This window comes from Geodermatophilus ruber (genome assembly GCF_900114385.1).
GTDB lineage: Bacteria > Actinomycetota > Actinomycetes > Mycobacteriales > Geodermatophilaceae > Geodermatophilus > Geodermatophilus ruber.
Genome location: NZ_FOSW01000002.1, coordinates 284147 through 397942, shown reverse-complemented (window position 1 = coordinate 397942; position 113796 = coordinate 284147). Strand labels below are relative to the sequence as shown.

The window sequence follows — 113796 nt, the reverse complement described above, 5'->3', positions numbered from 1 at the left end:
CATGCCGGGGGCAGCCGCCTGGCGGGCCCGCTCGGCCTCCTGCCGCACCCGCTCGAGGGACTCCCGGTTCTCGTACGCGGTCACACCCCACATGCGACCGCTCTGCCGGTTGACCATGAGGCTGACGCTGCAGAAGCCGGGCCGCTCCTCGAGCTGCGGCATCACGTCCCTGCGGAAGACGTCGAGGGCCTGGTCCACCCGGCCCGGGTCGGTGCGGGTCCGGACGACGGCCGCGGCGGCGCCGTCCCCGGTCTGCCGCGCGCGGTGCAGCACGGCGATCTCCCACTCCTCGACCTCGAGCTCCCCGCCGAACGTCTGCTGGAACCGCTCCCGCATCGGGTGCATGCGCGGTTCGCTGGCCCGCATCGACTCCTCGTCCCGCCACGCGGACGTGATGATGCTGCGGCCGGTCTCGCGCTCGCCGAGCATCGACAGACCGACGAAGCCGTCCATCTCCTGCAGCACCGGCAGCACCTCGTCGCGGACCCAGCGCGCCCCCTCGTCGAGTGCCTTCGGGACCCCGCGGATGGTGGTGGATCGGGCGTACATGCCACCGCTCCTCTCTGAAACGTGTCCTCGTCCGGACCGTGTCCGCGGAGCGGGTCTCCGGAGCTGGAGACGACGCCCCGGCGGGCATGCCGGTGGCCTACGCTCCTCGCCCGCGGGCCGGGGGACAACCGTCCGCTGCGGCCCCTAGGTTCGGCCCATGCCGCTTCCCGCCCGCGCCGTCCTGCGCACCCCGCGCCGCACCGACCAGGGAGCCTCCTGACCGTGCCCGCGTCCGCGCCGACCATCCTCGCCACCAGCATGGGCTTCGCCTCCCGCGGACGCGGGCCCTACGACTGGGCGCCCGGGCCCGTCTTCGACCTGGCCGTGCAGCTGGCCGGCGCGCCCCGGCGCCCGCGGCTGTGCTACCTGGGCACGGCCACCGGCGACGACCCGGTGCGGGTGGCCGGTGTCTACGGCGCCTTCGCCGGCAGCGCGGTGCAGGTCAGCCACCTGAGCCTGTTCCCGATGCCCACCGTGCCCGATGTCCGCGCCCACCTGCTGGCCCAGGACGTCATCTGGGTGGGCGGGGGAAGCGTGGCCAACCTGCTCGCGGTGTGGCGGGTGCACGGGCTGGACGACGTCCTCGCGGAGTGCTGGCGCGCCGGCGTGGTGCTCGGCGGCGTCTCGGCCGGCTCGCTGTGCTGGCACGTCGGCGGCACCACCGATTCCTTCGGGCCCGACCTGCGACCGGTCACCAACGGGCTCGGGTTCATCCCGACGTCCAACGGGGTCCACTACGACTCCGAGGAGCAGCGCCGCCCCCTCTACCACCGGCTGGTGGCCGACGGCACCCTGCCGCCCGGTCACGCCACCGACGACGGCGTCGGGCTGGTCTACCGCGGCACCGAGCTGGCGGAGGCGGTCGCCGACCGGCCGGAGAAGGCGGCCTACCGGGTGGCGCCGGGTCCGGACGGCACCGTGATCGAGACCCGGATGGAACCGCGACGGTTGCGTTGAGCACGCGTCCTAGGCTGGGTCCGTGAGCGAGCTGCGAGTGGTCCGTGCCGGCCTGGTTCCCTACGAGGAGGCCTGGGCGCAGCAACGGGAGCTGCACGCCCGGCGGGTCGCCGGGGAGGGCCCGGACACCCTGCTGCTGCTGGAGCACCCGTCGGTCTACACCGCCGGCAAGCGCACCCTTCCGCACGAGCGGCCGTTCGACGGGACCCCGGTCGTCGACGTCGACCGCGGCGGCAAGATCACCTGGCACGGGCCGGGGCAGCTGGTGGGCTACCCCATCGTGCGGCTGGCCGACCCGGTCGACGTGGTCGCCCACGTCCGGCGCCTGGAGAGCGCCCTCATCGACGTCTGCGCCGGCCTCGGGCTGGCCACGGAGCGGGTCGAGGGGCGCAGCGGCGTCTGGGTGCGCGCCGACGAGCGGGGGCCGGACCGCAAGGTCGCCGCGATCGGCGTCCGGGTGGCCAGGGGCGTGAGCATGCACGGCTTCGCGCTCAACTGCGACCCCGACATGACGGCGTTCGCGAACATGATCCCGTGCGGGATCGTCGACGCGGGGGCCACCTCGCTGACGGCCGAGCTGGGCCGCGACGTCCCCGTCGCCGAGGTGATCGCCCCGGTGGAGGCCGCCATGCGTCGCGTCCTCACCGCCGTGCCGGTCGCCTGAACCGGCACGGGAGGGCGCGTGCTGCGCGCCCTCCCGCTCAGCCGAGGACGAAGTTGACCAGGCGCCCGGGCACCGCCACGACGCGGCGCACCGTGGCCCCGTCGAGGTAGCCCGCGATCCGCTCGTCGGCGCGGGCCGCCGCCTCCAGGGCCCCCGCGTCGGCGTCGGCCGGCACCGTGACCTGCGCGCGCACCTTGCCGTTCACCTGGACGGCCACCTGCACGGTGTCCTCGACCAGCCAGCGCTCGTCGGCCACCGGGAACGGCGTCCACGCCAGCGACTCGGCGTGCCCCAGCCGCGCCCACATCTCCTCGGCGATGTGCGGGGCCAGCGGCGCCACCATCAGCACCAGCGGCTCGGCCACGGAGCGCGGCACCGGCCGGTCGGCGCCGTACGCCGAGGTCAGGTGGTTGGTCAGCTCGGTGATCCGGGCGATCGCGATGTTGAACCGCAGCGTGCCGAACCCGTCCCGGACGCCGGCGATCGTCCGGTGCAGGGCGCGCAGGGTCTCCTCCGACGGCTCCATGTCGTCGGCGGCCCGGACCCCCCCGGTCTCCTCGTCGACGACCACCCGCCAGACCCGCTGCAGCAGCCGCTGCGAGCCGACGACGGCCTTGGTCTCCCACGGCCGCGACTGGTCCAGCGGACCGGTCGACATCTCGTACACCCGGAAGGTGTCGGCGCCGTACTGCCCGATCATCTCGTCGGGCGTGACCATGTTCTTCAGGCTCTTGCCGATCTTCCCGTACTCGCGGTTGACCGGCTTGCCGTCGTGGAAGAACTGCCCGTCGCGCTCCTCCACCTCGGCGGCGGGCACGTAGAAGCCGCGCTCATCGGTGTAGGCGTAGGCGGAGATGTAGCCCTGGTTGACCAGCCGGCGGAAGGGCTCCTCGCTGGAGACGTAGCCCAGGTCGAACAGCACCTTGTGCCAGAAGCGGGCGTACAGCAGGTGCAGCACGGCGTGCTCGACCCCGCCGACGTACAGGTCGACGCCGCCGACGTCGCCCTCGCCCCGCGGGCCCAGCCAGTAGCGCTCGTTCTCCGGGTTGACCATGCGCTCGTCGTCGTCCGGGTCGACGTAGCGCAGGTAGTACCAGCACGAGCCGGCCCAGTTGGGCATCGTGTTGGTCTCGCGGCGGTACTTCTTCGGCCCGTCGCCCAGGTCCAGCTCGACCGTCGTCCAGTCGGTGGCGCGCGAGAGCGGCGGCTCCGGCGCGGACTCGGCGTCGTCGTCCTCGAAGGTCTTCGGCGAGTAGTCGTCGACCTCGGGCAGCAGCACCGGCAGCATCGACTGCGGCACGGCGACCGGCAGGTCGTGCTCGTCGTAGACGATCGGGAACGGCTCGCCCCAGTAGCGCTGCCGGCTGAACAGCCAGTCGCGCAGCTTGTAGGTGACCGTCGCCTCGCCGGCACCGCGGGCCACCAGCCACTCGGTGATCCGCCCGATCGCCTCGGCCTTGCCCAAACCGTTCAGCGAGATCTCGTCGTTCGCCGAGTTGATCATCGGGCCGGCGCCGGTGTACGCGCCGCCCTCGAAGTCCTCCGGCGGCTGCACGGTCCGGATCACCGGCAGCCCGAACTTCTCCGCGAACTCGAAGTCACGGGTGTCCTCGCCGGGCACCGCCATGATCGCGCCGGTGCCGTAGCCGGTCAGCACGTAGTCGGCGATGAACACCGGCAGCTCGCGGCCGTTGACCGGGTTGACGGCGTTGACGCCCAGCCAGACGCCGGTCTTCTCGCGGGCCTCGTTCTGCCGGTCCAGCTCGGAGCGCCGGGAGGCCTGCCGCTGGTACTCGGCCACCGCCTCGCGCGGGGTCGCCGCACCGCCGGTCCAGCGCGGGTCGGTGCCGTCGGGCCACGCGTCGGCGGTCAGCGCCTCGACCAGCGGGTGCTCCGGCGCCAGCACCATGTAGGTGGCGCCGAACAGCGTGTCCGGGCGGGTGGTGAAGACCTCGATGACCTCGTCGCCGACGGAGAAGCCGATCCGCGCGCCGGCCGAGCGGCCGATCCAGTTGCGCTGCATCTGCTTCAGCGAGTCCGACCAGTCCAGCCGGTCCAGGTCGGCCAGCAGCCGCTCGCTGTAGGCGGTGATCCGCATCATCCACTGGGTCAGCGGACGGCGGAACACCGGGAAGTTGCCGCGCTCGGAGCGCCCGTCCGCGGTGACCTCCTCGTTGGACAGCACGGTGCCCAGGCCCGGGCACCAGTTCACCGGCGCCTGGTGCAGGTAGGCCAGCCGGTGCGCGTCGACGACGGTGCGCTTCTCGACCTCGTCCAGCTCGGCCCACGGACGGCCGAACGGGTTCGTGCCCGACCCGGGCTCCCGGGTGCCGGCGTCCAGCTCGGCGACCAGCTCCTCGATCCGCCGTGCCCTGCCCGCCCGCTCGTCGAACCAGGACCCGAAGATCTGCAGGAAGATCCACTGGGTCCACTTGTAGTAGGTCGGGTCGATCGTGGCGAAGCTGCGGCGCTCGTCGTGGTCGACGCCCAGCCGGCGCAGCTGCGCCTTGATCGCCGCGATGTTGGCCTCGGTGGTGACCCGGGGGTGCTGCCCCGTCTGCACGGCGTACTGCTCGGCGGGCAGGCCGAAGGCGTCGTAGGCCATGGGGTGCAGCACGTTGTCGCCGTCCATCCGGCGGAACCGGCTGGTGACGTCGGTGCCCAGGTAGCCCAGCGGGTGCCCGACGTGCAGGCCCGCACCCGAGGGGTACGGGAACATGTCCATGACGAAGTACTTCGGCCGGTCGGCGACCCGCTCGAAGCCCTCGCTCAGCGGGCCGACCGGGTTGGGCGTGTGGAAGGTGCCCTCCCGCTCCCACCGGTCCTGCCAGGCGAGCTCGATCCGCTGCGCCAGCGCGGGGGTGTACCGGTGCGGAGGGACGTCGCCCGTCCCCTGCTCGGCGTTCGGCTGGTCGGCCGTCTGGCTCATCGTTCGTGCTCCCGGGTCTGCGGTACCGGCGGCGGACATGAAAAGACCCCTCGCGCAGGAGGGGTCGCCGTGCTGTCTGGAGGTCTCAGATCAGCACGGCTGCGCAAGGAGGAGCCGCCTGGTCACGGCGCCCAGCCTACTCCCGGGCCGCGTCCGGGCGTCGGGCACGGCCTCGACGTCGATGCTGCGGTGCACGTCCCCCCCAGCAGGTGCGGGTCGAGGTCCTCGTCGCCCAGCCCGGGGATGCAGCGGATCCCCCACCGGCCCAGCGCCTCGACGATCGGCTCCAGCTGCTTGCCTGACGGGCTCGGCCGGTAGGCGACCCGGCCACCCTCACGGTCAGTCCAGCTGCGGGGCCACCTCGGAGGCGACCAGGTCCAGATGGTCGAGGTCGGACAGGTCCAGGACCTGCAGGTACACCCGCGAAGCCCCGGCCTCGGCGTAGCGGCCCAGGACGTCGACGACCTCGGCGGGGGTGCCCGCTGCCCCGTGCGCGCGCAGCTCCTCGACGTCCCGGCCGATGGCCGCGGCCCGCCGGGTGAGCTCCGCCTCGTCCCGGCCCACGCAGAGCACCAGCGCCGAGCTGTACACCAGCGACGCCGGCTCCCGCCCCGTCTCCTCGCAGGCCTCCCGCACCCCGGCGAAGCGCGTGGCGTTGTCCTCCACCGAGGCGAAGGGCACGTTGAACTCCGCGGCGTACCGGGCCGCCAGCCGGGGCGTACGGCGCTTGCCGTGCCCGCCGATGATGACCGGCACCCCGCCCGGCTGGACCGGCTTGGGCAGGGCCGGTGAGTCCGCCAGCTGGTAGTACCGCCCGGCGAAGTCGAACGTCTCGCCGACGGGCGTCCCCCACAACCCCGTGACGATCGCCAACTGCTCCTCGTACCGGTCGAAGCGCTCGCGCACGTCGGGGAACGGGATGCCGTAGGCCCGGTGCTCGGCCTCGAACCAGCCGGCGCCGATGCCCAGCTCCACCCGGCCGCCGCTCATCTGGTCGACCTGCGCCACGGAGATGGCCAGCGGGCCGGGGAACCGGAACGTCGCCGCCGTCATCAGCGTGCCGAGGCGGATGCGGCTGGTCTCCCGCGCCAGCGCCGCGAGCGTCACCCAGGCGTCGGTCGGCCCCGGCAGCCCGTTCCCGCCCATGGCCAGGTAGTGGTCGGAGCGGAAGAACGCGTCGAAACCGGTCTCCTCGGTGCGGCGCGCGACGGCCAGGAGGTCGTCGTAGGTGGCGCCCTGCTGCGGTTCGGTGAAGATGCGGAGCTGCACCGGAGAACGTTATCGAGGACCTTCGGCGACCGCCGTCCGGAGATCCGTTCGGGGTGTGCTGACCGCGGCGAGCGGGCAGGATGGGCCGCCGAGACGATCAACTCGGAGGTGCATCCCGTGTTCCGCAAGAAGACGCACGGCCAGATCATCGGCGACGAGCTCCACGAGGGCTTCAGCCACCTCGGCACGGCGATGGCAGAGGCCGGCCGAGTGGCGGCGGAACAGCTCGCACCGCGTGTGGAGGCCGCGCGCGAGGCGACCACCCCGGCGCTGCACGCCGCGCAGAAGGCGGTGGCCCCCAAGCTCGCGGCCGCTGCAGCCGTGGCCGCACCCGCGGTCGCCTCGGCCCGGGAGAGCCTGGCCCCCCGCATCGGGGCGGCCCGGGAAGCGGCCGCCCCGCGCGTCGCCGCGGCGATGACCGCGGCGCACGAGGCGACCGCCAAGGCCGCGGCCGACCTCGGCCCGCGGTGGGAGGCGGCTCGGGAGGCCGCGCAGAAGACGCTGGAGAAGGACGTCGCCCCGCGGCTGAGTGCGGCGCAGACCGCCGCCCTGGCCTACGCCGCGCCCAGGGTGATCGCCGCCCGCGAGGCGGTGATCCCGGCCCTGGAGAACGCCCGTGGCACGATCAGCGCCGGCCTGGGCAGCGCCCTGGAGGAGCTCGAGCTCCGCCGCGAGGAGCTGACCGCCACCACCGCCAAGGCGCGCAAGCAGGCGGCGAAGAAGCGGCGCAAGCTGGAGAAGAAGGCGGCGAAGACGGCCACCTCCGTCAAGCGGAAGGTCGGCATGGAGCGCGAGCCCCGCCGCTGGCCCTGGCTGCTCGCCGTCCTCGGAATCTCCGCGGCCGTCGCCGTGCTGCTGCGGCGGCGGCGCAAGTCCGAGGACCTGTGGACGCCGGCCCCGACCGGGGACGGCCCCGTGCCCAGCTACCGGGAGGATCCCGTGCCCAGTTCACCCAGCAGCGGCCGGACGGTCTCCTCGGCCCAGACCTCCCCCGGCGACGCCACGCCGCCCGACAGCGACCTGGGCACGCAGCCGCAGAACCTCGCGTCCGAGCCCGACCGCGCGTTCCGGACCCCGGACACCGCGACCGGCGGCCCGGCCGACCACACCCCGGAGGAGGAGCCCGAGGACGGCGCTCCCCGCGGCTGAGATCCGTACCTCACCAGCCCCGACGCCCCCGCTGCGTGGCAGCGGGGGCGTCGCGCGTCGGGAGTACCGTGGCCGATCATGAGTGAGACGGTGGCCCCGACCCCCTCCTCGGACGCTCCCCTCGCGCCGGGTGGCCGCAAGCTGCTGCGCCTGGAGGTCCGCAACAGCCAGGTCCCGATCGAACGCAAGCCGGAGTGGATCAAGACCCGCCTCAGGACCGGCCCGGAGTACACCGAGCTGAAGTCTCTGGTCCGCCGCGAGGGGCTGCACACCGTCTGCGAAGAGGCCGGCTGCCCCAACATCTACGAGTGCTGGGAGGACCGGGAGGCGACCTTCCTCATCGGCGGCGACCAGTGCACGCGGCGCTGCGACTTCTGCCAGATCGACACCGGGAAGCCGGCCGACTTCGACGCCGACGAGCCGCGCCGGGTCGCCGAGAGCGTCGCCACGATGCAGCTGAGGTACGCCACGGTCACCGGCGTCGCCCGTGACGACCTGCCCGACGGCGGGGCCTGGCTGTACGCCGAGACGGTCCGCCAGATCCACGCTGCCGTCCCCGGCTGCGGCGTGGAGCTGCTCATCCCCGACTTCGACGCGAACCCCGACCAACTGGCCGAGGTCTTCTCCTCCCGCCCCGAGGTGCTCGCGCACAACGTCGAGACCGTGCCGCGGATCTTCCGGCGCATCCGCCCCGGCTTCCGCTTCGAGCGCTCGCTGTCGGTGATCACCGCTGCCCGGGAGGCGGGCCTGGTCACCAAGTCCAACCTGATCCTGGGCATGGGCGAGGAGCCGCACGAGGTCGTCGAGACGATGCAGGCGCTGCACGACGCCGGTTGTGACCTGCTCACCATCACCCAGTACCTGCGCCCCTCGCCGCGGCACCACCCGGTGGTCCGGTGGGTCAAGCCCGACGAGTTCGTGGAGTTCCAGAAGACGGCCGAGGAGATCGGCTTCCCGGGCGTGCTGGCCGGGCCGCTGGTGCGCAGCTCCTACCGGGCCGGGCGGCTCTACCAGCAGGCCATCGAGGCCCGCGGGCTGACCCGCCCCGCCTGACTCGCGGCGGGTCGGCTCGGCACGGGAACCAGCGCCCTATCCTGGTGACATGGCACGCAGCAAGCCCACCGGCTCCCCCGCACCGACCGGCAAGGCCGGGCGGGGCCCGAGCACCGGCACCAGCGGCCGGGGCGGCTCCGCTGCCGGCACGAAGGCGCCGAAGCTCGACAAGAAGGGCCAGCCGAAGGTCGGCCGGCTCAAGAAGGTCGGCAACCAGGCCCGCATGATCAAGCAGGCCTACTCGTTGACCCGCAAGAACGACCCCAAGCTGCCGTGGATCATGCTCATCGCCTTCGTGGTGGTGGCCGCGGTCATCGAGCTGCTCGGGATCCTCTTCGGCTCGCCGTTCCTCTTCCTGCCGGTCACGATCCTGTTGGGTGCGCTGGCCGCCCTGATCATCTTCGGCCGCCGTGCGCAGGGCTCGGCCTACCGGCAGGTGGAGGGCCAGCCCGGCGCCGCCGCCTGGGTGCTCGAGGGCATGCGGGGCGACTGGCAGGTCTCCTCGGGTGTCGCCGGCACCACCCAGCTCGACGCCGTGCACCGCGTGCTCGGCCGCCCGGGCGTGATCCTGGTCGCCGAGGGCGCGCCGTCCCGGGTGCGCCCGCTGCTGGCCCAGGAGAAGAAGAAGATCGCCCGGGTCGCCGGGGACGCCCCCATCTACGACATCGTCGTCGGTGACGAGGAGGGGCAGGTGCCGCTGCGCAAGCTCAGCGCGCATGTGATGAAGCTGCCCCGCAACCTCTCCGGTGGCGAACTCAATGCCCTGCGCCGGCGGCTGTCGGCCCTCGGCGGCGGGCGCATGCCGGTGCCCGGCGGCCCGCTGCCCGGCGGCCGGCAGATGACGGTCAGCCAGCGGCAGGTCCGCCGCCGCTGAGCAGGACCACGCCGGGCTGCGGGCTCAGGCCCGGACGACGGCGGTGTCGGTCAGCCGGTCGTGCAGCCCGCGGCCGTCGCCGTCCACGACCAGCGCCGGCACCAGCAGCAGGAGCAGCGCCGTCCGGACGACGGCCCGCCACACCGCCAGCCGGGAACCGGGCCGCGGGTGCGCCAGGCGCAGTCCGAGCAGCCGCATCCCCGGGGTCTGGCCGAGCGCGGTGAGGGTGATCACCGTGACCAGGCCGAAGGACAGCAGGCTCCAGTTGCCCGGCAGGTCGGGGGCGGTGAACAGCCCGGCGATGAGGGCGGCGGCGATCGCGTCGATGACGAAGGCGCCGCTGCGGCTGGTGAAGGTCGCCAGGGATCCCGGGCCCTCGGGGGGTAACCCCAGCGAGGCGCCGCGACGACTCTCCTGAGAGGGTGGTTGTGCATCCCTGACCATGACAGCCAGCGTAGGGCCCGGCCCGGGCGGCGCCTCGAGACGAGGAGCGGACGCCCGGCGCGACACGCCGGAAGCGTTGTTACGGGTCTGAAACATAGGGGACACCCGAGGGCAACTCCCCGCTCATAACGTGCGGTTCGGCTGTTCTGCCCAATACCGGAGGATCGATGTTCACCAGTCCCGACGAGGTCGCCGCCTACATCCGCGACAACGACGTCGAGTTCGTCGACGTCCGCTTCTGCGACCTGCCCGGCGTCATGCAGCACTTCACCATCCCGGCGTCGACCTTCGGCGAGGACACCTTCTCCGAAGGCCTGGGCTTCGATGGGTCGTCGATCCGCGGCTTCCAGGCGATCAACGAGTCCGACATGCTGCTGCTGCCGGACGCCAACAGCGCGTACCTGGACCCGTTCCGCACGCACAAGACGCTCAACATCAACTTCTTCATCCACGACCCGATCACGCGCGAGGCCTACAGCCGCGATCCGCGCAACGTGGCGAAGAAGGCCGAGGCGTACCTGGCCAGCAGCGGCATCGCGGACACGGCCTACTTCGGGCCGGAGGCGGAGTTCTACATCTTCGACTCGGTCCGCTACAACACCGGGATCAACGAGGGCTACTACCACATCGACTCGATCGAGGGCTCCTGGAACACCGGCGCCGCGACCAACGCCGACGGCAGCCCGAACCTGGGCTACAAGACCCGCCCCAAGGGCGGCTACTTCCCGGTCGAGCCGTACGACCACTACAGCGACCTGCGCTCGGAGATGATGCGCAACCTGACCAACGTCGGGCTGGAACTCGAGCGCGGGCACCACGAGGTGGGCACCGCCGGTCAGGCCGAGATCAACTACAAGTTCGACACGCTGCTGCGGTCGGCCGACAGCCTGATGCTGTTCAAGTACATCATCAAGAGCACCGCCTGGGCGCACGGCAAGACGGCGACGTTCATGCCCAAGCCGCTGTTCGGTGACAACGGCTCCGGCATGCACTGCCACCAGAGCCTCTGGAAGGACGGCGAGCCGCTCTTCCACGCCGAGACCGGCTACGCGGGCCTGTCCGACACCGCCCGTCACTACATCGGCGGGCTGCTCGCGCACGCCCCGTCGCTGCTGGCCTTCACCAACCCGACGGTGAACAGCTTCCACCGCCTGGTTCCGGGCTACGAGGCCCCGATCAACCTCGTGTACTCGGCCCGCAACCGCTCGGCCTGCTGCCGCATCCCGATCTCGGGTGACAACCCGAAGGCCAAGCGCATCGAGTTCCGCGTGCCCGACCCGTCGGCGAACCCCTACCTCGCCTTCTCGGCGATGATGATGGCCGGCCTCGACGGCATCAAGAACAAGATCGAGCCGCCGGCCCCGGTGGACAAGGACCTCTACGAGCTGCCGCCCGAGGAGGCCCTGGGCATCGAGAAGGTGCCCGCGTCGCTGGACGCCGTCCTCGACAACCTCGAGACCGACCACGACTACCTCATCGAGGGCGGGGTGTTCACCCCCGACCTGATCGAGACGTGGATCGAGTACAAGCGGGAGCACGAGATCGACCCGATCCGCCTGCGCCCGCACCCGCACGAGTTCGCGATGTACTACGACATCTGAGTCTCGCAAGCCGCTGACCAGGGCTTTTAGTGCTGATCAGCGGCCGTAGTCCGCAACGAGTCCGCACGAGCAGCCAGAACCGCACCCACGGCTGCGCGTGCGGACTCGTTGCTGTCCGGCCACAGATGCCCGTACGTGTCGAGCGTGGTCTTCGCGCTGCCGTGCCGGAGCCGGTGCTGGACGACCTTGACATCCAGACCGGAGGCGATCAGCAGGGAGGCCAGGTAGTGCCGGAGGTCGTGGAAGCGAAAGTCCTCCGGCAGACCGGCGACCTTCCGTCGAGCTGACCTGATGGCCCGCTCGATGGCCCACGTGGACGTCTGCCGGCGGAGCCCGTCCGTGACCAGGAAGTCGCCTCCCCATTCCGCCACGGCCGCCGACAACTCGAGCGCGAGCTCGTGCGGAATGGGCAACGGCGTCCGGGACGTCTCGGTCTTGAGCTCCTCCCCCGGTCCCTGCTGGACCGGGCGAATCACGCCGCGCATGAAGTCGACGTCGGCGACCCGCAGCCCCACGGCCTCCGCCGTTCGGAGTCCGACGAAGGCGCCGAGGAGGACAGCCGGCCTCAGGTGCGCGGGGACCGCGTCGTGGAGTGCCCAGACCTGGGCTGTGGTGGCGACGAAGGGTCGCGGTTTGCCGGCGCCCGGAGACGTTCGCCTCGAGCACGGGTTGCGAACGAGGATGCCGTCATGCACGGCGTCGCTCATGACCTGTGACAGCCGGTTGTGCAGCGCGTAGACGTAGGACGGCGCGAGGCCATCCGCCTTGAGCTCCACCCTCCACGAGCGGACCGACGACGGCCGCACCGCCGAGAGCGGCATCGGACCGACGCCGCGGTGATCTGGGCGACGTGCACCCGCGCCTGCCGCACCGTGCGCGGGCGGCGGGTCGCGTAGCCGGCCAGCCGTCCGGTAGCCGTTGGCTGAACGGGACGCAGTGAGTTAAAGGGCGAGACGGTAGATGTGCTCGACTACGTCCCGACCTACGCCGTCGGCATATGAGGTCTCGGTACCGACCTGCACGAATCCCGCCCGAATGAGCACCTTGGCAGAGCCGGTGTTGTGCTGGGCGACGCGTGCGAACAGCGGCCTCGTCACCTCGACCTGAACGAACGCTTCGAGGGCCGCCGATCCAATCCCTCGACCCCATCGGGATGGGTCGATCCAGTAGGAGACTTCCCGCTCGCCCTCCATGGAGAAGCTCGCGATCATTCCGGCCAGGCCGCGTTCGTCATCGATGGCACGCATAGTCACGTCAGGATCGTTCCGGACGCGCTCGTAGTGCGCATCGAACGACGACCGATCAGAGGGATCGGCTCGCGTGAAGGCCGCCATCACAACAGCATGCGGATCTCGCTCCCACTCGAAGAGCTGATCAAGGTCGGCATCTTCGAGCGCCCGCAACGTCACGCCCATGCGATCACATTAGTAAGCACGACCGACAGAACCGCGCCGCTCCGGTAAACCATATGTGAGCGGACTATCGGGATGGGCTCAGCTTGGCCGACGAGCGGCGAGGACCATCTGAGCGGGGAGAGCGGGAACCAACGGGTTGGCAGGGGTCGGTGGCAGCCGCAACTCGGCGACCGTCTCGAGGCCGGCCTGAGAAAGCAGGGTGGTCAGCTGCTGGGGCTGCCACAGATGGGTCGTCCAGGTGACCGGCATGCCGTAGACCTCCGTGCGCTTGATCTCGCCGTCGCCTACATGCGTGCCCAGCAGGAGCTGCCCACCGGGAATCAGCGCCCGGGCGAGCGACGTGAGCACGCCGGGCAGCACGTCGCGGGGCAGGTTGAACAGCGACCACCACCCAAGGGCACCGCCGAGCGAGCCCTCGGCCAGGTCGAGCTCGGTGGCGGAGGCCACGGCAAAGCGCAGAGCGGGGTGCAGCCGGCGGGCGTGCTCAACCATCCGAGGTGACAGGTCGACACCAGAGACATCCACGCCCAGCCCCGCGAGGTGGGCGGTGACCGTTCCCGGACCACAGCCGACATCAAGCACCGGCCCGAGCGCGCGGACCTCCTCGGCGAACGCTCCGAGCACGGCGCGCAGCCACGGGGCCGGCGCCAGGTCACCGACGCCCATCGCCACGTAGTTGTCGGCAACCCGGTCATAGGACGCCCGCACCCATTGCAGGTCCGCGGGCTGCACAACCGACTCAGACACAAAGACCGAGGTTAGAGGCTGATCGGCGCTGCTCCGCCCGTTACAGAGACCGCGTGTCACCGTCACCGCTCGGGGATCCATCGCGGGACGGCGGCCATCTGGTACCAGGCAGGCCTCCGGTGCGCCGGTAGCCCTTCGGCTTGCGGGACGGCGAGCGAGCATGTTGCCGCTCCGGCCAATCACGCCTCGGTGGTGTGGTCGATCAGCGTGTCGATGAGCCGCTCCCAGGTGTGCGGCGGCGGCAGTTGGTGGCCGACGTCGTGGAGCTCGATGAGCCTGGCGCCGGGGATGGCGCCGGCGAGCGCTCTGCCGTGAGCGAGGGGGCACAGCGGATCGGCGGTGCCGTGCACCACGAGGGTGGGAAGGCCCTCGAGCCGGCTCAGTCGCGGATCGCTGGGGCCGTCTGAGTCGAGGAGGAAGTGGTTGGTCATGCTTGCGGCGATGTCATTGGTGCGGTCGAACACCCGACCGGCAATGGCGCGCAGGCGCGGCTCGTCGAAGTTGCCCGGGCCGGCGTACGGGCGCTCGCCTTCGACGATGTGGTCGATGACGGCGTCGCGGTTGTGCCAGTCGGGCTCGGCGCTCTCCTCGGCGAAGGCGGCCTGCAGCTCCGGGGTCATGCCGGGCAGGCCCTCGACCCCGGGATCGATCGGGCTCGTGGACATCAGCGTCAGCGTCGCCAGCCGGTCGCGATGCTCGAGCGCCAAGTACTGCGCGATCCCGCCCCCCATCGACAGGCCGACCACATGGGCGCGGACGATGCCGAGACCGTCGAGCACCGCGACCGCGTCGCTGACCAGATCCGCTCCGGTGTAGCCAGGGACGCCGGGCGGATAGCTGGTCGTAGCGCGCAACCAGGCGCCCACGGTCGGCCAACCGGCGGCACAGCTCGTCCTCCCACCAGTCCATCGACCACGTCGCTCCGCCGATCAGCAGGATCGCGGGATGCGCCGAGTCGCCGATCGCTTCGACGCAGAGGTCAGCGTCTCCGTCGACACGGACCGTCGTCCTCTCGCTGCTCGTGGCGTTCATGAGGCTCTTGTAGTCATCGAGCACACCTTGTCCATGCCGAAAAGACTCAATGCCAACGCCGAAGTCATCGGGTCCGGCAGCGAGAACGACGCGTCCGCTTCGCGGCGTCCCGCTGACCGATCCTCAAGCGGTCCCCACTGCGCCGGTCTGCTGGCGGAGGCGCTACTGGTGAGCAGGCAGTCCGTCGATGTACGCATCGATGCACATCTGGAGCACGGCCAGCGACAGCGGCGTCACCTCGTCGAGGTCGACGTCCCCGAAGTCCTCAAACGAGCCGATGTCCTTCTCAATGCTCACCCAGAACCGACTGATGGCCTTCAAGATCGCCAGTGCGTCCGTGAGCAGTTCGACGTCAGGCTCGAAGTCTGGGTCGACTATGTACTTGATGAGTTCGTGGCTGAGGTCGTGGCGGTGGGCGTAGATGTCGTCCAGTCGGTCGGCCTGGGCCGGCGTGATGGCGTCGCCCTCAATTAGCCACAACAGTGATGCCCGAAACTTGTTCTTGGGCGCCATGACTAGAACATTCTTGGCGTAGGCCTGCTCGTCATAGGCCATGGCTCCGTTTTCGATGCCCCGCCAGTAGAATTCACGGACCCCATCCAGGACTGCAGTCTTGATCAGTTCGTGACTCATCTGGTAGATCCCAGCGAAGCCGAGCGTGGCTCGTATGCGGTCAGGCCGCAGCTTGGCCTCCAACTGTTGTCGGTAGGCCTCCGGATCCTGGTTCCCGATCTTCACCGGCCCAGTTTCCAGGATCGGACTGAGTCGAGCGCTCAGTTTCTCGGGCCTGCCATCTGGATCCGAGCAGTTCATCGTCTGTGCGTTCGGGCATGGTATCCGCCAGGGAGACGTCCTCACCTCGTCGGCGGTGGCGGTCAACCGACGCGTCCTAGTCGAGGAGAAGACCGACAGCGATGCTGTCACCCCGCCGTCTCCGTGAACGTCTTGGCGAGATGGCGCCGCAGCGTGGACGGCGAGACCTCCAGCGACTGCGCGATCAGTTTGATGTCGAAGCCCTCGCCACGCAGACGAGCGGCCGTCGCAACCTGAGCAAGGGTCAGAGCGAGCCGGGGCTGCTACTTCTTGAAGCGATGGCCCGCCTGGCGGCATGTGGCATCGCAGTAGTTGGCCGGCCCCGTCTGCCCTGCCCCCTGCTCAGCAGCGGACACGGGCACATGTGGCAGAACTGGGGCAACTCCTCCAGTGACCGCCACGTCCAGGTCGGCGTGACCGCATCCGGGTCGATGTAACCGTGACGAGGGCACACCGTCGATGCTCTTGCCGGTGGCGCCATGACGCTGCAACCTGGAGCCCCCGTCCGGCCGGAGGCACTCATGGGCAAGCTGATCTACGCAGCCAACGCCTCGCTCGACGGCTACCTCGAGGACGAGACCGGCTCCTTTGACTGGTCAGTGCCTGACAACGAAGTGCACGCGTTCTGGAACGAGCACGAGCGGCGCATCGGCACGTCGCTCTACGGCCGCCGCATGTACGAGACGATGCGCGTCTGGGAGAACGACGACTGGCTGACGACCGAACCGGGCGTCGTCCGCGAATACGCGGGGATCTGGCGTGACGCCGACAAAGTCGTTTACTCCACAACGCTCGAAGAGGTGTCGACGGCGCGGACGAGAATTGAGAGGAAGTTCGAGCCCGAGGCGGTACGACGGCTCAAGGAGACCTCCAGGTCGGACCTCAGCATTGGCGGCGCGGCGATCGCGGCCGAGGCGTTCCGGCACGGGCTGGTCGACGAGTGCGTCCTGCTCCTGTGCCCGGTGCTCGTGGGCGGCGGCAAGCCGGCGCTGCCCCGGGGCATACGACTCGACCTCGAGCTGCTAGACCACCGGCGGCTCCGCAATGGCGTGATCTACGTGCGCCACGCGGTACGAAGACCGGCATGATGCGACGTCTTGCCCCAGCATGGGGTCGTCCCGGTGAGCGATCCCTGTCGGGTCAAGGGCAAGCACGTCAGCCGCTCAAGCCCCCAATCACGGAGCGGAGGCGTTCCGCTGTGTCCTTGTCTTGACGGAGTCCGATGGCCGGGAGGAACGGATCACTCGTCGCCGCTGGAGAGCGCAACCGGTGGGGTGCCGGGGAGGTCCGTCGGTCTGAGCTTCAGGCCGGAGTTCTCACGTCACAGTGCGACGGCGCGCTTGGGCTGAAGATTCTGCCGCGCTCGCCGATGACTAGCTCCAAGAGAATCAGTCGTGGCGCGATGCGAGGGTGTTTGCTTCTGCAGGACCGGCCTGTCGCCACTGCCTTGCGGGAGTTCTGATGCGCCGTCGTCCTCAGGTCAATGCATCGCCAGCCGAGATGCCACGGGATGTGGAGGCGGTCGAAAAGGTCATCGCCGCCCTCGACGGCGTCCGCGACCGGGACGCGGCCTTCCGCACGGTGGCAGCCACCCTCGTGGAGGCCCTCGAACTTGGCTATGGGGCGGTATGGGTGGCCGACGACAGCAAGACCTTCCACCTGGTAGGCGAGTCGGGCCCGCTGGCGGATGCGATGACCCGCTTCGGCGGCCGACGGGTGGATCGGCTCCGGGCCGGTCAAGGATTCGGCGGCGAGGCGATCCGGACGCGGCGGGCGGTGCTGACCGACGCCAGCAGCGATCCCTCCGAGTGTCTGCGCTGGCAGGCTGCGCAGGCCGCCGGGGCGGCGCACGGCGTGCTGGTCCCGGTGATCGAGGACGGCGAGGTGGTGGCGTTGAAGGAGTACTACAACACCGGGCCCATGACCTTCGCCGGTGCTCGACGGGAGAAGTGGGAGGCGCTGGACCGGCTCGTCGCCCACGCCAGGCGCGCTGCGCTGGACAAGTCCGCGCTGCGGGAGACCCTCGATGACCGGGCCGCGGTCACGACGGTGGTCACCGAGATCGGCACTGCGGCGACCGCCGAGGCCGCCCTGCGGGTGGCGCTGGATACCGTCCGTACAGCCTTCGGCTGGGCCTACGGCTCCTACTGGGCTCTGGACGAGGAGGCGCAGCTCCTGCGCTTCCAACAGGAATCTGGATCCGCCGGTGCGGAATTCCGCAGGGTGACCCTGACCGCCAGCTTCGCCGAAGGCGTCGGGCTGTCCGGCCGGGCCTGGCGGGCGCGGGATCTGTACTTCGTCCGGGAACTGGCCGAGGTGACCGACTGTGTACGCGCCCCCGCCGCCCAGCGCGCGGGCGTCCGCTCAGGCGTCTGTTTCCCCCTCGTCGTCGGCGGCCGGGTGATCGGCACCATGGACTTCTTCGTCACCGAGACCATCGAGCTGTCCGAGTCCCGCGCGGCCGCGCTGCGCAACGTGCAGCAGCTGGTCTCCCAGCGGCTGGATGTGCTACGCCGGACCGAGTCCTCCGCCGACAGTGCCAGGGACCTGCTCGACACCGTCGCCCGGCTGCGCGACGCCGCCGGCGAGGCGGGCCGGGTCGCCGAACAGGCGGTGACGCAGGCCTCCACCATGAGCGGCGAGGTCGACGCCCTCACCCAGGCGTCGACGGCGATCGGCGAGGTGATCCGGATCATCTCCGGCATCGCCGAGCAGACCAACCTGCTGGCCCTGAACGCCACCATCGAGGCCGCCCGTGCCGGTGAAGCGGGGAAGGGGTTCGCCGTCGTCGCCAGCGAGGTCAAAGACCTCGCCCGGGAGACCGCGACCGCGACCCAGCGCGTGGCCGACCAGATCGCTGCCATCCAAGCCACCAGCCAGACCGTCACCGCCGGCATCGCGGCCACCAGCGACATCATCGGCCGACTCGACGTCGTCCAGGCCCGCATCGGCGAAGTTCTCGAGGAGCAGGCAGGCATGGCTGCAGCCTTCGAGGCCATGGCCTCCTGACGCCGCGGGACCGAACCCCTGGGCGACACCACGCGGCGTTGAGCCTGGTCTGCACAGGCGATCGCCCGCTCGACGATCGCCGCGGCACCTACCCGCGCATTGCATGACCTGATGGGGAAGTCCCCGCCGTCGAGCATCGGGCCGCGGCGGGAGTAGCCGTCTTGGTCGCAACCGGTCTTCGGCTCACATAGGGCGCCGAGGGAACCGGCTCGGCTGGCCGGCCTGCTGGTCTCCGGGTGTGCTCCTGTGGCGGCCTACGCATCGAGGGGAGCTACCCAAGGTGGGTGGTCGCGGAGCCTCCCCCTTGCGCCGGCGTCCCTATGCGGGGACTGCCCCCGGGAGTGGCCCAGCGGGTCGGCCACCGTGGTCACCCGGCCGGAGGTGTCGATCTCGTAGGTGGTGGCGTGATTGTTGGCGTCGGTGACCACTCGCCGCCGGCCTCGGTTTCAGCATCGGCGCCTGAACCGCGCCGCAGGCGCCTTCACCCGAGCCCAGCTGGCCATCGATTTCGGGCTCCTGCCATCGGACGAGCCCCGGATCTGCCGTGTGGGATCTGTATCCCGGACCAGCTCCGGGGGGCGACGATCGTCCGTGCGTGTCCGCGCAGCTTGCTGACCGGACTTTGCGCTGGCGGCGCAGCACGGCCGGCCCCGACCGCGTCAGCGGCAGCCCGGCTCTGTTCGGGTCCTCGTCATCGCTGGTGCCGCTGGTGTTCACCCCAGCGCGTCAGGTTCACAGGGTCCCCTGAAACAACCCTCGAGGAACCGATTGATGAGCTCAGCATTCACCCGCCCGCGCCGTGTGCTCGTGGCGACCACCGTCGCGCTCGGCACGCTCGCCGTGCCGGCCGCCGCCCAGGCAGCACCCGACACCTCCCCGTTCACGTTCGCCGTCATCGGCGACATCCCCTACGGTTCGGCCGAGATCACCGCCTTCCCCGCGAACATCGCGCAGATCAACGCCGACCCGTCGGTGCAGTTCGTCACGCACCTCGGCGACATCAAGAACGGCTCGTCGGAGTGCAGCGACGAGTACTTCGCGAACGTCCGCGCGGACTTCGACCACTTCCAGGACCCGCTGGTGTACAGCGTCGGCGACAACGAGTGGACCGACTGCCACCGGGCCAACAACGGCGGCTACAACCCGCTCGAGCGACTCGCCGCCGTCCGCGACGTGTTCTTCGACCGGCCCGGCCACACCCCGGGGCAGAACGGCGTCGGCGTGCAGTCCCAGGCCGACCGCGGGGTGCCGGAGAACGTCTCTTACACGCGCGCCGGCGTGCGCTTCGTGGCGATGGACGTCGTCGGCAGCAACAACGGTCTGGCTCCGTGGACCGGGCACAGCACCACCACCCCCGAGCAGGTCGCCGAGGAGCAGGCGCGGATGGCCGCCACGATCGACCTGGTCGACCAGACCTTCGACCGCGCGCAGCACGGCCAGGCGGTGGTGCTGATGCTGCAGGCCGACATGTTCGACCCGACGGTGGGGAACCCGCAGTTCAGCGACTACTCGGCATTCCAGCCGCTGGTGCAGACGATCGCCTCGCGTGCCGCCGCTCACGACGGCCCGGTCTACCTGGTCAACGGTGACAGCCACGTCTACAACGAGGACCACCCCCTGGCCAGCGGATCGGACTGGCTGAGCTTCTACGGCGTCACGACCCCCGCGAGCAACCTCACTCGGATCACCGTCGACGGGTCGGACAACGCCCACGACTACCTGCGGGTCCGGGTGAACCAGAACCAGCACGGTGATCAGACGCTCACCTGGGAACGGGTGCCGTTCACCACTGGCTGAGCACCTTGGCGGCGCCCTCGATGCCGGCCGTCGCGGCCGGAGCTCCGCCCCAGGCGAGGAGCGGCGGGCCCTGCAGGTGCTCGACAGTGCGCCCCGGCTCCCCAGCGGCTGACCGGGCTCCGGCTGCGCCCCCGTTCCGCGTCGCAGACGACCCCGAAGAACCGTCGCGACACCGAGCCCGCTCGCACAGGCCGTAGCCGGGAGAGCTCCCTCCAAGGCGACTCAGCCGGACGCGGCCTGCCTGAGTCGTGCGGCCCGCCGGGTGAGGTGGTCGCGCTCGGCCAGGTTCGACGCGGCCCGCGCCGCCGCGGCGTAGAGGTCGGCCGCGTCCGCGAGCTGTCCGGCCTTCTCGTGGAGGTACGCCGAGGCCGCAGCGTGGCGAGGGAGGCTCGGGTCGACCTCGGTCAGGGCGGCCAACCCCGCCGGCGCACCGTCCGCCTCCCCGACCGCCACGGCGCGGTTGAGCCGGGCCACCGCGGAGCCGGTGAGGGCCACGAGCTCGTCGTACCACTCCACGATCTGCACCCAGTCCGTCTCCTCGAAGCGCCGCGCGTCGGCGTGCAGGGCGGCGATCGCCGCCTGGGCCTGGTACTCACCGAGCCGGTCCCGAGCGAGCGCGGCCTGCAGGATCTGCACCCCTTCGGCGATCAGCGCGGTGTCCCACCGGGACCGGTCCTGCTCGGCGAGCGGGACCAGCCGGCCGGCGGAGTCGGTGCGCGCGGCGCGGCGGGCGTGGTGCAGCAGCAGCAGCGCCAGCAGGCCGGCGACCTCGGGGTCGTCGACGGCGGCCGCCAGCTGACGGGTCACCCGGATCGCCTCGGTGGCGAGGTCGACCTCGCCGGAGTGACCCTCGTTGTAGATCAGATACAGCACCCGCAGCACCGTCGGGAGATCCCCCGGCTGGTCCAGCGACACCGCTGCGAGGCGCCGCTTGGCCCGGCTGATCCGCTGACCCATCGTCGACTCCGGCACGAGGTAGGCCTCGGCGATCTGTCGAGTGGTGAGCCCGCCGACGGCCCGCAACGTGAGCGCCACCGCCGAACTGGGCGTCAGCGACGGGTGCGCGCACAGGAAGTAGAGGCGCAGGGTGTCGTCGACCGCGGGCACCGGTCCCTGCGGCGGCTCCAGGTCGAGAGCGACCTCGCGGCCGCGGCGGGCGCGCTCGGACCGGCACAGGTCCAGGTACCTGCGCCACGACACCGTGACCAGCCATCCCTTGGCGTCTCGCGGTGGGTCCGCCGGCCACGTCCGGATGGCCGTGACCAGCGCCTCCTGGACGGCGTCCTCGGCGGACGCGAAGTCCACCCCGCGCCGCACGAGGACGCCGATCACCTCGGGGATCAGCTCCCGCAGCCGTAACTCCTCCACGCCCGTGTCCATGCCGCTGCCCGGGTGCCGGCGTCCGATCACTCGGTGACCGTGGGCGGGGCGCCGAGGAGGGGCCGCACCTCCAGCCACTCGTGGATCGGCTTCCCGCCGGCTCCGGGGGCGGCCGACAGCTCCCCGGCCAGCTCGACGGCGCGCTCCCAGGAGTCGACGTCGATGATCATCCAGCCGGCGATCAGGTCCTTGGTCTCCGCGAACGGACCGTCGGTGACCGGCGGCCGCCCCTCCCCGTCGTACCGGACGAACGCACCCTCGGGCGCCAGCGCCTGCCCGTCGACGTACTCACCGGACTCCTCGAGCCGCGTCGCGAAGTCCTGCATGTACGACACGTGGGCGTCGATCTCCTCAGGTGTCCACCGGTCCATCGGGACGTCGTTCACCGCTGCGGGCGCGCCCCGGTAGTGCTTGAGCAGCAGGTACTTCGCCATGGTGTCTCCCTCGTACGGTGCGGCCCATCCTGGCCGCCTCGTCCCGGGGACGGAGCCGACGGGGCGTTCTCGACATCACCCGGAGGTCGGGCCGTCGCCCGTGCGGACTCGTCGCCGTCCGGGCAGGGGTGGCCGTACGTGTGGACCTGAGACGGCCCGCAGGCGGCCGCGGCGGGACCTCTTGACCCCCTTACCGGGCCAGAGGAGTCTCGTTTCACGCCGGACAGACTTCGTTCGGTGGTCAGGGGACTACGCCGGCGCACTGCCCCGCCCCGCCATCCCCAACGCTCGACCCCGCGCAGTCGACTTCGGAAGCGGTTGGTCGCCATGCGGAACTGCCAGCCCGACACGTTCAGAGCGGCGCCGCCGGAGGGCGCCGGCCAGCCGGTGCCGGCCGCGGGGCGGCCGGGATGATCGAGTACCGGACCCCGTATCCCGTCCGGGTCGACGCGTCGCCGGCCCCGACGGTCTCCCGTGCGCTGTGGCTCGTGAAGTGGCTGCTGCTGATCCCGCACCTCATCGTGCTGGTCTTCCTGTGGGTGGCCTTCTGGGTGGTCGGCGTGATCGCGTTCTTCGCGATCCTGTTCACCGGGCGCTATCCGCGGTCGCTGTTCGACTTCGCCGTCGGCGTGCTGCGCTGGTCCTGGCGGGTGCACTACTACGGCTACGGCGCGAACGGCACCGACCGCTATCCGCCGTTCAGCCTCGCCGAGGTGCCGGACTACCCGGCGCATGTGGACGTCGCCTACCCGGGGCGGCTGTCCCGGGGCCTGATCTTCGTGAAGTGGCTGCTGGCGATCCCGCACTATCTCGTGCTGGCGATCTTCGTCGGTGGCGGGCTGTGGCTGGGCACCCGCGGCGGATCGGATGACGCGTGGGACAACGGCTGGAGCGCAGGCGGCGGCCTGGTCGGCCTGCTCGTGCTGATCGCCGCGATCGTGCTGCTGTTCACCGGCCGCTACCCCCAGCCGATCTACGACTTCGTGCTGGGCATGGACCGGTGGGCGCTGCGGGTGGCCGCCTACACGGCGCTGATGACCGACCGCTACCCGCCCTTCCGGCTCGACATGGGCGGCAGCGATCCCGGCTCGGTCCCCGCGGAGCCCCTCGGACCGCCGCCGGCCGGAATGCCGGCCGCACCGCCGCCGGCCCCGTCCGCCCCGGGCGCTGACCCGCCGCAGTGAATCGCCCGTCCCCGGGGGCGATCCTCGGGTGAGGGGGCCGGCCCGGGGAACCGACGTCGCCCATTCGGCCCTCACCCACCGACAAGGCGCGCCACCGGCGCGGTCGGCAGCGCCCGCCAACGCCTTCGACCACAGGAGCTGCAGATGGACTCCGCACGAAAAACCGCGCGCCTGGCCGGGTGGTTCTTCATCCTCACGTTCGCCCGCAGAGCGGCCGTAGGAAGGCCGGCCCGCCTGGCCCGCCGAGCCATCGGCGGGCCGGGCCGGCTACTGCGACTCGACCTCGCTCGCGGGTCGGGCCTTGCGCCGGTGGAACGTGAGGCTCATGAACACCACGATGATCGCGCCGACCACGAGCCCGAGCAGCGCGCTGCCCAGGGTGTTGACGAGCCAGGCCAGAACTCCACCGAGGGCTCCGCCGGCCTCGTGCACCACTTCCTCCAGGTGGTGCACGACGTCGTACAGGAGGTCGAGACCCAGATCGTGGCTGCCCACCAGCAGGATGTGACCGCCGACCCACAGCATCGCGGCGGTCCCGACCACGGTGAGGGCGGTGAGCAGCCGGGGCATCGCCTTCACCAGTCCTCGGCCGAGCCGGGCCACACCCTTGCCGCGGCGCTCGGCCAGATGCAGCCCGACGTCGTCCATCTTCACGATGAGGCCGACGACGCCGTACACCAGGACGGTGATGCCGAGCGCGACGACCGCGAGGATCACCGCCCGGGAGAAGAACGGCTGATCGACCACCTCGTTCAGCGCGATGACCATGATCTCCGCCGACAGGATGAAGTCGGTCCGCACGGCACCGGACACGACGGTGTCCTCGTCCGGGAGCGCCTCCTCCCCCGCACCATGGGCGTCGTGGTGGCCGCCGAGCTTGGCCCACACCTTCTCCGCGCCCTCGTAGCACAGGTAGACGCCGCCGATCATGAGGATCGGGGTGAGCAGAGCCGGTAGGAACTGGCTGAGCAGCAGCACCGCGGGCAGCAGGATGAGCAGCTTGTTGCGCAGCGATCCGACGGCGATGCGCCGGATGATCGGCAGCTCGCGCTCGGCGGCCAAGCCGTGCACGTACTGCGGCGTGACGGCGGCGTCGTCGACGACGACGCCGGCCGCCTTCGCGCTGGCCCGTGCCGCAGCGGCCCCGATGTCATCGACGGAGGCGGCGGCGGCGCGCGCCAGCACCGCCACGTCGTCGAACAGAGCTACGAGTCCACCCGCCAAGGGAAGTCCTTCCGGTCGGTCAGCACCGGTGTGCTGTCTGCAGTGATGGTGGTCCGTCCGGCCGTTCCTCGCGCGCGCCGCGCCCGACCGGCACGCCCAGCGGCGGTGGTACCCGGCCGGGGCGCTCCCATCCTGCTGCCCAGCCGACACCTGGCATGGACCCGCCGATCGTGGCGGCCGCCGGCCTCGACCGGGACGACGCCCGAGCGGCGCTCGCCGCCGAGCTCGGTCAGCGGCTGAACCGGTCCCGGTAGCGGGCGGCGCGCCTGGCCGCGGCGGCCCGCTTGCGCTCGCTCTCCCGCTGCTGGCGCACCTCTGAGGCCCGCTCCCGGTGCGCCGTGGCAGTTCCGACGGGGTAGCCGGCCTTCACGACCCGGTTCTCGGTGGTCTCGAACATGTAGGCCAGGGAGTAGAACAGCGCGAGGGCCACCCCGCCGCCCGCCACCGCGGCGCGCAGACCCCACGGGGCCGGCAGCAGCAGCATCACCAGCGCAACGGGGATGGCCAGCTGCACGAACATGCGGGCGATGTGGCGCAGCCACCACGTCCCGGTCGTGGTGTCGTGCAGCACCCAGCCGCGGTTGCGCGCGGGCAGCGAGCCGCCCAGCGCGTACCAGATCCACCGATGCGGGGCCGGCCGGACGACGGGCTCGGTCGGCACTTCTCCGGGGACTGCCATGACGACTCGCTCCTCGTCGATGCGGCTCACCCCTGCCATGTTCCCCGAGACCGTTGGGACACGAAGGATTGGGGGGCCAATTGTCAGTGGGCTGACGGCCGGTCGGACGCGGGCATCAGGGGACGGCGGTCGCCCACTCCGCCGGGGCGGGCGGAGTCAGCGCCCGCTGGGAGGCGGCGATGACCTGGGTGAGCGCGTCGTGCAGCGACAGCAGGCTCTCCATCGGCATGCCCAGTCGCTCGACGATGCCGGCCGGGATCTGCTCGGCCTGTGCGCGCAGCGCCGTGCCCTTCTCGGTCAGCGCCAGCGCCAGGTTCCGCTGATCCTTGGGGTCCCGCTCCCGGCGCAGCAGGCCGGCCGCCTCCAGCCTCTTCAGCAGCGGCGAGAGCGTGCCGGGGTCCAGCTGCAGCAGGCCGGACAGCTCCTTCACCGAGAGCTGCCCGTACTGCCACAACGCCAGCATCACCAGGTACTGCGGATGGGTCAGGCCCAGCGGCTCGAGCACCGGCCGGTAGACGGCGACCACGTTGCGGGCGGCCACCGAGAGGGCGAAGCACACCTGCCGTTCCAGGGCCAGCATGTCCTCGGCCGCGAGCGGAGGCTGCGGCGTCTCACCGGTCGTCACCGCTCCAGCGTAGAACCGGTGGGCCACCAAGCATTGGGCCCCCAATCATCGGGGCCCGGGGCGACGGTCAGGCGGCGCCGTCGGTCTCGACGTCGGCGACCGCCTCGTCCAGCTGGAGGGAGAGCAGCCAGGGCGCGACGACGTCGTCCAGGTCCCGGCCGGTGGCCTGCACGAGGTCGTCGAGGAGTGCGCCGACCAGCCCGCGGGCGGCCTGGTAGACGGTCGCGGCGTCGACCGGTTCGGGGGTGTCCCCGAGCTGCAGGCCGCCGGGGCGGACGCGGACGACGTCACCGTTCCCCCAGTGACGGTCGGCGGCGGCGCTGCCGAGGATCGAGATCGCCGCCCGCAGCTGGGCCGCGGCGGGAACGTGTGCGTAGGTGGCCAAAAGCTCGGCTCCTGTGGTGCCCGGGCGAGCCCTTGCCGGCCCTGCCGTTGGTGGCGGCGGGGCGACAGGAGGACATCCGGCCGAACCGTCACCCCGGCCGACCAGGAGGATACCCACGGCAACCGGACGACGACGCCGCGCAGCCACGCCCGCGGAGGGGTGCTCAGGCCAGGATCCGGCGGCAGGCGGCCGTCAGGGCGCGCCGGTGCTGGTCCAGCCAGGCCAGCCGCGCGTCCTCCAGGCGGATCTTGGCGTGGTCGTTGGCCGACAGCGCCTCCCCCTCCCGCTGCCGCACGCGCCGCCCGAGCCCCCGCTTGAGCCGCTTGGCCTCCAGCAGCAGCGGCAGCGCCTCGATCTCGGCCGCTGTGAGCGGCGCCTGCGCACGGTAGGCGGCCAGCAACTCGGCGACCCGGTCGAGGTCGAGCGCCACCTTGTGGTCGGCCTCCCCGAGGCGGGTGTACACCTTCCCGACGTCGTGGACGGCGACCGCGAGGTCCAGCACCCGCACGTCCGGGTGGGCGCTGTCGAAGTCCAGCACACCCACGACCTCCTCCCCGGCGAAGACCAGGCTGCCGCGGCGGGCGCCGCCGTGGACCACCACCCGGGGCAGCTCCGGCGCCAGGGCGGTGAGCCCCTCGACCAGGTGCGCGGCTCGGTCCCGCAGGGCCGGGTCCATCCCCTCCTCCCCCACGCGCCGGCGCAGCTCGGCGAGCACCGGCGGCTCGGCGACCGCCGCCGGCTGGTCGGCGACCACCCGGTGGTAGCGCGCCAGCGTCCGGCCCAGCGCCCGCAGGTGCGCCGGCGAGGCGTCGTCGAAGCGCGTCCCCTCGATCCCGCGTGTGGCGATCCACCAGCGGCCGGAGAGTTCCGCGACCTCGGTCCCGGTGCTGGTGGGCAGGACCTCCGGCGCCGGGAAGCCCCTGTCCCGGAGCAGCCGCATCAGGCGCAGCTGGGCGTGGAGCTCCTCGCGCGGCTTGGACCGGTAGGAGCGCCGGAGGTAGTGGACGCCGGCCCCGGTGACCACCCGCAGGTGCTCGTTCTTCCCGCCCGGGACCGGGCCGACCGAGTGCCAGCCGCCCAGCGGCCACAGTCCCGCGAGCTCGGTCAGCGGCAGCGCCTGCCCGGCGCGGTCCCGCACCGGCCCGGCCGGCACCGTCATGCCCCGGCCCGCCCCGCCACGATCCGGTCGAACTCGTTGCGGTAGAGGCCGAACTCGGCGTTCCCGCCGTCCCGCCAGTCGGCCTCGCCGGTCTTGATCTTGCGGTTGAGGCTGTGCAGGACGTAGCGCGCCCAGTGGAAGCGCAGGTTCCCCAGCGCGCGGTCGCCGCCGGCGGCCTGCCGGTAGGCGTCGAGGAAGGCGGTGCAGGAGCGGTCGGCCCGCCCGATCTCCCCGGTGGCCGAGTGCACGCCCAGGCGCAGCCGGTGCAGGAACTCCGCCACGTCGCGCGCGGGGTCGGCCGGCGCGCTGCGGTCCAGGTCGATGACGGTCACGACGTCCTCGGTGAGGAAGACGTGGATCGGCCGGTACTGCCCGTGGCTCTGGGCCAGGACGCCGTCGGTGGTGTCCCGGGTCAGGCCGTCGAGGCGCTCGAGCATGCCCAGGGCGGCATCGACGTAGCCGGGATGGTCGGCTGCCACCTTGGCCAGGCGCTTGGCCAGGCTGGTGAGCTCCCCGGTGACCAGCAGCGACTGCGGCGGCCCGATCCGCAGATCCGAGCCGTGCAGGGAGGCCAGCCAGGCCCCGGCCCGGGCCGTGGCGGCCGCGAGCTGCTCGTCGTCCCCGCCGAGCAGCTCCGACAGCGGCCGCCCGGGCGCGCCCCGGCAGAGCAGGACCTTCTCGTCCCCGTACCAGGCCAGCGGCTCGACGGCCTGGTAGCGGGAGCCGGCCCCCAGCCCGGCGGCGCGCAGGGCCTGCAGCTTGGCGTGGACGGCGGGGCCGTCGTCGAACGGGAACAGCTTGGCGAAGACCGGCGCGCCGCCGTCGAGCTCGACCTGCACGGTCGCGGCACCGGTGCCGTCCAGCTGGATCACCTTCGTCGTCCAGGTGCCCCCGGTGTCCGGCGCCCCGGCGCCCAGGTGCGGGCGGACGTAGCGGTCGAGGAACGCCGGCCGGCAGACCCGCTCGGCGCGACCGACCTGGTGCTCCTTCACCTGGCGGCTCTGGGTGCGGCTCTCGGTGCGGGTCATGCGCGGTCCTCCGTCAGCGAGAAGGGGTGGTCGGTCAGCCAGCGCAGCCGCCCGCACTCGCGCTCCAGCACCAGTGCGAACTTCCCGGCGTCCTTGGCCTGCTGGGCGACCAGCGCCTGCTTCGTCAGCAGGTTGTCGCACTTCTTGACGATCTTGATCAGTCGCTGGGCCCGGAAGATGTCCGGCATGGCGGCCAGGTCCGCCTCCGCCAGCGGCGCCTGGCTGCGGTAGTGCCCGACGAACGCCCGGCACCTGGCCGGGTCGATGCCGACGCCGGAGCGCCGGATCGGGCCCTCGCGGCAGAACGCCTTCAGGGCGTAGGCCAGGTCCAGGCCGAGCAGGTCCTGCGCGGCGCGGTCGAAGTCCAGCACCGCGCTCAGCCGTCCCTCGTCGAGCAGCACCGCGGACTGGCCGTAGGACCCGTGGATGACCAGCGAGGTGAGCCGGTCCTGCTGCTCCCCGAGCCGGACGTGGAGCCGCTCCATCTCCTCGCCCATGGACCGGGCGTCCGCACGCAGCCGCGCGCCGGCCTCGGGCGGCAGCAGCGGGGCCACGACCTCGACCGCGGCGTACAGGTTCTCCTGTCCCACCTGCCCGAGGGTGGCCAGGGCCGAGGATCGCTCCTCCGGCACGGCGAGCTCGCAGACGAGGGCGTGGTAGCGCCCGAGACCCCGGGCCACCACCGCCAGGTGAGCGGGGTCGCCCGGGTCGTACCCGCTGCCGGGCATCAGCCGCATCACCATGTGCAGCACGCCGTCGACCTGCACCAGGATCCCGCCGTCGCGGGTGCGGTGCACCGGTGGGGCCGGGTAGCCGTGGCCGTGCAGGTGGTCGATGAGCGCGGCCTCGAACTCCGCCCCCGCCACCGTCTTCAGGTTGTGCGAGCGGCGCAGCACGACCTCGCCGACGTCGGTGCTGACGAACCAGCTCATGTTCGAGGTGCCCTTGTCGGTGCGCCGCCGGGCGCGCCAGCGGCCGAGGTCGTAGGCCTCCTCGAGCACGGAGAACAGGGCGTCCTCGTCCACCGGCACGACCGGCAGCCGGCCACCCTGGCGGGGCACCGAGCTGCGCAGCAGCAGCGGGTCGCTCGGTGCCGCCACCGGCCCCGCGCCGTCGGAGATGGCCGCGAGGACGCCCTCGACGGAGCCGGTGGTGAGGACCACCGGATCGCCAGGAGCCGCCTGGGTGCTGGACTCGGTCATGGTCGGGCTCCCGTCGAGTGGTTGACGAGCTGGGCGTCGTCGGCGGAGAAGGGGGCGGCGTGGCGCCCGTAGATGGCCGCGCTGCCGTTCACGTGCGGCGAGGGGCTGGACAGGCCCTGGAGCCGGCACATCTCGGTGTAGAGCCCGCCGGCGGCGATCAGCCGGGCGTGCGTGCCCCGCTCCACCACCCGGCCGGCATCGAGGACGACGATCTCGTCCGCGGTCATCGCGGCGGCCATCCGGTGCGTGATGATCACCGTCGTCCGGCCAGAGCTGATCTGCTGCAGGGCGCACAGCACGGCGTGCTCCGAGCGGGCGTCCAGCCCGGTCGTCGGCTCGTCGAGCACGAGCACCGGGGAGCCGTGCAGCACCGCGCGGGCCAGCGCCAACCGCTGCCGCTGCCCCCCGGACAGCGTCGCCCCGCGCTCGGCCAGGATGGTCTCGTAGCCCTCCGGCAGGGCCTGCACGAAGTCGTGGGCCTGGGCCACGCGGGCCGCGTGCTCGATCTCGCGCATGGTCGCGTCCGGGCGCGCGTAGGCGATGTTCTCCCGCACCGACGCCCGGAACAGCATGGCCTCCTGCGGCACCAGCCCGATCTGGGCGTGCACGCTGTCGCTGGTCAGGTCGCGCAGGTCGGCGTCGTCCAGCAGGATCCGGCCGGTCGTGGGGTCCTGCAGCCGGCACAGCAGGGAGGCGATCGTCGACTTCCCGGCCCCTGTGGGCCCGACGACGGCGAGGGTGGCGCCCACCGGCACGGTCAGGTCGACGTCCCGCAGCACCGGGTGCCCCGCGGTGTAGGCGTAGCCGACCCCGTCCAGGCTGAGGTCCTTGCGCGGGGGGCCGGCCGCCCGTGCCCCCGGCTTGTCCACCACCGCGGGTCGGCGGTGGAGGGTGTCGGCGATGCGCGCCGCCCGGACGCCGGCACGGGTCAGCTGGGCCGGCAGCTTCGCCAGCGCCCGGGTGGGGCCGAAGAAGTCGCGCAGGTAGGACGTGAAGATCACCAGGTCGCCCGGGGTGAGGGCGCCGTCGATCACGCGCTGGGCCCCGAGCCAGACGAGCCCCGCCACCGCCACGGCCACCACCGCGTCGATCGCCGCGCCGAAGGCGGCGCTGGTGCGGGCGGAGCGCAGCACCGCCGCGACCGAGACGTCGGAGCGGCGCCGGAAACGGTGGGCCTCGTGCGCCTCCCGGCCGGTGGACTTGACCAGCTTGACCGCCACCAGCGACTCCTGCGCCGTCGCGGCGAGGTCGCCCTCCACCTCGCGGGCGTCCTCCTCCACCGTCCGGATGCGGGCCCGGAAGGTGGCGACGGTCAGCAGGAGCAGGGGCAGCACCAGCAGCAGCGCGAGGCTGAGCTGCCAGTCCAGGACCAGCAGCACCCCCGCCATGCCGGCCAGAGTGAGCACGTTGGTGGTGGCGTCGACGAGCGTGCCGGTCATCAGCCCGCGGACCTTGTCGACGTCCCCGGTCAGGCGGGTGGTCAGCTCGCCGGTCGGCGTCCGCTCGTGGTAGCTCAGCGGCAGTCGCTGCAGGTGGTCGTACAGGCGGGTGCGGATGGCGGCGGCGACCCGCTCGCCGACCACGGTGAGGGCGTAGGTCCGTGCGGCCCCGACCAGGGAGTCCAGGACCGCGATCCCGGCCAGCGCCGCGACGATCAGGAGGAGGACGCGCTGCACGTCCGGGCGGACCGGAGCGCCGTTGGTCAACAGCACCTCGTCGAACAGATACTTCAGCGGCCACGGCTTGAGCAGCCCGACGCCGGTCCCGGCGACGGCGAGCAGCCCGGCCAGCAGGCAGCCGCGCCACTGGGGCTTCAGGAACGGCCCGAAGGTCCGCAGGATCACGCGGGCGGGCATCACCGACACGGGGGACGGGCCCGCGGGGTCCGTGCCGGACCGCGGGGTGGCGGCAGGACCGGACCGGCTCACCGCTGCCGCCCTCCGACCGCCGCGTCCACGGCCGACTCCCAGGCGTCGAGCCACGCCGGGACGAACGCGACGCTCCCGACCGGCCGGACCACGAGGCGGTAGAAGAGCACCTCGGCGAAGGTGCGGGCCACGTACGCGGACGCGGAGCGGACGGCGCCGACATCGCCGCCGGCACCGGTGTAGGCGTGCAGGAACGCCGTGACCCAGGGCTGCGCGGCCCCCAGGTGCCCGTGCCGGGAGGCCCCCATCGTCAGGGTCTGCCCGATGAAGTGGCCCAGGTCGCGGGCGGCGGGCGCCCGGGCGGCCCGGTCGAAGTCGATGACCACGACCCGCTGGTCGTCGAGGTGGATGTTCTTGGGCTGGAAGTCCCCGTGGGTCACCCCCCACGGGCCGTCGACCCGCGCCAGCGCCTCCAGGGTGCCCGCGGTGAGCCGGCCCAGCCGGGCGGCGTGCCGGGGAAGCACCCCGGCCAGCGCCGCGGCGTACTCGGTCAGCTTCAGCTGCTCGAAGTCCACCGCCAGGTCCGGGACGCCCACCTCCCGGACGGCGTGCAGGCGGGCGAGCCACCGCCCGACCCGCTCGGCGTCGGGGGTCGCGGCCGCCGGGTCGCCGTCCAGCAGCGCGTGCAACGTCGCGGCCGGCGCCTCCTCCTGCGCCAGCAGCTGCCGGGCGGGGTCGAAGCCGAACGGCGCAGGCACCTGCAGCGCAGGGTCGTCGAACCCGGCGCAGCGCAGCCGGGCGAGCAACCGCCACGCCTCCGCGCCGCCGCCCGAGCGGTACCCCTTGCCGATCACCGCCAGCGGGGACGGCAGGTCGCCGTCCAACGCGACGGTCCACCGGACCACCGGGCGGCTGCGCGAGGCGTGCACGACCGAGCGGGTGAGCACCTCGACCCGGGCCGGCGCCAGGGCCTCCAGCGGCGGCGGGGCGACCAGCAGCGCCTCGGCGACGGCGAGCCGCTCGGCCCGCCGGGCCTGCGCCGCGGCGGGGACGGCGGCCCGGCCGGCGCTCACCCGCGGGCTCCCACGGGGACGGCGAGGGTCGTGCGGGCCAGCCGCGCGCGCCCGGCGGCCACCGCCCGGGCGGCGCTGGCGTCGTCGACGTCGCCGGTCCCGACGAGGAGGTGGAACGACCGCGCGTCGGCGCGCACGCGGAGGAGCACCCCGTGCCCCGGTGGTGGCTCGGCGGGCTCGGCCCAGGCGGTGTCCTCGTCGCCGGCGAGGGCGACCCAGGCCGCCGCCCGCCCGGTGCGCGCGCCGCGCCAGGTCCGGCCCCCCTCGCGGTGCAGGCCGGCCGCACCGTGACGCAGCAGCGACCAGTAGTCCGGCGACAGGCACGTGTCGACCGTGACCCCGGCTGCGGTCGCGGGCAGGTCGTAACCGACGACCAGCGCGGCGCTCCCCTCGGCCAGCAGGATCTGCTTGCGCAGCCCGCACAGGGGGCTGTCCTCCTGCACGTCCGTCAACTCCACGCACGCGGTGCCGTCCGCGACGTGGACCGCGGGGTCGTGGCGGTCGTGGACGGCCCCGGCGTCGGCCAGCGCGCCGGGATGGTTGGCGGGGAGGTCCATGTAGCGGTTCATCGACTCCTGGCGGTTCCAGTCGTCGGTCGGGTTCCCGACCACCAGCGCGCCCCCGGCCGCGCCCCGGCAGGCCAGGTAGACCAGGCGCCCGCCGAACGTCGGGGTGAACACGGCGAACAGGTGGTCGTTGCGCAGCACCAGCTCCTCGGTGCCGTCGTCGTCGACGTCGACCCGTTCGGCGCCGAGCGGTCGGTGGGGCTGCCCGAACCACCGGGCCGCGGCGGCCAGCACGGTGGCCGCACGGGCATGGCTGGCCACGGCCTTGGCCCAGGCGGCGGGTGGCCGGTCCGGGTGGGCGGTGTCGTGCCACGCCGTCTCGTAACCCGAAGCCAGCAGGTGCTTCCAGGCCAAGGCGGTCAGCCGCGGCTCGGCGGCGGTGTCCTGCGCCGCGGCCACGGCCCGCCGGGCCCGGGCCAGGTGCTCCCGGTACGGGCGCCAGGCCTCGTCCTCGGACCAGCCGCGGTAGTCCTCCCCCGCGTGCCAGTCCTGGGCGAGTTCCACGAAGGTGCCGCGCTCGACCTCCCGCACGCCCGGGGGGCGCCTGCGCCGGCGCAGCCACGCCGGCAGCGCCACCGGTGCCAGGTTGGGTTGCGCGGTGAGCCAGCGCAGGAACGCCTCGTAGCGGCCGAGGGCGCTGGGGTGCCACGGCCCGACGCCCGCGGCCTTCTCCATGTCGTCGGCGTAGACGAGGACGGTGTCGTCGCCGGGCGCGGTGGGCAGCTCCGCGGCACGCGCGAGGCTGCGCCAGTGGCTCTTGTCGTCCGGGGGGATCCAGTACCGCAACCGGGTCGACATCGGCACGACCTGGAGGCCGTGGCCGCCGGCGATGGCGTACGGGCGCAGGGCGTCGGCCGGAGGAGGGCTGGCCGGATCGGCCCCGTCGAAATCCGCCCGGTCGCTGCCCCCGTGGGCGCCGTCGGTGGGGTACAGCAGCCGGTCGTCGAGCAGGACGTACCGGTAACCGCCGTTGGGCAGCGTCCGGTCGGCCAGGACGCCGGCCAGGCGGCCGGTGTCCCACACCCGCTCGGGGACCCAGCAGGTGTCCAGCTCCTCCGGACGGCACCCCAGATGACGCTCGAACAACCAGAACAGCTCCAGCAGCTGCCGTCGGTTGAACTCGGGGTCGAACGCGGTCAGGACGTTCTCCGCGTACGTGCCCCCGACGAGCGTCAGCAGGCCCACCTCGCGCAACCGGCGGACGTACTCCAGGAAGCCGGGCCGGTGCCAGGCGGCGGCCTCCACGAGCGTGCCGGACAGGTGGAGGTTGACCGGGATGCGGTAGCGCTCGTGGAGTCGTAGCAGCGCGGCGTAACCGTCCAGGAGCGCGGTCAGGCCCTCCCGGTCGGCATAGCCGTCGGTCACCAGGTACTGGTTCGCGTGGTGGACCAGGGCCAGGGGCAGAGGAGCCGGACGCCGTCGCGGGCGGGGCCACGGGACGGCGGGGGCACCCGCGCCTGCCTGGCCCGCGCTGCGGCGCGCGCGCACGGCCTCCGCGTACAGGCCGACGTACTCCTGGGCGGGCGCACGCCAGGAGAAGTCCGCGGCCATCGCCCGCCGCTGCAGGCGCTGCCACTCCTCCCGGCGCCGGTAGACCGCGAGCGCGGTGTCCACCGCGGCCAGCAGCGATGCGACCCGGCGCTGGACGAACACGAAACCGAGGCCGGCGGCCGGGTCGTCGGCGTAGTCGCGCACGGTGTCGGCCAGGCCGCCGGTGTGCCGGACGATGGGGATCGTGCCGTACCGCAGGGCGATCAGCGGGGTCAGTCCGCAGGGCTCGAAGACCGACGGCGCCAGGAAGAAGTCCGAGCCGGCGTACACCTGCCGGGCCAGCGCCTCGCGCGCGGTCGGGTGGTAGGCCACGCTGCCGGCGAAGCGGCGCGCGGCGGCCTGGAGGTCCCGCCGGTAGCGCTGTGCCCCCTCCCCCATCACCACCACCTGGCCCCCGCGGCCGACGATCTGGCCCAGCGCCGAGGACAGCAGACCGACGCCCTTCTGGGACACCAGACGGGCGACCATGCCGAACAGCGGCCGGTCGGGGTCGGTCTCCAGACCACTGATCCGCTGCAGGGTGGCCTTGTTCTCCCGCTTGCCGGCGACGAAGGAGCCGTCGTAGCGGGAGACGATCCACGGGTCCCGCTCCGGGTTGAACTCCTCGTAGTCGACGCCGTTGAGGATGCCCCGGGCGGCCCGGCCACGGCTGCGCAGCAGGTCGTCCACCCCGGCCCCCTGCGCCGGCGTGAGGATCTCCTGCATGTAGCGGGGACTCACGGTGTTGACCCGGTCGGCGAAGGCGATGCCCCGCTCGAGCAGCGTCCCCGCCGGGGGGAGCCCGATCAGCTGGTCGGTGGCCACCCCGACCCGCCCCTGGTAGGCGATGTTGTGGATGGTGAACACCAGCCCGGTGCGCTCCAGAGCACCCCGGTGCGGCCCCTGCCGGGCCTCCTGCGCGATGAGGCCGCAGTGCCAGTCGTTGCAGTGGATGACGTGGGGCCGCCACGTGTCCTGCGCGGCCAACGCCGTGACCGCCTTGGCGAACAGCACGAAGGGCAGCACGTCCTCGTCCTGGTAGCCGTACGGCGTGTCCCGGTCGAACCAGTCCGGCACGCCGAGGGTCAGGACCTCGACGCCCCCGAGCCCGGCCAGGCGGCGGACCTCGACCCGTTCGTGCACCTGGCCGAACGGGACGTCGAGCGTCCTCACCGGGGTCCCGCCCAGCCCCCGGTATCCCGGGATCACCAGGCGGACGTCCACCCCCCGCTGCGCGAGCGCCTTGGGCAGCGCGCTGCTGACGTCGGCGAGCCCGCCCACCTTCGCGTACGGGTAGGCCTCGGCGCTGGCGAACAGCACGCGCAGCGGCTGCGGGGCCTGCGGGTCTGCCACGGATGACCACCTCGCCTCGCGGGGAAGACGTGGGCAAGCGGGATGGGCGCGCGTGCGCGCGCCGATGCGTGCGGCGGTCCGGCAGCGGACGTCGTCCGGAGGGTCGAGGTGCCTACGCCCCCGCGAGGCGCCTGGACCCGGGGCTGCCAGGTGAACGTCCGCTGAACTTGCGGTGAAGCTGTGTGAGCGCAGCCTATTGAGCGGAAGGGCGCGGTTCCACAACGAGATGAACGAATTCTCAGAATTCTCCGAGCGTCGGGGACGCAGTCGACGGGTCCGATGACGCGGAGTCTTGAGGACCACCGCCGGGTCCTCCCACACTGGCACGACCGGAGGTGGCGTCGTGCACGTGCTCGTGGTGGAGGACCAGCCGAAGATGCAGGACCTGCTCCGGCAGGGGCTGCAGGAGGCCGGCTTCGCCGTGGACAGCGCCGACGACGGCCCGGCGGCGCTGGACCGGGCCCTCGGCGGCGCCTACGACGCCGTCGTCCTGGACGTCATGCTGCCGGGCGTGGACGGGTTCGAGGTGCTGCGTCGGCTCCGCGAGGAGGCCGTGTGGACGCCGGTCCTCATGCTCACCGCCCGCGACGGCGTCCCCGACCGGGTGCGCGGGCTCGACGCCGGTGCGGACGACTACCTGGTGAAACCCTTCGCCCTCAGCGAGCTCATCAGCCGCGTGCGGGCGGTGATCCGTCGCCGCAGCGCGCCCCCGGCCGCCCTGCGGTGCGGTCCGCTGGAGCTCGATCCGACCGCCCGCACGGTCGCGGTGGCCGGGACCCGGGTGGAGCTCTCCCCGCGCGAGTTCGCCGTGCTCTGGCTGCTGCTGCAGCGCCAGGGGGCCGTCGTCACCCGCGCCGACATCCTCGATCAGGTCTGGAACGCCGCCCCCGACGTGGGGTCCAACGTCGTCGAGGTGTACGTGAGGTACCTGCGGGACAAGATCGACCGCCGGTTCGGGGTGGAGCTGATCCACACCGTCCGCGGCGCCGGCTACCGGCTGGCACCCCCGCCGTGAGCCGCTTCGCGGTCCCGCCGGTCCGCCCGCTGCAGCGGCTGCCGATCAGCCTCCGGCTCGGCGCCACGCTCGCGGTCGTCTTCCTCCTCGCCGTCGCCGGGCTCGCCGCCCTGGCCTACGCGGGGCTCGGCCAGATGCTGCGCTCGGAGATCGACCGCGGCCTGGTTGCCGCCGCGGACACCCTGGAGGACCGCGGGTCCGCCGCGATCGACGCGGACGACATCGACGAGGACCAGGTCGGCGGGGTCGCGTCCGTGCAGTTCGAGAGCCAGCTGCTCACCGCGGACGGGCGGCTGATCGACGGCTCCGGCGCGGAGATGCGGGCCGGGCCGCTGCTCACCCGCGCGCAGACCACCGCGGTACTGCGCGAGGGCCCGCTGTTCCGCGATGTCGACGGGCACCGGGCGCTGGCGGTGCCGCTGGACCGGACCCCGGGGCGGGTCCTGCTCGTGGTCGCCGACCTGGAGCCGGTCCACGACGCCCAGGCGAGTCTGCTGCAGCTGACCCTCGTCCTGGCTCCGCTGACGGGCCTGCTCGCGGGGGTGGCCGGCTGGCTGGTGGCCCGGCGGGGGTTGCGACCGGTCGCCCGGATGACCAGCGAGGCCGCCGCCATGGGCGCGCGCGACCCCTTCCCCCGGCTGGCCGTGCCTCCCACCCACGACGAGGTCGCCCGGCTGGGCAGCACGCTCAACGCGCTGCTGGACCGCATCGAGGACGCCCGGCGCCGGGAACGGGAGTTCACCGCGGACGCCAGCCACGAGCTGCGCACGCCGCTGGCCATCCTCCGCGCCGAGCTGGAGCTCGCCCGCAGCCATGCCGGTACCGGCCGGCTCAGCGGCGCCCTGGACAGCGCGCTCGAGGAGAGCGACCGGCTCGGCCACCTCGTCGACGACCTCCTCCTGCTCGCCCGCGCCGACGCCGGGCACGTCGCCCCGCGGGCGCTGATCGACGTCGCCGAGGTCACCGACGGGCTGCTGCCGGGGTTCCGCGTCCTGGCCGAACGGCGCGGGATCACGCTGACCCGAACCGGCGACGCCGTCGTCCGCGCCGATGGACGGGCCCTGGCGCGGGCCGTGGCCAACCTGCTGGACAACGCCGTCCGCCACGCCCCCGAGGGCGGGCACGTCGCCCTCGCCGTCGAGCAGGGGGCCGCGAGCACCGCCATCACCGTCACCGACGACGGCCCGGGCGTCGCGCCCGAGGAGCGCGCGCGGCTGACCCAGCGCTTCACCCAGATCGACCGCGCGCGGGGCGCCGGCGGCGGTGCCGGGCTGGGCCTGGCGATCGTCGCCTCCGTGGCCGCCGCGCACGGGGGGCGGGTCGACCTCGCCGAGGCGCCGTCCGGGCGGGGGCTGGCCGTCACCCTGCACCTGCCGGTCGCCTCGCCCGGGTCGGTCGTCGCGTAGCGCCGCCCGGACGGCGACCGCGCTCGGCACGCCGTCGCGCTCCCGTCAGCCGACGTTCCGGTTCCGGAGCGTCGGGTTCTCCTCGCGAGGGCGCGGCCCCGGTCCGACCGGGGAGCGGGGCCGCGTCGTGCCGGTGCTCAGCAGCAGCGGCCGGCGGGGTTGCGCTCCAGCGCGTCGGCGCGGCGGCGCTCGAACTCCCGTCGGCTCATCGGCTCGTGCCCGTGCTCGGCGCACTCCTGCAGGTAGTCGTCCCAGCGCGCCTCGCCGCTCCACTCCCGCAGATACCAGCGCACGCCGCGCCAGGCGCGGCCCACCGCGCCGCGGACGCCGGCCGTCGTCACGGCCGCGCCTCCGGGCCCGTTCCCGCGCCCACCAGCCGCCGGTTCTCGGCCATGGCGCGTTTCTCCTCTGCGGTCGGGAAGATCCCGGAGGGCTCGACGAGCGTCGAGGGCACGTACGGCTCCTCGGTCGTGGGCACCGGCAGGCCGGCCCGGTGCGCCTGGATCGCCCGGCCGATCACGACCACCGCGTTCGCGACGACGACGAGGACGAGCACCGCGAACACCGCCTGCAGCACCCCGTTGAGCGTCGAGTTGTTGACGATCTGCTGCATCTGGCCGGCGTTCTGCGCGGGTGGGAGGAGCTCCCCGGCGGCCAGGGCGTCGGCGTAGCGCTGCCGCTGGGCGAAGTAGCCGACCGCCGGATCGGAGGAGAACACCTTCTGGTAGCTCGCCGTCATCGTCACGACGAGGTCCCACACCAGCGGGACGCCGGTCACCCAGGCGTACTTGATCTTCCCGTGCTTGATCAGCAGCACCGTGCCGAGGGTCAGCGCGATCGCGGCGAGCAGCTGGTTGGAGATGCCGAACAGCGGGAAGAGCTGGTTGACGCCGCCCAGGGGGTCGGTCACCCCGATGTAGAGCACCGAGCCCCACAGCCCCACCACGATGGCGCTGGCGATGATGTTGCCCGGCCGCCAGGACAGGTCACCGAAGCGCTTCCACACGTTGCCGATCGTGTCCTGCAGCATGAACCGGCCCACGCGGGTGCCGGCGTCGACGGCGGTGAGGATGAACAACGCCTCGAACATGATCGCGAAGTGGTACCAGAAGGCCGCCATCCCGGTGCCGAAGGCCTGGGACAGGATGTTCGCGATGCCCACCGCCAGGGTGGGCGCACCGCCGGTGCGCGAGATCAGGCTCGGTTCCTGGACCGCCGCCGACGCCGCGGCCAGGTCCGCCGGCGTGGTGGGGAACCCGAGCCCGGTCACGTACGCGGCGGCCGTCTCCGGGGTCCCGCCGGTGACGCCGGCGGGGGCGTTCATCGCGTAGTAGAGCCCCTGGTCGATGACGCACGCCGCGATCAGCGCGCTGATGGCGACGAAGGACTCCATGAGCATGCCGCCGTAGCCGATGAGCCGGACCTGGCTCTCCTTGGCCAGCATCTTCGGCGTCGTCCCGGAGGCGATGAGGGCGTGGAAGCCCGAGAGCGCTCCGCAGGCGATGGTGATGAAGACGAACGGGAACAGCGAGCCGGCGAACACCGGGCCGGTGCCCTCCCGGGCGAACTCGGTGACCGCGGGCGCCTGCAGCACCGGCCGGGCGAGCAGCAGGCCGACGGCGAGCAGGCCGATGACGCCCACCTTCATGAACGTCGACAGGTAGTCGCGCGGGGTGAGCAGCAGCCAGACCGGCAGCACCGAGGCGACGAACCCGTAGATCACCAGCGCGAGGACCAGCCACTCCTTGGAGAGGGTCAGCGCCTCGCCGAGCGCGGTGTCGTCGATGTACCCACCGCCGATGACCGCTCCCAGCAGCAGCGCGACGCCGATCGCGGTGGCCTCAAGCACCCGCCCCGGCCGGAGGATGCGCAGGTAGATGCCCATGAACAGCGCGATCGGGATGGTCAGCGCGATGGAGAACACGCCCCACGGGGACTCGGCCAGCGCGTTCACCACGATCAGTGCGAGCACCGCCAGGATGATGATCATGATGGCGAAGACGGCGATCAGCGCGGCGATGCCGCCGACGATCCCGATCTCCTCGCGGACCATCTGGCCGAGGCTCTTGCCGTTGCGCCGCATGGAGAAGAACAGGACCGTCATGTCCTGCACCGCACCGGCGAAGATGACGCCGATGATGATCCAGATGGTGCCCGGCAGGTAGCCCATCTGCGCCGCGAGCACGGGCCCGACCAGCGGCCCGGCCCCGGCGATGGCGGCGAAGTGGTGCCCGAAGAGAACCCGCCGGTCGGTCACGTCGAAGTCGACGCCGTTGTGCATCCGCTCGGCCGGGGTGGCCCGGGTGTCGTCGACCTCGAGCACGCGGTGGGCGATGAACCGGGCGTAGAAGCGGTAGGCGATCGCGTAGGAGCACAGCGCAGCGAAGAGGATCCACAGCGCCGAGACGGTCTCCCCGCGGGCCAGGGCGAGCACCGTCCAGGCGATCGCGCCGACCACCGACACCGCGCCCCAGATCAGCACCGAGCGCAGGGACGGCCGGCGACGGCCACCGCCGGGCGGCCGCCGCCCGCCGGTGTCTTCCTTGCTGACGGTCGCGGACATGAGTTCCCTCCCGCATGCCGCGCAGCGCGCCGACGGCGCTGCCCGCGAATGAGCATGCGGGCTGCCGCGCGGACGCACCACTCGTCGCGCGACCATCCCCGCCGGGGAGGGGACGCCGGCTCGCGGCGCCCCCTCCCGGCGGTCCGGTCAGGCGTAGCCCCAGACCTCCTGGGCGGTCTCCACGACCAGCGCCAACTTGGCGATCTGCTCGTCGCGGGTGAGCGCGTTGCCCTCCACCGTCGAGGAGAAGCCGCACTGCGGGGAGAGCGCGAGCTGCTCCAGCGGCACGTACTTCGCCGCCTCGTCGATCCGCCGCTTGAGCTGGTCCTTGTCCTCCAGCTGCGGCCGCTTGGTGGTCACCAGGCCCAGCACCACCCGCTTGCCCGGCGGGACGAAGCGCAGCGGCTCGAACCCGCCGGAGCGGGCGTCGTCGTACTCCAGGAAGAACCCGTCCACGTCCAGCTGGCCGAAGAGCGCCTCGGCGACGAAGTCGTAGCCGCCCTCGGCCACCCACGAGGAGCGGAAGTTGCCCCGGCACAGGTGCGTGGTCACCGTCAGGTCCGCCGGCCGGCCGGCCAGCGCGGCGTTGATCTGCCGGATGTAGCGCTCGTGCTGGTGCTCGGCGTCCCGCCCCTGCTCGGCCAGCTCGGCCCGCTGCGCGGGGTCGTTGAGGTAGGCCAGGCTGGTGTCGTCCAGCTGCAGGTAGGTGCAGCCCCGCGCGGCGATGCCCCGCACCTGCTGCGCATAGGCCGCCGACAGGGCCGCCCAGAAGGCGTCCTCGGACGGGTACACCGCCGGGTCGATGGCCGCCGCTCCCCCGCGGTAGTGGACCATCGACGGCGAGGGGATGGTGAGCTTCGGCGTCTGCCCCTCGGAGACCACCGACTGCAGGTAGGCGAAGTGGTCGCCGAAGATCGGCTCGTCGATGGACAGCGGGCCGTCGACGTGCAGTCCCGCCGGGGCCCAGTCGATGCTGCCGTCGGCGTTCTTGAAGTGGACCGGCCGGCCCTCGCCCTCGACCTTGGTGATCCCGCTGATCGCGTAGATGAAGTCCATGTGCCAGGTGGCCCGGCGGAACTCGCCGTCCGTGGCGGTACGCAGGCCGATGTCGTGCTGCAGCCGGACCGCGTCGGCGATCGCCTCGTCCTCGACCCGGCGCAGCTCGTCGGCGTCGATCTCACCGGCGGCGAAGCGGGCCCGGGCGGCGTGCAGGTTCTGGGGGCGGAGCAGGCTGCCGACGTGGTCGGCGCGGAACGGCGGGCCGGAGGGATCGGTCATGCCCGCCAGTCTCGCCCCGTGGGGAGACGCCGTGAAGCCTCCTCGCTCGTGTGCACGGTCACGGCCGGCCGAAGGTGGCGATCGAGTCGACCCGCATCTCGAACAGGACCCGCCGCTCGTCCCGGCCGGGGTCCCGCAGCCCGTAGTGGCCGCCGTCGCCCGTGTACTTCTTCCAGATCCGGTCCAGCTGCTCGGTCACCCGCGGCCCCTCCTGCGGATCGTCCTCGGAGACCTCCCGCGTGGCCGTGACCTTGAGGCTGATCCAGTGGTAGGGGTTCGCCGGGTTCATCAGCAGGAACGTGGCGCGCGGGTCGGCCCGCAGCCAGTCCACCTTCCTGCGGTGGGTGGCCAGGTTGAGCAGCACCGTGTTGCCCTCGTAGTCGAACCACACGGGGGTGAGGTTGGGGCGCCCCGTGGAGCCCATCACGGCGACGACCGCGGTGACCGGTTCGTCGAGCAACTGCCGGTAGACGGGGTCGAGGGCATCCAGGCTGTCGACCGTCTCGTGCGCGCCCACCTCGAACTGCCCCGGCTGCGTCCCCTCGGCGACGTCCCGGAACTTGGCCACGGTGATCGTCATGTACGGCTCCCGCCTCCTGGACCCGCCCGCACGGTGCGACAGGTTGCCGGGAAGCTAGCGAGGATCACCCCCTGGATCGACGTGGCCGTGACCAACACATCGGGGCGGCACCTGTCGCCTCGCACAAGCCGGATGGTCCCGCCTGCCGACGTGGCGACGAGCGACGCAGCGGGTGGGCGGACCGGTCGTGTCCCGCGCGCTCACGGGTGCAGGTCGAGGCCGGCCATCATCGCGTCCAGGACGGCGACGTCGCGCCCGTGGTCGAAGGCCGCCAGCCCGACCGCGTCAGCGACCAGGGTGCGCCCGTCGAGGTCGACGGCGTAGGTGGTGATCGGGGTGCCCACCGGGTAGAGCCCGGCGCGGGTGACCAGCTCGGTCCGGACGGCGTGGTGCCCGTCGACCTCGAGCGCCTCCGTCCGGCGCACCTCGTCGGTCGTCGCCGTGGCCTCGGGAAGGGGCACCGGCTGCACCTGGAAGGTGATCGGGGTGGTCCGGGCGTCGGAGGCCTCGGGCACCACGACCTCCCCGGGGCCGAACCAGCTGCACGCCGGCAGCACCCCGGCGGAGTTGCCCGACCACCCGGCCGGGACGGGAACGGTGAAACCCTCCGGGTTGGGGCACGGGGTCGTCCCGGGGGTGGCGCCGGCGACCGGGGCGGTGGCGACGGACGGCGGGGTCGCCGGAGCGGGGCCGTCGAGCAGCGTTCCGCAGGCCACCACCAGCAGGCTGCCCGCACCGGCGAGGAGCAGGCGCACGGGTTCCGCCTTCCGGGTCGGGGTCACGTCCCCCGCAGACGTGCCCATCCTGCCGCAGAGCGGAACCTGACCGGCCCGATCGACATCCGACGGTCACGCCCCCGACACCTCCGCGACCAGCCGTCCCGTCCCCCGCCGGACGATGGGGTCGACCACGCCTGGCAATGGCATGCCGACCTGCTGACCCTCCGTGCGCATCTGGAGCGCCGCGACACCGAGGGCCTCCGCGCTCTGGTGGGCCGGCCGCGGGCGACCGGCGAGCCGATCGACCGGCAGCTGTCCCGGATCAGGGGCGCAGCCGCGCCGATCCCTCCACCCGCGTGCCGACGTGGCGCTGGACGGCGGAGAGCGGGAGCGCGACCTCCTCCAGCGACTTCTGCTCGGCCGGGATGCCCAGTCGAGCTTCCACGATCCCGCCGAGGATCATGACGCCGCCGCCGAACAGGTAGCCGATGAACAGCCGGCCCGCCTCGGACCCGTCACCGATGAGCGCCCCGTAGATGGCCGGACCCGCTGCGCCGCAGCACTGCGCGATGGCGAAGAACACCGCGATCGCCTTGGCCCGGACCTCCAGCGGGAAGATCTCGCTCACGGTCAGGTACGCCGAGCTCGCCCCTGCCGAGGCGAAGAAGAAGATCACGCACCAGGCGATGGTCTGGGTCGTGGCGTTGAGCAGCCCGGCGTCGAAGAGGAACGCCGTGACGATGAGCAAGGCCCCGGACAGGATGTACGTGCCGGAGATCATCGGCTTGCGGCCGATCTTGTCGAACAGCGGCCCGAGCACCAACGGACCGGTGAAGTTCCCGACGGCGAACGCGATCAGGTACAGCGGGGCATCGTTGGGGTTGACGCCGTAGAACTTGCCCAGCACCAGCGTGTAGGTGAAGAAGATCGCGTTGTACAGGAACGACTGGGTGATCATCAGCGTCGCGCCGAGGATCGCCCGCTGCGGATACTCCCGGAACAGCACCCGCGTGAGTGCGGCATAGCCGATGTCCGGCGTCGGCACGATCTCGATCGCCTTGCTCTCGTCGACCGGCGGCAGCGGCTTGCCGCTGCGTCGCACCTCCTCCTCGATGCGCCTGATCTCCCGCTCGGCCTCCTCCGCACGGCCGTGCATGATCAGCCACCGCGGGCTCTCCGGCAGGTGCCGCCGGACGATCAGGACCACCACGCCCAGCACCGGGCCGATGAGGAAGGCGATCCGCCAGCCGACGCTGGGCTGGAACACGTTGAGGAAGATGAAGGTGCCCAGCGTGCCGAGGATGGCACCGGCCCAGTAGGTGCCGTTGACCGCGATGTCGGTGCGACCGCGATAGCGAGCCGGGATGAGCTCGTCGATGGCGGAGTTGATGGCCGCGTACTCACCGCCGATGCCCATTCCGGCGATGAACCGGGTGAGGTAGAGGTACCCGATCCAGCCCCAGCCGTTGCCCAGGGTCAGCGCGGTCAGCGCGCTGCCGCCGAGGTAGATGGCGAGCGTGATCATGAACAGGTTGCGCCGGCCCAGCTTGTCCGACAGGTGGCCGAACCAGAGGGCTCCCACCACCTCGCCGATCAGGTAGACCGTGGCGATCAGCCCGGCCTCGAACGAGGACAGCGCGAGGGTGTCCGGCTGGGTGAGCTTGTCGGTGACGGCGCTGGCGATGGTGATCTCGAGACCGTCGAGAACCCAGGCCGTTCCCAGCGCCAGGACCATCCGGGTGTGGAACGGGGACCACGGCAACCGGTCGATCCGGGCGGGGATGGTGCTGCGGATTGCTCCGGGCGTCATGGCCCGGGAGCGGTCGTCATGGGCATCTCCGAAGGACGTGTGTGCCCCCACATACCCACGCGATGGCCGTTGACTCCCGGGACGAACCGGTTGCACCCCCGGGATGGATGACCCGCCCGGGCGGCACGGAACTACGGGAACTGACGAGAACGACGCGATCACGCCAACGGGGCAGGGTGTCATCCCACCCATGGGCTACATCTCACCCTCCGCTGCATCGAAACAGCAGGTGATGGGCATGGTCGTCACCATGCACCTGCCCGAGCCACGGGGCCCGCTCAGCGAAGCCCTCGCCCACGACCTCCGCACGCGCACGTCACTCTCCCGGCCCACGCTCGAGCACGCCGACCGCGCCGCCTCCGCTCCCGCCTGCACGCTGACCGACGAGGACCTGCAGCTCAGCCTCGCCGTCTGCTACGAGCTGCACTACCGGGGGTTCGACGACGTCCCTGATGCCTGGGAATGGGACCCGTCGCTGATCCGGCTCCGCGGCGCGCTCGAGCGCAGGCACCTGGCCGCGTTGCGCGAGCTGGTCCGCGAGCTCCAGGTGACCGACGAGCCGATCGACCGGCAGCTCACCGCCGTCATCGCCGCGGATGACGGGCCGTCCCTGTCGTCCTACATGGCCAAGCGGGGCACCCTCGAGCAGTGGCGGGAGTACCTGACCCTGCGGTCGGTCTACCACCTCAAGGAGGGCGACCCGCACAGCTTCGCGATCCCGCGGCTGAGCGGCCGGGCGAAGGCTGCCATGGTCGAGATCCAGGCCGACGAGTACGGCGGCGGCTCCCCCGAGCGCATGCACAGCGAGCTGTTCGCCGGGCTGATGCGCGACCTCGGCCTCGACGCCACCTACGGCGCCCTGTGGGACGACGCCCCGGCGCCGGCCTTCGCCTCGGTCAACACCATGTCGCTGTTCGGCCTGCACCGCCGGTGGCGGGGCGCCGCGCTCGGCCACCTGGCCGCGGTCGAGATGACCTCCTCCGAGCCCTCCCGCCGGTACTCCGCGGGCCTGCGCCGGCTCGGCTTCGACGAGACCACCAGCGTGTTCTACGACGAGCACGTCGAGGCCGACGCCGTCCACGAGCAGATCGCCGCGGTCGACATGTGCGGCTCGCTCGTGGCCGAGACGCCGGCCCTGGCCGGGGACGTCCTCTTCGGCGCCGCATGCGCGCTGGCCGTCGACGGGCTGGCCGCCCGGCACCTGCTCGACGCCTGGGAGGCGGGCCGCTCGGGGCTGCGCGGGGAGCGGTCGCTGGCCGCCTGACCGGCACGGTCCTCGGCGCCGGACCCGTTCCGGGGGCAGGAGCGGATGGCGAGGGCGTCCGACACCCGAGCCTGACTACCGAACCTCCTCCGGCCGGCCCGCCCGGAGGATGCGGGCGGCCGGGCGGGGGCGGCTCGGTGCGCTGGGCGCGGAGAACCCCGCGCGCTTGTGCGTGCCGTCGCAGAACGGCTTGATCCCCGACTTGCCGCACCGGCACAGCGCCACCGTCTCCCGGCCCGGGTCGATCTCCGCGCCGTCCTGGTCGACCAGCCGGAACTGCCCGCGGACGATCAGCGGGCCGTCCCGGTAGGGCGTGATGGTCGCCCCGCCGGCCGGGTCGGACCCCGGCGCGTCGTCCTCGGGCTGGTCGGTCGGGATCGGTCGGGTCTGCGGCACGTCCCCTCCCTGCCCCGCCCGGCGGGCGCGCACACCCTCAGGACGTCGTCGGTCCCTGCCCGTAGAAGACCTGCTCGACCACGCCTCGCGCCTGGCGGGTGGCCCGCCCGTAGTCGTCGAGGAACCGGCCGGGGTCGGCGTCCGGCCCGAGCCCGCTGGCGCGGGCGACGCCGATCAGCTCGACCCCCGGCCGCGGCAGCGAGTCCCCGGGCCGGCCACGGACGAGGAACACCGCGTTGCGGGCCCGGGTGGCCAGCTCCCAGGCCCCCCGCAGCGCGGCCGCCTGGTCGGCGTGCAGCAGCCCGGCGTCCTGCAGGGCGGTCAGCGCGGCTCCCGTGGCGGGCACCCGCAGGGCCGGCACCTCGGCGGCGTGCTGCAGCTGCAGCAGCTGCACGGTCCACTCGACGTCGGCCAGCCCGCCGCGGCCCAGCTTGGTGTGCGTCGCCGGATCCGCACCGCGGGGCAGCCGCTCCCGCTCCACGCGCGCCTTGATCCGGCGGATCTCGGCGACCTGCTCGGCGCTGAGCCCCGCCGACGGGTAGCGGATCGGGTCGATCAGCTCGACGAACGCCCTGCCCAGGTCCGCGTCGCCGGCCACCGGCGCCGCGCGCAGCAGCGCCTGCACCTCCCAGACCGACATCCACCGCGCGTAGTACTCGCGGTAGGAGGACAGGGTTCGCACCAGCGCGCCCTGGCGGCCCTCGGGGCGCAGGTCGGCGTCGACCTCGAAGGCCGGGTCGGGGGCCGGTTCGGCCAGCAGCCGGCGCAGCGTGTGCGCGATCGCGTTGGCCGCGGCGGTCGCCCGCCCCTCCTCCGCGCCCGGGCGCGGGCGGTGCACGAAGAGCACGTCGGCGTCGGAGCCGTAGCCCATCTCGGCGCCACCGAGGCGGCCCATGCCGATGACGGCCAGATCGGTGGGCACCTCGGCCGGGTCGATCCCGGCCTCGGCCGCGTACGCCCGGATCGCGGCGTCCAGCCCGACCTGCAGCGTGGCGACCGCGATGTCGGTGAGCGCCCGCCCCACCTGGTCGACGTCGAGCATGCCCAGCAGGTCGGCGGAGGCGATCCGCAGCAGCTCGTGGCGGCGCAGGCCGCGCAGCACGCGGACGGCGGCCTGCGGGTCGGCCGCCCGACCGGCCGCCTGCCGCCAGGCCCCGGCCAGCGCGGCCGCGGTCCGCGGCTGCAGCTCGTCGTCGTCGGCCAGGATCCGCAGCGCCTCGGGCGTGCGGGTGAGCAGCGCGGCGATGTACTGGCTGGAGCCCAGCAGCTGCGCCAGCCGCTCCGGGACATGCCCCTCGTCGCGCAGCAGCCGCAGGTACCACTGGTTGCCGCCGAGCGCCTCGCTGACCTGCCGGTAGGCGAGCAGGCCCGCGTCGGGGTCGGCGCAGTCGGCGAGGGTCTGCAGCACCACCGGCAGCAGGTACTTCTGCATCGACGCCGACCGGGACACCCCGCCGGTCAGCGCGGCCAGGTGCCGCAGCGCGCCGTCGGGGTCGGTGAAGCCCAGGGCCCGCAGCCGGTCCCCGGCCGCCTTCGAGCCCAGGTGCAGGTGCTCGCCGGGCACGCGGGCGACGGCCGACAGCAGCGGCCGGTAGAACAGCTTCTCGTGCAGCCGACGCACCTCGCGGGTGTGCAGGGCCAGCTCGGCGTCGAGCACGTCCACGGCGTCCCCGCGGTGGTCGGGCTTGTAGCCCAGCGAGCGGGCCAGCCACCGCAGCTGCTGCTCGTCGGTGGGCAGCAGGTGGGTGCGGCGCAGCCGGAGCAGCTGCAGCCGGTGCTCGACGGTGCGCAGGAACCGGTAGGAGGCGATGAGCGTGGCGGCGTCCTCCCGGCCGACGTAGCCGCCGGCCGACAGCATCGTCAGCGCCGGCAGCGTGCCGCCGACCCGCAGCGACTCGTCGACCCGGCCGTGCACCAGCTGCAGCAGCTGGACGGCGAACTCCACGTCCCGCAGGCCGCCCCGGCCGAGCTTGAGCTCGCGCTCGGCCTGCGCCGGCGGGATGTTGTCCAGCACCCGGCGGCGCATCGCCTGCACCTCGGCGACGAACCCGGGCCGGTCGCCGGCCTTCCAGACCATCGGCCACAGCTCCTCGACGTAGCTGCGGCCGAGGTCGGGGTCGCCGGCGACCGGGCGCATCTTCAGCAGCGCCTGGAACTCCCACGTGCTGGCCCACTGCCGGTAGTAGGCCGCGTGCCCGGCCAGGGTGCGGACCAGCGCGCCCGCCTTGCCCTCCGGCCGCAGCGCCGCGTCGACCTCCCAGGCGGCCTCCCGGCAGATCCGCATGAGCGCCGCGGCCACCCGGGTGGCGCTGCTGAGCGCCGGCTGCTCCGGCTCGTGCGGATCGACCGGCTCGGCGACGAAGACCACGTCGACGTCGCTGACGTAGTTCAGCTCGCGGCCACCGCACTTGCCCAGCCCGATGACCGCCAGCCGGCACGCCGCGGCGTCGGCCGGCTGCTCGGCGACGGCCACCGCGAGCCCCGCGGTGAGGACGGCGGCGGCGATGTCGGCGAGCTCGGCGGCGACGTCCTCGGCCGGCAGCCCCTCCCCCAGGTCCCGGCCGGCGACGGAGAGGATCGCCCGCCGGTAGGCCAGGCGCAGCTCGGCGACCCGCCGAGGATCGGCGTCCGGCGCCGCCTTGCCCAGCCGCACGCCCCAGGGCGGGTCGTCGGGGTCGGCGCCGACGGCGACCAGCATCTGCCGCTGGAGCGCCTGCGGGGTGGGCCGGGCGGGGCCGCGGTCGTCGGCGTCGAGCACGGTCCAGTCGCCGGGATTCGCGGCCAGGTGGTCGGCCAGGCCCGAGCTGGCGCCGAGCACGGTCAGCAGCCGGCTGCGCAGCAGCGCCGAGCCGCGCAGCCGGGCCAGCAGCGCCGCCGCCGACCCGCCGGTGGGGTCGGCGTGGTCGAGGGACTCGATCAGCCGGCGCAGCGACCGGACGGCCAGGTCGGGGTCGCCGGCGCGGGCCAGCGCGGACACCACGGGACCGGCCTCCGGGTCGGCCGGCTCGTTGCGGTCGAGGTCCCACAGCCCCATGGCCGGCTCCGACAGCAGCCGGGCGGCCTTCTCGCCGTCCAGGAAGCCGAACCGGACCAGCCGGACGACCGCGGGGCGCGGGATCTCCTGGGCGTCGCTCGCCGTCACGGGCTCAGGCGGTCGCACCGGCGCGGGCGCGCACCAGATCGGCGAACCGGCCGGCGAACGGCGCCCACACCTCGGCCATGTCGGGGTGGACCTCGGCGGCGCGGGCGGCGACGGTGGCCGCGTCGAAGGGAGTGGTGGCGATGCCTGCCGCGTCCTCCGCGGCCCAGCGGCGCACGAGCTCGGGGTCGGTCTCGATGTGGAACTGCAGCCCGTAGACGTGCCGGCCCAGCCGGAACGCCTGGTTCGGGTAGCGGGCGCTGCTGGCCAGCAGGGTCGCCCCCGGGGGCAGCTCGGCGATCTCGTCGTTGTGCCACTCGATGACGTCGGGGGTGAGCGGCACGGGCCCGAACAGCGGGTCGTGCTCGGCGACGTCCCGCTTGGCGACCAGCGTGGCGCCGATCTCCGGCCCGTCCCGGCCCACCTGCACCCGGCCACCGCCGACGTGCGCGAGCAGCTGGGCGCCGAGGCAGATGCCGAGGGTGGGGACGTCGCTGTCCAGCGCCGCCCGCAGCAGCGCGCGGACGCCGACCAGCTCCGGGGCGACGTCCGGGCCGTCCCCCGCGGACTGCTGGCCGCCCAGCACCAGCAGCCCGTCGTGCCCGGCGAGGTCGGCGGGCAACCGGTCGCCGGTGTGCAGGCGCCGCTCGTCCAGGTCCAGCCCCGCCTCCCGGAGCCAGTCGCCGAGGCGGGCGGATGGATCGGTCTCGCTGAAGACGACGACGAGTAGGCGGGCCACGGCGTCGAGCGTAGTGAGCGCCGCCCCGGTCCCGTCCCGGGAACCGCCCTGAGCGTGCGAAGGGTGGGGCGGGGTCCTGCCGTGCCGAGCCTGCGAGGTCCGGGGGGGTGACGAGGTCCTTCCTCAGAGGCCGGGGAGGTAGCGCGTGAGCTCGAAGGGGGTGACGTTGCGCCGGTAGGCGTTGAACTCCTCCCACTTGTTGCGCAGGAAGAACTGGAACACGTGCTCCCCGAGGGTCTCGGCGACCAGCTCGCTGCCCTGCATCGCGGTCAGCGCCTCACCGAGGGACACCGGCAGGTCCTCGTAGCCGGCCGCGCGCCGCTCGGTGTCGGTGAGCGACCAGACGTTGTCCTCGGCCTCCGGCGGCAGCTCGTAGCCCTTCTCGATGCCGCGCAGCCCGGCCGCGAGCAGCACCGCGAAGGTCAGGTACGGATTGCACGCGGAGTCCGGCGAGCGGACCTCCACCCGCGCCGACTGCGCCTTGCTCGGCTTGTAGGAGGGCAGCCGCACCAGCGCCGAGCGGTTGGCCCGGCCCCAGGTCACCGCGGTCGGCGCCTCGGTGCCGGCCAGCAGCCGCCGGTAGGAGTTCACCGTCTGGTTGGTGACGGCGGTGAACTCGCGCGCGTGGGTGAGCAGCCCGGCGATGAACTGCTTGCCGGTCGTCGACAGCTTGATCGGGTCGGCCGGGTCGTGGAAGGCGTTGCGGTCGCCCTCGAACAGCGACAGGTGGGTGTGCAGTGCCGAGCCGGCCAGGTCGGTGAACGGCTTGGGCATGAAGGTGGCGTACACCCCCTGGGCCAGCGCGACCTCCCGCACCACGTGCCGCAGGGTCATGATGTTGTCGGCCATCGACAGCGCGTCGGCGTAGCGCAGGTCGATCTCCTGCTGCCCCGGGGACACCTCGTGGTGGCTGAACTCCACCGAGATGCCCATGGCCTCCAGCGCGAAGACCGCCTCGCGGCGGAAATCGTGGGCGACGTTGTGCGTGGACAGGTCGAAGTAGCCGCCGTTGTCGGCCGGCTCGGGCGTGCGGCCGTCGGTCGGGAGGTCCTTGAGCAGGAAGAACTCGACCTCGGGGTGGGTGTAGAAGGTGAACCCCATGTCGGCGGCCTTGGCCAGGGCGCGGCGCAGCACGTGCCGGGGGTCGGCCCAGGACGGCGAGCCGTCGGGCATCGTGAGGTCGCAGAACATGCGGGCGGTGTCACTCGGCCGCCCTTCGCGCCCCGGCATGACCTGGAAGGTGGCCGGGTCGGGCTTGGCGAGCATGTCGGATTCGTAGACCCGCGCGAAGCCCTCGATGGCCGAGCCGTCGAAGCCGATGCCCTCGGCGAAGGCGGCCTCGATCTCGGCGGGGGCGACCGCGACGGCCTTGAGGTAGCCGGAGACGTCGGTGAACCACAGCCGCACGAAGCGGATGTCGCGTTCCTCCAGGGTGCGCAGGACGAACTCCTGCTGTCGGTCCATGTTCGGCATGATCCAGTCCGCTCGTTTCCGGGGTGTGACGTGCCCTCAAGCCTGCCCCGTCCGGGCGCCGGCGACACGCCGGCACGCCCGCATCATGCCGCGAGTTCCTCCAGCGGGACGGCGGGGTCGGTGAGCTGCTCCGGCGACACCGGCCGGCCCGAGCGGATCAGGGCCTGGAGCGCCTCGGTGACGTCCCAGACGTTGACGTTCATCGCGGCGGTGACCTGGTCCCCGGCCAGCCAGAACGCGACGAAGGCGCCGTCCTCGGGGGCGCCGCGGCAGACGACGGTGGCACCGGCGGCGGGCAACCCGGAGAACTCCATGCCGAGGTCGTACTGGTCGGTGAAGAAGTACGGCAGGCGGTCGTGCACGACGTCGCGGCCGAGCATGGCCCGCGCCGCGGCCGGTCCCGCGTGCAGGGCGTTGGCCCAGTGCTCCACCCGCAGCTGCCGGCCGTAGCGGGGGGAGAACGAGGCGGCGACGTCGCCGGCGGCCCACACGTCCGGTGCCGAGGTCTGCAGGCGCGCGTCGGTCACCACGCCGTCGGCCACCTCGAGCCCGGCCTCGGCCGCGAGCCGCGTCTCCGGCTGCGCTCCCACGCCGACGACGACGAGGTCGGCGGGCAGGGTGAGCCCGTCGGTGACCACCGCGGCCACCCGCCCCTCGCCCCGGACCTCCCGGACGGTCGTGCTGGTGAACACGTCCACGCCGTGGTCGCGGTGCAGCCGGGCGAAGATCCCGCCCAGCTCCCGGCCCACCACGCCCAGCAGCGGCGCGGGCTGCGGCTCGACGACGGTCACGGCGTTGCCCAGCGTGCGCGCGGCCGCGGCCACCTCCAGCCCGATCCAGCCCCCGCCGACCACCACGACCTGCCGCCCGCCGTCCCCCAGGTCGGCGCGCAGCCGGTCGGCGTCGGCCAGGGTGCGCAGGTACCGGACGCCCTCGAGGTCCGCGCCGGGCACCGGCAGCCGGCGGGCGACCGATCCGGTCGCCAGCAGCAGCCGGGTGAAGCCGAGCTCCTCGCCCGTGTCCAGCGCCAGCCGGTGCCCCTCGGGGTCCAGCCGGGTGGCCCGGACCCCGGTGCGCAGGTCGACGTCGTGCGCGGCGTACCAGCCGGCGTCGTGCACGTAGGCCCCGTCGCGGGGCGCGGCGCCGAGCAGGTACTGCTTGGACAGCGGCGGCCGCTCGTAGGGCCGCTCGTGTTCGGCGCCGACGAGCACGACCGGCCCGTCGAAGCCCTCGTCGCGGAGGGTCTCCGCGGCCTTGGCGCCGGCCAGCCCGGCGCCCACGATCACGATCGCGTCCTCCGTGGGCATGTGCCTCTCCTCGGGTGCGCTCGGGTGGTGCTGGTCGGGGCGAGCAGCTCGGCGCGGGAGGCTGCGGTCATCACGGCCCCTTCCGGCACCCAGGACGGGCCTGAAGCAGAGTCCGGGGCCCCAGCGCTGTCAACAGCTCCCGCCGCGGCGGCGCGGCCGCCTCCGCGGGTGCGGCGCTCGCTCCGGGGACGGCGTGCTCACGGGCGCGACCGCCGCCCGGGGGCGGGGGCGTACCGAGCGGCCAGGCGGGCGAGGGCCACCGCGGCGACCAGCAGGCCGAAGTCCCGCAGCGCGACGTCGTAGTAGCCGGGGAACGTCAGCAGGTTGACGATGATGCCGCCGAGCCAGGCCGCGACCAGCCATCCGCCGATGCGCGGGGCGACGGCGACCACGACGCCGGCGAGCAGCTCGACCACGCCGACGGCGTACATGGCCTGCTGGGGGGTACCCGGGACCAGGGCGTCGACCCACGGGGCGAGGTAGGCGGGCCAGTCGGTGAGCAGGTTGACGAACTTGTCCAGGCCGAAGGCGATCGGCGCGACCGTGAAGAGCGTCCGCAACAGGAGGAACGCCTGGTGGGCCGGATCGGTGATGACGGGGCGCGAGCGGGTGAGGTGGGTGGACATTCCAGCCCCTCCTTCTAAAACCAATGATGGTTAGAAGTAGAGACCTGGAGCACACCGCTGTCAACGGCCCCCGCTACGCCGGGGCAGGAGCCTCCATGCGGACGCAGCACCGGCCCGGCACCGGGGCGAGGCGGGCGGCGAGCCCGGTGCCCGCGAGGCCGTCGAGCACGCCGTCGAGCAGCCGCAGGTTCATCCCGCACACCAGCTCGGTGTGCGCGCGGGCCAGCGCGTGGAAGGGGCAGTTGACCAGGGTGATCGCGCCGCCTTCCTCGCGGGGCTCGAACCCGTGCTGCTCGAGCACGCGCAGCGCGGCGCTCCGGCCGGCCGCGCTGCCGTCGTGGGCCGCAGCCTCCACAGCCGCCGCCTCCCCGAGCTCCCGGCCACGGGCGTAGGCGCGGCGGCCGAGCACCGCCCGCGGCGGCTCCCCCGAGTCGTCAGCCTCCGCCAGCGCACCCGCCAGGAGCTCGCCGGCGAGGTCGTAGCGGCGCTCGGGCAGCGAGACCTCCACCGCGCACTCCGCCCGGCGGTAGAGCTTGGCCGGACGCCCGGCGCCGGGCCCGGTGCGCCCGGTGCGCCGCTCGAAGTGCACCTCCAGCAGCCCGTCGGCGACCAGGCGGTCCAGGTGGAAGGCAGCGGTCGCGCGGGGAACGCCCAGCGCGCCCGCCGCCTCGTCGCGGCTGACCGGCACGGGCCGGCGGGCGACGTGGTCGTAGAGCCGGCGACGGGTCGGTTCGGCCAGCGCGGCGACGGCGGCCACCTGCGCGGCGCGGTCGTCGTCCATGGCCGAAGTCTAGAACCGAGAACGGTTGGTGGAAGAGATCCTCAGTCCAGGGAGAGCGCCGCCAGCTCGGTGCGGCTGGTCACGCCGAGCTTGGCGAAGACGTTGCGCAGGTGGAAGTCGATGGTGCGGGGGCTGAGGAACAGCCGGGCGGCGATGTCCCGGTTGGACAGCCCCTGCCGGACCAGGCCGGCGACCTGCCGCTCCTGCGGGGTGAGCGCCGGGACGTCGGTGGCCTCCCGCCGGCGCGCCGTCTCCCCGGAGGCGCGCAGCTCCTGGCGGGCCTGCTCGGCCCAGGGCTCGGCGCCCAGCTCGTCGAAGGTCCCCAGCGCCGCGCGCAGGTGCGGGCGGGCGTCGACCCGCCGCCGGGCGCGGCGCAGGAACCGGCCGTAGGCCAGCTCGGTGCGCGCCCGGGCCGGTGCCCGCTGCGCGCGGTCGTGCGCGGCCAGTGCCGCCCGGAAGTGCTCCTCCGCGTCGGCGTCCTCGGCGAGCAGCGCGCGGCCGTGGGCGGTCAGGGCGGCGGCCCACGGCGCGCCGGTGCCCCCCGCGTAGGACGCCAGCTCCGCCACCCACCCGCGGGCGGCGTCCGGCCGGCCGGCCTGGAGCGCGGCCTCGATGCGGTCCAGCGCGGCGAGCTGGCCGACGGGGATCGAGGTGATCCGCTCGAACCAGCTCAGACCGCCGGACGGCTCCGCCGCGGCGAGGAGACCGCGCGCCCAGTTCGCCAGGCCGGTCACGACCTCGGTGACGATGCCCAGCGGCACGGCGGCGGCGATCCGGTCGAACTCGGCCAGGTACCCGGCGGCGCGCCCGGTCTCCCCGCGCAGCGCGGCCAGGAGCGCCAGCGTGGCCGTGGGCCAGGCGGCGAGCACCGGCTGCCCGGAGTTCTCGGCCAGGGTCAGCGCCTCGCCGGCACCGGTGGCCGCCGCGGCCCAGCGGCCGGTGGCCAGCTCGGGGAGGTTCCGGCGGGTCAGCGCGTGCACGACCATGACCAGCGCCCCGGTGTCGCGCGCGCGCCGCAGCAGCCGGTCCTGCAGCCGCAGCCCCGCCTCGTCGTCGCCCAGCGGCCAGGTGGCGACGCCGAGGTTGAGCAGCAGGTCCTCGTCGGCGACCACGTCGAGCTCGTCGGCGAGGTCGAGCGCCGCCCGCAGGCACGGCGTGGACCGGTGCCACTCGGCCCGCGCGACGGCGTCCAGGCCGTGCACCAGCGGGACCAGGCAGCGGTCCCGCACCGGCGAGCCGGGGTCGACGTCGGGCAGCAGCCGCGTGGGGTCCAGCGGGCTGCCGGAGCGGGCGCCGGAGGCGGCCAGGGCGGCGCCGAGCATCGCCAGGTCACCGGCGAGGCGCCGGTCGTGGGGAGCGACCTCGGCGGCCGCCTCCAGCACCATCCGGTGCGCCTCGTCCTGCGAGCTGCCGTGGAACTCGACGTGCGCCCGCAGCCGGCGCAGATCCGCGCGCAGCGCGGGTTCGGCGGTCAGGGCGAGGCCGGCGTCGGCCAGCGCCCGCGCCCGGCCCGGCTGGGCGGCCAGCCACGCGGAGACCGCGGCGCGGGACAGCCGCCGGGCCCGCTCCTCCCCTACCGGGGACAGCTCCGCCGCCCGCTCCCACGCGGCGCAGGCCGCCTCGTGGCCGCCCCGGGTCAGGGCGCGCTCGGCCGCGGCGTCGAGCGCGGCGACCACCCCCTCGTCGGGTTCCTCGACCGAGGCGGCCAGGTGCCAGGCGCGGCGGTCGACGTCGTCGGGGCCGGTGAGCACCGCGGCCAGCGCGCGGTGGGCCCGCCGCCGCCCCGAGCTGGTGGCCGCGCCGTAGACCGCCGACCGGACCAGCGGGTGGCGCAGCTCGACCGCGCCGTCGCGGATCCGCAGCAGCCCGGACCGCTCCGCCGCCTCCATCCCCGGCTCGGCGACGGCGAGCTCGCGAGCGGCCTGCCGGACCACCGCCGCCCGCCCGGAGTCGTCGGCGGCGGCGACCAGCAGCAGGGTCTGGGCCTCGTCGGGCAGCCGCCGGCAGCGGTCGAGGAACGCCCGCTCGACACCCTCGGTCAGCGGCAGCCGCTCGGGCAGCGGCGCGGCACCGGACAGCTGGGCCGGGGTCAGTGCCTCGGCGAGCTCGACCAGCGCGAGGGGGTTGGCCGCGGTGCCGGCCAGCAGCGCGTCGCGGACCTCCACCGGCACCGGCGCCCCGGCCCGTTCGCTGAGCAGCGCGCCGGCGGCCGCGACGTCGATGCCGCCGAGCTCGACGGCCGGCAGGTCGCCGCTGTCGAAGGCGCGCACGTCGCCGGTGCGGGCGGCGAACAGCAGCGCCACGCGTTCGTTCTGCAGCCGGCGGGCGACGAACAGCAGCGCGGCCGCCGACGCGTCGTCCAGCCAGTGCGCGTCGTCGACGACGGCCAGCACCGGCGCCTGCTCCCCCGCCTCGGCGAGCACGCCGAGGGCGCCGAGGAAGACCAGGAAGCGGTCGGCCTCGCCGCCGGCGGCCTCGCCGAACGCGGTGCGCAGCGCCTGCGCCTGCGGGGCGGGCAGCCGGTCGGCGCAGCCCATCACCGGCCGGAGCAGCCGCTGCAGGGCGGCGAAGGCCAGCGGGGACTCCGACTCGATGCCCTGTGTCCACAGCACCGTCGCGCCGCCGGTCGTGGCGGCCGCGTCCGCCAGCAGCGCCGACTTGCCGACGCCGGGCTGCCCGCGCAGCACCAGCGCGCCGCCGCGGCCGGCGGCCGCCTCCCCGCGCAGCGCCGCCACCGCGGCCCGTTCCCGCTCCCGCCCCTGCAGCACCGGGGCAGCCTAGAACCGGCCGTGAGGGGTTTCAGCCGGCGACCGGCTCCCGCGTGCCGGCACCCAGCAGCCCGGCCAGGTGCGCGGCATCCTCGGCCACGAAACCCAGCAGCGCCGAGCCGCGGGTGTGCTGCCAGGGCAGGCCGAGGAAGTACAGCCCCGGCACCGGGCTGACGCCGCGGGTGTGCCGGACCCGCCCGTCGGCGACCGCGTCCGGGACGTCGAGCCAGCGCCAGTCCGGGCGGAAGCCGGTCGCCCACACGACCCCCGCGGCGTCCAGGGAGCCGCCGTCGGCGAACCCGACCGTGGTGCCGGAGGCGCTCACCGCGCGGGGCCGCAGCTCGATCCCGCGGGCGCGCAGCGCCGGCCAGCTGGTGCCGATGACCAGCTCCCGGTCGCGCAGCCGGCGACCCGGCCGGGAGTCGGCCGTCACGCGCATCAGCCCCGACCGGGTGAGCCACCAGAACAGGTCCCGGCCCAGCAGGCGCTGCGGCACGGCCCGCGGCCGGGTGCCGACCGCCAGGGTCACCGGGCGGCCGGAGCCGGCCAGCTCCTCGGCGATCTGCACCCCCGAGTTGCCCGCGCCCACCACCAGCACGGGCCCGTCGGGGAGGTCGGCCGGGCGCCGGTAGCCGGTGCTGTGCAGCTGCACCACTTCCGGGGCGAGCTCCGGCGCCCACCCGGGGACGTGCGGCGCGCCGAAGGCGCCCGTGGCGACGACGACCCGGCGGGCGGCGATCGCCCCGTCCCCGGTCTCCGCGACAAAGCCGCGGTCGGCGGGCGCCAGCCGGGTCACCCGGGTGCCGAGCGCCACCGGCAGCCCGAAGGTCTCGGCGTAGAGCTCCAGGTAGGCGGCGACGGCGTCCTTGCCCGGGTGGGTGCCGGCGGTCGCGGGGAACGGGAGGTCGGGCAGCCCGTCGTACTCCGCGGCGGTGAACAGCCGCAGCGAGTCCCACCGGGAGCGCCACACATCCCCGATCCGGGTGCCGGCATCGACCAGCCCGAAGCCGACGCCGCGCCGCTGCAGCTCCCGGCCGAGCGCCAGGCCGGCCTGCCCGGCGCCGATCACCAGGACGTCCAGGGGCTCGGTGCGTCGCTCCACGAGCGTGATCATCTCCGACCGCCGGGCTGCGGCGACTACCGGGCCGCGACGGTGAACGGCACGGTGAGCACGCTGCCGTCCGCCAGGCGGAACTGCCCCCACAGCCGGTAGGGCCCCGGGGTGGGGAACGCGGCGTGCACGTCGAGCTCGGGACCGAACTCCTGGCCGGGGAGGGCGAACACCGGGTCGCCGTCGGCGTCCTCGACGTCGGCGTGCTCGTGCGCGAACGTCGTCCCGTCCCCGCGCATGACCACGACGTGCCCGGCGGCGGCGAGGTAGGGCCGCAGGTCGGTCAGCGGCCGGCCGGTGGTGGCATCGGTGAAGGAGAAGCGCAGATCGCTGGTCTCCCCCGCCACGGCGTCGCCCTCGAGCTGGACCCGGACACCGTCGACGACCCGGATGCGCGGGCCGGCCTCGACGGGAACCGCTGCGGGGGCCGGGCCGTCGACGGTGAGCGTCGCGACGTCGTGGACGTCGCCCATCTCGCCCTGCCGGCGGAACTCGGTGTCGATCCGGTAGCTGCCGGCGGTCGGGAAGGTGAGCTCGACGGCGAGCTCACCGGGGCGGCCGGTGGGCTCGGGGTGCACGTGGGCGAACGTGCCGAGGTCGGCGCGCGTGGCGATCAGGTGCGCCCACACCTCGTGGCTGCGGGCGAGGTCGCCCATCGGCTCGCCGGTCGCGACATCGACCAGCCGCACGACGACCCGGGTCGGCTCGCCGGGACGGACGCCGTCGGGCACGTCGAGCCGGACGTCGATCCCGGCGTCCACCGAGGACGCCGGCTCGATCTGCGCGGTCATCATCGTGCTCATCGCCGGGCGCATGGGCATGCCGGTCGACTGGGTCCAGGCCAGGACGCCGTTCATGCCCCGCTGCGCGGCGTCGGTGCGGCTGAGCGCGGTGAGCCCGGCGCCGATCGCCAGGGCGAGGACCGCCACACCGCCGAGGAAGGCGTACTGGCCCACCCGGGCGCGCAGCGGGGGACGCAGGATCTCCGCGGCGCCGGCCGGGCGCCGGAAGCCGCGCAGCCGCAGCGCGTTGGTGACCACGCTGACCGAGCTCATCGCCATGGCCGCGGCGGCCAGCACCGGGTCCAGCAGCAGACCGTCGGCCCAGTAGAGGGCGCCGGCGGCCACCGGGATCAGCAGCACGTTGTAGGCGAAGGCCCAGGCCAGGCCCTGCTTGATGGTGGTGACCGTGCGGCGGGAGAGCGCGATCGCGGACACGATGCCGCGCAGGTCGCCGCCGACCAGGGTGACGTCGGAGGCGGCGACGGCCACGTCGGTGCCGGTGCCGACGGCGATGCCGAGGTCGGCCTGCGCCAGGGCGGGGGCGTCGTTGATGCCGTCGCCGCACATCGCCACGACCTGACCGGCCGCCTGCAGCGCCGCGACCTGCTCGGCCTTCTGCGCGGGCAGCACCTCGGCCAGCACGTGCTCGATGCCCACCTGGGCGGCGATCGCCCGCGCGGTGGTGCCGGTGTCACCGGTGAGCATCCACACCTGCAGGCCCAGCGCCTTCAGCTGGGCGACCGCCTCGGCCGACTCGGGCCGCACCGGGTCAGCCACCGGGATCAGCGCGGCCGGCTCGTCGTCGACGGCGACGTACACCGGTGTCGCCCCGGCCCGCGCCGCCTCGTCGGCGGCGGGGGCGAGGGGCGTCAGGTCGAGGCCGCCCAGCAGCGCCCGGTTGCCGACGCGGATCCGCCGGCCGCCGACCACCGCCTCGATGCCGGAGCCGGGCAGCGCCTGGAACGAGGTGAGCGCGGGCGGCACCAGCCCGCGCTCGCGGGCGGCGGCCACGAGCGCCTCGCCCAGCGGGTGCTCGCTGCCGGCCTCGGCGGCGGCCACGAGGGCCAGGACGTCGTCCTCCCGCCAGGAGCCGGCCGTGGTGACGCCGGTGACGGCCGGCCGGCCGCGGGTGATCGTGCCGGTCTTGTCGAGCACCACGGCGGTCAGCTGCTTCGCGGTCTCCAGCGCCTGGCCGTCCCCGATGAGGATGCCCAGCTCGGCGGCCTTGCCGGTGCCGACCATCACCGCGGTCGGCGTGGCCAGTCCCAGCGCGCAGGGGCAGGCGATGATCAGCACGGCGAGGGTGGTGCCGATCGCCATGGTCAGCCGGCCGGTGTCCGGCCCGAACAGCACCCAGCCGGCGAAGGTGGCCACGGCGGCGACGAGCACCGCGGGCACGAACCAGGCCGAGACCCGGTCGGCCAGCCGCTGCATGGGCGCCTTGGCGCCCTGCGCGTCGCCGACCAGCCGGACGATCTGGGCCAGCGTGCTGTCGGCCCCGACGGCGGTGGCCCGGACGACGACCGAGCCGGTGCGGTTGAGGGTGGCGCCGATGACCGGGTCGCCGGCCCGCTTCTCCACCGGCAGCGGCTCGCCGGTGAGCATGCTCTCGTCCACGGTCGAGGAGCCGGCGGTCACGACGCCGTCGACGGGCACCTTCTCCCCGGGCCGGACGCGGACCAGGTCGCCCACCACGACGTCCCCGACGGGCACGTCCACCTCGACGTCCCCGCGCACCACCCGGGCGGTCCGGGGAGCGAGCCCGACGAGGGCGGTGAGCGCGGCGGTGGTGCGCTTCTTGGCCCGGCCCTCCATCCACCGGCCCATCAGCACCAGGGCGACGATGACCAGCGAGGTCTCGTAGTAGACGTGCAGCGGCAGGCCCCACCGCTCGGCGGCGGCCGGCCACAGGGTGACGAACGCGCTGTAGCCGTAGGCGAAGGCGGTGCCGAGCGCGACGAGGGTGTTCATGTTCGTGGCGCCGTGCCGGGCGGCGGCCCAGGCCGCGGCGTAGATGGACCCGCCGGCCCAGAACTGCACGACCGTGGCGACCACCAGGACCGCCGGCATCAGCCAGTCCATCGCGTCCAGCGGCAGCGGCACGTACATCAGGACCATCAGCCCCAGGCCGGCGGCGAGCGCCACCTGCCAGCGCCGCTTCAGCGCGGCGAGGGCGGTGTCCCGCTCGTCGCCCTCCAGCGGGCCCGGCGCCGGCTCCTCGGGCGCACCGCGGAGGGTGGCGCCGTAGCCGGCGGCCACGACCACCTCGGCCAGCGCGGCGGGGGCCACCCGCCGCGGGTCGAAGTCCACCGCCGCGGTCTCGGTGGCCAGGTTGACGCGGGCGTCGAGGACGCCGTCCAGCCGGCGCAGCGCCTTCTCCACCCGGCCGACGCACGAGGCGCAGGTCATGCCGTGGATGTCGAGCGCGCAGGTCCCGAGGGTGTCCGGCGGGGTCGCCTCCGCCGCGGTCGGCAGTGTCGTCGTCATGCGGCGAGGCTCGCGGGAGCGGACCGGTGAGCGCGCCGGGGAAATCGCCGGGGCCGGCGCGCTCGACGGGCGGGTCGCCCCCGTCACGGGCGCGAGCCATCGGTGCGGCGATCGCCCGGCGGCTGATCGCCGACGGCGCCGCGGTGCTGCTGCACCCGTGGTGGCCCGGCGGTTCACCCGGTGCTTCTCCCGGCGCGAGCACCGGTGCCCGGCCCGGAATCTCGGATCGTCCGATCCACCGCACTCCCCCGGAGCCCCTCGTGATGACCTCCACGCCCCGCACCTTCGTCGGCACCACCACCTTCCGGGTCACCGGCATGGCCTGCGGCCACTGCGAGCGTGCCCTCACCCAGGAGATCAGCCGGGTCGACGGCGTCCGCGACGTCGCCGTCGACCTACCCACCGGCACGGTCACCGTCTCGGTCGACCGGGCCGTCGACCGCTCCGACATCGCCGCGGCCGTCGACGAGGCGGGCTACGCCCTCGTGCCCTGAGCCCGCCCCGCTGCCCTGATCCCGTCCCGACCGCAGGAGGTCCCGCCATGTCCCTCACCCGCCCGGCTCCGGGCCGCACGCCCGCCACCCCCGAGCCCGCCGAGTCCCGCACCGCCCGGCGCCGCCGCGCCCGCACGCTCGTCCTGCACTACCTCGAGATGGTCGTCGCGATGGCCGTCGGGATGGTCGCCCTGCACCCGGTGTGGTCGTTCGTGCTCGACGCCCTCGGCTGGGGAGCGGTGCTCGACGCCCCCGAGCCGATGGCGATGATCATGGCGACGAACATGACGATCGGGATGACGCTGGTCATGCGCTGGCGCCGGCACGGCTGGCGCGCCTGCGCCGAGATGGCCGCGGCGATGTACCTGCCCTTCGCCGTGCTGTTCGTCCCGATGTGGGCCGGGCTCCTCTCCAGCGGCGACATGCTCCTGTGGGGGCACGTCCTGATGCTGGTCGCCATGGCCGGCGCGATGGCGATCCGCCCCCACGAGTACGCCCACTGCTGACCGCCGCGGGAACGGGCGGGCCGCTCGCCCGTTCCCCGCGTACCCGACCCCGGAAGGACCCGCCCATGTCCCCCGCCACCGTCCGCCGCGCCGGCCCCGACGACGCCGCCGCGGTGCTGACCCTCGTCCGGGAGATCGCCGCCCACGAGGGCGACGTCTCCGACGTCCGCAGCGACCTGGCCACCTGGACGGCGATGCTGGCCCGCCCGGAGGTGCTGGTGCTGCTGGCCGAGCGGGACGGCGAGCCGGTCGGCTACGTGTCCGTCGTCCGCCGGCTGCACCTGTGGCTGGGCCGGGACATCCTCGGCCTGGACGACCTGTTCGTGCGCGACGGGCACCGGGACGCCGGCGTCGGCCGGCTGCTCATGGCCGAGCTGGCCCGGATCGCGGCCGCCGAGGAGTTGCTGGTCCGCTGGGAGATGCGGGAGGACAACACCGCCGCCCAGCGGTTCTACCGCCGGCTGGGCGCCACGCTGCGCACGAAGGTGATCGCCGCGTGGCAACCCCGAACTAGCATGTGAGCGCCACCACGAGGGCGCCGCGGTCACGGGCGCGACCTGCGGCCCGGCCGCGGCGCGGGTGGCGGAGGACGAGATGGACGTCGTCTTCGTGGTGCTCGCGGTCGTGGCCGTCGCGCTGTTCCTGCTGGTCGCCGCGAGCGTCCGGGTGGTCACCCAGTACGAGCGCGGGGTGGTGCTGCGCTTCGGCCGGCTGCTGGGCGAGGCCCGCCCACCCGGTCTCACCTTCATCACCCCCGGCGTCGACCGGCTGCACAAGGTGAACCAGCAGATCGTCACCATGCCGGTGCCGGCGCAGGAGGGCATCACCCGGGACAACGTGACCGTCAAGGTCGACGCGGTCGTCTACTACAAGGTCTACGACCCCGTCCGGGTGGTCGTGGCCGTGCAGAACTACCAGGCGGCGATCGCCCAGGTGGCCCAGGCGTCGCTGCGGTCGATCATCGGCAAGAGCGACCTGGACGACCTGCTGTCCAACCGGGAGCGGCTCAACCAGGGGCTGGAGCTGATGCTCGACAACCCGGCGGTCGACTGGGGCATCCACATCGACCGCGTCGACATCAAGGACGTCGCGCTTCCGGAGTCGATGAAGCGGTCGATCGCGCGGCAGGCCGAGGCCGAGCGGGAACGCCGCTCCCGGGTGATCACCGCCGAGGGCGAGCTGCAGGCCTCGGAGAAGCTGGCCCAGGCCGCGGAGGTGATGGCGATCCAGCCGGCCGCGCTGCAGCTGCGCCTGCTGCAGACCATGGTCGAGGTGGCGGCGGAGAAGAACTCGACGGTCGTGCTGCCGTTCCCGGTGGAGCTGCTCCGATTCCTGGAGCGCTCCACCCCACCGGACCCGGCCGCGCCGGTTCCCGTGCCCCGGTCCGCTCCGGCTGCTCCCGCCCCCGGGGCCGGCATGCCGCGATCGGGACGTTCGGGCGGCGACACGCCGGTGGCGCGCGGCACGTCGCATCCCGAACGCCACGAGCCCGGGTAGGGCCCCCTCGCCTGGCCGTGCCCGCGGAGCACCGACGAGGATGGGCGCGTGAGCGAGCTTGCGAGCGAACACGTCGGGCACGGCAGTGAGGGGCGACCGCGGCAGCTGAGGGTCGCGCTGGCCCAGGTCGACACCCGCGTCGGTGACCTCCCCGGCAACGCCGACCTGGTCACCCGGTGGACGGCGAAGGCGGCCGACGCCGGCGCCCACCTCGTCGTCTTCCCCGAGATGACCCTCACCGGCTACCCCCCGGAGGACCTCGTGCTGCGGGAGTCCTTCGCCCGCGCCAGCGAGCACGCCGTCGTCGACCTGGCCGCCACCCTGGCCGACCAGGGGCTGGGTGACGTCGCCGTCGTCGTCGGCTACCTGGCGCACACCGAGGGCGCCGGCCCCGCCCCGGTGGAGTCCATGCCCGAGGACGACCGCCCGGCCGACGCCAACCCGCGCCGCGGCGCCCCGCGCAACGCCGCCGCGCTGCTCCACGGTGGCGAGGTGGTCGTCCGCTACTACAAGCGGCACCTGCCCAACTACGGCGTCTTCGACGAGGCCCGCTACTTCGTGCCCGGCACGGAGCTGCCGATCGTGCGGCTGCACGGCGTCGACGTCGCGCTGACCATCTGCGAGGACCTCTGGGTCGAGGGCGGCCCGTGCGGCGTCGCCGGCCGGGCCGGGGTGGACGTCGTCGCCTCCCCCAACGCCTCGCCCTACGAACGGGCCAAGGACGACCTGCGGCTGCCGCTGGTCCGCCGCCGGGCCGCCGAGGCGCGAGCGACGATCCTGTACTGCAACCAGGTGGGCGGGCAGGACGAGCTGGTCTTCGACGGCGACTCGATGGTGGTCGCCCCGGACGGGGAGCTGCTCGGCCGGGCCCCGCAGTTCGTCGAGCACCTGCTGACCGCCGACCTGACCATCGACCCGTCGTCGGTGCCCGAGCGGCGCGAGGGGCGGATCGGGCCGATGACCGTCACCCGGCACGTGATCTCCGAGGAGCCGGTGCCGCTCGTCGAGCCCCGGCCGCCGTCGATCGCCGAGCCGCTGGAGGACCGCGAGGAGGTCTGGCGGGCGCTGGTGCTGGGCCTGCGCGACTTCATCGACAAGAACGGCATGCCCTCGGTGGTGCTCGGGCTCTCCGGCGGCATCGACTCCGCCGTCGTCGCCGCGCTCGCCGTCGACGCGCTCGGCCCGGACCGGGTGCACGGCGTCGGCCTGCCGTCGAAGTGGTCGACCGAGCACTCCCTGGCCGACGCCGAGGACCTGGCGAAGCGGACCGGGCTGCACTACACGGTCGTCCCGATCGCGCCGATGGTCGACGCGTACCACGGCTCGGTGGAGCTCACCGGCGTCGCGGCGGAGAACCTGCAGGCCCGGGTGCGCGGCACGCTGCTCATGGGGCTGTCCAACCAGCACGGCCACCTGCTGCTGACCACCGGGAACAAGAGCGAGGTGGCGGTCGGCTACTCGACCCTCTACGGCGACTCGGCCGGCGGCTTCGCCCCGATCAAGGACGTGCCCAAGACCCTCGTGTGGGAGCTGGCCCGCTGGCGCAACGCGCACGCCCGCGCGCGCGGTGAGACCGAGCCGATCCCGCAGAACTCGATCGACAAGCCGCCGTCGGCCGAGCTGGCCCCCGGCCAGGTCGACACCGACTCGCTGCCCTCCTACGAGGAGCTGGACGCGGTCATCGCCGACTACGTCGACCACGACCTGGGGATGGCCGACCTGCTCGAGCGCGGCCACGACCCCGAGATCGTCGCGCGGGTGCTGCGGCTGATCGACAGCGCGGAGTTCAAGCGCCGGCAGTCGGCGCCGGGAACGAAGATCAGCCTGAAGGCGTTCGGCCGGGATCGGCGTCTGCCGATCACCAACCGCTGGCGGGAGAGCCTGCCCAGCGTCCGCGAAGGAGCGGCAGCACATGAGTGAGTCGGTGCTCTACGGCGGGACGTCCACCGCCCGGGTGCGGGTGCACCACCTGCAGCAGGCCAAGGAGCGCGGCGAGAAGTGGGCGATGCTCACCGCCTACGACACCTACAGCGCGGCCATCTTCGAGGAGGCCGGCATCCCGGTCATGCTCGTCGGCGACTCCTCGGGCAACGTCGTCCTCGGCTACTCGAGCACCGTGCCGGTGACCGTCGAGGACATCCTGCTGATGACCAAGGCCGTCACCCGCTCCACCAAGCGGTCGCTGATCGTGGCCGACCTGCCCTTCGGCAGCTACGAGTCCGGGCCGCAGCAGGCGTTCGCGACCGCCGTCCGAATGATGAAGGAGGGCGGCGCGCAGGCGGTCAAGCTCGAGGGCGGTGCGCGGGTCGCGCCGCAGATCAGGCTGCTGCACGACTCCGGCATCCCGGTGATGGCGCACATCGGCTTCACGCCGCAGAGCGAGCACGCCCTCGGCGGCTTCCGGGTGCAGGGCCGCGGCGCCGGTGCCGAGCAGCTGCTCGCCGACGCGCACGCCGTCCAGGAGGCCGGGGCGTTCGCCGTCGTCCTGGAGATGGTGCCCGCCGAGCTGGCCGCCCAGGTCACCAAGGAGCTGTCCATCCCCACGATCGGCATCGGCGCCGGCGTGGACTGCGACGCCCAGGTGCTGGTCTGGCCGGACATGGCCGGGCTCAACGGCGGCCGGGTGCCGAAGTTCGTGAAGAAGTACGCCGACCTGCGTGCCGAACTGCTGCGCGCGGCCCAGGAGTTCGCCGACGACGTCCGCGGCGGCACCTTCCCCGGCCCCGAGCACTCCTTCGAGTAGCCGATGAGCGCAGCCGGCCCGCGCCCGCCGCGGGTCGCGCTGCTGTCCTTCCGGCAGCCGTTCGCCGACGCCCTGCTCGACGGGCGCAAACGGCACGAGTTCCGTCGCGGCACCGCCGGGTTCGCCCCCGGCGACCTGCTGCTGGTCTACGAGATCGCGCCGGTCTCCCGGGTGATCGGCGTGGCCCGGGTGGGGCGCGTCCACCGCGGCTCGGGCCCGGAACTGGCCGGCATCGAGGAGCACCCGGACCTCAGCGACCTCACCGCCGACTACCTCGGGGACGCCCCGGCCGCCGTGGCCCTGCAGCTGGACGCCGTCCACCGGCTGCCCGACCCGGTACCGCTGGCGGCGCTGGGCCTGGACCGGCCGCCGCGCTCCTACCGCTGGCTGCCCCGGGAGACCTCCTGGCCCGCCGCGGTCCGGGACGGGCTCGCCGCGCTGCGGGAGGAGCGGTGGACCAGCGAGTAGCCGACCACGTTGGGCACGAGTGCGATCAGGTAGATGCCCAGCTGGGTCGAGAACTCATGGATCGGGAAGCCCAGCGGCTCGGTGAGGTAGTGGCCGAGGAATCCGCCGGTGTAGCCGGGTGCACCGGCCCGCTCCCGCAGCCACAGCTCCAGGTCGGTGAGCGGACAGTCGGCGCCGGCCAGGTAGACGCCCAGGATTCCCAGGGCCACCGGCAGGTGCAGCAGCAGGAGGCGCGGCCACCGCAGCGCCAGCAACGAGCCGGTCAGCATGAACAGGACGGCGGCGGCGTGCAGCACCGCGACGGCCGACGCGAGCAGCAGCACGGCCGCAGTGTCCCACCGCCGGGACGCCCCGGACGCCGCGCCGATCGGCCGGCCACGACTCAGACGTCGGTGATCCGGATCCCGGCGTGCACCTTGTACCGGCGGTTGACCGACACCAGGTTGACCGTCAGGGCCTCCACCTGGAAGGCGTTGCGCAGCCGGCCGGCGTAGATGCCGCGCATGCCCGGCAGCCGCCCGGCGAGCGCCTGCACCGTGTCGGTCGCCTCGCGCACGTCGCCGACGACCATCACGTCGCCGTCCAGTGTGGGCCGGGAGAGGTCCTCCAGGAGAACGGCGGAGAGGTGGTGGAAGGCGCCGACCACCTGCGAGTCGGGCAGCAGCGCGGCCGCCTGCTGGGCGACGCTGCCCTCCTCGACCTCCACGACGTAGGCCCCCAGCTCGTCGAAGGCCATGGGGACGACGCAGTCGACGACGATCTTCCCCGCCAGCGGCGTGGCCAGCTCCGCCAGCGTGGCGGCGTGCCCGGCGAAGGGCACCGCGACGATCACCAGGTCGGCGGCGCCGGCGACGTCCACGTTGGACCCGCCCGTCACCGACACCTCCGCCCCACCCGCGGCGGCACCGGCCCGGGCGGCGACCGTGGCGGCCACCTCGGCGGCCCGGTCCGCGTCGCGCGACCCCAGCAGCACCCGCTGGCCGGCGGCGGCCAGCCGCACGGCGAGGCCCCGTCCCTGGGGTCCGGTGCCCCCGAGCACCCCGACGACCAGGTCCTCCACCGAACGTCCGTCAGTCACCTGCCACCTCCCGCGTCGCCGGCCCGCCCGGCGTCCTGCGGCCGATCATGCCCCGGGCCTCCGCGCCCGCCGGCAGTGGTGGCTCAGTCCCCCCTCCAGTCGCGGTCCTCCGCGGTCAGCCGCTCCTCGCGCTCGGCCACCGACTGCAGCGCGTGCTCGGCCTCCTCGCGGGTGGCGTACGGCCCCAGCCGGTGTCGCTCCGCGCAGCCGTCCCGCGTCTCGACGGTGTGGTGCTTGAGGCAGTAGAACCACTGCTCCGGCTCCATCGGCGGCCTCCTCGGCGTGGTCGTCCCCGGCGTGTGCTCGGGCGTCCCAGCATTGCCGACGACGCCCGCGAGCGCCTCCCCGACCCACCTGGCGTTCCCGGCCGGGACGGCGTCCTCCGCCGTGATCAGCCCTTCTCACCGAACGTGGCCAGGGCGACTCCCCGACTCTCGGGGAGGGCCGACCCCTCACTCACGGCTCCCCGCGGAACGCGTGCTCCGCGAGGGTCCTCGGTACTTCCCAGCCGTCCGACAGGAGGCTCCCGTGGATTCCCCCTCGCTGAGTCGACGAGACACCCTGAAGCTGTCCGTGCTGGGAGCCGCCACCCTCGCCCTGCCGGTGGCCGGCGTGGTCGCCGCGAAGCGCGCCTCGGAGATCGCGGAGAACCGGATTCCCGAGCCGTTCACGGTGCCCTACCAGGCCCCGCCGGTCCTCGCCCCCGTCCGCACGGACCCCGCCACCCGCACCAGCTTCTACGAGATCACCCAGCGCCCGTTCCGCGGCCAGATCCTGCCCGGCGTGCAGACGACGCTGTTCGGCTACAACGGCATGGTCCCCGGGCCCACCATCCGGGCCCGGCGGAACGAGCCCTCGGTGGTGCGGCAGATCAACACGTTGCCCGAGCAGCATCCGACGCTGGGCTACCAGCCGTGGACCTCCACCCATCTGCACGGGGCGCCCTCCCTGCCGCAGTTCGACGGGTATGCCTCGGACATCAGCCTGCCGGGGCAGTACAAGGACTACCGGTACTCCAACAGCGAGGATGCGCGCACGCTCTGGTACCACGACCACTGCGTGCACCACACCGCGGAGAACGTCTACTCCGGGCTGGCCGGGCAGTACCACGTCATCGACACCCTGGAGCAGTCCCTGCCGATCCCGCACGGCGACTACGAGCTGCCGGTCAGCATCGGGGACGCCGCCTTCCGGAAGGACGGCGAACTGCTCTTCGACAACCGCAGCGAATCCGGCCTCATGGGCGACGTCATCCTGGTCAACGGGCGGCCCTGGCCCCTGCTGCGGGTCGAGCAACGCAAGTACCGCCTGCGGATCCTGAACGCCTCCGTCGCCCGCGGCTACCGGCTCCGGCTCAGCACCGGCGCTCCGATGACGGTGATCGCCACCGACGGCGGGCTGGTGCGCACCCCCCAGCCGGTGACCGAGCTGCTGCTCGGCGTGGCCGAGCGCTACGAGGTGATCATCGACTTCGCCGGCCTGCGGGCCGGGCAGCGGGTCGAGCTGCGCAACGCCGGGGTGAAGAACGCGATCGACTACGACCACACGGACAAGGTGATGGCCTTCGAGGTGACCGGCCCGGCCACGAGCACCGTCGGCAACGAGATCCCCGCGGAGCTCAACCCCACCCCGAAGAACATGCACCTCACCGCAGCGGACGCGGTGCGCACCCGGCGTCTGCGCTTCCGGCGCCAGGGCGGGGAGTGGACCATCGATCAGCTGACCTGGCAGGACGTGATCGACTCGGAGTTCCGCGACGTGCGGGCCGACCCCGCCCTCGGCGACATCGAGGTCTGGGAGCTGCAGAACAACTCCGGCGGCTGGAACCACCCCATCCACCTGCACCTGGTCGACTTCCGGATCCTCGACCGCAACGGCAGGCCGCCCCGGGCGCAGGAGCTCGGCCCGAAGGACGTCGTCTACCTGGGCGAGAACGAGACCATCCGGCTGGTCACCCAGTTCGGTCCGAACGAGGGCCGCTACATGATCCACTGCCACAACACCGTGCACGAGGACCACGACATGATGCACCAGTTCCGCGTCGGCAGGGACCTCCCGCAGAACGACCCGATCACCGCGGCTCCCCCGCAGAACCTCCCCGCGTCACCCCTGTGACCGCTGCGGTCCGGTGACGGAGGGTAGGGACGCGTCGGAGCCCCCAACGGAACCGGTCGGTACGGCATGCTGCGCGCGTGAGCGGGGGGCTGTTCGAGCGGGCCGGCGTGCCGGCCCGGGTGTCCGACACGGCGGCGAGCCGGGGGGCGGAGCACCAGATGGCCGCCCGGGCCCTGGCCGCGCTGACCTTCCTCGGTGGGCTGGTCGGGTCGGTGAACCTGTTCATCGACGGCAGCTTGCACGAGGGCGTCCCGCGCGTCGTCTACGCCGTGACGATGCTGGTCTCCCTGCTGATCGCCGTGCTCCTGGCCGTGCGCCAGCGGGCCGGGCGCTGGCCCACCTTCGGGCTCGTGCTCCTCGGGGACCTCGTCTACGTCATCGTCGCCCTCAGCATGTCCGAACCGGAGCACGCGACGCCGCTGCTGATGCTGTTCCCGTCCTTCGTCGCCGCCTGGTTCCTCGGGCCGTGGATGGTCGCGGTGAACATGCTGGCCACGGTGGCGGCCAGCACCGTCGCGTTCGCCCACACCTACGACGGCCTGCTGCTGGTGGCCCTCCAGGTGGCCATCAGCGCGGGTGTGCTCAACTCGGGCTGCCTGGGCGTGTTCATCCTGCGCCGCCGGGTGCAGCGACTGCTGGCCGCGACCCAGGCGCTGTCGCACGCGGACCCGCTCACCGGACTGGCCAACCGCCGCTATCTGACCGAGCTGGCACCCCGGATGTGGCGGCAGGCCCGCCGCGACGGCTCCTGCCTGGCCGCGATGGTGCTCGACCTCGACCACTTCAAGCAGCTCAACGATGCCCACGGGCACGCCGCCGGCGACGCGGTGCTCCGAGCGGTCGCGACGTCCCTGTCGGCCGTGGTGCGCCCCACGGACGTCCTGGCCCGGCTCGGCGGCGAGGAGCTGCTCGTGCTCGGCCTGGTCAGCGACTCCGTCGAGGCGGGCCGGCTGGCCGAGCGGCTGCGGCGGGCGGTCTCGGCCAGTCGCACCGAGGGCGGCCACTCGGTGACGGCGTCGATCGGCATCGCGCTGGCCCGGCCGGTCGACGGGGAGGACGCCGCCGATGCCATGTGGCGGCTGATCGACCGGGCCGACGGCGCCATGTACGAAGCCAAGCAGGCCGGTCGGGACCGGGTGGCCGCCGTCGTCCCCCGTCAGCGCAACGTGCGCCGGCCGAGCGACCTGCCGCTGCCGGGCCCTGCCACGGGAGAGCCGGCCTGACCCTCGGCTCCTGCGTTCGCCCGGTGGGAACGCCGGTTCTCTGCTTCCCTGTTCGCATGACGCTCATCGCGCCGCCGGACCCGGCCCGTACCATGCCGCTCCCGCTGCGCGAGCAGGCCGATGTCCGCGACCGCTGGCTGACCCAGCGCATCCTCGACCTGCTGCCCGGCCTCATGGACCGCGCCGGCATCGACCTGTGGCTGATCGTGGGGCGGGAGGACAACGAGGACCCGGTGCTCGGCACGCTGCTGCCGGCCACCTGGCTGTCGGCCCGGCGGCGCACGATCCTCGTCCTGCACCGCAGCGACGACGGCGTCACCGCCGCCGCGGTCTCCCGCTACCCGGTCGGCCAGTTCCTCCCCGCCTGGTCCCCCGGGGAGGGGAGCGTGCTGCCGGCCGAGGAGTCCCAGTGGGCAGAGGTGCGCCGCATGGTGGCGCAGGCCGACCCGCGGCGGATCGGCATCGACGTCTCGGCCTCCTTCGCGCTGGCCGACGGGCTGTCCCACACCGACCACCAGGAGCTCACCGCGGTGCTGGGCCCCTACGCCGACCGGCTGGTGTCGGCCGAGGAGCTCGCGGTGGGCTGGCTGGAGACGCGGCTGCCGGAGGAGGTCGCCGCCCTCCACCCGCTCAACCGGCTGGTGGACGAGGTCGTGGCCGAGGCGTGGTCGCCCGCCGTCCTCACCGTCGGCACGACGACCGCGGCCGACCTGGCGTGGTGGATCCGGCAGCGCCTGACCGACCTCGGGGTCGCCCCGTGGTTCCACCCGATGGTCGATGTCCAGCGCGCCGGGGTGGCCCCGGTCGAGGAGTGCGGCGTCCTGCTGCCCGCCGTCCCGTACGACGCCCCGGTGCTGCCGGGCGACCTGCTGCACTGCGACGTCGGGCTGTCCAGCCTGGGGCTGAAGGCCGACGTCCAGCGCACCGGCTACGTGCTGCGGCCGGGCGAGGCCGACGCCCCGGCCGGCCTGCGGCGCGCGCTGGCGGTCGGCACCCGGCTGCAGGACCTCACCACGACGGAGCTGGTCGTCGGCCGCACCGGCAACGAGGTGCTCGCCGCCGCCCGCGCGGGCGCGGCGGCCGAGGGGATCGACGGCGTCATCTACTCGCACCCCATCGGCGTGCACGGGCACGGTGCCGGCCCGGCGATCGGCCGGTGGGACGACCAGGGCGGTGTCCCGGGCGCCGGTGACCGCCTGCTGCACCCCGACACCGTCTACGCACTGGAGCTCAGCGTCACGGTGTCGGTGCCCGAGTGGGGCGGCCAGCCGGTGCGGATGGCCCTGGAGGAGGGCATCGTGCTGACCGAGACGGGTGTGCGCTACCTCGGCGACCGGCAGACCGAGCTGCTGCTGGTCCGCGGCTCCTGACCTGCTCTGCGCTCCATCGCCACGACGGCACTGAGCACGAACACCCCGACGTGGGCGATGGAGCACCGCTGGACCAGCGGACTACTTCCCCTCGCGCGCCTTGCGGGTCTCCCGGTCGTTGCTCTTCCGGAGCGCGTCGACCAGCTCCTCCTTGGTCATGTTCGAACGCCCCTCGATGCCGGCCTGCTTGGCCAGGTCGTAGAGGTGCTCCTTGGCGGCGTTGGCGTCGACGCCGCCGTTGGTCTCCCGGTTCGTCCCGCGGCCGCCCTCGGCCTGCGCATCGCTGGGCCCCTTCTCGTCCTTCGGCTCCCAGTGGTCGCCGACCTTCTCGTGCGTGTGCTTCACCGCGGCCCAGGCGGTCTGGTTGGCCCGCTGCTCGTCGTCGTAGGACTCCATCGCGGAGTCGTGCGCCTTGGCGTAGGTCCGCTGCGCCTTCTCGTCGGAGCGCTGCAGGGTGCTCGGGATCTCGTCCTGCTTCGCGTCGCCGCTCTTCGTGGTCTTGGGCACGTCCTCTCCTCTCGTGGCCGGGCGGCGTTCCCGGGGCTGCTCAGTTCAGGTAGCTGGTCGAGTACGCCCGCTCGGCGTCGGTGATCGGGCGGCTGATGTCCGCGGCGAGGTCGAACAGGACCATCACCACGTCGGCGCGGTCGTCCGCACCGGCTCCCGGCGCACGGTGAACGTCGAGGTGCCCACCCGGGTGACCGCGCTGCGCACGCACAGTCGCTCACCGATCCGGTAGGACGGCCGCCGGGTGCTCGTGCGGCGCGGTCAGGGCTCCGCGGTCTCGGCGGACGTGCGGTGCCCGCCCTGCGCGTCGTCCGGGTCGGGGTGCACGGTCCGCTCCTCGGACTCGGCGAGGATCGTCTCGGCCGCGACCTCCTCCATACCGCTGCCGGCGACCGCCTCCTCCTCGGGCAGCAGCTGCGCCCGGGTGTGGATGTTGTCCTCGGTGACGTTGTCCAGCGCCTCGGGGCTGGGCTTCTTCTGCGTGGTCATCGACACCTGCTCCTCGGTGCCCGGCGCGGGGCTCAGGCGATGTCTGCACGCCGTCGACCTGCCGGCCGACGGCTCCCGTCCCTGGCCGCCTACCCACCGTCCGTGCCCTCACACCCCGGCCGGATCCGGGCGCCGGGAACTGTCGGACCCGCCGACGAGCATGCGGATGTCGGAGAAGGAAGCCACGAGGGGCCCGCGGAGCGGGCCCGAGGAGGGGGAGCGACATGCCTGCGCAGTCGGCCCACCCGCTGGTCCACCGGCGAGGACCCCGCCGGCGGTCACCAGCCCTGCGATCACCCCTGCCGGCCGAGCGCACCTCGTTCGCGGCCGAACTGGTGCGCCTGTTCGACGAGGGGCACCGCTGCTTCTGCCCCGAGTGCCGGGAGCGCGCCCGCGCGCAGGAGCTGGCCCGCCGCGCCGGCCGCCGCTGCGCCTGACCAGCTCAGCGGTGTTGCCCACCCGTCGGCGCGCGTCACGGTGATCTCCTCACCCCTCGGTGGGCTGAGGCGGATCCGCTGCCAGCTGAGCGGCGCACGGCGGGCTGCCAGACTCGCCCCGTGCAGCCCCGCCGACTCCTGCTGATCCGCCACGCCCAGGCCGCCCACGGCCCGGTGGACGTGGACCGTCCGCTGACCGAGCCCGGCGCCCGGCACGCCGCGGCGCTCGGGACCTGGCTCGCGCAGGCGGGGCTGACGCCCGACCGGGTGCTCGTCTCCCCCGCCCGCCGGGCGGCGCAGACCTGGGAGCAGGCGAGCGCAGCGCTGGCGGCGGGCCCGCAACCCATCGTCGATGCGCGCATCTACGACAACTCGCTCGACTCGCTGCTCGCGGCCATCCGGGAGACCCCCGAGGAGGTCACGACCCTGGCCGTCGTGGGCCACAACCCGTCGCTCGCGGAGCTGGCCGGCGCCCTCGACGACGGTCAGGGCAGCCCCACGGCCCGGCGCGACGCCCGAGCGGGGTTCCGGACCGGCGCCGTCGCCGTGTTCCTCCCCGCCCCGCCGTTCGCCGCGCTCGAACCGGGTGCGGCGACGCTGGGCGACTTCGCGGTGCCTGGCGACTGACGAGCGGTCCCACGCCCGACGCGCTGATCGCCGCGGCGGTGTTCGCGTCGCTGAGGGCGCCGAGCGCCGTCGATCGTGCCACCGCACCCGCCCCCGAGCCGGTTCGGCGCCGCCGACCGGCCGGTGCTGCGGCTCGACCTCGAGGAGGTGCGCGTCTCCCGGTGACCCGGCTGGCTGGATGCGGAGGATCTCAGTCGCTGGTGTCCTTGTTCTGGTCGATGATCGTCTGACGGCGCGGCGTGACCTGCAGGATGACCCGTTCGGACTTGATCGCGTCCGGCGGATAGTCCTGCCCGGTGTACTTGCGTGAGAGTTCGTCGATGTGCTCGCGCGCCTCGGGCCCGGTCGTGATGCCGGTGACCTCACCCCGCACCTCGGCGTAGCGGTACGGGTCGTTCTCGTCCCGGATCATCACCGTGATGCGCGGATCGCGTTGAACGTTCTCGAACCTCTTGCGATGGGTCTCGGTGTTCAGCACCACCGATCCGTCGCGGGTCCCGACCCACATGATCCCCGTCTGGAACTGCCCGCTCGGCAGCATGGTGGTCACCGCAGCGAAGTTCTTGCCGGATGCGAGCTCCTCGGTGACCGGGTGGAGCTCGGGTGAGTTCGTCGTCTCAGCCATGACTCCATCGTGACCGAGAACCGTCCCCGGCGCGGGTCGGAACGGGGAGGCCCTTGGGTGGGCCGCTCATCGTCACGGTGGGCCGGGCGCGGACGGCCACGTGCTTCCAGACGCCCCACGTGTCTTGCTCGGACCGCTCGACGTCGACACCTAGGGCCGCCGGACGGCGTAGCGCAGCAGGACGACACCGTTGCCGAACCGCCGGTTCTCCACCAGCTCCAGGTCGGTCGGGTTGTCGGCGGTCTCGAACAGCCGTCGACCGCGGCCGATGACGACCGGGTTGACGTAGAGCCGGTACTCGTCGACCAGGTCCAGTCGGCGGAAGGTCTCGGCCAGGTCGACCCCGCCGAGCGTCATGTCCCCGCCGGGCCGCTGCTTCAGTGCACGGATCTCGTCGACGTCCACCGCTGCCCGCAGCGAGGCGTTGGGGCCGACCTCCTGCAGCGTGCGGGAGAACACGATCTTCGGCACCGCCCGCCAGATGCCGGCGAACTCGCGCATGGTCGGCGGGGAGTCCGGGTTCTGGTCGGCGGTCGGCCAGACCGCTTCCATGAGCTCGTAGGAGACCCGGCCCTCCACGAAAGCGCTGTTGGTCGCGAGCTGCTCGTTGAAGTGCGCGTGCAGCTCCTCGTCGACGAGGTGCCAGCTCAGGTCGCGGTCCGGCCCCTCGAAGTAGCCGTCCAGCGACAGCATCATGTGCACGACGATCTTCCGCATGCGTCCTCCCGATCCACGACTCGGTCCGGGAGCTCGGACCGGCGGGCGCGGACGATCTCATCGGTCCGGCCGGTCTTCGCTCGGCACGGCCGGTCGGGGATGCGCCTGCCGGAGGGCGGCGGGAACCGGATCGGCAGCGTCCCGATGGCCTCCCGGGGACTGCCCCGACTCGGACGACCGGACACGGGCCGCGGTGGACGCCGCCCTTCGCGAAGTTGTTGACTCCGCGCGGACTGACACCCACCTCTGACGACGTTTCCGCAGGCCAGCGGCGGGCGACGGACGAGTCGGCCTGTACGCCGGGTTCTGTCCACGGGCGCCTCACGGCCTCCCGATGGGCGGTCATCCATCTAGGCCTGCCGTTGCCGGCAGGCTCCAGCGGTCTACCCGCAGGCATCGGGCGGGCAGCCCTCGATCGCCTGCGCAGGACGGCGGCGAACCGCCGTCCCTTCTTGACCTTGCTCCGGGTGGGGTTTACCGAGCCACACCGGTCACCCGGTGTGCGGTGGTCTCTTACACCGCCGTTTCACCCTTACCAGCGGCGAGCCGCTGGCGGTCTGTTCTCTGTGGCACTGTCCCGCGGGTCACCCCGGGTCGCCGTTAGCGACCACCCTGCCCTGTGGAGCCCGGACGTTCCTCGGCGGCGGGGTCTCCCCCGCCGACGCGACCGCCCGGCCGACTCGTCCGTCGTGCCGCCCAGTCTAGAGACCGTGCTGCCGGTCGGTTCCCGATAGGCCGCGGCGAGCAGCCGGCCGTCAACCCCAGTAGAGCCGGAAGCCGACCCGCCGCCCGCCGTCCTCGGCCAGGGTCGCCATGTCGATCTGTCGACGTGCCTGCTCCTCGACCGGCTCGTCCGACAGCGCCTCCAGGTAGCGGCGATGCTCGGTCAGCGACGCGACGGCCTTCTCCACGCCGACGGTCACGTCCACGACGTGCGGCGGCTCCGGGTCGACCGAGTGCACCGCGATGTACTGCACGCCCGCCCACCTGGGCTCGGTGAGGTCGGGGAAGATCCACTCGTTGGCGGCGTCGGCGACCGCGTCGAGCACGCTGCGGGTGAGCGCTCGGTGGTCGGCCGAGTTGACGTACCCGGGGGTGACCCCCGGCGGCGTCCAGGTGTCGCCGCCCCACATGGTGACCACCAGCTCGGGCCGGTGCCGGCGGATCGCCGCGGCGAGGTCCCGGCGGAGCCCCAGCCCGGCCTCCAGCACGCCGTCGCGGTGGTCGAGGAACTCCACCTCCGACACCCCGACGACGGCCGCCGAGCGTCGCTCCTCCTCCTCACGCAGCGGTCCGGCCTCGGCCGGGGAGAGCCCGGCGATGCCCGCCTCGCCGCGGGTGGCCAGCAGGTAGTGGACCTCCTTGCCGGCAGCGGTCCAGGTGGCGACGGCAGCCGCGGCCCCGTACTCGATGTCATCGGGATGGGCGGCGACGACCAGAGCGCGCTGCCAGTCGTCGGGCATGGGGACAGGGGGCATGCGCGCAGTCTGCCCCGCAGGCCGACGCCCGGGAGCCCGGTCAGGGCAGAAAGCCGGCCGTTCCCCCAGGTCACCGTAGGCTCACCGGTCGTGTCCGCCCTCGACCTGGCCATCGCAGCGGGCGTCGCCCTCGTCGCCGGGGGGATCAACTCGATCGCCGGCGGCGGCTCGCTGATCCTCTTCCCCACCCTCGTCGCGCTGGGGCTGGGCACCGTGGCCGCGAACGTCACCAACTCGCTCGCCCAGTGGCCCGGCTACCTCGGCGGGGTGCTCGGCTTCCGCGCCGAGTACCGCGGCCAGCGCGGGCGGCTGCTGCGCTTCGGCACCGTTGCCCTGCTCGGCGGCACCGCGGGCAGCGTGCTGCTGCTGACCACGCCCAGCGCCGCCTTCGACGTCGCCGTCCCCGTGCTGGTGCTGCTGGCCAGCCTGCTGCTCGCCGTCCAGCCGCTGATCACCCGCCGGCTGAAGCGCGGCGAGGACGACGGACGAGGACGGGACCCGGTCTGGCTCTACGTCGCGCTGTTCCTCGCCACCGTCTACGGCGGCTACTTCGGCGGCGCGCTGGGCGTCATCCTGGTCGGGGTCCTCGGCGTCGGCCTGCACCGGCTGAAACTGGCCAACGCGCTGAAGTCGGCGCTGTCGGCGATCACCGCCACCGTCACCCTCGTCATCTTCGGGATCTTCGGCCCGGTGGAGTGGTCCGTGGTCGCAGTCGCCGCACCCGCCAGCCTGCTCGGCGGATTCCTCGGCGCCCGCGTGGCCACCCGCATCCCTACCACGCCGCTGCGGGTCTTCATCGTGGTGTTCGGCGTCGCGGTGTCGATCTACCTGTTCACCCGCATCTGAGCGCCGCCGCGCAGCAGGGGCTTCCAGGACTCCTGACGCTGCTGGACGAGGGCTCCAGCCCGATCAGAGGCACCCTCTGCACGCTGGGTGCCGCGGGCGCGCTGAGCGCGCCCGCGGCCGTGCGGTCCGAGCGCGGACCGCACGGCCGTCGCGCTCAGGCGAGCAGGTCGTCGAGATCGGCGCGGATCTGCTCGGGCGTCACGATCGGCTCGTAACGGCGGATCACCTCGCCGTCGCGCCCGATCAGGAACTTGGTGAAGTTCCACTTCACGGCGTCCGTGCCGACCAGCTCCGGGTAGTTCGTGCTGATGTGGTCCCACAGCATCCCCGCGTCAGGGCCGAGGTCCCCCGGCGCCTGGGCCCGCAGGTAGGCGAACAGCGGCTCGGCATCGGGCCCGTTGACGTCGACCTTCTTCAGCACGGGGAAGGTCACGTCGTAGGTGGCCGAGCAGAACTGTTGGATCTCGGTGTCGGTGCCCGGCTCCTGCTCGCCGAACTGGTTGCAGGGGAACCCGAGGATCTCCAAGCCCTGCTCGTTCAACTCCCGATAGAGCTTCTCCAGGCCCTCGTACTGCGGGGTGAACCCGCACTTGCTGGCCACGTTGACCACGAGGAGCACCCGGCCCTCGTAGTCGCGCAGCGGGCGATCGGAGCCGTCAGCGGCGGTCACGGTGAAGTCGTGGGCGTTCATGCGTGGGGTCCTCTCGACGGAGCAGTCGGTCCCGGGGCGGCTCCCGGTAGCTTTCCAGCAACCCCGCCCGGCCACCGCGTTGTTCCAGGTCGCGGGCTCGTCATGGTTCCGGCAGGCCGGCACACCGGGACGGGCATGCCCAGCGCGAGGAGCAGCCGGAAGGCCCGGCGCCCGCCACTACCCCCCGCTCGAGGTTCCGGAGGTGTGCGCCCGGCTGATCGACGAGCTCGCCGGCCGCCTGCCTGCGCTCTGAGCTCACTCCCCGCCGCGGCCGGGCTCGCCGATCGCGATCATCGCCTCGACCGCGCGCCGGGCCCGCGCGGCGGTCTCGACGTCGACGTCGACGGCCCCCTCGCCGGTGCGCAGGGTGTGCAGCAGCTTGGCCGGGGTGATCATCTTCATGTACCGGCAGGCGGCGCGCTCGTTCATCGGGATGAACTGCGTCCCTGCGTTCAGCGCCCGCAACTGGTGCAGGATGCCGACCTCGGTCGCCACCAGCACCTGGCGGGCCTGCGTGGTCGCCGCCTGCTCGACCATGCCGCCGGTGGAGAGCACCCGGGTGCGCTCGGCCGGCAGGTCGCCGTGGCTGACCAGGTCCAGCACCGAGGTGGTGCAGCCGCACTCGGGGTGCACCAGGATCTCGGCGTCCGGGTGGGCGGCCACCTGGGCACGGACGTCGGACGGGCTGATCCCGGCGTGCACGTGACACTCCCCCGCCCACACGTGGATGTTCTCCCGCCCGGTGACGCGCCGGACGTGCGCGCCGAGGAACTGGTCGGGGCAGAACAGGATCTCCCGGTCCTCCGGGATGGACCGGATGACGTCGGCGGCGTTGGAGGACGTGCAGCAGATGTCGGTCTCGGCCTTCACCGCGGCGGTCGTGTTCACGTAGCTGACGACGACGGCGCCAGGGTGCTCGGCCTTCCACTCCCGCAGCTGCTCGGCGGTGATCGAGTCGGCCAGCGAGCAGCCGGCCGCGTGGTCGGGCAGCAGCACGGTCTTGTCCGGCGAGAGGATCTTCGCGGTCTCGGCCATGAAGTGGACGCCGCAGAACACGATCTCCCGCGCGTCGGTCTGCGCCGCGACCCGGGACAGGTAGAGGGAGTCGCCGGTGAAGTGGGCGACGTCCTGGATCTCGGGCACCTGGTAGTTGTGCGCCAGGATGACCGCCCCGCGCTCCTCGGCCAGCGCGCGGACCTCGGTCGCCCAGCGCTCGTACTCGGCCGGTGACAGGGTGCGCTCGTCACCGGCGACGGCGGGGGTGGCGGGGGCGGGGGTCGCGGTCACGGGTTCTCCAGGTCTCAGGGGTACCGACCATGATCCCCCGACCGGCGGGCGGGCCGTGCACCCGCTCCGGCGGGAGGTCAACTCATCGGTTGACCACGGGGATCAGCGCAGGTGGCCGGTGTCGTTGACCAGCCGGACGGCGCTGCGGCCGTCGGAGCTCCACGCCACGGTGCTCAGCGACGCCGCCTCGAGGAACACCCGGTGGACGACGTCGTCGGGGACGTCCAGGCCCGCGGCGAGCATCAGCTTGATCGGGGTCACGTGGCTGACGACCAGCACGGTCCTCCCGGCGTGCTCGCGCAGGATCCGCGCCCGGGCCCGGCCCACCCGGACGCTCACGTCGGCCACCGACTCCCCGCCCGGCGCGGCGACGGTGGTGTCGGTGGCGAAGCGGCGGGCGGCCAGCGGGTGCGCCGCGCGGGCCTCGTCGGCGGTCAGCCCCTCCAGATCACCGAAGTCCAGCTCCACGAGGTCGTCGTCGAACTGCACCGGCAGGCCCAGGACGGCGGCGACCACCTCGGCGGTCTCCCGGGTGCGGCGCAGCGGCGAGGCGACGACGACCTCGATGCCCAGCTCCTTCGCGCGGACCGCGGCCGCGTCGGCCTCCGCCCGGCCGGTCGCCGACAGCGGCAGGTCGTTACGGCCGCTGTAACGACGCTCAGGGGTGTGCTCGGTGCGCCCGTGCCGCAGCAGGTGGGTCACCGTGGTCACGGCGGGCGCCGGCACGGCGACCGGCTGGACGTCGTCCTCGGTGGTCGCCGGCTCGGCGGCGAGGTCCCGGCGCACCGGCCGGCCGTCCATCGCGCTGTTGGCCAGCGCGTCGGCGGCGCTGTTCTGCGCTCTCGGCACCCAGGTGTAGCGGACCCCACCCAGCTGGCGGGCGATCTGCTGGGCCTGCAGGGCCAGCTTCTGCATGTCGGGGTGCTTGATCTTCCAGCGCCCGGACATCTGCTCGACGACGAGCTTGGAGTCCATCCGAACCTCGACCTCGGCCTGAGGGTTCAGGTCGAGCGCCGCCTGCAGGCCGGCGACCAGGCCGCCGTACTCGGCCACGTTGTTGGTGGCCCGGCCGACGGACTCAGCCCGCTCGGCGAGCACCCGCCCGGTGGCGGCGTCCCGGACCAGCGCGCCGTAGCCGGCCGGACCGGGGTTGCCCCGCGACCCGCCGTCCGCCTCGACGATCAGCCGGCGGCTCACAGGCCCGACTCGGCGGTGCGCACCAGGATCCGGCCGCAGTTGTCGCAGCGCACGACCTCGTGCGGATCCGCGTTGCGGACGGCGGCGAGCTCCCTGCCGAACAGCTCGATCCGGCAGCCCTGGCACTGGCGGGCCTGCAGCATCGCCGCCCCGGTGCCGCCGGTCTGGGTGCGGATGCGCTCGTAGAGGGTCAGCAGGTCGGCCGGGATGGTGGCGGCGGCCTCGGTGCGGGCGGCCTCGTGCCGGGCGGTGCCCTCGGCGATGTCGGCCAGGGCGTCGTCGCGGAGCTGCTCGGCGCGCTCCCGCTCCCCCTGCGCCTTCGTGAGCCCCTCCCGGGCCGCGGTGAGGGCGGCCTCGGCGGTCTCGAGCTGCTCCATCAGCTCGAGCTCCTGGTCCTCCAGGTCGGACTGTCGGCGGGCCAGTGACTGCAGCTCGTGCTGGAGGTTGGTCATCTCCTTCGGGGAGACGCTGCCGGAGTCCAGGAGCTTCTGGTCCTTGGCCGCGCGCAGCCGCACGGTCTCGACGTCGCCCTCCATCCGCTTCACCTCCCGCTGGAGGTCGCGGACCTCGGTCTCGGCGTTGACCACCGCGGCGGTGAGCTCCCGCTCGGCCTCGGCCGCGGCGTCGACCGCCGTGACCTCGGGAAGCGTGCGCCCGCGGTGGGCGAACTGCGCCAGCGCAACGTCCTCGGCGGCGAGGACCAGCAGCTTCTGCTGGTCGAAGTGGTCGGCCTTCACCCGCTCAACCTACCTGCGGACCCGCCGGTCCCCGGCTGGGCGACGTGCGCCGTCCACGGGTCCGTGCGCCGGGTCGAGACAGCGACCTCGACCCGGTTCCCGAGGTCCCGGGCGAGGAGGTCGGCGGCCACGGGCAGCCAGGGCCACTCCGAGGCGAAGTGCGCGACGTCGACCAGCGCCGGACCGGGCACCTCCAGCGCCTCGGACACCGGGTGGTGCTTGAGGTCGCTGGTCAGCAGGACGTCGGCGCCGGCGGCCGCGGCCGCGGGGAGGAGGGATCCGCCGCTGCCGCCGCAGACGGCGACGGTCGCGACGCGACGATCCGGATCCCCGGCCGCGCGGACCCCGCCGGCCGTGACGGGCAGGGCCGCGGCCACCCGCTCGGCGAAGCCCCGCAGGCTCATCGGCTCGGCGAGCCGGCCGACGCGGCCGAGCCCGACCCGGGGATCGGAGGCCGCGGGCAGGACGGGCCTCGGGTCGATCAGCCCGAGGACGCCGGCGAGCGCGTCGTTCACGCCGGTGGCAGGGGCGCGGTCGGCATTGGTGTGCGCGACGAAGAGCCCGGCACCGGCCCGGATGAGGCGGTGCACGAGCCGCCCCTTCGGGTCGTCGGCGGGCACCCCGTGGACCGGCGTCAGCAGCAGCGGGTGGTGGGTGACGAGCAGGTCGGCCCCGGTCTCGACGACCTCGTCCACCACGGCGCCGACCGGATCGACGGCGAACAGCACGCGCCGCACCGGCTCGTCGGGGTCCCCGCAGACCAGCCCGACTGCGTCCCAGTCCTCGGCGAGCGCGGGGGCGTAGCGCCCCTCGAGCGCGGCGACGACCTCCCCCAGTGTCACGGTCACGGGCCGGACTGTAGGTCAGCGGGCAGGGCGCGTCCCGGACGTCCACCGGCCGCCGCCCCGTGATCATGGGGTTGTTGCGCGAGACACGGGACGACACGCCGCACCGGCCGGCAACATCACCATGATCGCGGCGGGGCGGGGTGGAAGGCTCGGGAGCCGTGGCGGACAGGGGGGTGCGCGCCCCGGCGTGGCTCGAGGAGCTGGTGCGCACCAGCCCCCCGCCGGTGCCGTGGCGCGACGTCGTCCGCTTCGCGATCACCGTGCCCGCGCCGCTGGCCGTGGCGGTGGTGATCGAGGGCGGCGTGCGGCCCGGCGCGGCCCTCGGCGCCGGCGTCTTCGCCACCATGGGCGCGCTCGCCGCGAGCCTCGCCCCCCAGGGCGGCCCCGTCCGCGACCGGCTCCGGCGGATCGCCGCGACCACCACCTTCGGCGGGATCGGGCTGGTGGTCGGCCAGTACGCGGCCGGCGGCGGGTGGGGCCCGGTCGCCGTCATCGCCGTCCTGTCCGCCGTCGCGGCGCTGGTCAGCGCGGTCAACGCGGCGCTGTCCCTGGGCGCACTGCAGCTGCTCGTCTACACCGCGCTCGCCTCGGGGCTGGTCACCCCCCTCTCCCCCGCCGCCGAGGTCGGCTTCTTCGTCGCGGGTGCGGTGTGGGCCACGCTCACGACGCTGGTGCAGTACCGCACCGAGGTCGGCGATCCCGACCGCACCGCGGTCGCCACCGTCTTCACCCGCATCGGCGAACTGCTCGCCGCCATCGGGACGGCGGACACCGAGGAGGCCCGGCGGCGGCTGACCACCGCCCTCAACACCGCCTACGACCGGGTGATCCGCAGCCGCAGCCACATCGCGGGGCGCAGCAAGGAGCTCTCCGAGCTGGCCGGGGTGCTCAACGCGGCCGCCCCGCTGGTCGAGGGGACCGTGGCCGCCGTCCGCGCCGGGGTGCCGGCCGACCCGCGCGACATCACCGCGGCGCACGCCCTGGCCGCCGCCGTCTCCGGTGACCGCGAGCTGCCGGCCGAGCGGCCCGACGCCCTGGAGTCCGGCGGGCCCACCCGGCGGGCGGTGCGGCACGGGCTGCGACTGGCGTGGAACGTCGTGGGCGATCCCGAGGAACGGGCCGGTGCCGCCGTCCCCTCCGTCGTGCCCGGCTGGCGCACCCGGCTGCGGGACGTCGCCGACCGGACCCTCGGCAGCGTCGACACCCGGGCCTTCGCGATCCGCCTGGCGCTGTGCATGACGATCGCCGAGATCGCCCGCCAGTACCTGCCCATCGAGCGCCCCTACTGGGTGCTGCTCACCGTCGCGATCGTGCTCAAGCCGGACTTCGGCTCGGTCTTCACCCGGGCGGTGCAGCGCGGCGCCGGCACCCTGCTCGGGGTGCTCATCGGCTCGCTGCTGCTCGCGGTGCTGCCCCGCGACGCCTGGGTGCTCGTTGCCATGGCCGCCGCGGTCGCCCTGCTGCCGTGGGCCCGCAGCGCCAACTTCGGGCTGTTCTCGGTGTTCCAGACCCCCGTGATCATCCTGCTGCTCGACCTGGCGCTGCCCAGCGGGCCCGGGGTGGTCGGCGCCCGGCTGCTGGACACCCTCATCGGCTGCGCGATCGTGCTGGTCTTCGGTTACCTGCTGTGGCCCCAGACCTGGAAGGCGCCGCTGGACGAGGCCCTGCGCGACGCCGCCGGCGCCCTCGACGCCTTCGTCGGGGCCGCGTTCACCGGGAGCCCGGCCGAGCGGCGGCGGGCCCGGCGCCGCAGCTACCGGGCGCTGACCGAGCTGCACACCCAGCTGCAGCGCCACCTGGCCGAGCCGCCACCGGTCAGCACCCGCGCGGCGGCGTTCTGGCCGGTGATCGTGCAGCTGGAGCGGACCTCTGACGCGGTCACCGAGGCGGTCATCGCCACCCGCCACGGCGAGCCGGAGCCCGACCTGGCCCAGGTCTCCGTCCTGCGCCGCGCCATCCGGGACCTGGAGGCCGACATCCGAGCGCACCGGCCGCCCGACGACGCGGAGATCCACGCCGAGGGCGTCCTGGCCCCGGTCGCCCGGGAGGTCGACACCGCCCGGCGCCTGCTCCGTGAGGCCGCGCCGGGACGGCCGCAGCCCGTCGACGGCTGACCGCGACCGCCGATCGCTCCGGTGGACGTGACCGGCGCCACGTGGTCGGCTGTCCTGCGCCATCGACGCCGAACGGTGAGGAGCTGACCGTGGACCGTCTGAGCCCGACCGACGCCGGCTTCTACTACGCCGAGAGCGAGAACACCCCGATGCACGTCGGGTCGGTCGCGGTGTTCGAGGGCCCGGCCCCGTCCTACGGCGACGTCGTCCGGCTCCTGCTGGGCAAGCTGCCGCTGGTGCCGCGGTACCGGCAACGGGTGCGCGCGGTACCGATGCAGCTGGGCCGCCCGCTGTGGGTCGATGACCCGCACTTCCAGATCCTGTACCACGTCCGGCACACCGCGGTGCCGAGCCCGGGCGGCGACGAACAGCTCCGGAACCTGGCCGGCCGGGTGCTCGGCCAGCGGCTGGACATGGCCAAGCCGCTGTGGGAGCTCTATCTGGTGGAGGGCCTGACCGGGGGCCGCTGGGCGCTCATCTCCAAGGTGCACCACTGCATGGTCGACGGCGTCGCCGGCACCGACCTGATGCAGCTCATCTTCGACCTGACCCCCGACGCCACCCACGCCGAGCCGCAGGACTGGACGCCGCAGCGCACCCCCTCGACCCTCGAGATGGTGGCCGGGGCGGTGCAGGAGACGGTCAGCCACCCGCTGCGGCGGCTCGGGCACCTCCCCAGGGTCGGCGCCGCCTCGAAGGCGTCCCGGGAGCTCCTGCGCACCGGCCGCAGCCTCGCCGCGGGCGTGCCCGACATGGCCCGGCAGCTCACCACCCCGATGGCCCGCTCCCTGAACGGCCCGATCGGCCCGCACCGGCGCTGGGCCTGGACCGCGGCGGAGTTCGACGAGCTCAAGGGCGTGCGGACGGCGCTGGGCGGCACGGTCAACGACGTCGTCCTCGCCGCGATCACGCGCGGGTTCCGCGACCTGCTCGACCGGCGCGGGACGCTGTCCGACGGTCTGGTCGTCCGTTCCATGGTCCCGGTGTCGGTGCGGCAGGCCGGCGAGCGCAACACGCTCGACAACCGCATCTCGGCGGTCTTCGTCGACCTACCGGTCGGCGAGCCCGACCCGGTCGAGCGCCTGAGCTCGATCCGCCGGCAGATGGACCGGCACAAGCAGCTCATGCAGACCGTCGACGCCCGGTCGATCATCGCCATGGGCGACTTCATGGCCCCGACGCTGCTCGCCCTCGGGGTCCGCGCCGCCCTGACCGCCGGCCAGCTGTGGTGCCAGACGGTGACCACGAACGTGCCCGGCCCGCGGGTCCCGCTCTACGTCCTGGGCCGGCGGATGTGCTCGGTGCACGCTTACGTGCCCATCGCCGGTGGCACCCGTCTCTCGATCGGGATCTTCTCCTACCTGACCACCATGACCTTCGGCATCAACGCCGACTTCGATGCCTTCCCCGACGTCGACGTGCTCGCCGAGGGCATCCGCCGCGGCGTGGACGAGCTCGCCGACGCCGCGCGCGGCCGGCCCGCCACCGCGGCGCACTGACCGGTTCGCCTGCAGGTGCGGCGGCACCCTGCAGCCCTGAGCGGGCTCAGGAGCGGGTCGCTGTCGTCCCCGGCAGCCAGTCGAGGATGTGCTTGGCCAGCAGCTCGGGGACCTGCAGCTGGGGCACGTGCCCGACTCCCGGCAGCTCCACGTACGTCCATCCCGGATGCCGGCGTGCGGTGTCCCGGGCGGCGGCCACGTCCACCAGCCGGTCCCGGTCGCCGTGCACCAGCAGGACCGGGGCACGGATGCCGCTCATCGCCCGGCGCAGCAGCCGCGGGTCGGCCAGCACCAGGAGCAGCGACCGCGCCGCGGTGAGGAACGCCCGGTCCATCCCGGCGACGTCCTGCCGCTCGTCGATGAGGTCCACCGAACGGTCGATCAGCCGGGCCGGCACGGTCGCGGGGTCGACGCCGCACAGGCGAAGCGTGTCGAGCACCGTGCCCCGGGCGCCGCGTCGCCGGCGCTCGGCGGCCAGGAACCGCTCCCCCACCCCCGGCAGCGCGTAGCAGAGGAAGTTGATGCCGACACGAGGATCGGGCAGCTGCCGCGGACCGGGCACCGCCGGGTCGACCAGCACCAGCCCGCAGACCTGCGCCTTCGACCGGGCCGCCTCGAGGATCGAGATCATGCCGCCCATCGAGTTGCCGACCAGCACCACGGGTCCGCCGGCGATCTCGCGGACGAAGCGATCGAGGACCTCCACGTTGTTGCGCACGCTTGCAACGCGGGCGCCGGGCTCGCTGCGCCCGAACCCGGGCAGGTCGAGGGCGTACACCCGGGCGTGCGGGGTGAGCAGCGGCGCCAGGAGGTCCCAGTTGAGGTGCGAGCCGCCGAGCCCGTGCACCAGCACGAGGATCGGGCCGTCGTCCGCGCCGCCGAAGTCGATGTAGTGGACCGGGCCGTCGAGGTCAGCCGTGCGGCTGCGCCCCGGCATGCCCGTGTCGTCGGTCCCCACAGATCCCCTCCCGTCGGCGTGCCGCTCCCACGCTGCCCCGGATCCGCGCGCGCCGCCAGGCGACGCCGCGGGCCCGGCGGGCGCCCGCTGCGGCTGGTGTGACGGTGGGCGCATGGCCGCTCACCGGCTGCAGCGCGTCGCACCGGTCAGGTGTGACTGTCGTCGCAGAGTGGTACCGAATGCGAGCGGCCGATGACGGCCGCGCGGCGAGGAGGACGACGTGGCACGACGGCAGGACGACGGCCTGCGGGGCGACGGCCCCACCCTCCCCCTCTACCTCACCGAGCCGGCGCGCGGCGCCGTCGACTTCGGGCTCTTCCTCGCCGCCTGGCCGCTGATCCCGGCGCTGCCGCAGGGCGACGGTCACCCGGTGCTCGTGCTGCCGGGGCTGCTGGCCGACGACGCCTCCACCCGGGTGCTGCGTGCCGTGCTGCGCCAGCTCGGGTACCGGGTGCACGGTTGGCGGCTGGGCCGCAACATCGGCCCCACCGCCGAGTGCGTGACCGGCATGCGGGATCGGATCGACGACCTCAGCGACCGCTACGGCCACCCGATCAGCCTCGTCGGGTGGAGCCTGGGCGGCATCTTCGCCCGCGATCTGGCCCGGCAGACGCCGGACTCCGTGCGCCAGGTGATCACGCTCGGCAGCCCGTTCCGGCTGGTGCGACCCAGTCAGAGCCGCGCCGTGCGGGTGTTCGAGCGCTACACGCACCTGCACGTGGGCAACCTCGAACTGCCGCTGCAGAGCGAGGCGGTGCCCCTGACCGTGCCGGCGAGCTCGATCTACTCCCACCAGGACGGCATCGTGGCGTGGCAGGCCTGCCTGGACCGGCCGGGGCCGCGGACGGAGAACATCGCCGTCCGCGCCAGCCACCTGGGGATGGGGCACAACCCGGCGGTCCTGTACGCGGTGGCCGACCGGCTCGCCCAGCCGGAGGGGTGCTGGCAGCCCTTCCGGCCGCCGGTGTTCCTCCGCCCGGCCTTTCCCCGGCCCGACGTCCCCCCGACGGCGCAGCGGGCGGCAACCGCGGCCTGACGGCGGTCCGCGCCGGCCGCCAGGAGCCGCGGACGGCGGAGTGGGCGCGGCCGGGATCGAACCGGCGACCGCTCGCTTGTAAGGCGAGAGCTCTCCCGCTGAGCTACGCGCCCCGCACACCCAGCGTAGGGGCCGGGTGGCGGATCCGGGCAGAGTGCCCGGCGCGGCGGCCCCCTCCGTGGCGTGGCCCCCTCCCTGGCATCCCCGAGCTCGCGAGGGGATCCAGGAGCGGGTCCTACTCCGAGAGGGCCCCGGGGGTCCCTTCTCAGGCGGCCAGCGTCGCCACCGCGTCCTTCCAGCCGGACTGCTGGCGGGCGTCGCCGGGCTGGTTGACCTCGCTGAACGCGATCTTCCCGTCGGCGTCGACCAGGAACGTGCCGCGCACCGCCATGCCGGCCTTGTCGTTGAACACCCCGTACGCCCGGGCGGTCTCGCCGTGCGGCCAGAAGTCCGACAGCAGCGGGAAGTCGAAGTTCTCCTGCGCCTTGAACGCCTTGAGGCTGAACACCGGGTCGGTGCTGATCGCCAGCACCCGCACGCCGGCGTCGGTGTAGGTGGTTAGCTCGTCGCGGAGCTGGCACAGCTCACCGGTGCAGATGCCGGAGAAGGCGAACGGGTAGAACACCAGCAGGACCGGGGTCCCGCGCAGATCGGAGAGGGACACGACCTGCTTGTCCTGGTCGGGCAGGCTGAACTCGGGCGCGGTGTCACCGACGGAGAGGCTCATGCGCCCGATCGTGCCCCATCGGCGCGATGTCCGGGGCGGAGGGGCGGCCCAGCGGGGGTCAACGCCGGCTGCGCGCGGTCTTCGGGCTCACCAGCCGGATGCCCGACCAGTCCTTGGCCGCGGAGATGCTGCTGGTCTGCGACAGGCCCGCGGTGGGCGCCACCTCGGCGACGTCGCTGGGCTCGACGTGGCCCGGCCGGCCCGACTTGGGCACCAGCAACCACACCACGCCCTCGTCGGCCAGGGACGTCAGGGCGTCGGTGAGGGCGTCGAAGAGATCGCCGTCGTCCTCGCGCCACCACAGCAGCACGACGTCGGCCACCTCATCGGTGTCCTCGTCGACCATCTCGCCGCCGGAGGCCTCGACGACGGCGTCGCGCAGGTCCTCGTCGACGTCCTCATCCCAGCCGAGCTCCTGCACGACCATGCCCGGCTTGATCCCCAGTCGGGCCGCCATGCCGGCGGTGCCCGAGTCGACGCTCATCCCTGCTGTTCCTCCATGGATAGTGATGCGGCTGACCGGTGAACACGATCGTGCCCTGTCCGGCGGTGACGCGCTTGGGATCGCCTCACGAGCACCCGCAGTCGCCGGGTGCATCGCAGGAACGGTGGACGACGGAGTCCGGCACGAGCAGCGGGAGCGCTCCCCCCAGCCCGGCCATGTCACCCCTCTCGTCCGAACCCCCTGGTCGGAGGCTCTCGCCGCGGCCCTCTGGACCGCTCGGCGTTGGCGGAAGCGTAGGGCATGCCTGGTCACGTGCAAGCCGTCCGAGAACGTCACTGTCTCGACATGTGGTCCCGTGCGTGACTCGGGGCAGATCGGCGGGGGACGATAGACCCATGAGCACACCGCAGCACCCGGACGGAGACCCCGTCCGCGACGCAGGCGCCCCCCGCGCGGTCATCACCAGCGGGCTGCCGAGCCAGCTGATCGACACCGACCCCGACGAGACCCAGGAGTGGGTCGACTCCCTCGACGCCGTCGTCGACCACGCCGGCCGCGGGCGTGCCCGCTACCTGATGCTGAGAATGCTGGAACGCAGCCGCGAGCAGCAGGTCGGCGTCCCGTCGCTGCGCAGCACCGATTACATCAACACCATCCCGCCCGAGCGGGAGCCCTGGTTCCCCGGCGACGAGCACGTCGAGCGACGCATCCGCGCCTACATCCGCTGGAACGCCGCGATCATGGTGCACCGGGCCCAGCGCCCCGGGATCGCGGTCGGCGGCCACATCTCCTCCTACGCGAGCTCGGCCTCGCTGTACGAGGTCGGCTTCAACCACTTCTTCCGCGGCAAGGACCACCCCGGCGGCGGCGACCAGATCTGGTTCCAGGGGCACGCCTCCCCCGGCATCTACGCCCGGGCGTTCCTCGAAGGCCGGCTCTCCCAGCAGCAGATGGACGGCTTCCGGCAGGAGGTCAGCCACCCCGGCGGCGGGCTGTCGTCCTACCCGCACCCGCGGCTCATGCCGGAGTTCTGGGAGTTCCCCACCGTCTCCATGGGCCTGGGCCCGATCAACGCGATCTACCAGGCGCGGTTCAACCGCTACCTGCACTCGCGCGGCGTCAGGGACACCTCCGACCAGCACGTCTGGGCGTTCCTGGGCGATGGCGAGATGGACGAGCCGGAGTCGCTCGGCGCGATCGGCCTGGCCGCCCGCGAGGAGCTGGACAACCTCACCTTCGTCGTCAACTGCAATCTGCAGCGGCTCGACGGCCCGGTCCGGGGCAACGGCAAGGTGATCCAGGAGCTGGAGTCGTTCTTCCGCGGCGCCGGCTGGAACGTCATCAAGGTGATCTGGGGCCGGGAGTGGGACCCGCTGCTGGCCGCCGACCGGGACGGCGCCCTGGTCAACCTCATGAACCAGACGCCCGACGGCGACTACCAGACCTACAAGGCCGAGGACGGCGCGTTCGTCCGCGAGCACTTCTTCGGGCGTGACACACGCACCCGCAAGCTCGTCGACCACATGAGCGACAAGGACATCTGGGCGCTCTCCCGCGGTGGGCACGACTACCGCAAGCTCTACGCCGCCTACAAGGCCGCCATGGAGCACAAGGGGCAGCCGACGGTCATCCTCGCCAAGACCATCAAGGGCTGGACGCTGGGCAGCCACTTCGAGGGCCGCAACTCCACCCACCAGATGAAGAAGCTGACCGCGGAGGACCTCGCCGCCTTCCGCGACCGGCTCTACCTGGACATCCCTGACGAGGCGCTGGACAAGACCCTGCCGCCCTACTACAAGCCCGGGCCCGAGTCCGACGAGATGCAGTACATGCTCGAGCGTCGCCGGCAGCTGGGCGGGGCGGTGCCGCGCCGGCGGGCGGAGTTCAAGCCGCTGAAGGCGCCGGAGGACAAGGCGTTCGACGTCCTCAAGCGCGGCTCCGGCAAGCAGGACGTGGCGACGACGATGGCGTTCGTCCGCCTGCTCAAGGAGCTGCTGAAGGACAAGGAGCTCGGCCCGCGGTTCGTGCCGATCATCCCGGACGAGGCGCGCACCTTCGGCATGGACGCCATGTTCCCGACGCAGAAGATCTACTCGCCGCACGGGCAGCGATACACGTCGGTCGACCGCGACCTGATGCTCGCCTACAAGGAGTCCGAGCAGGGCCAGATCCTGCACGAGGGCATCAACGAGGCCGGGTCGGCGGCCTCGTTCACCGCCGTCGGCAGCTCGTACGCCACGCACGGCGAGCCGATGATCCCGATCTACATCTTCTACTCGATGTTCGGGTTCCAGCGGACCGGCGACGCCTTCTGGGCGGCCGCGGACCAGATGACCCGCGGCTTCCTCCTGGGCGCCACGGCCGGGCGGACGACGCTGAACGGCGAGGGCCTGCAGCACGAGGACGGGCACTCGCTGCTGCTGGCGCACACCAACCCCGCCGTCGTCAGCTACGACCCGGCGTTCTCCTACGAGGTCGGCCACATCACCAAGGACGCCCTGCGCCGCATGTACGGCGAGGACCCGGGCGCCCCGCTGGGTGGCTCCCGAAGCCCGGACGTCATGTACTACCTGACGGTCTACAACGAGCCGTACAACCAGCCGGCCGAGCCGGAGGGCCTCGACGTCCAGGGCCTGCTCGCGGGCATGTACCTGTACGCCCCCGGCCAGGGTGACGGGCCGAAGGCGCAGGTGCTGGCCTCCGGTGTGGCGGTGCCGTGGGCGCTGCGGGCGCAGGAGCTGCTGGCGCAGGACTGGGGCGTCTCGGCCGACGTGTGGTCGGTGACCTCCTGGACCGAGCTGCGCCGGCAGGCCGACGCGGCCGACGAGTGGAACCTGCTGAACCCCGCCGAGGAGGTGCGGGTCCCGTACGTCACGCAGCGGCTGCAGGACGCCCCGGGCCCCGTCGTCGCGGTGTCGGACTGGATGCGGGCGGTCCCGGACCTGATCGCGCCCTACGTCCCCGGCGGGATGGCGACGCTGGGCACCGACGGGTTCGGCCTCTCCGACACCCGCCCGGCGCTGCGGCGGCACTTCCACGTGGACGCCGAGTCGATCGTCGTCCGCACCCTGGGCGAGCTGGCCAAGCGCGGCGAGGTCGACCGGGACGTCGTCCGGCAGGCGGTGGAGAAGTACCAGGTGCGGGACGTGCAGGCCGCGCCGGCGGACACCAGCACCGACCCGGAGCAGCAGCCCGGCGGATGACGGACCTGAGCGGAGTGGATCCGTGCCTGACGCGCACGGATCCACTCCGCTCAGCCGGCGAGCGCCCGGAGGGCCATCGCGGCGTACAGCGCGGCGCCGTCCGGCAGCACCGCCTCGTCGAACACGACCAGGTTGGAGTGGTTGCCGGCGGCAGTGGCCGGGTCCTCCCCGGGCGGGCAGGCCCCCAGGAACGCCATCGCGCCGGGGACCCGCTGCAGCACGTAGGCGAAGTCCTCGGCGCCCATCAGCGGCACCGGCTGCACCGTGCTGCGCCCGGCGCCGAGCAGCGCCGCCGCCGTCGCGCGAACCTGCTCGGCCGCCACCGCGTCGTTCACCGTCACCGGGTAGCCCTCGCGGTGCTCGACGTCGACGGTCATCTCGTGGGCCGCGGCGACGTGCGTGGCCACCCGCCGGACCGCGGCGACGAGATCGGCCCGGCGGGCGGCCGACAGCGTGCGGATCGTCCCCTCGAGGAACGCGGTGTCGGGGATGACGTTGTCGGTCGACCCCGCCGCCAGGTGCGCCACGGTGACCACCGCGGGGTCGAAGACGTCGACCCGCCGGGTCACCATCGCCTGCAGGGCCAGCACGATCTCCGCGGCGACCGGCACCGGGTCGGCCGCGGTGTGCGGCATGGAGGCGTGCCCGCCCCGCCCGCGGACGGTGATCCGCCACTGGTCGGCGGCGGCCATCATCGGCCCGGGCCGCACGCTCACCACACCGCTGGGCTGGGTCGCGAACACGTGCAGCGCGAACGCCCCGGAGACCGGCGCCGAGGGGACGGCGTCCAGCAGCCCCTCCTCGAGCATGAACCGGGCGCCGTGGAGGCCCTCCTCGCCCGGCTGCAGCATGAGCACCACCTGGCCGGCCAGCTCGTCGAGGCGCTGCGCCAGCAGCCGCGCGGCGCCCAGCAGCATCGCGGTGTGCAGGTCGTGCCCGCAGGCGTGCATCGCGCCGGGCACCTCGGAGGCGAAGGGCAGGCCGGTGTCCTCGTGCACGGGCAGGCCGTCCATGTCCGCGCGCAGCAGGTAGGTGGGGCCGGGCCGCGCGCCGCGGAGCACCCCGACCACCGAGCTGGTCGACTTCCCGACGGTGACCTCGACCGGCAGCTCGGCCAGCGCCTCCAGCACCGTCTCGTGGGTGCGCGGCAGGTGCAGCCCGATCTCCGGGTGCCGGTGCAGCCGGCGGCGCAGGTCGACGGTGCGGTCGGCGTCGGCGCGGGCGCCGGCGAGGAGCTCGGGGGTCGGCATGGCGCCCACTCTCCCGCACCGGGCGCGCCGGCTCAGCCCGACGCCCAGGCCGGCCGGATGGTGTCGAGCCGCCAGACCAGTGCGGTGCTCCCCGCCGCGCCGCGCACCGGCCCGCCGTGCTGGCGCTCCACCCGCACCCCGCCGGCGTCGGCCAGCACCAGCAGCCCGGCCGGCACCTCCAGCGGCTCATCCGCCGCGGGACGGCCGATCCAGAGCCGGGCGTCGTCCCGGTCCAGGTCCACCCAGCCGGTGGCCGCGCGGCGGACCTCGTGGCCCGGCGGCGCGTCCGGCCGCGCGCTGCGCAGGTAGGTCTGCAGCACCCGCACCCCGGCGTCCCCCGCCACCTCGTCGTGGTCCAGCCCGGTGCCCGCGCGCAGCACCGCCACGTCGCCGGCGGCCATGCGCGCGCCGTCCGCCCAGCCGTGCCGCAGCGACCCGTCGAGCACCACCGCGACGACGTCGACCGCCCGGTGGGCGTGCCGACCGTAGCCGCTGCCCGGGCTCAGCCGGTCGTCGGCCAGGCGCAGGAGCGGGCCGAGGGAGCCGTCATCCGGGTCGAGCAGGACCCGGGAGTCCAGTCCGGTCACGTCGCCGGTCCCGTCACCGTCCCGCGCAGCACCCCCCGCCCCCCGGGCAGCGCGCCGAAGGCCAGCGCGAGCGCCATCGTCCAGCCGACGCCGAGCGCCCACCCGCCCACGACGTCGGACAGGAAGTGCGCGCCCAGCCAGATCCGGGTCAGCCCCACGAGGACGACGAGGGCGATCCCGGCGACGAGGGCGCCGCGCCGGCGGACAGCCGTCAGCCGCGGCCAGACGAGGATCAGCACCACGGTGACCAGTGTGGCGATGCCGGAGGCGTGCCCGCTGGGGTAGCTCAGGCTCTCGTAGGTGGCACCGCCGTTCTCGAACGCCGGCCGCACCCGGCCGACGACCTCCTTGAGCAGCACGGTGAGCGGGCTGATGGTGACGACCGCGATCACCACCCAGCCGGCGGACCACCACGCCCGGCGGACGGCGAGCCAGACCACCACCGGCAGGCAGACCAGCACCCGGAACGCGGCCGCGCCCGGCGCGGTGAGCACCTCCAGCAGCGTGTCCAGGACGGCCGACCGGTCGTCACCGGCGTACAGCGCGGAGCTCACCGCATCGTCGAGGCGGGCCTGGGGGCCGAAGCCGACGAGCACGCCGGCCCCGAGCACCGCGAGGACGGCGAGCGCGACGACGACCGCGGTCAGCGCGCGGGTCCGCGTGCTGAGCGCCCTGTTCCCCCGGAGCACGTCCACCACCCCACTCTCCCCCCGCGACGCGCGTTCCATCGTCGGTAGCGCGTGACATGGTTGCGGTGTGCCCAGCCAGGGAAACCGCCCCCCGCCCTCCGCGGCAACCCTGCGCCGGCTGGAGCGGGCCTCGGGCTCGCTGGCTACCCGCGCCGTCTCCCGGATGGACGACGAGCTGCCCTGGTTCCGCGCGATGCCCGCCGACCAGCGCTCGTGGGTGATGCTCGTCGCCCAGGCCGGCATCGCCTCCCTGGTCGAGTGGTGCCGCAACCCCTCGCGCCCGCCGCGGCTCACCGGCGAGGTGTTCGGCGCCGCTCCGCGCGAGCTGGTCCGGGTCGTGCCGCTCAAGCACACCGTGGACCTGATCAAGGTCACCATGGAGGTGATGGACGACTTCGTGGAGTCCGTCGCCGAGCCCGGGGACGCCGACGCCCTGCGCATGGCGGTGCTGCAGTTCAGCCGCGAGGTCGCCTTCGCCACCGCGCACGTCTACGCCAGCTTCGCCGAGAGCCGCGGCGCCTGGGACGCCCGGCTGGAGGCCCTGGTGGTCGACGCGCTGGTGCGCGGCGAGCGCTCGGAGGAGCTGCCCGGCCGGGCCTCCGCGCTGGGCTGGGCCGCGATGAGCCCCGTCGCGGTGCTCGTCGGCGCCGCCCCCGCCGCCGGTGACGTGCACGCCGCCGCCCGCCGGGCCGCGCGGCAGATGCGCAGCGAGGTCCTGGTCGGCGTGCACGCCGACCAGCTGGTCGTCGTCCTCGGCGGGTCGGCGGACCTGGAGGCCGTGGCCGAGCGGGTCAGCGACGAGTTCGGTCCCGGGCCGGTGGTGCTGGGCCCGGTCGTCGACGCGCTGAGCCGGGCGGGTGAGTCGGCCACCGCCGCGCTCGCCGGGCTGCGTGCCGTTCGCGCGTGGCCGGGCGCCCCCCGGCCGGTGCCGGCCGACGCGCTACTGCCCGAGCGGGCGCTGGACGGCGACCCTGCGGCGCGGGCGGCGCTGCAGGAGCGCGTCGCCCTGCCGCTGCAGACCGCCGGCGGCGAGGTGCTGGAGACGGTGCGCGCGGTGCTGGCCAGCGGCGGCAACCTGGAAGCCAGCGCCCGGGTGCTGTTCGTGCACCCGAACACCGTCCGGTACCGGCTCAAGCGGGCCGCCGAGCTGACCGGGATGTCGGCCACCGACCCGCGCGGGGGCTGGACGCTGCAGGTCGCCCTGGTCCTCGCCGAGCTCCACCAGGACCGCTCCCTCTGGCACTGACCCGCAGCACATGAGTGGTTCCCACCACGCGGTCCCGCGCTTTGGCCCCGGAAACTCGGATGTTTTGTAGGAACCCACCAAAGATCACCGGTGTGCTTTCGTCCCGCTCGCCATCCGTGGACCGACCGGATCTTTGACACCGTGTGGGCGTGCTGGCCATCCTCGCCCCCGGACAGGGGGCGCAGAAGCCCGGGATGCTGACCGACTGGCTCGAGCTCCCCGGCGCCGAGCCCTTCTTCCGCTGGGCCGGCGCGATCGCCGACGCCGACCTCCTCTCGCTGGGCACGAGCGGCGACGCCGAGGCCATCAAGGACACCGCGGTCACCCAGCCGCTGGTGGTCGCGATGAGCCTGTTCGTCGCTCGCGAGCTCGGCGGCCTGCCCGGCCCCGTGGCGCACACCCCGCACGCCGGCCGCGACGTCGTCATCACCGGCCACAGCGTCGGAGAGCTCACCGCCGCCGCCCTCGCGGGCGTGCTGAGCGTCGAGGCCGCGATCGCGCTGACCGCCGTCCGCGGGCGGGCGATGGCCGCGGCGTGCGCGCAGATCCCGACCGGGATGTCCGCCGTCCTCGGCGGCGACCCCGCGGAGGTCACCACGGCGCTGGAGAAGCACGGCCTGACGCCGGCCAACATGAACGGGGGCGGCCAGGTGGTCGCCGCCGGCCCGCTCGACGGCTTGGCAGCGCTGAAGGCCGACCCGCCGGCGAAGGCCCGGATCATGCCGCTGTCGGTGGCCGGTGCGTTCCACACCGACTACATGGCCTCGGCCCGCGCCGAGCTGGAGGGGCTGGTCGGCGGTCTGCGGCCGGCCGCCCCGAGCCGCCTGCTGCTCTCCAACGCCGACGGCGCCGCGGTGACCACCGGTGCCGAAGCACTGGCCCGGCTGGTCAGCCAGGTCACCAGCCCGGTGCGGTTCGACGCCTGCCTGGCCACGCTGCGCGAGCTGGGCGTGACCGCCGCGATCGAGCTGCCCCCGGCCGGCGCGCTGGCCGGGCTGGCGAAGCGGGAGTGGAAGGGCTCGGGGATCGAGATCCTCACCCTCACCGGTCCGGCCGACCTCGACCGTGCGCGCGAGCTGATCGCCGCCGAGCGCGGCCGCGCCGAGGCCCAGCACCTGCCCGACTGGCGGGTCGTCGTCGCCCCGGCGCGCGGCACGGTCAGCCCGGCCGACGTCCCGGAGGGCACACGCCTGCCCGCGGGCACCCCACTGGGCTGCATCCGCGGCCGCCGCGAGGAGGTCAACGTCTCCGCCGGCTACGACGGGGTACTGGCCGAGTGGCTCGTACACGAGGGCGATCTTGTCGACGCCGGTGACCCGATCGCCCGTCTCTACCCGGAGGTTGCGGAGTGACGACCATCCAGCTCAAGCAGGGCGCGCCGGGGGCGCGCATCCTGGGCCTGGGCGGCTACCGCCCGCGCCGACGGGTGACCAACGACGAGCTCGCGCAGACGATGGACACCAGCGACGAGTGGATCCAGGCCCGGGTCGGCATCGCCGAGCGGCGGTGGGCCTCCGACGACGAGACCCTCGTCGAGATGGCCGTCGCCGCCGGCGGCAAGGCCCTGGCCGCCAGCGGGCTCGACCCCGACCAGGTCGACCTGGTCATCGTCGCCAGCGCCAGCCTCCGCGCCCCCATCCCCGGCATCGGCCCCCAGGTGGCCCACCGCCTGGGCATCCCCCGGCCGGGCGCGTTCGACCTCAACGCCGGCTGCGCCGGCTTCTGCTACGCCCTGGGGGTGGCCTCCGACGCCATCCGCGCCGGGTCGGCCCGCTACGCGCTGGTCGTCGGCGCCGAGCGGCTCACCGACGTCACCGACCTGACCGACCGCTCGACCGCGGTGATCTTCGCCGACGGTGCCGGGGCCGCCGTCGTCGGCCCGGCCGACGAGCCGGCCATCGGGCCGGTCGTGTGGGGCAGCGACGGCGACCAGCACACCGCGATCGAGATCGCCGCGGGCAGCTCGACGATGACGATGGCCGGCCAGGCGGTCTACCGCTGGGCCACCACCAAGCTCACCGACACCCTCGTCGAAGCGATGGAGTCCGCCGGTGTCGGCCCCGCCGACATCGACGTCTTCGCCCCCCACCAGGCCAACCTGCGCATCGTCGAGTCGATGACCAAGCGGCTCGGCTTCGGCGAGGACACGGTGGTCGCCCGCGACATCGTCCAGTCCGGCAACACCTCCGCCGCCTCCGTCCCGCTGGCGCTGACCGCGCTGCTCGAGTCCGGCGAGGCGAAGAGCGGCGACCTGGCCCTGGTGCTCGGCTACGGCGCCGGGCTCACCTTCGCCGGCCAGGTGTTGCGCCTGCCCTGACGGGCACTCCCCAGTCCCCCGGGCCACAGGGGCCCGACGGCGGGATCCCCCGCCCACCCGAGAGAGAGGACCCGCGTGAGCCAGGACATCCAGACCGGTCTGGCCGAGATCCTGGAGGAGGTCGCCGGGGTCGCCCCCGCCGACGCCACTCCGGAGAAGTCGTTCACGGAGGACCTCGACGTCGACTCGCTGTCGATGGTCGAGATCGCCACCGCCGTCGAGGACAAGTTCGGCGTCGCGATCCCCGACGACGAGCTCGGCAACATCAAGACCGTCGGCGACGCCATCAGCTACATCCAGAAGAACCAGGGCTGACTCACACCCGGCTGCCCGGCCCCCGGCCGCACGTCCCAGGAGGAATCGTCATGAGCACGTCGAACGGCGACGTCGTCGTCACCGGCCTCGGTGCCACCACACCGCTCGGTGGCGACGTCGCCAGCACGTGGGACGCACTGCTGGCCGGGCGGTCGGGGGTCAGCCGGATCACCGACGACTGGATCAAGGACTTCCCGGCCCAGCTCGTCGCCCGGCTGACCGACGACCCGGCCGAGAAGCTCGACCGCGTCCGCGCCCGCCGGCTCGACCGCAGCCAGCAGGTCGCCGTGGTCGCCGCCGAGGAGGCGTGGCGGGAGTCCGGCGTCGCCGACTCCGGGGTCGCCCCGGAGCGGATCGCCGTCGTCTTCGGCACCGGCATCGGCGGCGCGCTGACCCTGCTCGGCCAGGACGACGTCCTGGAGGAGAAGGGGCCCAAGCGGGTCTCCCCCTTCACCATCCCGATGCTGATGCCCAACGGCCCAGCCGCCGCGGTCGGCCTGGCCATCGGCGCCAAGGGCGGCGTGCACGCCCCGGTCAGCGCCTGCGCGTCCGGCGCCGAGGCGATCCGCTGGGGGCTGGACCTGCTGCGCTTCGACCGCGCCGACGTCGTCCTGGTGGGCGGCGCCGAGGCCTGCGTGCACCCGCTGCCCATGGCCGGCTTCGCCTCGATGCGGGCGATGAGCACCCGCAACGACGAGCCCGAGCGCGCCTCCCGCCCGTTCGACAAGGCCCGCGACGGCTTCGTCCTCGGCGAGGGCGCGGCCGCCCTGGTGCTCGAGCGCGCCGACGCGGCGAAGGCCCGCGGCGCCCGCGTGCACGCCCGGCTGGCCGGGGCCGGTGGCACCGCCGACGGCTACGACCTGGTGGCCCCGCACCCGGAGGGCGAGGGCGCCGGCCGGGCGATCGCCGCGGCGCTGCGCGACGCCGGCCTCACCCCCGCCGACATCGGCCACGTCAACGCGCACGCCACCTCGACCCCGGTCGGTGACACCGCCGAGGCCGCGGCGATCCGCAACACGATCGGTGAGCACGCGCTGGTCACGGCCACCAAGAGCCAGACCGGGCACCTGCTCGGCGCGGCCGGTGCGCTGGAGTCGATCTTCACCGTGCTCGCCCTGCGCGAGCAGATCGTGCCGGCGACGGCCAACCTCGACGACCCGGACGACGACGCGGCCGTCCAGGCCCTCGACATCGTGCGCCGCGAGCCGCGGCGCACCTCGCTCACCGCCGCGGTCAACGACTCCTTCGGCTTCGGCGGCCACAACATCGCGCTGGTGTTCACCACCGCCTGAGGTCCGGAGGGCCCGTGACAACCGTCCACGCCGCACCCGCTCCCGTCAGCTCCGACCCGCGCGACCCCGAGGACCGCCTGCAGCGGTTCTTCGACGCGGACTCGATGTCCCTGCTGCTGCCGCGCGACTCCTCGGGGGTCGTGGCGGCCCGCGGCACGGTGTCGGGCAGCCCGGCGGTCGCGTTCTGCACCGACGCCACCGTGATGGGCGGCGCCATGGGGCTCGACGGCTGCCGGCACATCGTCGACGCCATCGACACCGCGCTGCGCGAGCGGGTGCCGGTCGTGGGCATCTGGCACTCCGGCGGCGCCCGGCTGGCCGAGGGCGTCACGGCGCTGCACGCGGTCGGCGAGGTGTTCGAGGCGATGGTCCGCGCCTCGGGGCGGGTGCCGCAGATCTCCGTGGTGCTCGGCCCGGCCGCCGGTGGTGCCGCGTACGGCCCCGCGCTCACCGACCTGGTGATCATGGGACCGGCCGGTCGGGTGTTCGTCACCGGCCCCGACGTCGTCCGGTCGGTCACCGGCGAGGACGTCGACCAGGAGAAGCTGGGCGGACCGGACACCCACGGCCGGCGCAGCGGCGTCGTCCACGTGGTCACCGACTCCGAGCAGGAGGCCCTGGAGACCGCGCGGACGACCGTCGACCTGCTCGCCGCCCAGGGCGCCTTCGCCCCGGCCGAGGACGAGGCCGACGTCGACCTGCGCGCCCTGCTGCCCGAGCAGCCGCAGCGCGCCTACGACGTCAAGCCGCTGATCGCCGCCGTCCTCGACGGGCCGGGGCTCGAACTGCACCCGCGGTTCGCGCCGAACATCGTCACCACCCTGGGCCGGATCGCCGGGCGCACCGTCGGCGTGATCGCCAACAACCCGCTGCGGCTGGGCGGCTGCCTGGACTCCGCCTCGGCCGAGAAGGCCGCCCGCTTCGTGCGGATGTGCGACGCGTTCGGCGTTCCGCTGGTCGTGCTGGTCGACGTCCCCGGCTACCTGCCCGGCGTGGGCCAGGAGTGGGACGGCGTGGTGCGCCGCGGGGCCAAGCTGCTGCACGCCTTCGCCGAGGCGGTCGTCCCCCGGGTGACGCTGGTGACCCGCAAGTCGTACGGGGGCGCCTACATCGCGATGAACTCCCGCTCGCTGGGGGCGACGGCGGTGTTCGCCTGGCCGGGTGCCGAGGTCGCCGTCATGGGGGCCAAGGCGGCGGTGGGCATCCTGCACCGCAAGAAGCTGGCCGCCGTCCCGCCCGGGGAGCGCGAGGCGCTGCACGCGCAGCTGGCCGCCGAGCACGAGCGGATCGCCGGCGGTGTGAACAGGGCGCTGGAGATCGGCGTGGTCGACGAGGTGGTGGAGCCGTCGCGGACCAAGCGCCGGCTGGTGGCGGCCCTCGCCGCGGCGCCGCCCGGCCGCGGGGCGCACGGCAACATCCCGCTCTGAGAAAGGACCCCGCGCCCCCCACCGCTCGCACGCTCGCGGCGGGTCCCTACGCGGGGCCGCTCCAGTACGTCACCACGAGAAAAGTCGTCCGGACGCCGCTTCCCCGACGGCGTCCGGACGACCGGCTTCAGCCTACGACGAGGGCGGGCGACGCCCCGGCCTGGCGTGGCCGGAGGATCTAGACGACCTGGTGCAGCCAGGTGATCGGGCTGCCGTCACCTGCGTGGCGGTAGACCTCCAGGTCGGCGTCCCAGGCCGCGCCGAGGAGCTCGTCCACCCCGTGCCGGAACGCCTCGATGGAGGTCGCGGTGGCGGCGAGGTGGCGGAGCTGCTGCTCGGTGACGATGAGATCCCCGTTGGCGCTCGTGGGGGCGCGGTAGACACCGTGCCCGGGCACGTAGGACATGCGCTCGCCATCGTTGCCGTGGCTGGCTTCCTCGGTGACCTCGAAGCGCAGCATCGGCCACGCGCGCAGCGCAGCAACGAGCTTGGCGCCCGTCCCGGGAGCACCGGTCCAGGCGACCTCGGCACGGTAGGAACCGTGCGCCGCGGGCTGGTCGGCCCACGACAGGGAGACCGGCGCGCCGACGACGCGTTCGAGCGCCCACTCGACGTGCTGGCAGAGCGCCTTCGGGCAGGCATGCACGAAGACGACACCCTGGGTAGACCGTCGCTGCACGAGGCACCTCCATCGACTCGATCGGTCTCGTCTTCCCCAACGGACGATCGATTCGGTGACAGGGCGTGTTCAACGGTTTCGGACCAGGGGTCCCGGGAACAGTGTGCACGATGGTCCCCCCTTCGCGCCAGTGCGGATGGGGCGGTTGGGTCACATGTGACTGAAGGTCACGAAACTGACCACTATGCGCTGGTCAGCGGCCTATACCACGGCGACGGGACCGTCGTCCAACCCGGCGTGGGCCGCGCCCGCGACCCGTCGTCCGGCCGCCCACGGAGAGCTGCGGGGCGCCGTCGCGCACGCTCGCCCGCCGGGACAGGCCGTCACACAGGGTAGCCGACGACCGGCCGGTCAGCCGCCCAGCGTGGCCTGCAGGTCCTCCCGCGGCACGACCCGGGTCGCGCGGAAGGGCAACCCCTCGGCCCCCGCTTCCTCGAGCCACTCCACCTCGACGATCTGCCCCGCCCGCAGGGCCGCACTGCCCTCGCCGTGGACGACGGCGGCCGGCACCCAGCACCCGCCGGGCAGGTCGTAGGCCTCGACGATGGCCCCGTTGCGCGCGTCGTCCCAGCGGATCACCGTGCCCTGCGCCGTCCCGCTCCGTGTCATGCGACCAGGTTCGGCAGCCGAGCCGCCGGGGACAAGACGCGGCCGCACGCGATGCGATCCGGGTCACGCCTGGCGGCGCGGGGGCCGGGGTAGGGCCGGCTCCATGACGCGTTCGCGGGGGATGGCCGACGCCGGGCGTGACGTGGTGGGCCCGATGGTGCTCGACGCGTGGGAGGCCTTCCTCGGGCAGGCCGAGTCGGTGGACCTGGACCGGCCCACGCGGCTGCCCGGCTGGCGGATCAAGGAGATCTGCCTGCACCTGGGCTGCTGGGAGGAGAACACCGCTCTGGCCGCCCTGATCGCCTCGGCCCGCACCGGCGGAACCGGCACCCCGCCGGACGTCGACGCGGTCAACGCGCGCGTGATCGCCGCCCACCGCGACGCCTCCCGCGAGGAGGTCCTGGCCGGGCTGCGGCGCGGCCGGGACACCACCGCGCGGTACCTGACGGAGGAACCGGTAGAGCTGGACACTGCCCCGGCCGTGACCGTCGTCGGCCGGCTACCGCTGCTGAGCGCCGTCCTGGGGCAGGCCTACGAGCTGGCCGTCCACGGGCTGGACCTGGCCGACAGCGGCGCGCCCCCGGCGCCCGCTCCGGTGCTCCGGTCCGGCCTGGCCGCCCTGGCCGACGTGACCGGCGCGCTGGCGGCGTCCTGCGGCATCGCGGGGGGCGCGACCCTCGCGACGCCGGACGGCGGCTGGGCCTTCGCCGCGGACGGTGAGGGGTGGACGGTGCGCCCGACCCCGCCCGGGCGCCCGGCCGGGACCGCCGTGGAGGGACCGGCCGACGTGCTGCTGGAGGCGGCGTCGGGTCGGATCAACCCGGTGGCCGCGCTGGCCCGGCGGCGGCTGAAGGTGCACGAGCTGGGTGGGCTGCTCACCCTGGCCCCGATCGTGCAGGTCGCCCCAGGAATCCCCGGTGGACCGATCCTCCAGCTCGCCGCCCGGACCCTGGGCAGCGCGGGCGGCGTGCTCGGCCGCCTGCGCGGCCGGCGCTGAGCGGGTCTGCTCAGCAGGCGCCCCCGAGCGAGATGCCGTGCTCGGTGAGCCACGGCACCGGGTTCACGCGGTTCTTGTACAGGCCCCCCTGGTGCACCTCGAAGTGCAGGTGCGGTCCGGTGGACTGACCGCGATTGCCGACCTCGGCGATCTGCTGACCAGCCGTGACGACGTCGCCGGCGCCGACGAAGGACTGGTTGACGTGCCCGTAGAGGGTGATCTGCCCGTCTGCGTGCTGCACGGCGACGGCGAGGCCGAAGCCGCTGGCCGGGCCGGACTGCAGGACCACGCCGTCGGCGGGGACGTGGATCGGCGTGCCGATGGGGGCGGCGATGTCGACGCCGCTGTGCATGGTGCCCCAGCGAGGGCCGTAGCAGGAGCTGACCCGGCCGTCCGCGAGCTTGCCGGCGGAGCCCTGCAGGGTGGCCACCGCGGGCCGCTCGGCCTGCTCGGCCTGCTGGGCCTGCCGCTGCCAGGCGGCCTGGGCGTCGGCGACGCCCTGGGCGGCCAGCATGCGCTCGCCCGCCTGCCGGAGCTGCTCCTCGAGGTCGGCCTTCTCCGCGGCGCGGGCGTCGAACTCGGCCTGGGCCGCGGCGAGGTGGGCGTTGGCGGCGGCCTCGGCCTCGTCGGCAGCGCGCGCGGACTCGTCGAGCCGGACGACGGCGTCCCGCGCGGCGCGGTCGGCCTCCTCCACCCGCTGCTCGACGGAGAGGAACGCGCTGAGCCGCTCGGCACGGTGGTCCCCGATGACCTCCATGGTCGCGGCCCGCTCCAGCAGCTGCGTCGGGCTCCGGGCGTCGAGCAGCAGCTCGATGTCGCCGTACCCCTCGTCACCGCCCATGTAGACCTCCCGCCCCAGCGCGGCGATGTCCTTCTCGGCGCGGGCGACGTCGGCCTGGGCGGTGGCGAGCTCGGCGGCGGTGCGCTCGGCCTCGGCCTGAGCGGTCGCGAGCTCGGCGCGGGCGACCAGCGCGGCGTCGGCGGCCGCCTCGGCCTCCACGGTCATCCGCTGGAGCTGCTCTTCGGCCTTCTTGACCAGGTCCTGGATGCGGGTGACCTCGGCGGCGAGCCGCTGCTGCTCCGAGGCGGCGGAGGCCGGAGCGGCCGGGGTGCCGGGCGCGGCGGCCGCGGCGGGCGCGCCGGCCAGGAGACCGGCCGCGGCCACGGCGGCGACCAGCGTGCGGCGGGGTGCGCTCAGGCGACCGGGGCGCTTCGTCGTACGGGTGTGCAGGTGGTTCCGGCGGTGCAGGGTCGCCAACGCGACTGTTCTCCCATCCTCGCGACCGCCTACCGAGTTAGCTGACGGGTTCGGGCCGGACGGCGCCCTACCTGCCTGCACCCGGAGGAGCGCAGGCAGGACTCACCCCAGGAAAACGGTGGGTCCCCGGTCCGCCTCGACCCAGGGGCGTCGGCGGTTCGGCGGGATCCGGCCGAGGCTCCTCGGTTGTCGAGGAGCAGAGCCCGGCAGAACCACTCGAAAACTACTACGGAACAGGGTCTTGAGTCACGATCGGATAACACGCTCCGCGAGTCTTCTTGCGCATAGAGCCACCCCTCCACTACGGGGCGTCATTGCACCGGTGCAGCTGGTGAGGCCGGTCGATCGCCGGCGTCGCGCGCCGGACCCGCCGCCGACCTGCACACACCGGTCCCCTACCTACGACACACCTTGTATCCACCGCCCCGCACACACCGGAGGTTGGTGACAATCCGTCCGGAAGAGATCCGTAACACCCTGAGGCGACATCCGGTGGCCCTCCGGGGCAGGCGCCCGCCCCGGCCGCGCCCCCGTGGCGGGCCGGCCCTAGGGTCGACGGAGCGATCCTGCCCGGCGGCTCAGGCCGGGTCCGACCACGGAAGGCGCGTGTGACTGCCCGGAGAAAGGTGGCCGCCGCGGCCGGTGCCGTCGTCGTGGCCGGCGCAGCCGCGGTGGTGGCGACCTATGTGCCGCCGAACGAACGGATCCAGGGTGGTACCGCCGGCGAGCAGCTCGCCGGCGACCTCGTGGGGGCCGGCGCGAGCAGCCAGCAGGCGGCCATGCAGGGGTGGCAGGCCGGCTACGCCGGCGCCCAGCCGGGGGTGAGCCTCAGCTACGACCCGGTCGGCTCCGGGGGCGGACGCGAGCAGTTCCTCGCCGGCGGCATCGCCTTCGCCGGCTCCGATGCCGCGCTCGACGAGGAGGAGCTCGCGCAGGCCACCGAGCGGTGCGGGCCGGCCGGGGTCTTCGAGCTGCCGAACTACATCTCGCCGATCGCCGTCGTCTACAACCTGGACGGCGTCGACGAGCTGCACCTCTCCCCCGAGACGCTGGCCCGCGTCTTCGACCAGCAGATCACCGTCTGGAACGACCCCGCGGTGGCCGCCGACAACCCGGGCGTGGACCTGCCGGCCGTGGCCATCACCCCTGTCAACCGCAGCGACGAGTCCGGGACAACGGAGAACTTCACCGAGTACCTGGCCGCCGCCGGCAGCGAGGCGTGGCCGCACGAACCCGACGGCGACTGGCCGCGGGAGGGCGGCGAGGCCGCGCAGGGCAACTCCGGCGTGGTCGCCGCGGTCGCCGCAGGCAACGGCACCATCGGCTACGCCGACCTCAGCCAGGCCAGGGACCTCGGCGTGGCGGCCATCGGCGTCGGCGAGGAGTTCGTGCTGCCGACGTCGGAGGCCGCCGCGGCCGTCGTCGAGAACTCGAAGACCCTCGAGGGTCGCGGGGAGTACGACTTCGCCATCGAGCTGAACCGCAACACGACCGGCTCGGGGCAGTACCCGATCGTGCTGGTCAGCTACCACATCGGCTGCGTCGAGTACGCCGAGCAGCTGACCGCCGACCTGGTCCGGTCCTTCATGGGGTACGTGATCAGCGAGGACGGCCAGGAGGCCGCGGCCGAGGTGGCCGGCTCCGCGCCGATCTCGGCAGCGCTGCGCGAACAGGCGCAGACGGCGGTGGACGCGATCACCGGCGCCGGCTGACGCCCCCTGCTGCCGGGGTAGGCCGTCTGGCAGGCTGGACGGCGCGGGGCGGTAGCTCAGCCGGTCAGAGCATGGGACTCATAATCCCTGGGTCGTGGGTTCGAGCCCCACCCGCCCCACCGGTGTTCCCGCTGGTCAGCGGCCTGTTGGCACCGGGTCAAGATCGGTGATCTTGTCCCGCGCCCACAAGACGCCCACAGGATGCGCCGCGGTGTGGGCGTCGTGGGCGGCGTCCATGCGTTCGGCGAGGGCGCCGAGGTCGTCGTCGAAGAGGCCGGAGTAGACGTCCAGGGTCATCGCCGCGGAGGCGTGCCCGAGCATCCGCTGCACTGCTTTGACGTTCGCGCCGCTCGCCACGAGGAGGCTCGCGGCGGTGTGCCGGAGGTCGTGGGGACTGAGATCCTCCAGTCCCGCTGCAGTAGCGGCCGGGTCGAAGACCCGGCGCCGGAAGTTGCCGGACCTGAGGACGCCGCCCTCGGGTGAGGTCAGCACGAGGTCGTCGGCGCGCTTGCCGGCGCACCGCCGCGACAGCGGCTCGAGGAGCACTGCAGGAATGGGGACGGTCCGCTGCTGGTGCGTCTTCGGGCTCCCGAACTGCACCACTCCCCCAACCTCCGTGGCGCTTTCGGCGACGGTCAGCCGCTTGCGGAGGAAGTCGATCCGGCGGACCCGCAGGGCAGCCAGCTCGCCGAAGCGCAGCCCGGTGTAGGCCAGCAGACGGACGACGTCGCCGTACTCCCCGGCCGCGTCCGCGAGCTGCTCGATCTGGTCGCGGGTGAGGAACCGTGGCTCGGCCCGCAGCGCCCTCGGCAGTGGGACGCCCGTGGCCGGGTTACGCGGGATCCGGCCGTCACGGACGGCCAGCGTCAGGACGAGCGCGAGCACGCGGTGGGCCTGCCTGGCGGTGGCCGGCGCCAGACCTCGAGCGCTCATGTCGGCCACCCAGGCGGCGACGTCGGCGTGGCTGACGTCCGCCAGCCGATGCCGCCCCCAGCGCGGCAGGATCTGCGAGCGCAACAGCGACCGATAGCGGTACGCGGTGCTCGGCTTGAGGCCGGTCTGGGCGGCGAGCCACTGCTCCGCCCACGCCTCCACGGTGACCCGGCCCCGCTCCGGCGCGGTCCAGGTCTGGGTGACGAGAGCGGACGTCTGTTCGTCGAGCCAGTGCTGGGCGTCGACCTTGCGCTTGTAGCGCTTCTCGTGTTGCCGACCGCCGGCATCGCGGTATCGAGCTCGGTAGCGCCTGGTGCCGTCACTGATGACGATGACGGAGATCGTCCCGGCCATGCGCGGACGATGCCCACGCTAATGTCCCTGGGTCAAGGCCGCATGGGGATACGAACGCGTCGGGCACATGGGTGCTCTCCGGGATACCGGGCGGGCTAGGTGTAGTGCCCACGGACGTTCTTGACGTCAGTTCCGGCTGGACCACGCTTCTTTCGACTGCTCCGGCACGGACATGAGGGCGTTCTTGTACACCCCTATCGGAATGATCCCGGCAGGATGCACCTCGACGACGACGCGCACCCTCAAGCGCTCGCGGAGGACGGGTGTCGCCTCGCGGCTGAACGTGGTGTAAAGCAGTTCGCCCTCTGCGCCCTCGACCCAGTCGACCTGTGCTCCGGTGTTCGGGTCGATGAGTTCGACGAGGACGTCCCGGCCCGCGGTGAAGTGCATGCCGGCGCCGGCCTCGCACTCCCCCAGGCACCGGAGATCACTTCCCCCAGGCCCATGACCCCGCTGACCCGGGTGGCGCCCCAGCTCTCCATGACCGCGGCCCGGATCTCCGGTTTGTCCCATACCGGGCTCGCCTCCGGCAACCACCGTCCGCACGCCCCGAGTGGGGGCCGGCTTGCCGAGCAGCTCGGTGAGCTTGCCGGCGAAGAAGGTGCTGGTGGGCGAGCTATCGCGAGTCACCGCGCTGGGCGGCTGCTAGCAGATGCCGCGACGCTATGGAGTGAGTTGTGCCGTGCTCCGGGGGTCTAGTGGGGCGCCGCGGCCCATCCCGAATGCGAGCAAGCGGCCGGCTTGGAGCTTTGCTCCCCCGATTGGACTCGAACCAATATCCGTGCGGTTTGATCTTGACGCTGTCGCGACAGTTAGCGGATGTTGAACGCGCAGATCTAGGGCGGTGTCGGACGTTGACCATGATTGGTCGCCACCTGCGTCTGACGGTGGCTTATTGGTCGCAAGTCGGTCGCGCCCCACGCCCCTCGGCGAGGCACAACGAGACCGACCAAACTCCTACTGCGAGCCCTGTGAATCAGGACTGAGGGATCCGGATCCACCCTTCCTCAACGCTTCCCCAATTTGACACCAGCCCGGATTCTGGAGTCACAGAGACCCTCGCCGTCTTGGTCTACCGATCGCTGAACATGTGCGTCGAGGACTGCATTTGGGAGCGTCAAGACCTCATAACGGGGCGGGGCGACCGGGCCAGGTGCAAGCCGACCGCCCGAGCCACACGGCTTCGATCGCAGGCAGTCCGGGCGGCGCCTGACCCCTCGAGCAGGGCTCATACGGGTTCGCTGTGTCGTGTCTTGACTCACAGGGCATCGTGGGTCACCCTACGCACATGCCATTGAGTGAAACTCCCTCCACTGAGCGGAACGGGGGAACCGAGCGGAACGGCGCCTCCGCCGTGATCGAGCGGGCATCAGCGGTGCTCTTCGCCTTCACGGTGGAGCAGCCGGAGCTCGGCCTGGGCGAAGTCGCCAGGAGGACGGGCCTTCCGGCGAGCACCGTGCGGCGCCTGCTGGTTCAGCTGACCTCCGTCGGCTTGGTCGAGCAGGACCCCGAAACTCAGCGGTACTCCCTGAGCCTGCGGCTGGCTCAGCTCGGGTCAGTGGCGCTGGAGCGCGTGGATGTCATCCGACTGGCGCGGGCCGCGATGCAGGAAGTGACCGACCAGGTCGGAGAGGCTGCCTTCCTCGGCCAGCTCACGCCCCATGGCGTCGTGTACCTCGCGGTCACGCAGCCCCCCGTCTCGGTTCGGGTAACGACCCGGGTCGGTGATCTCCGCCCCGCGCACACGACCGCCATGGGCAAGGTCCTGCTGGCGGCGCTCAGCCCTGAAGAGCTGCGGCTCCGGCTGCAGGAGCCCTTGGTCGCGAGCACGAACCGCAGCCATGTCAGCCTCCCCGACCTGCTCGCGGAGCTGGGGGAGGTGCGCGCGTCGGGACTGGCGACCAACTTCGGCGAGGCGCATCCCGAGTACAGCTCCGTCGCGGCACCGGTTCTGGACCACCGTCGTCAGACGGTGGCCGCACTGGCCATCTCGGCGCCCACCTACCGGGTACCCGAAGACGCGCTTCCGCGGCTCAGCCGCGCGGTCGTCGCCGCGGCAGCGGCGGTCTCCCAGCAGCTGGGTTGCCCGCTCGCCCATACGGCCTGAATCGGGCCGGCATCCCCCGCCGGTTCGACAGAGATCCACACGAGACAAAGGTCAACGATGACCCGCCCTGCCCGGCTCCTTCCGCCCCTTGACGCCGAGCATGCGTCCCGTCCCATCCGGCCAGGCCCGTCCCGGCTGTAGCGCCACCCCGACCGGTCACCGAACCGGCCCGCCCCCCTGCGCTTTCCCCGCCTCCCGGCTGTCCCCAGCTGGGAGCGGGTACCTCGTGCTGCTCGCCTCCGAGCGGTCACGCGCTCGCCGATCCACGGCGGGTCCGCCCAGCTCAGCGTCTGCAGCCCTCCTCAGCTCCGCCACCCATCTCCCTGAACACGGAAGGACACCTTCATGCGCATCACTCGGCACACTGTCGCCCTCGCGGGCACCATGCTCGTCCTGGCCACGGCCTGCAGCGCCCCCACCAGCGGGAACGACGCCGCCGAAGAGGACTTCCCATCGAAGACGGTCAAGATCATCGTCCCGTTCGCGCCCGGCGGCTCCCTGGATGCCAACGCGCGCATCCTCGCGGACTGCCTGAACAACGATTCCGGTGAGTGGATCGTCGAGAACCGGGAGGGGGGCGGCGGCACCATCGGGGTCAACGACCTGATGTCGTCCTCCCCGGACGGCCACACCCTGGCCTACGTCTCCTCCAGCGGCGTGGCCCTGACGCCGCTGGTCAACGACGCCGCCACCTACAGCGCCGAGGACTTCGAGCCGGTGGCCATCCTGACCGAGGCGCCCTCGGGTCTCCTGGTCCGCCAGGACTCGCCGTACCAGACGGCCGAGGAGTTCTTCGCCGCCGCGGACGCCGGCGGGGTCACCATCGCGACGACCGGGGCGCTGGGCGTCTACCACCTGGTGGCCAGCCAGCTGGCCGAGGAGACCGGGGTCACGCCGGTTCCCTTCGACGGCACCGCGCCCGCGGTCACCGCCGCGCTGGGTGGGAACGCGGACGCCGTTCTGATCGAGGTCTCGGGGAGCACGCTGGAGCAGCTTGAGAGCGGGCAGTTCCGGGCGCTGGCGACCGGTGCCACCGAGCCGGTGGACTTCCTGCCGGGTGTGCCCACCCTGGCGAGCCTGGGGTATGAGACCGCGGTCTCGTCCAACTACGGCCTGCTGGCGGCTCCGGCCGGCGTGCCGGCCGAGGTGCTCAGTGCCATCGATGAGCGGGTCACCGCCTGCGCCACGCAGCAGGACGTCGCCCAACTGATCGGCGAGAACTTCGCGCTCAACCCCCCGATCACCGGTGCGGATGCCCAGGCCGTCATCGATGAGGCCGCAGAGCAGTACGCCGCCGTGGTCGAGGCCCAGGGATGACCGCGGCCGCGGCTGCGACCGGGGTCTCCGAGACGACCGAGGAGCGCCCTTCCCCGGCCGAAAACGGGTGGCGGGCAGTGGTCCGACTCTGGATCGGGCCGACGACGCTGGGTGCCATCGGCGTCGTCGGCCTCATCGGAGCCATCCACCTGGGGGTGGGCACCACCTCGGTGCCCGGCGCCGGGATGTGGCCGGCCGTCGCTTCGACGCTGATCATCGTCTCCGCTCTGGTGATGGGGCCCCAGCCCGACACCGAGGCGGTCCACCGCACCGACGCTGTGCGAGTCGGCGGCGCCCTGTCCCTGCTGGCGCTGTTCATCACGCTGTTCACCTACACCGGGATCTTCATCCCGGCCCTGGTGGTCCTGGCGCTGTGGTTGCGGTTCCTCGCCGGTCGTGGGCTGGTGTTCTCGCTGCTCACCGCGGTGGGAACCGCAGGCGGTCTCCACCTGCTCTTCGGCGTCTTCTTCGGCGTCGGTGGCTGAGCCTCGCGTGATCACCACGGGCCG

General features: G+C 73.5%; 102 protein-coding genes, 2 tRNA genes, 1 other RNA gene, 1 pseudogene and 1 riboswitch (1 of these 107 running past the window's edge). Of the genes and pseudogenes, 43 read left to right on the top strand and 63 right to left on the bottom strand.

What is annotated here, in order from left to right:
* Positions 1–549 carry the 5' portion of an antibiotic biosynthesis monooxygenase gene (locus tag BMZ50_RS04545; protein ID WP_091321647.1) on the bottom strand. Its footprint begins 72 nt before the window's first position, so only the first 549 of its 621 coding nucleotides appear in the window; its start codon is at positions 547–549; its stop codon lies off the left edge, out of view.
* Positions 550–771: 222 nt separating this feature from the next.
* Between BMZ50_RS04545 and BMZ50_RS04540 the strand changes: the two genes are divergently transcribed.
* The gene (locus tag BMZ50_RS04540) at positions 772–1506 is read left to right on the top strand and encodes a Type 1 glutamine amidotransferase-like domain-containing protein (RefSeq protein WP_091321645.1); all 735 of its coding nucleotides are present in this window, start codon (positions 772–774) and stop codon (positions 1504–1506) included.
* A 22-nt stretch (positions 1507–1528) separates the two neighbouring features.
* The gene (lipB, locus tag BMZ50_RS04535; protein ID WP_091321642.1) at positions 1529–2170 is read left to right on the top strand and encodes a lipoyl(octanoyl) transferase LipB; all 642 of its coding nucleotides are present in this window, start codon (positions 1529–1531) and stop codon (positions 2168–2170) included.
* A gap of 37 nt (positions 2171–2207) precedes the next feature.
* Here the strand turns inward: lipB and leuS are convergent, their stop codons facing one another.
* Complete coding sequence (gene leuS / locus BMZ50_RS04530; RefSeq protein ID WP_091321641.1) at positions 2208–5099, bottom strand: leucine--tRNA ligase; 2892 nt, start codon at positions 5097–5099, stop codon at positions 2208–2210.
* Positions 5100–5438: 339 nt separating this feature from the next.
* Positions 5439–6368: an LLM class F420-dependent oxidoreductase gene (locus BMZ50_RS04525; RefSeq protein WP_091321639.1), complete on the bottom strand. Its 930-nt coding sequence runs from the start codon at positions 6366–6368 to the stop codon at positions 5439–5441.
* A gap of 117 nt (positions 6369–6485) precedes the next feature.
* Here BMZ50_RS04525 and BMZ50_RS04520 point away from each other — a divergent pair, with 117 nt between their 5' ends.
* The 3 genes from BMZ50_RS04520 to BMZ50_RS04510 all read left to right on the top strand — a co-directional run bounded on the left by BMZ50_RS04520 (position 6486) and on the right by BMZ50_RS04510 (position 9444).
* Entirely contained in the window at positions 6486–7517 is a 1032-nt protein-coding gene (locus BMZ50_RS04520; RefSeq protein ID WP_091321636.1) for a hypothetical protein, read from the top strand.
* Between the two features lie 78 nt (positions 7518–7595).
* On the top strand, positions 7596–8570 hold the full coding sequence (gene lipA / locus BMZ50_RS04515; RefSeq protein ID WP_091321634.1) for a lipoyl synthase: 975 nt from the start codon (positions 7596–7598) through the stop codon (positions 8568–8570).
* A 49-nt stretch (positions 8571–8619) separates the two neighbouring features.
* On the top strand, positions 8620–9444 hold the full coding sequence (locus tag BMZ50_RS04510; RefSeq protein ID WP_091321632.1) for a DUF4191 domain-containing protein: 825 nt from the start codon (positions 8620–8622) through the stop codon (positions 9442–9444).
* 24 nt (positions 9445–9468) lie between these two features.
* Here BMZ50_RS04510 and BMZ50_RS04505 read toward each other — a convergent pair whose 3' ends face one another.
* Entirely contained in the window at positions 9469–9888 is a 420-nt protein-coding gene (locus BMZ50_RS04505) for an RDD family protein (RefSeq protein WP_091321630.1), read from the bottom strand.
* A gap of 167 nt (positions 9889–10055) precedes the next feature.
* On the opposite strand from BMZ50_RS04505, the gene glnA reads away from it, so the two are divergent.
* On the top strand, positions 10056–11489 hold the full coding sequence (gene glnA / locus BMZ50_RS04500; protein ID WP_091321628.1) for a type I glutamate--ammonia ligase: 1434 nt from the start codon (positions 10056–10058) through the stop codon (positions 11487–11489).
* A 26-nt stretch (positions 11490–11515) separates the two neighbouring features.
* Here glnA and BMZ50_RS04495 read toward each other — a convergent pair whose 3' ends face one another.
* The 5 genes from BMZ50_RS04495 to BMZ50_RS04475 all read right to left on the bottom strand — a co-directional run bounded on the left by BMZ50_RS04495 (position 11516) and on the right by BMZ50_RS04475 (position 15562).
* Entirely contained in the window at positions 11516–12265 is a 750-nt protein-coding gene (locus tag BMZ50_RS04495; RefSeq protein WP_218146096.1) for a tyrosine-type recombinase/integrase, read from the bottom strand.
* A gap of 165 nt (positions 12266–12430) precedes the next feature.
* Entirely contained in the window at positions 12431–12904 is a 474-nt protein-coding gene (locus BMZ50_RS04490) for a GNAT family N-acetyltransferase (RefSeq protein ID WP_091321626.1), read from the bottom strand.
* Between the two features lie 78 nt (positions 12905–12982).
* Positions 12983–13651: a class I SAM-dependent DNA methyltransferase gene (locus BMZ50_RS04485; RefSeq protein WP_218146095.1), complete on the bottom strand. Its 669-nt coding sequence runs from the start codon at positions 13649–13651 to the stop codon at positions 12983–12985.
* A gap of 179 nt (positions 13652–13830) precedes the next feature.
* Positions 13831–14517: an alpha/beta fold hydrolase gene (locus BMZ50_RS04480; RefSeq protein ID WP_218146094.1), complete on the bottom strand. Its 687-nt coding sequence runs from the start codon at positions 14515–14517 to the stop codon at positions 13831–13833.
* A 328-nt stretch (positions 14518–14845) separates the two neighbouring features.
* A complete protein-coding gene (locus tag BMZ50_RS04475) occupies positions 14846–15562 on the bottom strand; it encodes a hypothetical protein (protein ID WP_177212637.1) in 717 nt (238 codons plus the stop codon).
* A gap of 455 nt (positions 15563–16017) precedes the next feature.
* Here BMZ50_RS04475 and BMZ50_RS04470 point away from each other — a divergent pair, with 455 nt between their 5' ends.
* From BMZ50_RS04470 to BMZ50_RS04460, 4 genes and pseudogenes are all read left to right on the top strand, one after another.
* Positions 16018–16584, top strand: coding sequence for a dihydrofolate reductase family protein (locus BMZ50_RS04470; protein WP_091321621.1), 567 nt, complete (start codon positions 16018–16020; stop codon positions 16582–16584).
* Positions 16585–16957: 373 nt separating this feature from the next.
* Positions 16958–17983, top strand: a pseudogene (locus tag BMZ50_RS04465) (GAF domain-containing protein); the annotation flags it as partial.
* Between the two features lie 144 nt (positions 17984–18127).
* Entirely contained in the window at positions 18128–18505 is a 378-nt protein-coding gene (locus tag BMZ50_RS25225; RefSeq protein ID WP_425431997.1) for a methyl-accepting chemotaxis protein, read from the top strand.
* Between the two features lie 771 nt (positions 18506–19276).
* On the top strand, positions 19277–20302 hold the full coding sequence (locus BMZ50_RS04460) for a hypothetical protein (protein WP_091321617.1): 1026 nt from the start codon (positions 19277–19279) through the stop codon (positions 20300–20302).
* A 222-nt stretch (positions 20303–20524) separates the two neighbouring features.
* Here the strand turns inward: BMZ50_RS04460 and BMZ50_RS04455 are convergent, their stop codons facing one another.
* The gene (locus BMZ50_RS04455; RefSeq protein WP_245753344.1) at positions 20525–21712 is read right to left on the bottom strand and encodes an RNA polymerase sigma factor; all 1188 of its coding nucleotides are present in this window, start codon (positions 21710–21712) and stop codon (positions 20525–20527) included.
* Complete coding sequence (locus BMZ50_RS04450) at positions 21709–22116, bottom strand: YciI family protein (protein ID WP_091321615.1); 408 nt, start codon at positions 22114–22116, stop codon at positions 21709–21711. Before BMZ50_RS04450 ends, BMZ50_RS04455 begins: the two co-directional genes overlap by 4 nt.
* 410 nt (positions 22117–22526) lie before the next feature.
* Between BMZ50_RS04450 and BMZ50_RS04445 the strand changes: the two genes are divergently transcribed.
* Complete coding sequence (locus BMZ50_RS04445; RefSeq protein ID WP_091321613.1) at positions 22527–23300, top strand: DUF4389 domain-containing protein; 774 nt, start codon at positions 22527–22529, stop codon at positions 23298–23300.
* A 267-nt stretch (positions 23301–23567) separates the two neighbouring features.
* Here BMZ50_RS04445 and BMZ50_RS04440 read toward each other — a convergent pair whose 3' ends face one another.
* The 10 genes from BMZ50_RS04440 to BMZ50_RS04395 all read right to left on the bottom strand — a co-directional run bounded on the left by BMZ50_RS04440 (position 23568) and on the right by BMZ50_RS04395 (position 35992).
* The gene (locus BMZ50_RS04440; RefSeq protein WP_091321611.1) at positions 23568–24524 is read right to left on the bottom strand and encodes a DUF808 domain-containing protein; all 957 of its coding nucleotides are present in this window, start codon (positions 24522–24524) and stop codon (positions 23568–23570) included.
* Positions 24525–24753: 229 nt separating this feature from the next.
* Complete coding sequence (locus BMZ50_RS04435; protein WP_425431991.1) at positions 24754–25233, bottom strand: DUF5313 family protein; 480 nt, start codon at positions 25231–25233, stop codon at positions 24754–24756.
* Between the two features lie 85 nt (positions 25234–25318).
* Positions 25319–25828, bottom strand: a complete 510-nt coding sequence (locus BMZ50_RS04430; protein ID WP_245753343.1) for a MarR family winged helix-turn-helix transcriptional regulator — start codon at positions 25826–25828, stop codon at positions 25319–25321.
* 67 nt (positions 25829–25895) lie between these two features.
* Complete coding sequence (locus BMZ50_RS04425; protein WP_091321609.1) at positions 25896–26213, bottom strand: serine hydrolase family protein; 318 nt, start codon at positions 26211–26213, stop codon at positions 25896–25898.
* A 163-nt stretch (positions 26214–26376) separates the two neighbouring features.
* Positions 26377–27372 carry a phosphotransferase enzyme family protein gene (locus tag BMZ50_RS04420; protein WP_091321608.1) on the bottom strand — a complete coding sequence of 332 codons (996 nt, stop codon included), beginning with the start codon at positions 27370–27372 and terminating at the stop codon, positions 26377–26379.
* On the bottom strand, positions 27369–28400 hold the full coding sequence (locus BMZ50_RS04415) for a phosphotransferase (RefSeq protein ID WP_091321605.1): 1032 nt from the start codon (positions 28398–28400) through the stop codon (positions 27369–27371). The genes BMZ50_RS04420 and BMZ50_RS04415 overlap by 4 nt, the downstream gene beginning before the upstream one ends.
* The gene (locus BMZ50_RS04410; protein ID WP_091321603.1) at positions 28397–29602 is read right to left on the bottom strand and encodes a phosphotransferase; all 1206 of its coding nucleotides are present in this window, start codon (positions 29600–29602) and stop codon (positions 28397–28399) included. The genes BMZ50_RS04415 and BMZ50_RS04410 overlap by 4 nt, the downstream gene beginning before the upstream one ends.
* Positions 29599–31458, bottom strand: a complete 1860-nt coding sequence (locus BMZ50_RS04405; RefSeq protein ID WP_143087076.1) for an ABC transporter ATP-binding protein — start codon at positions 31456–31458, stop codon at positions 29599–29601. Before BMZ50_RS04405 ends, BMZ50_RS04410 begins: the two co-directional genes overlap by 4 nt.
* Positions 31459–31526: 68 nt before the next feature.
* Complete coding sequence (locus BMZ50_RS04400; RefSeq protein ID WP_091321599.1) at positions 31527–32543, bottom strand: phosphotransferase; 1017 nt, start codon at positions 32541–32543, stop codon at positions 31527–31529.
* Positions 32540–35992, bottom strand: a complete 3453-nt coding sequence (locus tag BMZ50_RS04395; RefSeq protein ID WP_143087075.1) for a glycogen/starch synthase — start codon at positions 35990–35992, stop codon at positions 32540–32542. The genes BMZ50_RS04400 and BMZ50_RS04395 overlap by 4 nt, the downstream gene beginning before the upstream one ends.
* A 343-nt stretch (positions 35993–36335) precedes the next feature.
* On the opposite strand from BMZ50_RS04395, the gene BMZ50_RS04390 reads away from it, so the two are divergent.
* Together BMZ50_RS04390 and BMZ50_RS04385 are read left to right on the top strand one after the other, a co-directional pair.
* Positions 36336–37007, top strand: coding sequence for a response regulator (locus tag BMZ50_RS04390; protein ID WP_091321594.1), 672 nt, complete (start codon positions 36336–36338; stop codon positions 37005–37007).
* On the top strand, positions 37004–38413 hold the full coding sequence (locus tag BMZ50_RS04385) for an ATP-binding protein (protein WP_091321592.1): 1410 nt from the start codon (positions 37004–37006) through the stop codon (positions 38411–38413). Before BMZ50_RS04390 ends, BMZ50_RS04385 begins: the two co-directional genes overlap by 4 nt.
* A 137-nt stretch (positions 38414–38550) precedes the next feature.
* Here the strand turns inward: BMZ50_RS04385 and BMZ50_RS04380 are convergent, their stop codons facing one another.
* From BMZ50_RS04380 to BMZ50_RS04355, 6 genes are all read right to left on the bottom strand, one after another.
* A complete protein-coding gene (locus tag BMZ50_RS04380) occupies positions 38551–38754 on the bottom strand; it encodes a YbdD/YjiX family protein (protein ID WP_091321590.1) in 204 nt (67 codons plus the stop codon).
* A complete protein-coding gene (locus BMZ50_RS04375) occupies positions 38751–40976 on the bottom strand; it encodes a carbon starvation CstA family protein (protein ID WP_091321588.1) in 2226 nt (741 codons plus the stop codon). The genes BMZ50_RS04380 and BMZ50_RS04375 overlap by 4 nt, the downstream gene beginning before the upstream one ends.
* A gap of 147 nt (positions 40977–41123) precedes the next feature.
* On the bottom strand, positions 41124–42254 hold the full coding sequence (locus BMZ50_RS04370; protein ID WP_091321586.1) for a 5-methyltetrahydropteroyltriglutamate--homocysteine S-methyltransferase: 1131 nt from the start codon (positions 42252–42254) through the stop codon (positions 41124–41126).
* A gap of 58 nt (positions 42255–42312) precedes the next feature.
* Entirely contained in the window at positions 42313–42834 is a 522-nt protein-coding gene (locus tag BMZ50_RS04365; protein WP_091321584.1) for a TIGR03618 family F420-dependent PPOX class oxidoreductase, read from the bottom strand.
* A 200-nt stretch (positions 42835–43034) separates the two neighbouring features.
* Positions 43035–43589, bottom strand: coding sequence for a hypothetical protein (locus tag BMZ50_RS04360; RefSeq protein ID WP_143087074.1), 555 nt, complete (start codon positions 43587–43589; stop codon positions 43035–43037).
* Positions 43590–43875: 286 nt separating this feature from the next.
* The gene (locus BMZ50_RS04355; RefSeq protein WP_091321580.1) at positions 43876–45363 is read right to left on the bottom strand and encodes an MFS transporter; all 1488 of its coding nucleotides are present in this window, start codon (positions 45361–45363) and stop codon (positions 43876–43878) included.
* Between the two features lie 238 nt (positions 45364–45601).
* Here BMZ50_RS04355 and BMZ50_RS04350 point away from each other — a divergent pair, with 238 nt between their 5' ends.
* Entirely contained in the window at positions 45602–46627 is a 1026-nt protein-coding gene (locus BMZ50_RS04350; RefSeq protein WP_245753341.1) for an iron-containing redox enzyme family protein, read from the top strand.
* A gap of 75 nt (positions 46628–46702) precedes the next feature.
* On the opposite strand, the gene BMZ50_RS04345 is transcribed toward BMZ50_RS04350, so the two are convergent.
* The 10 genes from BMZ50_RS04345 to BMZ50_RS04300 all read right to left on the bottom strand — a co-directional run bounded on the left by BMZ50_RS04345 (position 46703) and on the right by BMZ50_RS04300 (position 62236).
* On the bottom strand, positions 46703–47023 hold the full coding sequence (locus BMZ50_RS04345) for a CDGSH iron-sulfur domain-containing protein (RefSeq protein WP_218146092.1): 321 nt from the start codon (positions 47021–47023) through the stop codon (positions 46703–46705).
* A 37-nt stretch (positions 47024–47060) separates the two neighbouring features.
* Positions 47061–50165, bottom strand: coding sequence for a bifunctional [glutamine synthetase] adenylyltransferase/[glutamine synthetase]-adenylyl-L-tyrosine phosphorylase (locus BMZ50_RS04340; protein ID WP_177212636.1), 3105 nt, complete (start codon positions 50163–50165; stop codon positions 47061–47063).
* Between the two features lie 4 nt (positions 50166–50169).
* Positions 50170–50901, bottom strand: a complete 732-nt coding sequence (locus tag BMZ50_RS04335) for a type 1 glutamine amidotransferase (protein ID WP_091321578.1) — start codon at positions 50899–50901, stop codon at positions 50170–50172.
* Between the two features lie 123 nt (positions 50902–51024).
* Positions 51025–52365 carry a glutamine synthetase family protein gene (locus BMZ50_RS04330; protein WP_091321955.1) on the bottom strand — a complete coding sequence of 447 codons (1341 nt, stop codon included), beginning with the start codon at positions 52363–52365 and terminating at the stop codon, positions 51025–51027.
* A gap of 92 nt (positions 52366–52457) precedes the next feature.
* On the bottom strand, positions 52458–53681 hold the full coding sequence (locus BMZ50_RS04325; protein ID WP_091321576.1) for an NAD(P)/FAD-dependent oxidoreductase: 1224 nt from the start codon (positions 53679–53681) through the stop codon (positions 52458–52460).
* Positions 53682–53878: 197 nt separating this feature from the next.
* Positions 53879–54307, bottom strand: coding sequence for a DoxX family membrane protein (locus BMZ50_RS04320; protein WP_091321573.1), 429 nt, complete (start codon positions 54305–54307; stop codon positions 53879–53881).
* 73 nt (positions 54308–54380) lie between these two features.
* Positions 54381–55088 (bottom strand): helix-turn-helix transcriptional regulator, encoded by a 708-nt coding sequence (locus BMZ50_RS04315; RefSeq protein WP_091321571.1) that lies wholly within the window; start codon positions 55086–55088, stop codon positions 54381–54383.
* A 41-nt stretch (positions 55089–55129) separates the two neighbouring features.
* Positions 55130–57856: an AAA family ATPase gene (locus BMZ50_RS04310; protein WP_091321570.1), complete on the bottom strand. Its 2727-nt coding sequence runs from the start codon at positions 57854–57856 to the stop codon at positions 55130–55132.
* A 31-nt stretch (positions 57857–57887) separates the two neighbouring features.
* Positions 57888–58958 (bottom strand): flavin-containing monooxygenase, encoded by a 1071-nt coding sequence (locus tag BMZ50_RS04305; protein WP_245753340.1) that lies wholly within the window; start codon positions 58956–58958, stop codon positions 57888–57890.
* 35 nt (positions 58959–58993) lie between these two features.
* On the bottom strand, positions 58994–62236 hold the full coding sequence (locus BMZ50_RS04300) for a heavy metal translocating P-type ATPase (protein ID WP_091321566.1): 3243 nt from the start codon (positions 62234–62236) through the stop codon (positions 58994–58996).
* A 263-nt stretch (positions 62237–62499) separates the two neighbouring features.
* Between BMZ50_RS04300 and BMZ50_RS04295 the strand changes: the two genes are divergently transcribed.
* The 7 genes from BMZ50_RS04295 (at position 62500) to BMZ50_RS04265 (ending at position 67944) form a co-directional block, all read left to right on the top strand.
* Entirely contained in the window at positions 62500–62730 is a 231-nt protein-coding gene (locus BMZ50_RS04295) for a heavy-metal-associated domain-containing protein (protein WP_091321565.1), read from the top strand.
* A gap of 47 nt (positions 62731–62777) precedes the next feature.
* Positions 62778–63236 (top strand): hypothetical protein, encoded by a 459-nt coding sequence (locus BMZ50_RS04290; RefSeq protein WP_218146090.1) that lies wholly within the window; start codon positions 62778–62780, stop codon positions 63234–63236.
* 65 nt (positions 63237–63301) lie between these two features.
* Complete coding sequence (locus BMZ50_RS04285; protein ID WP_091321563.1) at positions 63302–63757, top strand: GNAT family N-acetyltransferase; 456 nt, start codon at positions 63302–63304, stop codon at positions 63755–63757.
* A gap of 73 nt (positions 63758–63830) precedes the next feature.
* Positions 63831–64733: a slipin family protein gene (locus BMZ50_RS04280; protein ID WP_091321562.1), complete on the top strand. Its 903-nt coding sequence runs from the start codon at positions 63831–63833 to the stop codon at positions 64731–64733.
* Between the two features lie 48 nt (positions 64734–64781).
* Positions 64782–66653, top strand: coding sequence for an NAD+ synthase (locus BMZ50_RS04275; protein WP_218146089.1), 1872 nt, complete (start codon positions 64782–64784; stop codon positions 66651–66653).
* Positions 66646–67476, top strand: a complete 831-nt coding sequence (gene panB, locus BMZ50_RS04270) for a 3-methyl-2-oxobutanoate hydroxymethyltransferase (protein WP_091321560.1) — start codon at positions 66646–66648, stop codon at positions 67474–67476. The genes BMZ50_RS04275 and panB overlap by 8 nt, the downstream gene beginning before the upstream one ends.
* A 3-nt stretch (positions 67477–67479) precedes the next feature.
* Positions 67480–67944: an ASCH domain-containing protein gene (locus BMZ50_RS04265; RefSeq protein ID WP_091321558.1), complete on the top strand. Its 465-nt coding sequence runs from the start codon at positions 67480–67482 to the stop codon at positions 67942–67944.
* Here BMZ50_RS04265 and BMZ50_RS04260 read toward each other — a convergent pair.
* The 3 genes from BMZ50_RS04260 to BMZ50_RS04250 form a co-directional block, all read right to left on the bottom strand.
* Complete coding sequence (locus BMZ50_RS04260; protein WP_245753338.1) at positions 67854–68267, bottom strand: DUF2784 domain-containing protein; 414 nt, start codon at positions 68265–68267, stop codon at positions 67854–67856. The two genes, BMZ50_RS04265 and BMZ50_RS04260, sit on opposite strands and share 91 nt — an antisense overlap.
* Positions 68268–68326: 59 nt before the next feature.
* Positions 68327–69022 (bottom strand): NADPH-dependent F420 reductase, encoded by a 696-nt coding sequence (gene npdG / locus BMZ50_RS04255; protein ID WP_091321556.1) that lies wholly within the window; start codon positions 69020–69022, stop codon positions 68327–68329.
* 83 nt (positions 69023–69105) lie between these two features.
* Positions 69106–69288, bottom strand: a complete 183-nt coding sequence (locus tag BMZ50_RS04250) for a hypothetical protein (protein WP_091321554.1) — start codon at positions 69286–69288, stop codon at positions 69106–69108.
* Between the two features lie 262 nt (positions 69289–69550).
* Between BMZ50_RS04250 and BMZ50_RS04245 the strand changes: the two genes are divergently transcribed.
* The 3 genes from BMZ50_RS04245 (at position 69551) to BMZ50_RS04235 (ending at position 73730) form a co-directional block, all read left to right on the top strand.
* Positions 69551–71137 (top strand): multicopper oxidase family protein, encoded by a 1587-nt coding sequence (locus tag BMZ50_RS04245; RefSeq protein ID WP_091321552.1) that lies wholly within the window; start codon positions 69551–69553, stop codon positions 71135–71137.
* Between the two features lie 77 nt (positions 71138–71214).
* Positions 71215–72360, top strand: coding sequence for a GGDEF domain-containing protein (locus tag BMZ50_RS04240; RefSeq protein ID WP_245753337.1), 1146 nt, complete (start codon positions 71215–71217; stop codon positions 72358–72360).
* Positions 72361–72416: 56 nt separating this feature from the next.
* Positions 72417–73730 (top strand): M24 family metallopeptidase, encoded by a 1314-nt coding sequence (locus tag BMZ50_RS04235; protein WP_091321550.1) that lies wholly within the window; start codon positions 72417–72419, stop codon positions 73728–73730.
* An 81-nt stretch (positions 73731–73811) separates the two neighbouring features.
* Here BMZ50_RS04235 and BMZ50_RS04230 read toward each other — a convergent pair whose 3' ends face one another.
* Both BMZ50_RS04230 and BMZ50_RS04225 read right to left on the bottom strand, forming a co-directional pair.
* Positions 73812–74237 carry a ChaB family protein gene (locus BMZ50_RS04230; RefSeq protein WP_091321548.1) on the bottom strand — a complete coding sequence of 142 codons (426 nt, stop codon included), beginning with the start codon at positions 74235–74237 and terminating at the stop codon, positions 73812–73814.
* 261 nt (positions 74238–74498) lie between these two features.
* Positions 74499–74726 carry a hypothetical protein gene (locus BMZ50_RS04225; protein ID WP_091321546.1) on the bottom strand — a complete coding sequence of 76 codons (228 nt, stop codon included), beginning with the start codon at positions 74724–74726 and terminating at the stop codon, positions 74499–74501.
* 224 nt (positions 74727–74950) lie between these two features.
* Between BMZ50_RS04225 and BMZ50_RS04220 the strand changes: the two genes are divergently transcribed.
* Positions 74951–75163, top strand: coding sequence for a hypothetical protein (locus tag BMZ50_RS04220; protein ID WP_091321544.1), 213 nt, complete (start codon positions 74951–74953; stop codon positions 75161–75163).
* A gap of 120 nt (positions 75164–75283) precedes the next feature.
* The gene (locus BMZ50_RS04215) at positions 75284–75790 is read left to right on the top strand and encodes a SixA phosphatase family protein (protein ID WP_091321542.1); all 507 of its coding nucleotides are present in this window, start codon (positions 75284–75286) and stop codon (positions 75788–75790) included.
* 190 nt (positions 75791–75980) lie between these two features.
* Here the strand turns inward: BMZ50_RS04215 and BMZ50_RS04210 are convergent, their stop codons facing one another.
* From BMZ50_RS04210 to BMZ50_RS04195, 4 genes are all read right to left on the bottom strand, one after another.
* Positions 75981–76415, bottom strand: coding sequence for a TIGR03618 family F420-dependent PPOX class oxidoreductase (locus tag BMZ50_RS04210; RefSeq protein ID WP_091321540.1), 435 nt, complete (start codon positions 76413–76415; stop codon positions 75981–75983).
* 150 nt (positions 76416–76565) lie between these two features.
* Entirely contained in the window at positions 76566–77132 is a 567-nt protein-coding gene (locus tag BMZ50_RS04205; RefSeq protein WP_091321537.1) for a dihydrofolate reductase family protein, read from the bottom strand.
* A gap of 279 nt (positions 77133–77411) precedes the next feature.
* Positions 77412–77815: RNase P RNA component class A (gene rnpB, locus BMZ50_RS04200), an RNA gene on the bottom strand.
* A 72-nt stretch (positions 77816–77887) separates the two neighbouring features.
* The gene (locus BMZ50_RS04195) at positions 77888–78610 is read right to left on the bottom strand and encodes a PIG-L deacetylase family protein (RefSeq protein WP_091321535.1); all 723 of its coding nucleotides are present in this window, start codon (positions 78608–78610) and stop codon (positions 77888–77890) included.
* A 90-nt stretch (positions 78611–78700) separates the two neighbouring features.
* On the opposite strand from BMZ50_RS04195, the gene BMZ50_RS04190 reads away from it, so the two are divergent.
* The gene (locus tag BMZ50_RS04190; RefSeq protein WP_091321533.1) at positions 78701–79456 is read left to right on the top strand and encodes a sulfite exporter TauE/SafE family protein; all 756 of its coding nucleotides are present in this window, start codon (positions 78701–78703) and stop codon (positions 79454–79456) included.
* A 154-nt stretch (positions 79457–79610) separates the two neighbouring features.
* Here BMZ50_RS04190 and BMZ50_RS04185 read toward each other — a convergent pair whose 3' ends face one another.
* From BMZ50_RS04185 to BMZ50_RS04165, 5 genes are all read right to left on the bottom strand, one after another.
* A complete protein-coding gene (locus tag BMZ50_RS04185; RefSeq protein ID WP_091321531.1) occupies positions 79611–80147 on the bottom strand; it encodes a glutathione peroxidase in 537 nt (178 codons plus the stop codon).
* 255 nt (positions 80148–80402) lie between these two features.
* Positions 80403–81434, bottom strand: coding sequence for a quinolinate synthase NadA (gene nadA, locus BMZ50_RS04180; protein ID WP_218146088.1), 1032 nt, complete (start codon positions 81432–81434; stop codon positions 80403–80405).
* A gap of 102 nt (positions 81435–81536) precedes the next feature.
* Positions 81537–82631, bottom strand: coding sequence for a bifunctional RNase H/acid phosphatase (locus tag BMZ50_RS04175; RefSeq protein WP_091321529.1), 1095 nt, complete (start codon positions 82629–82631; stop codon positions 81537–81539).
* Positions 82628–83368, bottom strand: coding sequence for a zinc ribbon domain-containing protein (locus BMZ50_RS04170; protein WP_091321527.1), 741 nt, complete (start codon positions 83366–83368; stop codon positions 82628–82630). The genes BMZ50_RS04175 and BMZ50_RS04170 overlap by 4 nt, the downstream gene beginning before the upstream one ends.
* A complete protein-coding gene (locus BMZ50_RS04165) occupies positions 83365–84216 on the bottom strand; it encodes a Nif3-like dinuclear metal center hexameric protein (protein ID WP_091321525.1) in 852 nt (283 codons plus the stop codon). Before BMZ50_RS04165 ends, BMZ50_RS04170 begins: the two co-directional genes overlap by 4 nt.
* A gap of 173 nt (positions 84217–84389) precedes the next feature.
* Between BMZ50_RS04165 and BMZ50_RS04160 the strand changes: the two genes are divergently transcribed.
* On the top strand, positions 84390–86330 hold the full coding sequence (locus BMZ50_RS04160) for an FUSC family protein (RefSeq protein ID WP_245753335.1): 1941 nt from the start codon (positions 84390–84392) through the stop codon (positions 86328–86330).
* A gap of 89 nt (positions 86331–86419) precedes the next feature.
* Positions 86420–87829, top strand: a complete 1410-nt coding sequence (locus BMZ50_RS04155) for a WS/DGAT/MGAT family O-acyltransferase (RefSeq protein WP_091321521.1) — start codon at positions 86420–86422, stop codon at positions 87827–87829.
* Positions 87830–87875: 46 nt separating this feature from the next.
* On the opposite strand, the gene BMZ50_RS04150 is transcribed toward BMZ50_RS04155, so the two are convergent.
* Positions 87876–88787: an alpha/beta fold hydrolase gene (locus BMZ50_RS04150; protein WP_245753333.1), complete on the bottom strand. Its 912-nt coding sequence runs from the start codon at positions 88785–88787 to the stop codon at positions 87876–87878.
* A 220-nt stretch (positions 88788–89007) separates the two neighbouring features.
* On the opposite strand from BMZ50_RS04150, the gene BMZ50_RS04145 reads away from it, so the two are divergent.
* Positions 89008–89823, top strand: coding sequence for an esterase/lipase family protein (locus BMZ50_RS04145; RefSeq protein ID WP_091321519.1), 816 nt, complete (start codon positions 89008–89010; stop codon positions 89821–89823).
* A gap of 41 nt (positions 89824–89864) precedes the next feature.
* Here the strand turns inward: BMZ50_RS04145 and BMZ50_RS04140 are convergent.
* The 3 genes from BMZ50_RS04140 to BMZ50_RS04130 form a co-directional block, all read right to left on the bottom strand.
* Positions 89865–89936: transfer RNA gene (locus BMZ50_RS04140), tRNA-Val, on the bottom strand.
* 152 nt (positions 89937–90088) lie between these two features.
* Positions 90089–90550: a peroxiredoxin gene (locus BMZ50_RS04135; protein WP_091321517.1), complete on the bottom strand. Its 462-nt coding sequence runs from the start codon at positions 90548–90550 to the stop codon at positions 90089–90091.
* Positions 90551–90608: 58 nt separating this feature from the next.
* Entirely contained in the window at positions 90609–91034 is a 426-nt protein-coding gene (locus BMZ50_RS04130; RefSeq protein ID WP_091321515.1) for a DUF3052 domain-containing protein, read from the bottom strand.
* A gap of 356 nt (positions 91035–91390) precedes the next feature.
* Here BMZ50_RS04130 and aceE point away from each other — a divergent pair, with 356 nt between their 5' ends.
* A complete protein-coding gene (aceE, locus tag BMZ50_RS04125; RefSeq protein ID WP_091321513.1) occupies positions 91391–94198 on the top strand; it encodes a pyruvate dehydrogenase (acetyl-transferring), homodimeric type in 2808 nt (935 codons plus the stop codon).
* Between the two features lie 50 nt (positions 94199–94248).
* Here the strand turns inward: aceE and BMZ50_RS04120 are convergent, their stop codons facing one another.
* Genes BMZ50_RS04120 through BMZ50_RS04110 form a run of 3 tightly spaced genes read right to left on the bottom strand, consistent with a single transcriptional unit; the run spans position 94249 to position 96730 of the window.
* A complete protein-coding gene (locus tag BMZ50_RS04120) occupies positions 94249–95448 on the bottom strand; it encodes a M20 metallopeptidase family protein (protein WP_091321511.1) in 1200 nt (399 codons plus the stop codon).
* A gap of 32 nt (positions 95449–95480) precedes the next feature.
* Positions 95481–96035 carry a pirin family protein gene (locus BMZ50_RS04115; protein WP_091321509.1) on the bottom strand — a complete coding sequence of 185 codons (555 nt, stop codon included), beginning with the start codon at positions 96033–96035 and terminating at the stop codon, positions 95481–95483.
* A complete protein-coding gene (locus BMZ50_RS04110) occupies positions 96032–96730 on the bottom strand; it encodes a phosphatase PAP2 family protein (RefSeq protein ID WP_091321941.1) in 699 nt (232 codons plus the stop codon). The genes BMZ50_RS04115 and BMZ50_RS04110 overlap by 4 nt, the downstream gene beginning before the upstream one ends.
* Before the next feature lie 61 nt (positions 96731–96791).
* On the opposite strand from BMZ50_RS04110, the gene BMZ50_RS04105 reads away from it, so the two are divergent.
* From BMZ50_RS04105 to BMZ50_RS04080, 6 genes are all read left to right on the top strand, one after another.
* Positions 96792–97970 carry a PucR family transcriptional regulator gene (locus tag BMZ50_RS04105; protein ID WP_091321507.1) on the top strand — a complete coding sequence of 393 codons (1179 nt, stop codon included), beginning with the start codon at positions 96792–96794 and terminating at the stop codon, positions 97968–97970.
* A gap of 149 nt (positions 97971–98119) precedes the next feature.
* The gene (locus BMZ50_RS04100) at positions 98120–99322 is read left to right on the top strand and encodes an acyltransferase domain-containing protein (protein ID WP_091321939.1); all 1203 of its coding nucleotides are present in this window, start codon (positions 98120–98122) and stop codon (positions 99320–99322) included.
* Positions 99319–100287: a beta-ketoacyl-ACP synthase III gene (locus BMZ50_RS04095; RefSeq protein ID WP_091321505.1), complete on the top strand. Its 969-nt coding sequence runs from the start codon at positions 99319–99321 to the stop codon at positions 100285–100287. The genes BMZ50_RS04100 and BMZ50_RS04095 overlap by 4 nt, the downstream gene beginning before the upstream one ends.
* A gap of 75 nt (positions 100288–100362) precedes the next feature.
* On the top strand, positions 100363–100602 hold the full coding sequence (locus BMZ50_RS04090) for an acyl carrier protein (RefSeq protein WP_091321503.1): 240 nt from the start codon (positions 100363–100365) through the stop codon (positions 100600–100602).
* Positions 100603–100652: 50 nt separating this feature from the next.
* Entirely contained in the window at positions 100653–101894 is a 1242-nt protein-coding gene (locus BMZ50_RS04085) for a beta-ketoacyl-[acyl-carrier-protein] synthase family protein (protein ID WP_091321501.1), read from the top strand.
* A gap of 14 nt (positions 101895–101908) precedes the next feature.
* A complete protein-coding gene (locus BMZ50_RS04080; protein ID WP_091321499.1) occupies positions 101909–103321 on the top strand; it encodes an acyl-CoA carboxylase subunit beta in 1413 nt (470 codons plus the stop codon).
* 178 nt (positions 103322–103499) lie between these two features.
* Here the strand turns inward: BMZ50_RS04080 and BMZ50_RS04075 are convergent, their stop codons facing one another.
* Both BMZ50_RS04075 and BMZ50_RS04070 read right to left on the bottom strand, forming a co-directional pair.
* Positions 103500–104000 (bottom strand): DUF3145 domain-containing protein, encoded by a 501-nt coding sequence (locus tag BMZ50_RS04075; RefSeq protein WP_091321497.1) that lies wholly within the window; start codon positions 103998–104000, stop codon positions 103500–103502.
* 351 nt (positions 104001–104351) lie between these two features.
* On the bottom strand, positions 104352–104609 hold the full coding sequence (locus BMZ50_RS04070) for a hypothetical protein (protein ID WP_091321495.1): 258 nt from the start codon (positions 104607–104609) through the stop codon (positions 104352–104354).
* 103 nt (positions 104610–104712) lie between these two features.
* Between BMZ50_RS04070 and BMZ50_RS04065 the strand changes: the two genes are divergently transcribed.
* Complete coding sequence (locus BMZ50_RS04065; RefSeq protein ID WP_091321493.1) at positions 104713–105606, top strand: maleylpyruvate isomerase N-terminal domain-containing protein; 894 nt, start codon at positions 104713–104715, stop codon at positions 105604–105606.
* Between the two features lie 10 nt (positions 105607–105616).
* On the opposite strand, the gene BMZ50_RS04060 is transcribed toward BMZ50_RS04065, so the two are convergent.
* Positions 105617–106864: a peptidoglycan DD-metalloendopeptidase family protein gene (locus BMZ50_RS04060; RefSeq protein ID WP_091321491.1), complete on the bottom strand. Its 1248-nt coding sequence runs from the start codon at positions 106862–106864 to the stop codon at positions 105617–105619.
* 11 nt (positions 106865–106875) lie between these two features.
* Positions 106876–107038: riboswitch (cyclic di-AMP (ydaO/yuaA leader) on the bottom strand.
* A gap of 434 nt (positions 107039–107472) precedes the next feature.
* Here BMZ50_RS04060 and pstS point away from each other — a divergent pair.
* On the top strand, positions 107473–108576 hold the full coding sequence (gene pstS / locus BMZ50_RS04055) for a phosphate ABC transporter substrate-binding protein PstS (RefSeq protein ID WP_091321489.1): 1104 nt from the start codon (positions 107473–107475) through the stop codon (positions 108574–108576).
* Between the two features lie 45 nt (positions 108577–108621).
* Positions 108622–108695: transfer RNA gene (locus BMZ50_RS04050), tRNA-Ile, on the top strand.
* A gap of 16 nt (positions 108696–108711) precedes the next feature.
* Here the strand turns inward: BMZ50_RS04050 and BMZ50_RS04045 are convergent.
* Complete coding sequence (locus tag BMZ50_RS04045) at positions 108712–109863, bottom strand: tyrosine-type recombinase/integrase (protein ID WP_091321487.1); 1152 nt, start codon at positions 109861–109863, stop codon at positions 108712–108714.
* 126 nt (positions 109864–109989) lie between these two features.
* Complete coding sequence (locus tag BMZ50_RS04040; protein WP_091321485.1) at positions 109990–110253, bottom strand: hypothetical protein; 264 nt, start codon at positions 110251–110253, stop codon at positions 109990–109992.
* 964 nt (positions 110254–111217) lie between these two features.
* On the opposite strand from BMZ50_RS04040, the gene BMZ50_RS04035 reads away from it, so the two are divergent.
* From BMZ50_RS04035 to BMZ50_RS04025, 3 genes are all read left to right on the top strand, one after another.
* Positions 111218–111970 carry an IclR family transcriptional regulator gene (locus tag BMZ50_RS04035; RefSeq protein ID WP_177212635.1) on the top strand — a complete coding sequence of 251 codons (753 nt, stop codon included), beginning with the start codon at positions 111218–111220 and terminating at the stop codon, positions 111968–111970.
* Between the two features lie 345 nt (positions 111971–112315).
* Positions 112316–113287 (top strand): Bug family tripartite tricarboxylate transporter substrate binding protein, encoded by a 972-nt coding sequence (locus BMZ50_RS04030; protein WP_091321481.1) that lies wholly within the window; start codon positions 112316–112318, stop codon positions 113285–113287.
* Positions 113288–113364: 77 nt separating this feature from the next.
* On the top strand, positions 113365–113772 hold the full coding sequence (locus tag BMZ50_RS04025) for a tripartite tricarboxylate transporter TctB family protein (RefSeq protein ID WP_177212634.1): 408 nt from the start codon (positions 113365–113367) through the stop codon (positions 113770–113772).
* Positions 113773–113796: the final 24 nt, after the last annotated feature.

What these genes read in the sequence shown, in the direction of transcription:
- leuS (WP_091321641.1), bottom strand. Translation starts at nt 5,099, where the DNA reads ATGAGCCAGACGGCCGACCAGCCGAACGCCGAGCAGGGGACGGGCGAC.
- lipA (WP_091321634.1), top strand. Translation starts at nt 7,596, where the DNA reads ATGAGTGAGACGGTGGCCCCGACCCCCTCCTCGGACGCTCCCCTCGCG.
- BMZ50_RS04510 (WP_091321632.1), top strand. Translation starts at nt 8,620, where the DNA reads ATGGCACGCAGCAAGCCCACCGGCTCCCCCGCACCGACCGGCAAGGCC.
- BMZ50_RS04505 (WP_091321630.1), bottom strand. Translation starts at nt 9,888, where the DNA reads ATGGTCAGGGATGCACAACCACCCTCTCAGGAGAGTCGTCGCGGCGCC.
- glnA (WP_091321628.1), top strand. Translation starts at nt 10,056, where the DNA reads ATGTTCACCAGTCCCGACGAGGTCGCCGCCTACATCCGCGACAACGAC.
- BMZ50_RS04490 (WP_091321626.1), bottom strand. Translation starts at nt 12,904, where the DNA reads ATGGGCGTGACGTTGCGGGCGCTCGAAGATGCCGACCTTGATCAGCTC.
- BMZ50_RS04470 (WP_091321621.1), top strand. Translation starts at nt 16,018, where the DNA reads ATGGGCAAGCTGATCTACGCAGCCAACGCCTCGCTCGACGGCTACCTC.
- BMZ50_RS25225 (WP_425431997.1), top strand. Translation starts at nt 18,128, where the DNA reads ATGAGCGGCGAGGTCGACGCCCTCACCCAGGCGTCGACGGCGATCGGC.
- BMZ50_RS04460 (WP_091321617.1), top strand. Translation starts at nt 19,277, where the DNA reads ATGAGCTCAGCATTCACCCGCCCGCGCCGTGTGCTCGTGGCGACCACC.
- BMZ50_RS04450 (WP_091321615.1), bottom strand. Translation starts at nt 22,116, where the DNA reads ATGGCGAAGTACCTGCTGCTCAAGCACTACCGGGGCGCGCCCGCAGCG.
- BMZ50_RS04445 (WP_091321613.1), top strand. Translation starts at nt 22,527, where the DNA reads ATGATCGAGTACCGGACCCCGTATCCCGTCCGGGTCGACGCGTCGCCG.
- BMZ50_RS04420 (WP_091321608.1), bottom strand. Translation starts at nt 27,372, where the DNA reads ATGACGGTGCCGGCCGGGCCGGTGCGGGACCGCGCCGGGCAGGCGCTG.
- BMZ50_RS04415 (WP_091321605.1), bottom strand. Translation starts at nt 28,400, where the DNA reads ATGACCCGCACCGAGAGCCGCACCCAGAGCCGCCAGGTGAAGGAGCAC.
- BMZ50_RS04410 (WP_091321603.1), bottom strand. Translation starts at nt 29,602, where the DNA reads ATGACCGAGTCCAGCACCCAGGCGGCTCCTGGCGATCCGGTGGTCCTC.
- BMZ50_RS04405 (WP_143087076.1), bottom strand. Translation starts at nt 31,458, where the DNA reads ATGCCCGCCCGCGTGATCCTGCGGACCTTCGGGCCGTTCCTGAAGCCC.
- BMZ50_RS04375 (WP_091321588.1), bottom strand. Translation starts at nt 40,976, where the DNA reads ATGTCCGCGACCGTCAGCAAGGAAGACACCGGCGGGCGGCGGCCGCCC.
- BMZ50_RS04370 (WP_091321586.1), bottom strand. Translation starts at nt 42,254, where the DNA reads ATGACCGATCCCTCCGGCCCGCCGTTCCGCGCCGACCACGTCGGCAGC.
- BMZ50_RS04365 (WP_091321584.1), bottom strand. Translation starts at nt 42,834, where the DNA reads ATGACGATCACCGTGGCCAAGTTCCGGGACGTCGCCGAGGGGACGCAG.
- BMZ50_RS04355 (WP_091321580.1), bottom strand. Translation starts at nt 45,363, where the DNA reads ATGACGCCCGGAGCAATCCGCAGCACCATCCCCGCCCGGATCGACCGG.
- BMZ50_RS04350 (WP_245753341.1), top strand. Translation starts at nt 45,602, where the DNA reads ATGGTCGTCACCATGCACCTGCCCGAGCCACGGGGCCCGCTCAGCGAA.
- BMZ50_RS04330 (WP_091321955.1), bottom strand. Translation starts at nt 52,365, where the DNA reads ATGGACCGACAGCAGGAGTTCGTCCTGCGCACCCTGGAGGAACGCGAC.
- BMZ50_RS04325 (WP_091321576.1), bottom strand. Translation starts at nt 53,681, where the DNA reads ATGCCCACGGAGGACGCGATCGTGATCGTGGGCGCCGGGCTGGCCGGC.
- BMZ50_RS04320 (WP_091321573.1), bottom strand. Translation starts at nt 54,307, where the DNA reads ATGTCCACCCACCTCACCCGCTCGCGCCCCGTCATCACCGATCCGGCC.
- BMZ50_RS04315 (WP_091321571.1), bottom strand. Translation starts at nt 55,088, where the DNA reads ATGGACGACGACCGCGCCGCGCAGGTGGCCGCCGTCGCCGCGCTGGCC.
- BMZ50_RS04300 (WP_091321566.1), bottom strand. Translation starts at nt 62,236, where the DNA reads ATGACGACGACACTGCCGACCGCGGCGGAGGCGACCCCGCCGGACACC.
- BMZ50_RS04295 (WP_091321565.1), top strand. Translation starts at nt 62,500, where the DNA reads ATGACCTCCACGCCCCGCACCTTCGTCGGCACCACCACCTTCCGGGTC.
- BMZ50_RS04290 (WP_218146090.1), top strand. Translation starts at nt 62,778, where the DNA reads ATGTCCCTCACCCGCCCGGCTCCGGGCCGCACGCCCGCCACCCCCGAG.
- BMZ50_RS04285 (WP_091321563.1), top strand. Translation starts at nt 63,302, where the DNA reads ATGTCCCCCGCCACCGTCCGCCGCGCCGGCCCCGACGACGCCGCCGCG.
- BMZ50_RS04280 (WP_091321562.1), top strand. Translation starts at nt 63,831, where the DNA reads ATGGACGTCGTCTTCGTGGTGCTCGCGGTCGTGGCCGTCGCGCTGTTC.
- panB (WP_091321560.1), top strand. Translation starts at nt 66,646, where the DNA reads ATGAGTGAGTCGGTGCTCTACGGCGGGACGTCCACCGCCCGGGTGCGG.
- BMZ50_RS04265 (WP_091321558.1), top strand. Translation starts at nt 67,480, where the DNA reads ATGAGCGCAGCCGGCCCGCGCCCGCCGCGGGTCGCGCTGCTGTCCTTC.
- BMZ50_RS04250 (WP_091321554.1), bottom strand. Translation starts at nt 69,288, where the DNA reads ATGGAGCCGGAGCAGTGGTTCTACTGCCTCAAGCACCACACCGTCGAG.
- BMZ50_RS04235 (WP_091321550.1), top strand. Translation starts at nt 72,417, where the DNA reads ATGACGCTCATCGCGCCGCCGGACCCGGCCCGTACCATGCCGCTCCCG.
- BMZ50_RS04225 (WP_091321546.1), bottom strand. Translation starts at nt 74,726, where the DNA reads ATGACCACGCAGAAGAAGCCCAGCCCCGAGGCGCTGGACAACGTCACC.
- BMZ50_RS04220 (WP_091321544.1), top strand. Translation starts at nt 74,951, where the DNA reads ATGCCTGCGCAGTCGGCCCACCCGCTGGTCCACCGGCGAGGACCCCGC.
- BMZ50_RS04210 (WP_091321540.1), bottom strand. Translation starts at nt 76,415, where the DNA reads ATGGCTGAGACGACGAACTCACCCGAGCTCCACCCGGTCACCGAGGAG.
- BMZ50_RS04205 (WP_091321537.1), bottom strand. Translation starts at nt 77,132, where the DNA reads ATGCGGAAGATCGTCGTGCACATGATGCTGTCGCTGGACGGCTACTTC.
- BMZ50_RS04195 (WP_091321535.1), bottom strand. Translation starts at nt 78,610, where the DNA reads ATGCCCCCTGTCCCCATGCCCGACGACTGGCAGCGCGCTCTGGTCGTC.
- BMZ50_RS04185 (WP_091321531.1), bottom strand. Translation starts at nt 80,147, where the DNA reads ATGAACGCCCACGACTTCACCGTGACCGCCGCTGACGGCTCCGATCGC.
- BMZ50_RS04135 (WP_091321517.1), bottom strand. Translation starts at nt 90,550, where the DNA reads ATGAGCCTCTCCGTCGGTGACACCGCGCCCGAGTTCAGCCTGCCCGAC.
- BMZ50_RS04130 (WP_091321515.1), bottom strand. Translation starts at nt 91,034, where the DNA reads ATGAGCGTCGACTCGGGCACCGCCGGCATGGCGGCCCGACTGGGGATC.
- aceE (WP_091321513.1), top strand. Translation starts at nt 91,391, where the DNA reads ATGAGCACACCGCAGCACCCGGACGGAGACCCCGTCCGCGACGCAGGC.
- BMZ50_RS04120 (WP_091321511.1), bottom strand. Translation starts at nt 95,448, where the DNA reads ATGCCGACCCCCGAGCTCCTCGCCGGCGCCCGCGCCGACGCCGACCGC.
- BMZ50_RS04085 (WP_091321501.1), top strand. Translation starts at nt 100,653, where the DNA reads ATGAGCACGTCGAACGGCGACGTCGTCGTCACCGGCCTCGGTGCCACC.
- BMZ50_RS04070 (WP_091321495.1), bottom strand. Translation starts at nt 104,609, where the DNA reads ATGACACGGAGCGGGACGGCGCAGGGCACGGTGATCCGCTGGGACGAC.
- BMZ50_RS04065 (WP_091321493.1), top strand. Translation starts at nt 104,713, where the DNA reads ATGACGCGTTCGCGGGGGATGGCCGACGCCGGGCGTGACGTGGTGGGC.
- BMZ50_RS04045 (WP_091321487.1), bottom strand. Translation starts at nt 109,863, where the DNA reads ATGGCCGGGACGATCTCCGTCATCGTCATCAGTGACGGCACCAGGCGC.
- BMZ50_RS04040 (WP_091321485.1), bottom strand. Translation starts at nt 110,253, where the DNA reads ATGCACTTCACCGCGGGCCGGGACGTCCTCGTCGAACTCATCGACCCG.
- BMZ50_RS04030 (WP_091321481.1), top strand. Translation starts at nt 112,316, where the DNA reads ATGCGCATCACTCGGCACACTGTCGCCCTCGCGGGCACCATGCTCGTC.